This window comes from Embleya scabrispora, assembly GCF_002024165.1.
GTDB classification, from domain to species: Bacteria; Actinomycetota; Actinomycetes; order Streptomycetales; family Streptomycetaceae; genus Embleya; species Embleya scabrispora_A.
In genome coordinates this window covers 459,578-574,920 of sequence record NZ_MWQN01000004.1, presented here as the reverse complement: position 1 = coordinate 574,920, position 115,343 = coordinate 459,578, and the positions used below count along the sequence as shown (strand labels likewise).

The 115,343-nt window shown below is 71.4% G+C and carries 99 protein-coding genes and 2 pseudogenes (2 of these 101 running past the window's edge); 64 read left to right on the top strand and 37 right to left on the bottom strand.

Going from position 1 to position 115,343, the window contains the following annotated elements; all coding sequences use genetic code 11:
• On the top strand, positions 1-503 hold the 3' portion of the coding sequence (locus tag B4N89_RS43050; RefSeq protein ID WP_101897542.1) for a MarR family winged helix-turn-helix transcriptional regulator. Its footprint begins 40 nt before the window's first position; only the last 503 of its 543 coding nucleotides appear in the window; its start codon lies off the left edge, out of view; its stop codon occupies positions 501-503.
• An 87-nt stretch (positions 504-590) separates the two neighbouring features.
• Here B4N89_RS43050 and B4N89_RS43045 read toward each other — a convergent pair whose 3' ends face one another.
• The 4 genes from B4N89_RS43045 to B4N89_RS43030 all read right to left on the bottom strand — a co-directional run bounded on the left by B4N89_RS43045 (position 591) and on the right by B4N89_RS43030 (position 4,519).
• Positions 591-2,069, bottom strand: coding sequence for a GntP family permease (locus B4N89_RS43045; RefSeq protein ID WP_235619359.1), 1,479 nt, complete (start codon positions 2,067-2,069; stop codon positions 591-593).
• A 119-nt stretch (positions 2,070-2,188) separates the two neighbouring features.
• Positions 2,189-2,608, bottom strand: a complete 420-nt coding sequence (locus tag B4N89_RS43040; protein WP_078982056.1) for a RidA family protein — start codon at positions 2,606-2,608, stop codon at positions 2,189-2,191.
• Positions 2,609-2,666: 58 nt separating this feature from the next.
• Positions 2,667-3,422, bottom strand: coding sequence for an IclR family transcriptional regulator (locus tag B4N89_RS43035; protein ID WP_078982401.1), 756 nt, complete (start codon positions 3,420-3,422; stop codon positions 2,667-2,669).
• Positions 3,419-4,519 carry a sugar kinase gene (locus B4N89_RS43030; RefSeq protein ID WP_414646486.1) on the bottom strand — a complete coding sequence of 367 codons (1,101 nt, stop codon included), beginning with the start codon at positions 4,517-4,519 and terminating at the stop codon, positions 3,419-3,421. The genes B4N89_RS43035 and B4N89_RS43030 overlap by 4 nt, the downstream gene beginning before the upstream one ends.
• Positions 4,520-4,700: 181 nt before the next feature.
• On the opposite strand from B4N89_RS43030, the gene B4N89_RS43025 reads away from it, so the two are divergent.
• From B4N89_RS43025 to B4N89_RS43000, 6 genes are all read left to right on the top strand, one after another.
• A complete protein-coding gene (locus B4N89_RS43025; RefSeq protein WP_078982054.1) occupies positions 4,701-5,990 on the top strand; it encodes an amino acid deaminase in 1,290 nt (429 codons plus the stop codon).
• Between the two features lie 10 nt (positions 5,991-6,000).
• Complete coding sequence (locus B4N89_RS43020) at positions 6,001-7,611, top strand: N-acyl-D-amino-acid deacylase family protein (protein WP_078982053.1); 1,611 nt, start codon at positions 6,001-6,003, stop codon at positions 7,609-7,611.
• A gap of 153 nt (positions 7,612-7,764) precedes the next feature.
• Positions 7,765-8,475 (top strand): HemK2/MTQ2 family protein methyltransferase, encoded by a 711-nt coding sequence (locus B4N89_RS43015; protein WP_321170760.1) that lies wholly within the window; start codon positions 7,765-7,767, stop codon positions 8,473-8,475.
• A 34-nt stretch (positions 8,476-8,509) separates the two neighbouring features.
• Positions 8,510-8,698: a CDGSH iron-sulfur domain-containing protein gene (locus B4N89_RS43010; protein ID WP_078982400.1), complete on the top strand. Its 189-nt coding sequence runs from the start codon at positions 8,510-8,512 to the stop codon at positions 8,696-8,698.
• The gene (locus tag B4N89_RS43005; protein ID WP_078982052.1) at positions 8,695-9,729 is read left to right on the top strand and encodes an iron-containing redox enzyme family protein; all 1,035 of its coding nucleotides are present in this window, start codon (positions 8,695-8,697) and stop codon (positions 9,727-9,729) included. Before B4N89_RS43010 ends, B4N89_RS43005 begins: the two co-directional genes overlap by 4 nt.
• A complete protein-coding gene (locus B4N89_RS43000; protein ID WP_078982051.1) occupies positions 9,726-11,000 on the top strand; it encodes a peptide ligase PGM1-related protein in 1,275 nt (424 codons plus the stop codon). The genes B4N89_RS43005 and B4N89_RS43000 overlap by 4 nt, the downstream gene beginning before the upstream one ends.
• A 237-nt stretch (positions 11,001-11,237) precedes the next feature.
• Here the strand turns inward: B4N89_RS43000 and B4N89_RS51020 are convergent, their stop codons facing one another.
• Positions 11,238-11,561 (bottom strand): hypothetical protein, encoded by a 324-nt coding sequence (locus tag B4N89_RS51020; RefSeq protein ID WP_201261164.1) that lies wholly within the window; start codon positions 11,559-11,561, stop codon positions 11,238-11,240.
• A 679-nt stretch (positions 11,562-12,240) separates the two neighbouring features.
• A complete protein-coding gene (locus tag B4N89_RS42990) occupies positions 12,241-13,287 on the bottom strand; it encodes an alpha/beta hydrolase (RefSeq protein ID WP_078982050.1) in 1,047 nt (348 codons plus the stop codon).
• A 66-nt stretch (positions 13,288-13,353) separates the two neighbouring features.
• On the opposite strand from B4N89_RS42990, the gene B4N89_RS42985 reads away from it, so the two are divergent.
• Positions 13,354-13,908, top strand: a complete 555-nt coding sequence (locus tag B4N89_RS42985) for a MarR family winged helix-turn-helix transcriptional regulator (RefSeq protein ID WP_235619323.1) — start codon at positions 13,354-13,356, stop codon at positions 13,906-13,908.
• Between the two features lie 67 nt (positions 13,909-13,975).
• Here B4N89_RS42985 and B4N89_RS42980 read toward each other — a convergent pair whose 3' ends face one another.
• Positions 13,976-14,896, bottom strand: coding sequence for a helix-turn-helix transcriptional regulator (locus tag B4N89_RS42980; protein WP_078982049.1), 921 nt, complete (start codon positions 14,894-14,896; stop codon positions 13,976-13,978).
• A gap of 280 nt (positions 14,897-15,176) precedes the next feature.
• Between B4N89_RS42980 and B4N89_RS42975 the strand changes: the two genes are divergently transcribed.
• Both B4N89_RS42975 and B4N89_RS42970 read left to right on the top strand, forming a co-directional pair.
• Positions 15,177-16,199 carry a zinc-dependent alcohol dehydrogenase family protein gene (locus B4N89_RS42975; RefSeq protein ID WP_078982048.1) on the top strand — a complete coding sequence of 341 codons (1,023 nt, stop codon included), beginning with the start codon at positions 15,177-15,179 and terminating at the stop codon, positions 16,197-16,199.
• Positions 16,200-16,368: 169 nt separating this feature from the next.
• Positions 16,369-18,330, top strand: a complete 1,962-nt coding sequence (locus tag B4N89_RS42970; protein ID WP_078982047.1) for a bifunctional aldolase/short-chain dehydrogenase — start codon at positions 16,369-16,371, stop codon at positions 18,328-18,330.
• 192 nt (positions 18,331-18,522) lie between these two features.
• Here B4N89_RS42970 and B4N89_RS42965 read toward each other — a convergent pair whose 3' ends face one another.
• Positions 18,523-19,245, bottom strand: a complete 723-nt coding sequence (locus B4N89_RS42965; protein ID WP_078982397.1) for a GntR family transcriptional regulator — start codon at positions 19,243-19,245, stop codon at positions 18,523-18,525.
• Positions 19,246-19,359: 114 nt separating this feature from the next.
• On the opposite strand from B4N89_RS42965, the gene mtnA reads away from it, so the two are divergent.
• The 6 genes and pseudogenes from mtnA to B4N89_RS53615 all read left to right on the top strand — a co-directional run.
• A complete protein-coding gene (mtnA, locus tag B4N89_RS42960) occupies positions 19,360-20,415 on the top strand; it encodes an S-methyl-5-thioribose-1-phosphate isomerase (protein WP_078982046.1) in 1,056 nt (351 codons plus the stop codon).
• A 10-nt stretch (positions 20,416-20,425) separates the two neighbouring features.
• Positions 20,426-21,568: a sugar ABC transporter substrate-binding protein gene (locus B4N89_RS42955; RefSeq protein ID WP_078982045.1), complete on the top strand. Its 1,143-nt coding sequence runs from the start codon at positions 20,426-20,428 to the stop codon at positions 21,566-21,568.
• A 34-nt stretch (positions 21,569-21,602) separates the two neighbouring features.
• Positions 21,603-23,312: a sugar ABC transporter ATP-binding protein gene (locus B4N89_RS42950; RefSeq protein ID WP_235619322.1), complete on the top strand. Its 1,710-nt coding sequence runs from the start codon at positions 21,603-21,605 to the stop codon at positions 23,310-23,312.
• The gene (locus B4N89_RS42945; RefSeq protein ID WP_078982044.1) at positions 23,309-24,436 is read left to right on the top strand and encodes an ABC transporter permease; all 1,128 of its coding nucleotides are present in this window, start codon (positions 23,309-23,311) and stop codon (positions 24,434-24,436) included. The genes B4N89_RS42950 and B4N89_RS42945 overlap by 4 nt, the downstream gene beginning before the upstream one ends.
• Positions 24,429-25,649, top strand: coding sequence for an S-methyl-5-thioribose kinase (gene mtnK, locus B4N89_RS42940; RefSeq protein ID WP_078982043.1), 1,221 nt, complete (start codon positions 24,429-24,431; stop codon positions 25,647-25,649). Before B4N89_RS42945 ends, mtnK begins: the two co-directional genes overlap by 8 nt.
• Positions 25,646-26,095: pseudogene (locus tag B4N89_RS53615) on the top strand (class II aldolase/adducin family protein); the annotation flags it as partial. The gene mtnK and the pseudogene B4N89_RS53615, both read left to right, overlap by 4 nt.
• Positions 26,096-26,192: 97 nt before the next feature.
• Here B4N89_RS53615 and B4N89_RS42930 read toward each other — a convergent pair.
• Positions 26,193-27,194, bottom strand: a complete 1,002-nt coding sequence (locus B4N89_RS42930; RefSeq protein WP_235619321.1) for an acyl-CoA thioester hydrolase/BAAT C-terminal domain-containing protein — start codon at positions 27,192-27,194, stop codon at positions 26,193-26,195.
• A 131-nt stretch (positions 27,195-27,325) separates the two neighbouring features.
• Positions 27,326-27,796 carry a DUF4232 domain-containing protein gene (locus B4N89_RS50360; protein ID WP_268812606.1) on the bottom strand — a complete coding sequence of 157 codons (471 nt, stop codon included), beginning with the start codon at positions 27,794-27,796 and terminating at the stop codon, positions 27,326-27,328.
• Positions 27,797-28,095: 299 nt separating this feature from the next.
• Here B4N89_RS50360 and B4N89_RS42920 point away from each other — a divergent pair, with 299 nt between their 5' ends.
• Positions 28,096-29,214: an FAD-dependent oxidoreductase gene (locus B4N89_RS42920; RefSeq protein ID WP_078982041.1), complete on the top strand. Its 1,119-nt coding sequence runs from the start codon at positions 28,096-28,098 to the stop codon at positions 29,212-29,214.
• A 170-nt stretch (positions 29,215-29,384) separates the two neighbouring features.
• Here the strand turns inward: B4N89_RS42920 and B4N89_RS42915 are convergent, their stop codons facing one another.
• The gene (locus B4N89_RS42915) at positions 29,385-29,906 is read right to left on the bottom strand and encodes an EF-hand domain-containing protein (RefSeq protein ID WP_268812605.1); all 522 of its coding nucleotides are present in this window, start codon (positions 29,904-29,906) and stop codon (positions 29,385-29,387) included.
• 222 nt (positions 29,907-30,128) lie between these two features.
• Between B4N89_RS42915 and B4N89_RS42910 the strand changes: the two genes are divergently transcribed.
• Positions 30,129-31,337, top strand: a complete 1,209-nt coding sequence (locus B4N89_RS42910) for a PP2C family protein-serine/threonine phosphatase (RefSeq protein WP_235619320.1) — start codon at positions 30,129-30,131, stop codon at positions 31,335-31,337.
• Between the two features lie 37 nt (positions 31,338-31,374).
• Here B4N89_RS42910 and B4N89_RS42905 read toward each other — a convergent pair whose 3' ends face one another.
• Entirely contained in the window at positions 31,375-35,103 is a 3,729-nt protein-coding gene (locus tag B4N89_RS42905) for a hypothetical protein (protein ID WP_235619319.1), read from the bottom strand.
• Positions 35,104-35,683: 580 nt separating this feature from the next.
• On the opposite strand from B4N89_RS42905, the gene B4N89_RS42900 reads away from it, so the two are divergent.
• A complete protein-coding gene (locus B4N89_RS42900; RefSeq protein ID WP_161501016.1) occupies positions 35,684-36,538 on the top strand; it encodes a helix-turn-helix domain-containing protein in 855 nt (284 codons plus the stop codon).
• A 106-nt stretch (positions 36,539-36,644) separates the two neighbouring features.
• Here the strand turns inward: B4N89_RS42900 and B4N89_RS42895 are convergent, their stop codons facing one another.
• Positions 36,645-37,409 carry a DUF899 domain-containing protein gene (locus B4N89_RS42895; protein WP_078982037.1) on the bottom strand — a complete coding sequence of 255 codons (765 nt, stop codon included), beginning with the start codon at positions 37,407-37,409 and terminating at the stop codon, positions 36,645-36,647.
• A gap of 107 nt (positions 37,410-37,516) precedes the next feature.
• Entirely contained in the window at positions 37,517-38,323 is an 807-nt protein-coding gene (locus B4N89_RS42890) for a sulfite exporter TauE/SafE family protein (RefSeq protein ID WP_078982036.1), read from the bottom strand.
• Between the two features lie 92 nt (positions 38,324-38,415).
• On the opposite strand from B4N89_RS42890, the gene B4N89_RS42885 reads away from it, so the two are divergent.
• Together B4N89_RS42885 and B4N89_RS42880 are read left to right on the top strand one after the other, a co-directional pair.
• Positions 38,416-39,231: an AraC family transcriptional regulator gene (locus tag B4N89_RS42885; RefSeq protein ID WP_078982035.1), complete on the top strand. Its 816-nt coding sequence runs from the start codon at positions 38,416-38,418 to the stop codon at positions 39,229-39,231.
• A 171-nt stretch (positions 39,232-39,402) separates the two neighbouring features.
• On the top strand, positions 39,403-40,422 hold the full coding sequence (locus B4N89_RS42880; RefSeq protein ID WP_078982034.1) for an ArsR/SmtB family transcription factor: 1,020 nt from the start codon (positions 39,403-39,405) through the stop codon (positions 40,420-40,422).
• A 192-nt stretch (positions 40,423-40,614) separates the two neighbouring features.
• Here B4N89_RS42880 and B4N89_RS42875 read toward each other — a convergent pair whose 3' ends face one another.
• Positions 40,615-41,199, bottom strand: coding sequence for a TetR/AcrR family transcriptional regulator (locus B4N89_RS42875; RefSeq protein ID WP_078982033.1), 585 nt, complete (start codon positions 41,197-41,199; stop codon positions 40,615-40,617).
• A 115-nt stretch (positions 41,200-41,314) separates the two neighbouring features.
• On the opposite strand from B4N89_RS42875, the gene B4N89_RS42870 reads away from it, so the two are divergent.
• A complete protein-coding gene (locus tag B4N89_RS42870) occupies positions 41,315-42,328 on the top strand; it encodes an NADP-dependent oxidoreductase (protein WP_201261162.1) in 1,014 nt (337 codons plus the stop codon).
• On the opposite strand, the gene B4N89_RS42865 is transcribed toward B4N89_RS42870, so the two are convergent.
• A complete protein-coding gene (locus B4N89_RS42865; protein WP_235619318.1) occupies positions 42,312-43,145 on the bottom strand; it encodes a TetR/AcrR family transcriptional regulator in 834 nt (277 codons plus the stop codon). The genes B4N89_RS42870 and B4N89_RS42865 overlap by 17 nt on opposite strands.
• A gap of 85 nt (positions 43,146-43,230) precedes the next feature.
• On the opposite strand from B4N89_RS42865, the gene B4N89_RS42860 reads away from it, so the two are divergent.
• Together B4N89_RS42860 and B4N89_RS42855 are read left to right on the top strand one after the other, a co-directional pair.
• Positions 43,231-44,724, top strand: a complete 1,494-nt coding sequence (locus tag B4N89_RS42860; protein ID WP_078982030.1) for an MFS transporter — start codon at positions 43,231-43,233, stop codon at positions 44,722-44,724.
• Between the two features lie 18 nt (positions 44,725-44,742).
• Entirely contained in the window at positions 44,743-45,390 is a 648-nt protein-coding gene (locus tag B4N89_RS42855; protein ID WP_078982029.1) for an NAD(P)-dependent oxidoreductase, read from the top strand.
• A 40-nt stretch (positions 45,391-45,430) separates the two neighbouring features.
• Here the strand turns inward: B4N89_RS42855 and B4N89_RS42850 are convergent, their stop codons facing one another.
• Positions 45,431-46,273: an alpha/beta fold hydrolase gene (locus tag B4N89_RS42850; RefSeq protein ID WP_078982028.1), complete on the bottom strand. Its 843-nt coding sequence runs from the start codon at positions 46,271-46,273 to the stop codon at positions 45,431-45,433.
• A gap of 274 nt (positions 46,274-46,547) precedes the next feature.
• Positions 46,548-47,477, bottom strand: coding sequence for an NADP-dependent oxidoreductase (locus B4N89_RS42845; RefSeq protein ID WP_078982027.1), 930 nt, complete (start codon positions 47,475-47,477; stop codon positions 46,548-46,550).
• 80 nt (positions 47,478-47,557) lie between these two features.
• On the opposite strand from B4N89_RS42845, the gene B4N89_RS42840 reads away from it, so the two are divergent.
• Positions 47,558-47,938: a winged helix-turn-helix transcriptional regulator gene (locus B4N89_RS42840; RefSeq protein WP_078982026.1), complete on the top strand. Its 381-nt coding sequence runs from the start codon at positions 47,558-47,560 to the stop codon at positions 47,936-47,938.
• A 108-nt stretch (positions 47,939-48,046) separates the two neighbouring features.
• On the opposite strand, the gene B4N89_RS42835 is transcribed toward B4N89_RS42840, so the two are convergent.
• Positions 48,047-48,784, bottom strand: a complete 738-nt coding sequence (locus tag B4N89_RS42835) for a S1 family peptidase (protein ID WP_078982025.1) — start codon at positions 48,782-48,784, stop codon at positions 48,047-48,049.
• A 396-nt stretch (positions 48,785-49,180) separates the two neighbouring features.
• Here B4N89_RS42835 and B4N89_RS42830 point away from each other — a divergent pair, with 396 nt between their 5' ends.
• Complete coding sequence (locus B4N89_RS42830; RefSeq protein ID WP_235619317.1) at positions 49,181-49,906, top strand: DUF3152 domain-containing protein; 726 nt, start codon at positions 49,181-49,183, stop codon at positions 49,904-49,906.
• Between the two features lie 277 nt (positions 49,907-50,183).
• Positions 50,184-51,149 (top strand): hypothetical protein, encoded by a 966-nt coding sequence (locus B4N89_RS42825; RefSeq protein ID WP_143658293.1) that lies wholly within the window; start codon positions 50,184-50,186, stop codon positions 51,147-51,149.
• Between the two features lie 69 nt (positions 51,150-51,218).
• Here B4N89_RS42825 and B4N89_RS42820 read toward each other — a convergent pair whose 3' ends face one another.
• The 4 genes from B4N89_RS42820 to B4N89_RS42805 form a co-directional block, all read right to left on the bottom strand.
• Positions 51,219-51,827 (bottom strand): TIGR03086 family metal-binding protein, encoded by a 609-nt coding sequence (locus tag B4N89_RS42820; protein ID WP_078982022.1) that lies wholly within the window; start codon positions 51,825-51,827, stop codon positions 51,219-51,221.
• Between the two features lie 70 nt (positions 51,828-51,897).
• Positions 51,898-53,877: a helix-turn-helix domain-containing protein gene (locus B4N89_RS42815; RefSeq protein WP_078982021.1), complete on the bottom strand. Its 1,980-nt coding sequence runs from the start codon at positions 53,875-53,877 to the stop codon at positions 51,898-51,900.
• 171 nt (positions 53,878-54,048) lie between these two features.
• Entirely contained in the window at positions 54,049-54,876 is an 828-nt protein-coding gene (locus B4N89_RS42810) for a 3-hydroxybutyrate dehydrogenase (protein ID WP_078982393.1), read from the bottom strand.
• Positions 54,877-55,038: 162 nt separating this feature from the next.
• Positions 55,039-56,361 carry a tannase/feruloyl esterase family alpha/beta hydrolase gene (locus B4N89_RS42805; protein ID WP_078982020.1) on the bottom strand — a complete coding sequence of 441 codons (1,323 nt, stop codon included), beginning with the start codon at positions 56,359-56,361 and terminating at the stop codon, positions 55,039-55,041.
• 358 nt (positions 56,362-56,719) lie between these two features.
• Between B4N89_RS42805 and B4N89_RS42800 the strand changes: the two genes are divergently transcribed.
• The 3 genes from B4N89_RS42800 (at position 56,720) to B4N89_RS42790 (ending at position 60,630) form a co-directional block, all read left to right on the top strand.
• Entirely contained in the window at positions 56,720-57,982 is a 1,263-nt protein-coding gene (locus tag B4N89_RS42800; protein WP_101897573.1) for an esterase/lipase family protein, read from the top strand.
• An 11-nt stretch (positions 57,983-57,993) separates the two neighbouring features.
• On the top strand, positions 57,994-59,055 hold the full coding sequence (locus tag B4N89_RS42795; protein WP_078982019.1) for an alpha/beta fold hydrolase: 1,062 nt from the start codon (positions 57,994-57,996) through the stop codon (positions 59,053-59,055).
• 204 nt (positions 59,056-59,259) lie between these two features.
• Positions 59,260-60,630 carry a sensor domain-containing protein gene (locus B4N89_RS42790; protein ID WP_143658292.1) on the top strand — a complete coding sequence of 457 codons (1,371 nt, stop codon included), beginning with the start codon at positions 59,260-59,262 and terminating at the stop codon, positions 60,628-60,630.
• Between the two features lie 287 nt (positions 60,631-60,917).
• Here the strand turns inward: B4N89_RS42790 and B4N89_RS42785 are convergent, their stop codons facing one another.
• From B4N89_RS42785 to B4N89_RS42775, 3 genes are read right to left on the bottom strand one after another with little or no spacing between them, the layout of a single operon-like run.
• Positions 60,918-61,472, bottom strand: a complete 555-nt coding sequence (locus B4N89_RS42785; protein WP_078982017.1) for a hypothetical protein — start codon at positions 61,470-61,472, stop codon at positions 60,918-60,920.
• Complete coding sequence (locus tag B4N89_RS42780) at positions 61,469-62,923, bottom strand: sensor histidine kinase (RefSeq protein WP_235619315.1); 1,455 nt, start codon at positions 62,921-62,923, stop codon at positions 61,469-61,471. The genes B4N89_RS42785 and B4N89_RS42780 overlap by 4 nt, the downstream gene beginning before the upstream one ends.
• 53 nt (positions 62,924-62,976) lie before the next feature.
• Positions 62,977-63,684, bottom strand: coding sequence for a response regulator transcription factor (locus B4N89_RS42775; RefSeq protein WP_078982016.1), 708 nt, complete (start codon positions 63,682-63,684; stop codon positions 62,977-62,979).
• 321 nt (positions 63,685-64,005) lie between these two features.
• On the opposite strand from B4N89_RS42775, the gene B4N89_RS42770 reads away from it, so the two are divergent.
• A complete protein-coding gene (locus B4N89_RS42770) occupies positions 64,006-64,824 on the top strand; it encodes a polysaccharide deacetylase family protein (protein WP_235619314.1) in 819 nt (272 codons plus the stop codon).
• 68 nt (positions 64,825-64,892) lie between these two features.
• Here B4N89_RS42770 and B4N89_RS42765 read toward each other — a convergent pair whose 3' ends face one another.
• Complete coding sequence (locus B4N89_RS42765) at positions 64,893-66,170, bottom strand: acyltransferase family protein (RefSeq protein WP_078982015.1); 1,278 nt, start codon at positions 66,168-66,170, stop codon at positions 64,893-64,895.
• Positions 66,171-66,270: 100 nt separating this feature from the next.
• On the bottom strand, positions 66,271-67,119 hold the full coding sequence (locus tag B4N89_RS42760) for an SGNH/GDSL hydrolase family protein (RefSeq protein WP_078982014.1): 849 nt from the start codon (positions 67,117-67,119) through the stop codon (positions 66,271-66,273).
• 127 nt (positions 67,120-67,246) lie between these two features.
• Between B4N89_RS42760 and B4N89_RS42755 the strand changes: the two genes are divergently transcribed.
• The 3 genes and pseudogenes from B4N89_RS42755 (at position 67,247) to B4N89_RS42745 (ending at position 70,945) form a co-directional block, all read left to right on the top strand.
• A complete protein-coding gene (locus B4N89_RS42755) occupies positions 67,247-68,188 on the top strand; it encodes a YihY/virulence factor BrkB family protein (RefSeq protein ID WP_078982013.1) in 942 nt (313 codons plus the stop codon).
• Between the two features lie 282 nt (positions 68,189-68,470).
• Positions 68,471-70,006: pseudogene (locus B4N89_RS42750) on the top strand (M4 family metallopeptidase); the annotation flags it as partial.
• Between the two features lie 267 nt (positions 70,007-70,273).
• Positions 70,274-70,945 (top strand): FadR/GntR family transcriptional regulator, encoded by a 672-nt coding sequence (locus B4N89_RS42745; RefSeq protein WP_078982011.1) that lies wholly within the window; start codon positions 70,274-70,276, stop codon positions 70,943-70,945.
• 150 nt (positions 70,946-71,095) lie between these two features.
• Here the strand turns inward: B4N89_RS42745 and B4N89_RS42740 are convergent, their stop codons facing one another.
• A complete protein-coding gene (locus B4N89_RS42740; protein ID WP_078982010.1) occupies positions 71,096-72,106 on the bottom strand; it encodes a hydroxyacid dehydrogenase in 1,011 nt (336 codons plus the stop codon).
• 476 nt (positions 72,107-72,582) lie between these two features.
• Between B4N89_RS42740 and B4N89_RS42735 the strand changes: the two genes are divergently transcribed.
• The 8 genes from B4N89_RS42735 to B4N89_RS42700 all read left to right on the top strand — a co-directional run bounded on the left by B4N89_RS42735 (position 72,583) and on the right by B4N89_RS42700 (position 81,823).
• Positions 72,583-73,911, top strand: a complete 1,329-nt coding sequence (locus B4N89_RS42735; protein WP_078982009.1) for a sugar ABC transporter substrate-binding protein — start codon at positions 72,583-72,585, stop codon at positions 73,909-73,911.
• Positions 73,908-74,879 (top strand): carbohydrate ABC transporter permease, encoded by a 972-nt coding sequence (locus B4N89_RS42730; protein WP_078982008.1) that lies wholly within the window; start codon positions 73,908-73,910, stop codon positions 74,877-74,879. Before B4N89_RS42735 ends, B4N89_RS42730 begins: the two co-directional genes overlap by 4 nt.
• On the top strand, positions 74,876-75,742 hold the full coding sequence (locus tag B4N89_RS42725; RefSeq protein ID WP_078982007.1) for a carbohydrate ABC transporter permease: 867 nt from the start codon (positions 74,876-74,878) through the stop codon (positions 75,740-75,742). Before B4N89_RS42730 ends, B4N89_RS42725 begins: the two co-directional genes overlap by 4 nt.
• Positions 75,743-75,790: 48 nt before the next feature.
• A complete protein-coding gene (locus B4N89_RS42720; protein ID WP_078982006.1) occupies positions 75,791-77,167 on the top strand; it encodes an alpha-L-fucosidase in 1,377 nt (458 codons plus the stop codon).
• Between the two features lie 51 nt (positions 77,168-77,218).
• Positions 77,219-78,652, top strand: a complete 1,434-nt coding sequence (locus B4N89_RS42715) for a polysaccharide lyase 6 family protein (RefSeq protein WP_078982005.1) — start codon at positions 77,219-77,221, stop codon at positions 78,650-78,652.
• Positions 78,653-78,687: 35 nt separating this feature from the next.
• On the top strand, positions 78,688-80,112 hold the full coding sequence (locus tag B4N89_RS42710) for a polysaccharide lyase 6 family protein (RefSeq protein WP_078982004.1): 1,425 nt from the start codon (positions 78,688-78,690) through the stop codon (positions 80,110-80,112).
• 149 nt (positions 80,113-80,261) lie between these two features.
• Entirely contained in the window at positions 80,262-81,080 is an 819-nt protein-coding gene (locus tag B4N89_RS42705; protein WP_078982003.1) for a sugar phosphate isomerase/epimerase family protein, read from the top strand.
• A 95-nt stretch (positions 81,081-81,175) separates the two neighbouring features.
• A complete protein-coding gene (locus B4N89_RS42700) occupies positions 81,176-81,823 on the top strand; it encodes an SGNH/GDSL hydrolase family protein (protein ID WP_078982002.1) in 648 nt (215 codons plus the stop codon).
• A gap of 24 nt (positions 81,824-81,847) precedes the next feature.
• Here B4N89_RS42700 and B4N89_RS42695 read toward each other — a convergent pair whose 3' ends face one another.
• The 3 genes from B4N89_RS42695 to B4N89_RS42685 form a co-directional block, all read right to left on the bottom strand.
• Positions 81,848-82,894, bottom strand: coding sequence for a LacI family DNA-binding transcriptional regulator (locus B4N89_RS42695; protein ID WP_078982001.1), 1,047 nt, complete (start codon positions 82,892-82,894; stop codon positions 81,848-81,850).
• A 150-nt stretch (positions 82,895-83,044) separates the two neighbouring features.
• Positions 83,045-84,268, bottom strand: coding sequence for a nickel pincer cofactor biosynthesis protein LarC (gene larC, locus B4N89_RS42690; RefSeq protein ID WP_078982000.1), 1,224 nt, complete (start codon positions 84,266-84,268; stop codon positions 83,045-83,047).
• Positions 84,265-85,494, bottom strand: coding sequence for a lactate racemase domain-containing protein (locus tag B4N89_RS42685; protein WP_078981999.1), 1,230 nt, complete (start codon positions 85,492-85,494; stop codon positions 84,265-84,267). Before B4N89_RS42685 ends, larC begins: the two co-directional genes overlap by 4 nt.
• 99 nt (positions 85,495-85,593) lie before the next feature.
• Between B4N89_RS42685 and B4N89_RS42680 the strand changes: the two genes are divergently transcribed.
• From B4N89_RS42680 to B4N89_RS42660, 5 genes are all read left to right on the top strand, one after another.
• The gene (locus B4N89_RS42680) at positions 85,594-86,970 is read left to right on the top strand and encodes a mannitol dehydrogenase family protein (RefSeq protein ID WP_078982389.1); all 1,377 of its coding nucleotides are present in this window, start codon (positions 85,594-85,596) and stop codon (positions 86,968-86,970) included.
• Positions 86,971-87,113: 143 nt separating this feature from the next.
• Positions 87,114-87,938, top strand: a complete 825-nt coding sequence (locus tag B4N89_RS42675; protein ID WP_201261161.1) for an asparagine synthase-related protein — start codon at positions 87,114-87,116, stop codon at positions 87,936-87,938.
• Positions 87,939-87,950: 12 nt separating this feature from the next.
• On the top strand, positions 87,951-88,640 hold the full coding sequence (gene larB / locus B4N89_RS42670; RefSeq protein WP_078981998.1) for a nickel pincer cofactor biosynthesis protein LarB: 690 nt from the start codon (positions 87,951-87,953) through the stop codon (positions 88,638-88,640).
• A gap of 83 nt (positions 88,641-88,723) precedes the next feature.
• A complete protein-coding gene (gene uxaC / locus B4N89_RS42665; protein ID WP_078981997.1) occupies positions 88,724-90,127 on the top strand; it encodes a glucuronate isomerase in 1,404 nt (467 codons plus the stop codon).
• Positions 90,128-90,293: 166 nt separating this feature from the next.
• Positions 90,294-91,955, top strand: coding sequence for an FAD-binding dehydrogenase (locus B4N89_RS42660; RefSeq protein ID WP_078981996.1), 1,662 nt, complete (start codon positions 90,294-90,296; stop codon positions 91,953-91,955).
• A gap of 63 nt (positions 91,956-92,018) precedes the next feature.
• On the opposite strand, the gene B4N89_RS42655 is transcribed toward B4N89_RS42660, so the two are convergent.
• Together B4N89_RS42655 and B4N89_RS42650 are read right to left on the bottom strand one after the other, a co-directional pair.
• Complete coding sequence (locus B4N89_RS42655; RefSeq protein WP_078981995.1) at positions 92,019-92,843, bottom strand: ABC transporter permease; 825 nt, start codon at positions 92,841-92,843, stop codon at positions 92,019-92,021.
• The gene (locus B4N89_RS42650) at positions 92,840-93,790 is read right to left on the bottom strand and encodes an ATP-binding cassette domain-containing protein (RefSeq protein ID WP_078981994.1); all 951 of its coding nucleotides are present in this window, start codon (positions 93,788-93,790) and stop codon (positions 92,840-92,842) included. Before B4N89_RS42650 ends, B4N89_RS42655 begins: the two co-directional genes overlap by 4 nt.
• Positions 93,791-93,940: 150 nt before the next feature.
• Here B4N89_RS42650 and B4N89_RS42645 point away from each other — a divergent pair, with 150 nt between their 5' ends.
• The 9 genes from B4N89_RS42645 (at position 93,941) to hcaB (ending at position 101,478) form a co-directional block, all read left to right on the top strand.
• On the top strand, positions 93,941-94,618 hold the full coding sequence (locus B4N89_RS42645; RefSeq protein WP_078982388.1) for a PadR family transcriptional regulator: 678 nt from the start codon (positions 93,941-93,943) through the stop codon (positions 94,616-94,618).
• Positions 94,619-94,708: 90 nt separating this feature from the next.
• Entirely contained in the window at positions 94,709-95,533 is an 825-nt protein-coding gene (locus tag B4N89_RS42640) for an IclR family transcriptional regulator (RefSeq protein WP_078981993.1), read from the top strand.
• 10 nt (positions 95,534-95,543) lie between these two features.
• Entirely contained in the window at positions 95,544-96,155 is a 612-nt protein-coding gene (locus tag B4N89_RS42635) for a TetR/AcrR family transcriptional regulator (protein WP_143658291.1), read from the top strand.
• A 443-nt stretch (positions 96,156-96,598) separates the two neighbouring features.
• Positions 96,599-97,447 carry an alpha/beta fold hydrolase gene (locus B4N89_RS42630; RefSeq protein WP_078981991.1) on the top strand — a complete coding sequence of 283 codons (849 nt, stop codon included), beginning with the start codon at positions 96,599-96,601 and terminating at the stop codon, positions 97,445-97,447.
• A 57-nt stretch (positions 97,448-97,504) separates the two neighbouring features.
• Positions 97,505-98,410: a VOC family protein gene (locus tag B4N89_RS42625; RefSeq protein WP_078981990.1), complete on the top strand. Its 906-nt coding sequence runs from the start codon at positions 97,505-97,507 to the stop codon at positions 98,408-98,410.
• A gap of 16 nt (positions 98,411-98,426) precedes the next feature.
• A complete protein-coding gene (locus B4N89_RS42620) occupies positions 98,427-99,761 on the top strand; it encodes an aromatic ring-hydroxylating dioxygenase subunit alpha (RefSeq protein WP_078981989.1) in 1,335 nt (444 codons plus the stop codon).
• Positions 99,758-100,309, top strand: coding sequence for an aromatic-ring-hydroxylating dioxygenase subunit beta (locus tag B4N89_RS42615; RefSeq protein ID WP_078981988.1), 552 nt, complete (start codon positions 99,758-99,760; stop codon positions 100,307-100,309). Before B4N89_RS42620 ends, B4N89_RS42615 begins: the two co-directional genes overlap by 4 nt.
• A 13-nt stretch (positions 100,310-100,322) precedes the next feature.
• Entirely contained in the window at positions 100,323-100,679 is a 357-nt protein-coding gene (locus tag B4N89_RS42610; protein ID WP_078981987.1) for a bifunctional 3-phenylpropionate/cinnamic acid dioxygenase ferredoxin subunit, read from the top strand.
• The gene (gene hcaB / locus B4N89_RS42605; protein ID WP_078981986.1) at positions 100,666-101,478 is read left to right on the top strand and encodes a 3-(cis-5,6-dihydroxycyclohexa-1,3-dien-1-yl)propanoate dehydrogenase; all 813 of its coding nucleotides are present in this window, start codon (positions 100,666-100,668) and stop codon (positions 101,476-101,478) included. The genes B4N89_RS42610 and hcaB overlap by 14 nt, the downstream gene beginning before the upstream one ends.
• 122 nt (positions 101,479-101,600) lie before the next feature.
• On the opposite strand, the gene B4N89_RS42600 is transcribed toward hcaB, so the two are convergent.
• Positions 101,601-102,866, bottom strand: a complete 1,266-nt coding sequence (locus B4N89_RS42600; RefSeq protein WP_078981985.1) for an NAD(P)/FAD-dependent oxidoreductase — start codon at positions 102,864-102,866, stop codon at positions 101,601-101,603.
• Between the two features lie 368 nt (positions 102,867-103,234).
• Between B4N89_RS42600 and B4N89_RS42595 the strand changes: the two genes are divergently transcribed.
• The 4 genes from B4N89_RS42595 (at position 103,235) to B4N89_RS42580 (ending at position 107,757) form a co-directional block, all read left to right on the top strand.
• A complete protein-coding gene (locus tag B4N89_RS42595) occupies positions 103,235-103,846 on the top strand; it encodes a sigma-70 family RNA polymerase sigma factor (protein ID WP_078981984.1) in 612 nt (203 codons plus the stop codon).
• Positions 103,843-106,041 carry a tetratricopeptide repeat protein gene (locus B4N89_RS42590; protein WP_078981983.1) on the top strand — a complete coding sequence of 733 codons (2,199 nt, stop codon included), beginning with the start codon at positions 103,843-103,845 and terminating at the stop codon, positions 106,039-106,041. The genes B4N89_RS42595 and B4N89_RS42590 overlap by 4 nt, the downstream gene beginning before the upstream one ends.
• A gap of 70 nt (positions 106,042-106,111) precedes the next feature.
• Positions 106,112-106,945, top strand: a complete 834-nt coding sequence (locus B4N89_RS42585) for an AAC(3) family N-acetyltransferase (protein ID WP_078981982.1) — start codon at positions 106,112-106,114, stop codon at positions 106,943-106,945.
• The gene (locus B4N89_RS42580) at positions 106,891-107,757 is read left to right on the top strand and encodes an SDR family NAD(P)-dependent oxidoreductase (RefSeq protein WP_321170759.1); all 867 of its coding nucleotides are present in this window, start codon (positions 106,891-106,893) and stop codon (positions 107,755-107,757) included. The genes B4N89_RS42585 and B4N89_RS42580 overlap by 55 nt, the downstream gene beginning before the upstream one ends.
• A gap of 79 nt (positions 107,758-107,836) precedes the next feature.
• Here the strand turns inward: B4N89_RS42580 and B4N89_RS42575 are convergent, their stop codons facing one another.
• Positions 107,837-108,928, bottom strand: coding sequence for a polyprenyl synthetase family protein (locus B4N89_RS42575; RefSeq protein ID WP_235619313.1), 1,092 nt, complete (start codon positions 108,926-108,928; stop codon positions 107,837-107,839).
• Positions 108,929-109,369: 441 nt separating this feature from the next.
• Between B4N89_RS42575 and B4N89_RS42565 the strand changes: the two genes are divergently transcribed.
• The 4 genes from B4N89_RS42565 to B4N89_RS42550 all read left to right on the top strand — a co-directional run bounded on the left by B4N89_RS42565 (position 109,370) and on the right by B4N89_RS42550 (position 115,128).
• Positions 109,370-111,481 (top strand): PQQ-dependent sugar dehydrogenase, encoded by a 2,112-nt coding sequence (locus tag B4N89_RS42565; protein WP_235619357.1) that lies wholly within the window; start codon positions 109,370-109,372, stop codon positions 111,479-111,481.
• 700 nt (positions 111,482-112,181) lie between these two features.
• Positions 112,182-113,030: an ABC transporter ATP-binding protein gene (locus B4N89_RS42560; RefSeq protein WP_414646485.1), complete on the top strand. Its 849-nt coding sequence runs from the start codon at positions 112,182-112,184 to the stop codon at positions 113,028-113,030.
• Positions 113,027-113,899 carry an ABC transporter permease gene (locus tag B4N89_RS42555; protein WP_201261160.1) on the top strand — a complete coding sequence of 291 codons (873 nt, stop codon included), beginning with the start codon at positions 113,027-113,029 and terminating at the stop codon, positions 113,897-113,899. Before B4N89_RS42560 ends, B4N89_RS42555 begins: the two co-directional genes overlap by 4 nt.
• Before the next feature lie 83 nt (positions 113,900-113,982).
• Entirely contained in the window at positions 113,983-115,128 is a 1,146-nt protein-coding gene (locus B4N89_RS42550) for an ABC transporter substrate-binding protein (RefSeq protein WP_078982385.1), read from the top strand.
• Positions 115,129-115,249: 121 nt separating this feature from the next.
• Here B4N89_RS42550 and B4N89_RS42545 read toward each other — a convergent pair whose 3' ends face one another.
• Positions 115,250-115,343, bottom strand: partial view of a DUF6223 family protein gene (locus B4N89_RS42545; protein WP_078981977.1) — the 3' portion only. 299 nt of this gene lie beyond the right edge of the window; 94 of the gene's 393 nt are visible here — the last part of the coding sequence; its start codon lies off the right edge, out of view — the gene reads right to left on this strand; the stop codon is at positions 115,250-115,252.

Genomic DNA, 115,343 nt, shown 5'->3' with positions numbered 1-115,343 from the left:
TCGGCGAGGCCGCCACGGGCGGCGACTCGCCGCACGGACCCTGGCTGCGCTCGGTCATCCCGCCCCTGCGCGACCTGGTGCGCGTGTCCCGTGACGACCGCCTCCTCGAACGTGTGGGACACGAGGCCGGCGTACGGGTCCCCACGCACCTGGTGCTCGCCCTGACCCGCATCGGCGACTTCCAGCCGGTGCGGTTGTCCGACCTCGCCGACCGGATGGAGGTCGGTCGCACCACCCTCAGTCGCCAGGTCGCCGAACTCGTCGCAGCCGGATTCGTGCGGCGCACCCCCGACCCCGACGATGCCCGCGCCGCCGCCCTCGAACTCACCGACTCCGGCGAGGACACGTCGCGCAAGATCTGGGCGGCCTGGAGCGACGTCATCGCCGAAGTCACCCGCGACTGGCCCGAATCCGACCGCGAGGCCCTCCCCGTACTGCTCGGCCGCCTCACCTCGGGCCTGCGGACCCTGACCGAGAACGGACCGAAGTCCCCGACCCGGTGACCGGGGTGTCGGCCGGGTCGTACTCCTTCGGAAAAGGCCGCCTTCCCGTTTCCGGGAAGGCGGCCTCGGGGTCGGGCACGTGCGGTGCTAGATCACCAGGCTCAGCAACGCCGCGACCGCGAAGCCCGCGACCGACAGGACGGTTTCCAGGACCGTCCAGGACTTGAGGGTGTCGCGCTCGGAGATGCCGAAGTACTTGGCGACCATCCAGAACCCGCCGTCGTTGACATGGGAGGCGAAGATGGAGCCCGCCGAGATCGCCATGATGATCAGGGCGAGGTGGGCCTGCGACATGTCCTGGCCCTCGACCAGCGGCACGACGATGCCCGACGTGGCGACGATGGCGACGGTCGCCGAACCCTGGGCGACGCGCAGGACGACCGAGATCAGCCACGCGAGGACGATGACCGGGAGCCCGACGTTGTCGAAGGTCGTCGCGAGCGCGTTCGCGATACCCGACGCCTTGAGGACCGCGCCGAAGACGCCGCCCGCGCCCACGACCAGCAGGATGTTGCCGACGGGCTTGAGCGAGGCGGTCGACACCGTTTCGAGGGACTTGCGGGACCAGCCCCGGCGGATGCCGAGCAGGTAGTACGCGAGGATCAGCGCGATCGTCAGGGCGACGAAGGGATTGCCGAAGAACTCGATGACCGAACGCGGGGTCGACGGGTCGAAGGCGATGGAGGAGAACGTCGCGCCCAGGATCAGGATGAGCGGCGTGCCGATGATGGCGAGAACCGTACCGAGGGCGACCGGCTTCTCCGGCGGCTCGATGCCCGAGGCGGCCTGCTCGGCGGCGACGGCGGCCTTCGCCTCCAGGGCGGCCTCGACCATGTCGTGCGGGACGTCGACGAAGATGCGCTTGCCGATCCACGCCGCGTACGCCCAGGCGGCCAGCACGGCGGGGATGCCCACGACGACGCCCATGAGGATGACCCAGCCGAGCGAGACGTCGAACAGCCCCGCCGCGGCCACGGGTCCGGGGTGCGGCGGCAGGAACGCGTGGGTCATCGACAGACCGGCGAGCAGCGGCATCGCGTACAGCAGGATCGACTTGCCGGAGCGCTTGGCGGCGGCGTAGACGATCGGCGCCAGGACGAAGATGCCGACGTCGAAGAAGACCGGGATACCGAAGATGAGGCCGGTCAGACCCATGGCGAGCGGCGCGCGCTTTTCCCCGAAGAGGTTCAGCAGGCGGGTGCTCAGCACCTCCGCGCCGCCGGACACCTCGAGGATCGCGCCGAGCATCGTGCCCAGGCCGATGATGATCGCCACATGGCCGAGAATGCCGCCCATGCCCGATTCGATGACCGAGACGGCGGCGGACTTCTGGACGGTACCGAAGAGTTCGGTGACGGACAGCCCCGCGCCGAGGCCGACCGCTATGGAGACCGCCAGCAGCGCGACGAACGGTTGGAGCCTGACCTTGATGATCAGGTAGAGCAGGAGGGCGATGCCGAGCGTCGCGACCGTCAGCAGCGCGGCCGTGCCGTCGAACAGGAGCAGGAGACCGCCGGTGTGCGGTGGGGACTTCGGGGGCGGCGTCGAGGCCGGCAGGGTGGACAGCACGGAGGGGACCTCATGGTTTCCGGGCGCGTGGGGCAGGGGGGACCGCGGCACGGCGCCATGGGGGAGGCAGGCGCCGTGCCGTGGGGGACAGCCGGGAACAATCGGGGCAAGGGGTCTCAGCCGAGAACGGCGAGCGCGTCGATCTCGATGAGCAGACCCGCGGGGAGGCCGACGTACACGGTGGTACGGGCGGAGGCGGGCGCGGTCAGGCCCTGCTCCTCGAAGTACGCGTTGTAGATCTCGTTCATCTCGGCGAAGTGGCCGGTGTCGGTCAGGTAGACGCGCATCATCATCACGTCGTCCCAGCTCGCGCCACCCTCCTCCAGGATCGCCTTGACGTTGGCGAAGGTCTGGAGGGTCTGCTCGCGCAGGGTCGGACCGGCGGGGGTGGGCGCCTGGCCCTCGACGGCCGGGAGGAACCCGACCTGGCCGGCGACCTGAAGGATGTTGCCCTTGCGCACGCCGTGGGAGAACCGGGCGGGCGGCGCGGTGTGGGTGGAGGGGGTGATCGCGGTCTTTTCGAGCTTGTCGCTCATGAGCGTGCCTTCCGGGTCGAAGCGGGAATCGTGCGCGGGTCGCGCGGTCGTCGAGCGGTCATCGCGGGGGGTGGGCGGTGCCCGAGTACTCCCGCGTGATGGCGTCGGCGGTGCGGCGTACCAGCGGGAGCAGAGTCAGGAGTTCCTCGGCGGTGACGACGACATTCGGCGCGGAGACCGACATGGCGGCGACGACCAGACCGTCCGCACCGCGGACGGGGGCCGCGATGCAGTTGATGGACTCCTCGTGGCCACCGAGGTCGGTGGCCCAGCCCTGTTCGCGGACGGTCGCCAGTTCCCGGAGGAACGCGGCGGCGTTCGGTATCGAACGGGACGTGTACATGGGGTAGTCGAGCCGTTCGGCGATGGCGCGCCGCTCGGGCTCGGGCAGGTCGCCCAGGAGCAGTTTGGCGACGGCGGCGACGGTGATCGCGACCGGCTTGCCGACCCGCGAGTACATCCGCACCGGGTACCGGCTCTCGACCTTGTCGATGTAGAGGACCTCGTTCTCCTCGTACACCGCGAGGTGGACGGTGTGCCCGCACTGCTCGTTGAGCGCGATCAGGTGCGGGTGCGCGATCTCGCGGACGTCGAGGTTCTCCATGGCCTCCTGGGCGAGCGCGAACAGGCGCGCGCCGAGGCGGTAGCGCTGGTCCTGCTGGCGGTAGACGAGGCCGTGCTCGTGCAGGGTGCGGAGCAGGCGCAGCGCGGTGGACTTGTGGACGCCGAGGCGTTCGGCGACCTGTCCGAGGTCGGCGGGCCCCTGGGCCAGCAGCGGCAGGATGCTCAGCGCTCGGTCGACGGTCTGGCTCATGGCGTACATACCTCCCGGTCCGCCCCGACGGCGGCGGCCTCGGTCCAGCCGGGGCCGAGACGCAGTCTGCCCCAGGCCTCGTCGTCCAGGGCCGCGAGGCGATCGGCCACGGCGCGCGGCGGCGGGACGGCGAGGTCGCCCGCGACGGTGAGCGCGGCGGCGGCCATGAGGTGCCCATGGCGGATGCGCCGGCGTACCGGAAGGCCGCGCAGGGTCGCGGACAGGAACCCGGCCGCGAAGGCGTCGCCCGCGCCGACGGGAGCGGCGATGTCGACGGCGAGGGCCGCTACGAAGACCGACGGCCCGTCGTCGGTGAAGACGGTGGCGCCCGCGCCGCCCTGCTTGACGACCACGACGCCGGGCTCGGGGAGCGCGGCCCGAATCGCGTTCGCGCCGCGGATGCTCCACGCGGCCTCGGCCTCGTCCTCGCCGACGAAGACCAGGTCGGCGCCGCGGGCCAGGTCGAGCAGGACGGCCGGCTCGGCCGCCACGCTTCGGCGCTCGTCCCAGAGGTTCACGCGGTAGTTGACGTCGAAGGACACCAGGGGCCGACCCGGCCGGCGGCGGGTCGCCTCGCCCAGGAGCGCGAGGCAGTCGTCGGAGAGGGCGGCGGTGATGCCCGAGAGGTGCAGGATGCGGCCCGACCACAGGTCCCGGTCGGGCACGACCCGGGGTGACATGGCGGAGGCGGCGGAGCCGGCGCGGTAGTAGACGACTTCGGCGACGGCTTCGCCTTCCGGGGTGACCGCGGTCGCCGTGCCCGGCGTGGCCCGGTCGCCGTCCCCGGTGGCCCGTTCGCCCGCGGTGCGGAAGTAGATGCCGGTCGGACGAAGCCGGTCGCGCTGGACGGCCGACGTGTCGACCCCGTACGCCGCGACCGCCTCGACCAGGTGGTCGCCGAAGCCGTCGGTGCCGACCCGGCTGAGCCAGCGTGTCCGGTGCCCGGCCGCGGCCAGCGCGCACGCCACGTTGGACTCGGCGCCGCCGATCCCGCGCTCGAAGGACGGGACGTCGGCGAGGCGACCGGAGCTTGTGGGCAAGAACGTGACCATGGACTCGCCGAGGCAGACGACGTCGACGGTTTCCGGCGCGCTCACGCTCACGATCGCTCGGCTCCTGGTTCATCGGATGATCGAAGATCATCGGGCGGTCGCATCCGCCTCGTCGACGGCCGCGCGACGCCGACCATTGACCCGGCGTTGGCTCGGATGTTAGACAGCACCGAGCGATATACGCAATGGCCGTTGCACAGGATGCAACGATACTCCGGAGGTGCCCATGGCCGTCGACAACGCCGTCGGACGGCTCGCCTCGCTCGCGGACGAGCGTGTCGACCACCGTTTCAAGGCTCTGCCGCCGGACGCCGAGGGCCTGACCGTCGGCGAACTGGCCGCCGAGCGCCGGAACCTGTTCACCGGCGGTTTCACCACGCCGGTCCTGGCCCTGTCCGCCGAATCCGTCGAGCACAACCTCGCGTTGATGGAGACGTACGCGCAACGCCACGGCCTGGCGTTCGCCCCGCACGGCAAGACGTCGATGGCCCCGCAGCTGTTCGCCCGCCAGCTCGAACACGGCGCGTGGGGCATCACGGTGGCCGTCCCGCACCAGGCCCGGGTCGCCCGCGCGTTCGGCGTCTCGCGCGTCTTCCTCGCCAACGAGCTGGTCGACGCGGCGGCGCTGCGCTGGTTGGCCGCCGAACTCCACGCCGACCCGGACTTCCGGTTCCTGTGCTACGTCGACTCCGTGCGCGGCGTCGCGCTGATGGACGCCGCACTGCGTGCCGCCGGGGCACGCCGCCCGGTCGAGGTGGTCGTCGAACTCGCGGCGGGCGAGGGCGCCCGCACCGGCGCCCGTACCGAGGGCGAGTGCGCCGAGATCGCCGACGCGGTCGCCGCCTCCCCGGTCCTGCGCCTCGTCGGCGTCGCCGGCTACGAGGGCGAGGTGCCGCGGGCCGACGGCGAGCGGGTGCGTGCCTGGCTGCGCCGACTGACGTCCCTGGCCGCCGAGTTCGACAAGCGGGGCCGCTTCGAGCAGCTCGACGAGATCGTGGTCAGCGCGGGCGGCAGCGCCTGGTTCGACGCGGTGGCCGACGTCTTCGCCGAGCTTCCCGCCCTGTCCCGCCCGGTCCTGAAACTGCTGCGCTCCGGCGCGTACGTCTCGCACGACGACGGCCATTACCGCCACATCACGCCGTTCAACCGGGTCCCCGACGAGGGCGCGCTCCAGCCGGCCTTCCGACTGTGGGCCCAGGTCGTCTCCCGACCGTCCGCGACGCAGGCGTTCGTCAACGCCGGCAAGCGCGACGCCGCGTACGACCTCGACCTGCCCGAAGCACAGGTGGTGCGCTCCGCGCGCGACGGCTCGGTGCGCCCCGCCACCGGCATCGCCGTCACCGGCCTTTCCGACCAGCACGGCTGGATCACGACCGACGCGGGCGCCGAGTTGGAGGTGGGCGACTGGCTCGGCATGGGCCTGTCGCACCCGTGTACGTCCTTCGACAAATGGCAGTTGATCCCGTTGGTCGCCGCCGACGGCACCGTGACCGACTACATCCGCACCCTGTTCTAGGAGCCGTCGCATGGACCTCGTCATTCGCGACGCACGCGTCATCGACGGCACCGGTGGTGCGTCCTACCGGGCCGATGTGGGTCTGGACGGCGGCCGGATCCGCGAGATACGGCGTTCGGGCGACCCTCGGCTGTCCGGCCGGCGCACCCTCGACGCGGGCGGCCTCGCGCTCGCTCCCGGCTTCATCGACATGCACGCGCACAGCGACCTCGCGCTGCTGCGCGACCCGGACCACTCCGCCAAGGCCGCACAGGGGGTGACGCTCGAAGTCCTCGGCCAGGACGGCCTGTCGTACGCGCCCGTCGACGACCGAACGCTCGCCGAGGTGCGCAGGTCGATCACCGGTTGGAACGGCGACGGCTCCGACATCGACTTCGACTGGCGCACCGTCGGCGGCTACCTCGACCGCCTCGACCGAAACTTCGGCGGACAGGGCATCGCGGTCAACGCGGCCTACCTCATCCCGCAGGGCACGCTGCGCATGTACGCCATGGGGTGGGACGGCCGCCCCGCGACCGACACCGAACTCGCCCGGATGAGACAGCTCGTCGCCGAGGGCATGGAGCAGGGCGCGGTCGGCATGTCGTCCGGGCTCACCTACACGCCCGGGATGTACGCGGACGACGCCGAACTCACCGAACTGTGCCGCGTCGTCGCCCGATACGACGGCTACTACTGCCCGCACCACCGCTCGTACGGAGCCGGGGCGTTGCAGGCGTACGAGGAGATGGTGCAGCTCACGAAGGCGGCCGGCTGCGCGCTCCACCTGGCCCACGCCACGATGAACTTCGGCGTGAACAAGGGCCGGGCCCCCGACCTCCTGGCCCTGCTGGACTCGGCGCTGGAGGACGGCTGCGACATCTCCCTCGACACGTATCCCTACACACCCGGCTGTACGACGCTCGTCGCCGTGCTGCCGAGCTGGGCGAGCGAGGGCGGCCCCGAAGCGACCCTGGCCCGGCTCCGGGACGACGCCACGGCCGAGCGGATCCGCCATCACCTGGAGGAGATCGGCTCCGACGGCTGCCACGGTGTCCCCATCGAGTGGGACACGATCGAGATGTCCGGCATCACCGACCCGGGGTTGGAAGCGTACGTGGGCAAGACCGTCGCCCGCAGTGCCGCCGAGCGCGGCGAGGAGCCGTGGATCACCGCCCGACGCCTGCTCGTCGGCGACCGGCTCGGCTCGACGATCCTCCAGCACGTCGGGCACGAGGAGAACGTCCGGCAGATCATGCGCCACCGGGTCCACACCGGCGGCAGCGACGGAATCCTCCAGGGGGACAAGCCGCACCCGCGCGCGTACGGCACCTTCCCGCAGTACCTCGGCCGGTACGTCCGCGAACTGGGGGTGCTGAGCCTGGAGGAGTGCGTGGCGCACCTGACGTCGCGCCCGGCGGCCCGGCTGCGCCTGCCCGACCGGGGTTCGATCCGCGAGGGATACCGCGCGGACCTGGTGCTGTTCGACCCGGACACGGTCGCGGCCGGCTCGACGTTCGAAAACCCGCGCGTTACGCCCACGGGAATCCCACACGTCCTGATCGACGGCAGGTTCGTCATCGAGGACGGCCGGCGTACGGACGTCCTGGCGGGAAAGGCGATCCGCCGAACCCGGACGTAGCCCTCCCTCGCGGGTCGTTTCGGCGGGGTGGTCGGCGGCGCGGCCGTCACCCGTGCGGGCCCGGGATCCGCCCGCTACCCCCGAGGGCTGCGGCCCGTGTGCGGCGGGTGGCGGGGGGACACGTTCACCGACGCCCCGGGTGTGATCGCGTCCATGGGGATCATGGAGTTTGTCGGGGCTGCGCCGGGGCAGCCGACGACGATGAGAATGCTTCGTTTGCCCGGTGTGTATCGTCCCCAGGCGGACACCAGGCTTTTGGCCTCGGCGTTCGTCGAGCAGGGTTTGCATCGGGCCGGCCAGGTGTTGGACGTCGGTACCGGGACCGGAGCGGTGGCGCTGGCGGCGGCGTCCGCGACGTCCGCCGGCTGTCGGGTCACGGCGGTCGACATCTCCCGCCAGGCCGTGTGGGCGGCTCGCCTGAACAGCGCCTGGCGTCGCGGCCGCGTCAGCGTACGGCGCGGCGACCTGTTGGAGCCCGTGGCCGGCCGGACGTTCGACGTGGTGTTGGCCAATCCGCCGTACGTACCCACAGAGGAGGAGAACGTCCCTCCCCGTGGGCGGGCACGGGCCTGGGACGCCGGCACCGACGGGCGCCTCGTGCTGGATCGCCTGTGTACCCAGGTGCCGCGATACCTGAAGCCCCGGGGCACGCTCCTGGTCGTGCACTCCGCGCTGTGCGGCGTGGGGACGACGCTGGGGCTGCTCGAGGCCGTCGGCCTGCATGCGCGCGTGGTCGCCCGCAGCCTCGAACCATTCGGCCCCGTCCTGTCCGCGCGGGCGGCCTTTCTGGAGGAATGCGGCCTGATCGAGCCGGGCTGCCGCGAGGAGGAGTTGGTGGTCATTCGTGGCGACTTCCCCCAGTGACACCCGCAGGATCACGGTCGTCGACGGCGGGCCGATGATGGTCGAGGGGCCCGTGGAGGTGGAGCTTTCCGACGGGAGCACGGCCTTCTCCGATCGACGCGTGGTGGCCCTGTGCACGTGCCGCCGAACCCGTCGCCCGCCGTGGTGCGACACCAGCCACCGGGCCCATCGGCTCCCACCCAGGCCACCATCCGACCCGCCGCCGACCGGGGAGGACGGATGACCGCGCCGACACTGCCCACCCCTCGCGGACCGCTGTCGCGCGCGGTGCTCGCGGCTCTGGCCGAACCGGCCGGGACGGGCGTACGGACACCGGCCGGAGCCGGAGCCGACGCCGACGGCTTCGGCGAGGACCTCCAGCTTGCCCTGTACGCCTGCTACGAACTGCACTATCGCTCGTTCGCGGGAGCGGATCCGCGCTGGGAGTGGGACCCCGACCTGCTGCGGCTGCGCGCGCGACTGGAGGAGTCGTTCCTGTGCGCACTGCGAGACAACGTCGATGCCGATGGCGGCGTGGACGACGCTCTCGCGCCCCTGCTGATCGAGCCCCTCGACGGCACCGGGGTCAGCCACCACCTCCTGGAGCGCGGTGACGTGGAGCAGTTCCGCGAATACGTCGTGCACCGCTCGCTCTACCACCTGAAGGAGGCCGACCCCCAGGCGTGGCTCATTCCGCGCCTGACCGGACGCGCCAAGGCGGGCGTGGTCACCGTCGAGTTCGACGAATACGGCGGCGGGCGTGCCGAACGTATGCACGCGCGGCTGTTCGCCGACCTCATGCGCGGACTCGGACTCGACCCGGCGTACGGCTTCTACCTCGACCGGGTGCCCGCGCCGATGCTTGCCGTGGTCAACCTCATGTCGCTGTTCGGACTGCATCGGGCGCACCGGGGCATGGCCGTGGGCCAGTTCGCCGCCATCGAGATCGGCTCACCACCCGGTGCGGCCCGCCTCGCCGCGGCACTGGAACGGATGCGCGTCGCGGATCCGGCGTGCGCCCTGTTCTACACCGAACACGTCGAGGCGGACGCCGTCCACGAACAACTCATGCGCCGCGAGGTGGTGGCGGCGCTGCTGGAGCGTGAACCCGAACTCGAGAACGACGTGGCCTTCGGGATCCGGGCCGGCGGCGTCGTGGAGGACCGGCTCGCCGCCCACCTGCTCACCGCCTGGAACGAGGGCCGCAGCTCCCTGCGCCCCCCGGAGCGGCTCGCACCGGAGGCGGTACACCGGGCCGCGACGGGCGCATCGTGATCACCGAACACGCGGATCCGGGCGCACTGGTCCTCCTCGCCAACTTCGTCTCGCCGCTTGCCGCCGACCTGGCCGAGGAGACCACCCTGCGGCGCTGGTCGGAGCAGGCGCCCCGCAAGCTGTGGCTGATGCGACCGGACGACGTCCTGATCACGCCCGTGCCGGTGTCCGACACCTTCCGCCGGTACACCTGCCTGCGCCTGGGCATCCCCGAGGCATCCCTCACCGTGCTGACGGTGCCGGACACCCCGCACCTGCCGATGGCCCAGGCCGTCACCGCGCACGGTCTGCTGGAGCCGCTGCGCACGCTGGTCCGCGAGCGCCCGGAAGCGCGCCTGCTCCCGATCGCGCTGGACGAGGCCGCCGTGCGCCTCGCCGCCGACCTGGGCATCGGGGTCGCCCCGTACGAGGCGGGTGGGCCGCGGCCGGACGTGGTCCGCCTCGTGGCGGACCTGAATACCAAGACCGGCTTTCGCACCCTCGCCGGACGACTGGGCATGCGCCTGCCGGAAGGGCGCGAGTGCACGAGCGCCGACCTCGATCGGGTGACCGCCGAACTGCTCACGGGGACGAAGCGCGTGGTCGTCAAACCCGACCGCTCCGCCGGCGGGCACGGCATGCGGTTCGTCACGCGCGGTGACCCCCGCCCCCCGTTGCCGGCCGGCACCGGTGAGCGATGGGTCGTGGAGCGGTACGTGGAGCACACGCGAGCGGTCAGTGCCCAGGGCCACGCCGCTCCGGGCCGCGCGAGGGTGCTGTACGACGGCGAGATGCGGATGTCGGGCGGCTCTTTCGCCGGGTACCTCTGCCCGCCGTGCGACCTCCCGGGCGGAGCGCGGGCCGAACTCGCCGACTGGACGCTCGCCCTCGGCCGCCACCTGGCGGCCGAGGGATACCGGGGCCCGTACAGCCTGGACGCCGTCTGCGCCGCGGACGGCACCCTGTACGCCCTGGAATGCAATGTCCGCCGTACCGCGACCAGCACCGTCCACGCCCTGGTGACCCGGCTCGCCGGCACGGACCGCGCGGCCCCGGTCTGGGCGATGGGAACGATGCGGGCCGAGGCCGCGATGCCGTTCGACGCGGCGGTGGAACGCCTGATCGCAGCGGGCCTGGACGTGCGACCGGGCACGGACCGGGGGGTGATCCTCTACGTGGACCGTCCGACGGACGACGGCGAATGGCGCTACGTCGCCCTTGCGCCCGACCACGGCGGAGTCGACGCGTTGGAGATCCGGCTGGCCGCGGCCTTCGGCGGGCACCCGGCGTGACCGGCCGTGCCTCGGCTCGCTCGTCCCCGGAGCGAGCGAGCCGAAGCCCGACACCCCGCCGGGCCCGCTCGTGGGTACGACGGGCCCGGCGGGGGCCCTCGCGTGGTGGCCCGGCCGGGTCCTCGCGGGATGCAGGCGCGAGGACCCGGGTCCCGGCCGCGAGGCCGAGGATGCCCGTGGGCGCCTCTACACGGCCCAACGACACGGATGCTCGGGGGGAGCGGGTGTGGGGGCGGTTCACTCGAACGCGGTATGCGGCGGTGTCGGCGGGCTCTCGCGTTCCGGGGCGAGGGCGCGCGCCTGGTTCTCGTGTCCGCGGACCTGGGTGTGGCGGTCGGTGCTCGCGATGACGACGCAGGGGTGGCCGTGGTCGGTGTTCTCGGTGTCGATGTGCAGTTCACCCTCGGTGCCGACGACGAGTCTCGGGGAGCCGGTGAGCACCGCGTTCCAGGTGAACGGGTAGTCGGTGTCGGCCGCGGGCCAGTCGTGCAGACAAACGTCCACGTCGACGTGGCCCCGACCCGGCATGTCGAGGTAGCCGTGGACCGCGAGAACGTCCATTCCCCCAGTGTGCCCCCAGGCTCCGACCGCGGGCCCGGGGCACCGGCGGACGCACCAAATCCGGGGCGCGGGCTCGGTGCCTTCGGCGGCCTCGGAGCGTATGCGAGGCGGACCCGGGCGGAATATCGCCCCGGGTGACGGGGGTAGGCGTATGAGTGTGCCGGCCGCGCAGGTGGCCGGTGGCCGCGCGATCCGGTATCGGTCCATCCCCGGTCCGGCGATCGGAGCGCGTGTGCGGAGGAAGCGTCGGCGGTCGGCGGGAATGGGAGCTTCACGCCGACCCCCGACCTCCGCCCCCCGGGCCCGGTCCGGGCGGCTGCGCGCGGCGGTAGTTGCTCCTGCGGAGTGAAATTCGGCGATATCGACGTCTCTCCCCGCGCCGTGCGGCCGGAAGGCGCGGCGCGGTGGTGTCAGCGGGGTGGGAGCCGGGTTCCGACGATGACGTCGAGTTCTGCCGCGAGGCGCGGTGCGTGGCTCCGCCGCGACGTGCGCACTGCCCGGGGCGCGCTCGACGCTGACGAGCCTGGTTCCGGGAGGCGCGCCGGAGGCCGACCAGGCCGGGCCGACGCCGTATCCGGTCCCGGTCTCGCCGATGCGGTGCGCGGCTCCGGCGGCCAACACCCGCGACAGGCGGCCCTGTTCGGGCCTACAGGAGAACGGCAATCCGTGCGCGGCGCGGCTACGACGAGGTGGCCGCGGACGGGCGGTCGGTGATGCGGTGTGCCAGCCAGGCCAGGGCGGGCGGCATGCGGTGTTCGACGGCGTGGTGGCCGCCTTCGAACAGCTCGAAGTGCACGATCTCGTCCGGGACTTGGATGTCGGTGAGGGCGTCGCGGAAGGCCAGTGCGCCGAGGTCGAGGAACCATTCGTCGCGGGTGCCGGCGTCGATCCGGATGCCGCGCTGTGCGCGGAGGGCGCCGGCGTGCGCGGGGGCCATGCGTACCGGGTCCCAGGCCAGCCAGCGTTGCCACTCACTCTCGCGCAGAGCCCCGGTGCGGGGGTCGAACGGCAGGGTGGGGGAGCCGTCGGGGCCGGGGGAGAAGCAGGCGGAGACGCCGAGGATCTCCAGGAGGTTCAGGTCTTCTTCCCTGGTGAAGGCGACGCGTGAGCGGAAGTCGTCCCACCAGCGGAGGATGTCGCCCCCGTAGGGCCTGAGCTGGCGGGCCGCGGTGAGGAAGTGTGGGTGGTATTGGGCCTCGGACAGCGAGTCGCCGGAGTGGGTGGCGAAGGCGCCGAACAGGTCCGGGCGGAGCATCGAGGTGATCGCGGCGCCGAGTCCGCCGCTGGACTTGCCCGCGATGGCCCGGTGGTCGCGCTCGGGCAGCGTGCGGTAGCGGGCGTCGACGTACGGCACGATCTCCTCGCACAGGTAGGAGTGGTAGCGACCGGTGCCGGGCGAGTCGATGAACTGGCTGCCGCCGTACGTGGTCCAGGCGTCCACGAAGACCAGCACCATCCCGGGTGCCTCGCCGAGCGCGAAGATCTCGTCGATCAGCTCGGGGACCGGCTTGCGAAACGCCGTGCGGTTGCCCCAGACCGGGAGTGTCCCCGCGTAGCCGAGGAGGAGATATGTGACGGGGTAGCGGCGTTGGGGCGCGTCGTCGTAGTCGGGTGGGGTGTAGACCCACAGCGGGCGTCGGGTCGGGTCGCCGAGGGGGTTGCCGCGCAGCAGCACACTGTCGACGACGTGTTCGTCGATGCGGCCGGCGAGGGTGAAGGTGGACATGGGTTCGGACAGTACTACGATTTCAAAATATCTGAAGTCATAATTTCTGGAGGGTAGGGTGGCCCCGTGACAGCACGGCATGCGGCGGCGGAATCGGCGCGGAAACCAGACTCGATCGACCGGCACATCCTCCGATGGGAGCGTGAAGTCCCGGGCCTGGAACGGGAATTGGAGGGCGCCGTCACCCGCATGCAGATGCTCGTGCGACACCTGCAGCGGGAGAAGGAGGCCGCCCTGGCGCGGCACGGCCTGAAGTTGTGGGAGTACGAGATCCTGTGGCGCCTGCGTTCGGCGGGCGGGCCGTACCGTATGGCGCCCACCCGCCTGGCCCGAGGGCTCGGCGTGCATCCGGCGACCCTGACCAGCCGCCTCGACCGCCTGCAGGCGGCGGGCCTGATCACGCGGGAGCACGCGGCCGAGGATCGCCGCAGTCTTCTCGTCGGCCTGACCCCACGGGGCGCCGAGACGTGGGCGGCGGTGATCGACGACCAGCGGCAGGCCGAGGCCGGCCTGCTGGCGCCCCTGACCGGGAAGCAGTTGGGCGACCTGGCCGCCCTCCTGCGCGTCGTGGCCCTCGCCGTCGAGGAGGACGGCCCGCCCCTCATGCCGGACCTCGACTGAATCGCCATCGAAGCGGGGACGGCGGTCGCTGTCCGACAGCGTGCCGTACCAAGTCCGCAGGCGGGGCTCAGGGTTGTGGTCGGGCGCCGGTGTGTGGGGTGGTCGGTGGTGTGTCGGCGCCGGGTCCGCAAGGGGTGCTGTCGGTGGTCCAGGAGGCGAGGAGGCGAAGGCCTTCGTCGGCGGGGGAGCCCGGTTCGGCGGTGTAGATGGTGAGGGTGAGACCGGGCTCGGCGGCCATGTCGAGGCTCTGGTAGGCGAGGGTGACGTCGCCGACGACGCGGTGGTGGAAACGTTTTTCGCCGGTGCCGTGCCGGCGGACGTTGTGGGAACCCCAGCGGGTGCGGAAGTCGTCGCTGCGGGTGGACAGTTCGCCGACCAGGTCGTGCAGGCTCCGGTCGTGCGGGTCACGGCCGGCCTCGGTGCGCAGGATGGCGACGGTGGTGTCGGCCACGAGATCCCAGTCGGGAAAGAAGCGGCGCCCGGCGGGGTCGAGGAAGATGAAGCGGGCGAGGTTGGGCGGGTGTCCGCCGCCGGCGTAGATGTCGGCGTAGAAGGCGCGGCCGAGCGCGTTCGCGGCGAGCAGGTCCATGCGGCCGTTGCGGACGAACGCGAGGCCTCCGGTGACGGCGTCCAGGGTCCACCGCAGGCTCGGGTGCGGCCGCCACGACCGGGTCGCGCGGCGCCGGGGCCGGCCGAGGGCGTCGGCGCCGGTGGCGGTGTGGGCCAGGTTGAGCAGGTGCGCACGTTCCGCGTCGTCCAGTCGGAGCGCTCGTGCGACGGCCTCGAGGACGGCGGGTGAGACGCCGGCGAGGTTGCCGCGCTCCAGCTTGGCGTAGTACTCGACGCTGACGTCCGCGAGGGCGGCGACCTCGCTTCGGCGCAGGCCCGACACCCGGCGTCGGCCGCCGGAGGGAAGTCCGGCCTGTTCCGGGGTGATCCTGCCGCGCCGCGAGGTCAAAAACTCGCGGACTTCGTCATGGTTGTCCACCTCTCGACCGTACGTCCTCACCGCGCGGCGAGGGATGTACTGCCGGTACACCCCACACCGGTGACTCCCTGCGGCGCGCGGAATCGGGTTGTCTCGAGGACGTGGCGCCGCCGGGCCGCGCCGTGAAAGCGGTCGGGCGGGCGCCGCCGGCGCGCATGCGGGTGATACCGGAACGACACCGCGTGCGCGGCGGGTCCGTTCCCCCGGGCCGTCCTTCAATGGCCGGCGGGTCGGTATCCGATCCGCCGGTATGTGACCAGCGAGCCAAGGAGTACTCCCCATGCGTGGTGTCGTGATGCATGCCCCCGGCGACGTCCGGGTCGAAGAGCGCGAGGAGCCGGCGATCGTCCGCCCGACCGATGCGGTGATCCGACTGGCGGCTACGTGCGTATGCGGGTCGGACCTGTGGCCGTATCGCGGACTCGAGACCGTCGACGGCCCGGCCCCGATGGGGCACGAGTACGCCGGCGTCGTCGAGGAGGTCGGCGGCGCGGTCACCTCGGTTCGGCCGGGGCAGTTCGTGGTGGGGTCGTTCTTCGCCTCGGACAACACCTGCGAGATCTGCCGCGCGGGCTACCAGTCCTCGTGCGTCCACCGCGAATCGCTCGGCGCGCTCGGCTCCCAGGCGGAGCGGCTGCGCGTGCCGCTGGCGGACGGCACTTTGGTGGCCACCCCCGGCATGCCCGACGACACGCTGGTTCCGAGCCTGCTGGCGGCGTCCGACGTGCTCGGCACCGGCTGGTTCGGCGCGGTCGCCGCGCAGGCCGGGCCGGGCCGGACGGTCGCGGTGGTCGGCGACGGCGCGGTCGGGTTGATGGCGGTGCTCGCCGCGAAGCAACTCGGCGCCGAGCGGATCATCGCGATGAGCCGCCACGAGTCCCGACAGAAGCTCGCCATCGAGTACGGGGCGACCGACATCGTCACCGAACGCGGCGACGAGGGCGTCGCGCGCATCCGGGAGTCGACCGACGGCCTCGGCGCGCACTCCGTGATCGAGGCGGTCGGTACCCAGGAGTCGATGATGCAGGCCATCGGCGCGACGCGGCCGGGAGGACACATCGGCTGCGTCGGGGTCTCCCACGACGTGTCCCTCGACGGTCGGCACCTGTTCTTCTCCCACGTGCACCTGCACGGCGGTCCGGCCCCGGTACGGCAATACCTGCCGGAGCTGATCGACCTGATCTGGAACGGCCGCATCGACCCCGGCAAGGTCTTCGACCTCACGCTGCCCCTCGACCGGGCCGCCGAGGCATACCGCGCCATGGACGAACGCCGCGCCATCAAGGCCCTGCTCCGCGTCTGACCACCCCGACCGAGCCGGCCGTCGGGCGGGCGGTGGTTGCCCGGCCGTCCCGGCGCCGCGCGGACCGGACGCCCGACCCGCGTATTGACCGCGGGCACGGCAGCTCCTAGGTTGTCAGACAAATTGGCTCGGTTGGTCTGATGAATAAGAGGACGAGGACGGTGCACCCATGCGCAATCGATGGTCCGACGCGGACGCCGGCGACGGTCCCCTGGGGCAGTGCGCCTACGGTTCACGGCTGATCGGCGGCGAACCCACACTCGTGCTGCACGGCGGCGGCAACACCTCCGTCAAGGCCGAGATCGCCGATGTCACCGGCGCGCCGGTCGAGGTGCTCTACGTCAAGGGCAGCGGCCACGACCTGGCCTCGATCGGCCCCGAGGGATTCGCCCCGCTGCGCCTGGCCCGACTGCGCGAACTGCTCACCGTCACCGCGCTCAGCGATGCCCAGATGGTCAACGAACTGCGCTGCGCGCTGCTCGACGCCGCCGCCCCCGACCCCTCCGTCGAGGCGCTGCTGCACGCGATGTTGCCGCACCGCGCGGTACAGCACAGCCACGCCGACGCGATCCTGACCCTGACCAACCTCGCCGACGGCGAGGCGGTCATCCGGGACGTGTTCGGCGACGACGTCGCGATCGTCCCGTACGTGATGCCCGGCTTCGACCTCGCCGTGCGCTGCGCCGAGGTGTGGCGCGACCAGGCACACGCCGGGACCATCGGCCTCGTCCTGCTCAACCACGGCCTGTTCACGTTCGGCGACGACACCCGCGAGGCGTACGAACGCCACCTGGACCTGATCACCCGCGCCGAGCGCCGACTGGCCGAACACGCCGACGCCGCGCCCGCGCCGGCCCGCGCGCCGGCCCGCCCGACGAGCGTCGAACTCGCCCTGCTGCGCCGGGAGATCAGCGAGGCCGCGGGCCGGCCGATGATCGTCGCCCGGCACGCCGACGAGGACACGGCCAGGTTCGTCGCACGGGCCGACCTGGCCGAGGTCGCGACCAGGGGCCCGGCAACCCCCGACCACGTCATCCGCACCAAGCGGGTGCCGCTGGTGGGCCGCGACGTGGCCGGCTACGCCGACCGCTACCGGGAGTACTTCGAACGCCATCACCGGCGTCGCGGCACCGAGTTGAAGCCGCTGGACCCGGCACCGAGGATCGTCCTGGACCCCGACCTGGGCATGCTCACGGTCGGCGGCAGCGCGAAGGACACCGACGTCGCCCGCGACATCTACCGGCACACGATGGACGTGATCACCGTCGGCGAACGCCTCGGCGGCTACCGGCCCGCGTCCGAAGAGCACATCTTCGACCTCGAATACTGGGACCTGGAGCAGGCCAAGCTGCGCCGCGCCGGGGCGCCGCAGGTGTTCGCCGGCGAGGTCGCGCTGGTCACCGGGGCCGCGTCGGGCATCGGCCGGGCGTGCGCACGCGCCCTGGCGGCGGCCGGCGCGAGCGTCGTCGGCTGGGACCTCGACGCCGGCGTCACGCAGACCCTCCCCGGGGCCGGATACCTCGGGCAGGTCGTGGACGTCACCGACCGCGCCGCCGTGGAGAGCGCGCTGCGGGCCGCCGTCGAGCGGTTCGGCGGCCTCGACATGGTGGTCGCGAGCGCGGGCGTGTTCAAGGCGAGTGCGCCGATCTCGGCGCTGGACGCGGACGCGTGGCGCACCTCGATGGCGGTCAACGTGGACTCCGTCGCCGTACTGTTCCGCGAGGCCCACCCGCTGCTCGCGCTCGCGCCGCGCGGCGGCCGGGTGGTGGTGATCGCGTCCCGCAACGTGCCCGCGCCCGGACCGGGCGCGGCCGCGTACTCGGCGTCCAAGGCGGCCGTCACGCAGCTTTCCAGAGTGGCCGCGCTGGAATGGGCCGCGGACGGCATCAGGGTCAACGTGGTGCACCCCGACGCGGTCTTCGACACCGGCCTGTGGACCGACGAGATCCTGGCCGAGCGCGCCGCCGACTACGGCATGACGGTCGAGGAGTACAAGCGGCGCAACCTGCTGCGTACCGAGGTGAGCAGCGCCACCGTGGCGCAGGCGGTCACCCGGCTGTGCTCCGACGACTTCGCCGCGACCACGGGCGCGCAGATCCCCGTGGACGGGGGCAGCGAACGGGTCGTGTGAGCGTCTGCCGGGCCCGGGAACGGGCACGGTAGGGGTGGTTGGGGCGGGTACGCGCGGAACTCCCCGCGCGTGCCCGCTCGTTGCAGTGCGCCAAGCGCCAAGCGCCAAGCGCCAAGCGCCAGGCGCCAGGCGCCAAGCGCCAAGCGCCAAGCGCCTGCGGGCTTGCGCGGTGGGGCCGGGGGCGCCGCGCGGTCAGGCCGTGCGTACCAACTGGAACTCGTAGGAGCCCTCGACGAAGTACGTCTTGCAGTACGCGAGCAGCCGGTGGTCGTCGTCGTAGTGCAACTGGTCGAGCAGCACGAACAGTCGGTGCTTGGCCGCGTCCGGCCCCCACGCGATGTGCGCCGACGAGACCGCGTGCACCTTCGCGAGGCCGAGCGTCGGATGGATGCCCAACTCGGTTTCGAAATAGGCGAACAAGGACCCGCTCAGCTCCTCCGGATCGAACGCGGCCGGCAGCAGGCCGCGCGGGATCACGTCGTAGGAGTAGGCGACCACGTCGCCGTCGGCGGTCACCCGGCGGCGCAGTTCCAGCGCCTCGGTGTCGGACGGAACACCCATCCGTTCGGCCTCGTCGGGCAGCACCTGGCGGAGCGTGCGCCGCCCGTACTCGTGCCCGGGTTCCTTGCCGCTGCGCCGGATCGACTCGGTGATCGAGCCCATGCGCTCCAGGCCGTCGCGTACCGCGGGGCGGGTGCGCACGAACGTGCCCGCGCCCTGCTGCGTGCGGATCAGGCCGAGCACGTCGAGTTCCTTGAGCGCGGTGCGCACCGTGGCCCGCGAGACCCCGAACCGCCTGCACAGATCGGCCTCGGTCGGCAACCGCGCCCCCGCGGGATGGACGCCGTCGCGGATCTCGATCTTGAGTTCCCGAACGATGTCGTCGGCCAGCGGCCGCCGTGTCTGGGTCGCCATGTCGGACATCTTGACACGCTTCGAATTGTCTGACAACTTCGGCGCACTCGGATCATGAGGACGACCCCCGGAGGCATCGACGGGTCGTCCCGCGTAGAGAGGGAGACGCGGCGGATGCGCACGATCGACTGGATTCCCGCCGACGACGCCGAGCGGGAACCCGGCAGGGGATTCATCAGGCTGGTCGACCAAACCCTGCTGCCCGACAGCCTCGTCGAACTCGACATCCACGACCTCGACGTCCTGGTGGACGCGATCCAACGACTGGCGGTACGCGGAGCCCCCGCGCTCGGCGTGGCCGGCGCCCTGGGCGTCGCGCTCGCCGCGCAGAGCCTGCCGGCCGACCAGGCCCGGCAGGCGATCGCCGAACTGCGCGAGGCCCGGCCCACGGCGGTCAACCTCGCCTACGGCGTGGACACCGCGCTCGCCGCCTTGGAACAGGGCGGCCCGCTCGCCGCCCTGGACGCCGCGCTGCGGGTACGGGACGCGGACATCGCGGCCTGCGTCGCGATGGCCGAACGTGGTACCGACGCGCTGGCGCGGCTGATTCCGGACCGGGCCGCGCTGACCGTACTGACCATTTGCAACACCGGCGCGCTCGCCGCCGTCGAGCACGGCACGGCGCTCGGCGTGGTGGCGAAGCTGCACCGCGAGGGCCGACTCGTGCGCGCCATCGCGTGCGAGACGCGCCCGCTGCTCCAGGGTGCGCGCCTGACCGCGTGGGAACTGGGCCGCATGGGCGCGGCGTACGACGTGATCGTGGACTCGGCCGCGGCGATCACGCTGGCCCGAGGCGGCATCGACGCGGTCCTCGTGGGGGCCGACCGGATCGCCGCCAACGGCGACACCGCGAACAAGATCGGCACGTTCGCGGTGGCCTTGGCCGCGGCCCGGGCCGGGGTGCCGTTCCTCGTGGTCGCTCCCGAGACCACCATCGACCGGGACACCCCGAACGGCGACGCGATCGAGATCGAGGATCGCGGCGGCGCCGAGGTCCGCCTGTTCCGCGGTGTACGGGTGACCCCGCCCGACGCCACCGCCCTCAACCCCGCCTTCGATGTGACACCCGCCGATCTGATCACGGCGATCGTCACCGACGCGCGCGTCATCGACGTCGCCGCGGGCGACACCCCTGCGGCCCGGCCGGTCGCGGCCGAGACCACCGAGTGAGGAGAACACCATGAGATCCAAGGCCATTCGCGTGATCGGGGCCGCCGCCGTCGGAATGTCCCTGCTCGCCGCATGCTCCCAGAGCACCGACGACAACAAGGCGGAGCCCGGCGCGTCCGGCGCCGCCGGCGGCGCGGGGAACTGCGCGACGCAGCGCACCGTCGACAACGCGCGCAAACTGCCCGAGGCCAAGCCCACCGGGCTGAAGGGCGACTTCAAGGTGGCGCTCGTCCGCCAATCCGGCGTCGGCGACTACTTCGAGCAGTGGGGCGACGGCGCGACCAAGCAGATCAAGGCCGCCGGTGGCAGCGTCACCGTCTACGACGCGCGCGGCAACAACGCGACCCAGGTCAGCCAACTCGACCAGGCGATCAACGCCAAGCCCGACGTGATCATCGTGGACCACGGCCTCGCCGACTCGGTCAACCCCAAGATCGACGACGCGATCGCCAAGGGGATCCCGGTCGTCGTCTACGACGTGGCGATCTCCAACTGCAAGGCCACCTACATCTCGCAGGACGACGCCTCGATCGCCGACAAGATCCTCGGCTACATGAAGCAGGACAACCCCTCGGGCGGCAAGCTCGCCTACGTCAACGTGTCCGGCATCGCGCCGCTCGACTCCCGCGACAAGGTGTACCAGCAGTTCCTCAAGGACAACCCGACGTTCACCCAGAAGGCGCGCTTCGGCAAGTACACCGAGTCGGTGGCCGCCGACACCGCGACCGAGGGCACCGCGGCGCTGTCCGCCGCCCCGGACACCACGCTCGCGTTCGCGGCCTACGACGAACTGGCCAAGGGCACGCTGATCGCGCTGCGCCAGAACGGCATGACGAACAAGGTGAAGGTCTACGGCGTGGACGTCTCCACCGCCGACATCCAGCTGATGACCGAGGCCGGCAGTCCGTGGCGGGCCACCGCCGCCACCGACCCGGCGAACGTGGGCGCGGTCGTGGCCCGGGCCTCGATCGCGGCGGCCGGGAAGGTCGACCTGCCGCAGAAGATGACCATCCCCGCGACCTTGATCACCCAGGACACGCTCAAGGCGAACGGGGTGACGAACATGGACACGCTGCGCAAGGCGCTGCCCGAACTGGCCACCCCGGACGTGCTCGGGGCGCCGTGGATCACCCCGATCCGGCCGGGCGCCTGACCCACCCTCGGTCGAAACCGGAAAGGAGGCACCCGTGCGGCCCCGACAGGACGACGGACACGACGACGGGCGTTTCGACGCACAGGACGATCGACGCGACGACCGACGCGACGAGCGAAACGACCGACGCGAGGACGGAAACGACCGACGCGAAGACCGCCGAGACCGCAGCCGGGACACCGTCCTCGAAGTGCGGGACATCTCGAAGAGCTACGGCCCGAACCGGGTGCTGCGCGGGGTCGGCCTCCGTATCGGCGCGGGGGACATCTACGGCCTGATGGGCGCCAACGGCGCGGGCAAGTCCACGCTCATCAAGATCCTTTCGGGCGCGGAGTCCCCGGACGGCGGCGAAATCCTGCGCGACGGCGAGGTGGTGGTCTTCCCCGACCCGCTCGCCGCCCAGCGCAGCGGCATCGGCACCGTGCATCAGAACCCCAACGACGGGGTGATCCTCGACATGACCGTCGCGGAGAACCTCGCCCTGGACCGGCTCGGCGACCGATCCTCGCCCATCCTGTTCAGCCGGCGCCGGACCGAGGCCCAGGCCGTCGAGGTCGCGGCCACCCTGGGCCTGCGCTTCGACCGGCAGACGTTGCGCTCGCCGGTGCGCGACGTGGGCGTCTCCGAGCGGCAACTCCTGGTCCTGGCGCGGGCGTTGTCCCGCAAGCCGAGGCTGCTGATCCTGGACGAACCCACCTCGGCGTTGTCCGCGGAGGAGAGCGCGCGCCTGTTCGACCTGGTGCGCGCGCTCGCCGCGGACGGCATGACCGTCCTGTTCGTCACCCACAAACTCGCCGAGATCGACCAACTGTGCGACCGCGTCGGCGTCCTGCGCGACGGGGCCATGCAGGGCGAGTTCGAGCCCATACCCGGGCGGGGCTTCGACTGGACGACCGTACTGACCGCCCTGTTCGACCGCACCCCCGCCGAGTCCGAGCGCGCCGAACTCCCGCCGGGAGAGCCGGTATTGTCGCTCGAAGGAGTTCGCCTGCGAGAGGACGACCCGCACCCCCTCGACCTCGAACTGCACCGCGGCCATGTCACCGTGCTGCTCGGTCTGCTCGGCAGCGGCAAGACCGAACTGCTCGAATGGATCTTCGGTGCCACGTCGATCGGCGCGGGCCGGCGAACCCTGGACGGTCGCCCCTTCGACCCGGGGTATCCGGGCGCCGCGATCAAACGCGGCGTCTACCTCGTCCCCGAATCCCGCCACGAACAGGCGATCATCCCCGGCTGGCCGATCCGCTCCCAACTCACCCTGCCCTTCGCCGGCATGTTCACCCGGGGCACCCTGATGCGCACCGGCGCCGAACGCCGGGCCACCGCGACGATGATGCGCGACCTCGGCGTGGTGGCCGCCGGACCCGACGCGCCGATCGAGACCCTGTCCGGGGGAAACCAGCAGAAGGTGGTCATCGGCCGCTGGCTGCTCGGCGAACCGCGGGTACTGCTGCTCGACGAACCGTTCCGCGGCGTCGACATCAACGCCCGCCACGACATCGGCGCCACCGTGCGCGAACTCGCCGCGACCGCCGCGGTTTTGGTCGCCACCTCCGACGTGGACGAGGCCCTCGAGGTCGGCGACCGCATCGTGGTGCTCGACCGGGGCCGGATCACCGCCGACCTCGCCCTGGGCGACGCCGGCCGCGAACGCCTCATCACGGCGATGAGCGTACGCCGTACCCCGTCACTCCCGCCCTCGGAGGCAGCGCCGAGCGCGGCCGGAAAGGAAAGCCACGCATGAATCTGCGCGACTCGACATCGACCGCGCGGCGGACCCCACTTCCGGCCGCGCTCGGCGACTTCGTGGTGCGCTACGGGATCATCCTCGTGGGCGTCACGCTCTACATCGCGTTCTCCGCCACCACGACGGGCTTCGGCACCTGGGACAACACGGTGTCGATCCTGCAGATCCAGGCGGTCGCGGCGATCGCCGCGCTCGGGATGACGCTGACCGCCATCGTCGGCGACCTCGACCTGTCGGTCGGCGCGGTCACCGGCCTGTCGGTCACGGTGGCCGCCGAGGCGATGATCCACTACGAACTCACCGGCCCGAGCGCGATCGTGATCTGCCTCCTGGTCGGCCTGCTCGTCGGATGCGTCAATGCCACCCTCGTCGTCTTCCTGAACATCCCGCCGCTGCTCGCCACCCTCGGCACCATGTTCACCATCCAGGGCCTCAAACGCTGGCTCGTCGACGGCCAGACCCTGACCACCGGGATGAAGCTCGGCGACGGCACCGTGGTCAAGGGCAGGTTCACCGACGACTTCACCGCCATCGACGGCGACAAGCTCTTCGGCATCCCCTACTCCGTCTACCTCTTCCTCGTCATCGCCCTGCTGCTGTGGGTCTTCCTGCAACGCACCCGCCACGGGCGGGTGTTCTACGCCGTCGGCGGCAACGAGGAGGCCGCGCGCCTGGCCGGCACCCGGGTCAAGCGCTACAAGTTCGCGGCCTACGCCATCTCCGGCGTACTCGCCGCCACCGCCGGCATCATCCTCGCCTCGCGTCTGCGGCAGGGCGACGTCACCGCGGGCGACTCGTCGCTGCTCGACGCGGTCGCCATGACCCTGGTCGGCTACGCGGTTCTGGGCGCCAAGAAGCCCAACGCGCTCGGCACGTTCGTCGGCGCGGTGTTCATCGGGCTGATCCTCCAGGGCCTCACCATGCGCGGACTGCCCTACTACACGCAGGACTTGATCAAGGGGCTCGTGCTCATCTTCGCCCTGCTGATGTCCTTCTCGCTGCGCCGCGGCCGGCGCCGCCGGGCCGCGGCGGCGACACCCGCCTCCGCCGACCCGAACCCCGGCAGCGGCCCCGAAGTCCCCACCACCGCACCGGCGATCGCGGAGCGCACCCATGGCTGACCGGATCCTGACCTCCGCCGAGGTCCCCGCCTACATCGCCGCACGCGCCACGCTGCGCGAGCTGATCGACCCGACGACGCTCACCGTCGCCGAGGTCGGCGACGGCAACCTCAACCTCGTCTTCGTCTGCGCCGACGCCGCGGGCCGACGGCTGGTGCTGAAGCAGGCGCTGCCGTACGTGCGCCTCGTCGGCCCGGAATGGCCGATGACCGAACAGCGTGCGGTGCGGGAGGCCGCCGCCCTGCGGATCCACGGCGCACTGTCCGAACACGTCTGCGGTCTCCTCGACTTCGACCCCGAGGGGTACGTGCTCGCGCTCGAAGACCTGTCCGATCACGAGGTGTTCCGCACCCGGCTCAATGCCGGGGGAGCACACGAGGGCGTCGCCGAGCGACTCGCCGAATACCTCGCCGACGTCGCGTTCGGCACCTCGGTCCACAGCCTCACCGAGGCCGAGTTCCGAACCCGCGCCGCCGCCGCGATCAATCCGGAACTCTGCGAGATCACCGAGGATCTCGTGTTCACCGAGCCCTTCCTGGGCGCCGAACGCAACTCGGTACGCCCGGCCCTCGACGCGCCCTACGCCGAACTGCGGGCCGACCGGGCGTGGTCGGCGGCCGCGATGGCGATGAAACACACGTTCCTCACCACGCAGGAAACCCTGCTGCACGGCGACCTGCACACCGGCAGCGTCTTCGTTCGCGGCGACGCGCGGGACGGCGACCTGTCGGTGCGGGCGTTCGACCCCGAGTTCGCGTGCTACGGGCCGATCGGGTTCGACCTCGGCATGTTGTGGGCCAACCTGCTCTTCGCGGGCGCCCGGGCCGCCGCGCTGGGCGAACAGGACCGCGCGGAGGCGCTGTTCGGGACGCTCGCGACGAGCTGGGACGGGTTCACCGCGCGGTTGCGCGGGCACTGGCCGGGGCGGCGCGCGCCGGAGCGCTACCCCGACTCCTACCTCGACGGGCGGCTGCCGGCCATCCTCGCGGACGCGTTCGGCTTCGCGGGCTGCGAGGCGGCCCGCCGTACCGTGGGATTGGCCAAGGTGAGCGACCTGGAGACGCTGGACGACGATCGGTACGCCGTCGTCGGCGCCGCGATGTTGCGGCTGTCCCGGACCCTGCTCGTGGACCGCGCCACGCTGACCCCGGCGCGCGTCGCCGAAGCCGCGTCCGCCCTGGTGGTCGGCGGCGAGGGACGCGGGCCCCGATGACGGCGGAGCACATCCTCGCGGCCCTGGTCGACGCCGGCCGGCAGTGCGTGGACAGCGGCCTCGTCCTGGCGAGCGGCGGCAACCTGTCCGCCCGGCTGCCCGGCACCGACACCTTCGCGGTGACGGCTGCCGGCAGTCGGCTCGACCGGCTGACCGAACGGGACTTCGCGATCGTGCGCCTCGACGGCGAGCCGCGCACGGACACGGGTTCGGCGCCGCCGTCCAGCGAGTGGCGCCTGCACCAACACACCTACTTGGCCCGACCCGACGTCGAGGCGGTGGTGCACGTACACCCCGAATACGCGGTGCTCGTCGACGCCATGGGCGAGCGCATCCGCCAACTCACCCTCGACCACATCGCGTACGCCCCCGTGATCAGCCGTGTGCCGTTCCACCCCAACGGCTCCCCGGAACTGGCCGAGGCCACAGCGACCGCAAGCCGCCACAGCGACTGCGTGATCCTGGCCCACCACGGCTGCTCCACGGTGGGCACATCCCCCAGGACGCGCTACGCAAGGCCCAAAACCTGGAAAGCGCGGCCCGCTACACGTACCGCCTACTCACCCTCGGCGACCAAACCACCGAATTCCCCCGCCTCGCCCGCACTTCCCCGACACCACACCACTGACTGTGTGACGGAGATCGACCAATCCGCTTGGTGCCGGCTTTCCCGGCCGGTGGTCGGCTGCCGAGGATGGTGGCCCGCACGGTCGGCCAGGCGGCTGCGCCGAGTTCGGCGTCCGCTTCGGGGGTGCCGCCGTGGTCGAAGCGGGTGGATGGGGGTGGAGGCACCTCGCCCGGGAATACGGTTCGGTGGCCCGCGTCGGGTCGGGAGATGAGGGCTGCTTCGCGGCCGGTTGCGGCGTAGCGGTCCGCGAGTTCGTGGGCGAAACGCGTCGAGGGCCACATGCGGTCCGCGCCGCCCGCGATCAGGACCAGGTCGGCTGTGGTCCTGTCCACGGGGATGGTCGCGGCGGCGAGCCGGTCCGGGTGTGCCGCCAGGCTGCGTTCGTACCAGCCGAGCACGGACACCGGCGCGCCTTCCGGCTCCGTCGGCTGCCAGGATTCGTCGTAGGGGACGAAGGGCAGCGGCCGCCCCTGCCAGGTCCAACCGGAGCGACAGGGGCGCTCGCGACGGTTCCGGCCGGAGCCGACAGCGGCCCAGACGACCGACGTCGGGGCGAGCGCGATCACGGCGTCGGCGCAGTCCGAGACGGTGGACACCAGCAGCGCCGCCTCGGCGCCCTTGGACACGCCGAGAACACCGACGCGCTCCGAGCCGCGCTCACGCAGCAACGCGATCGCGGCGACGAAGGTCTCCAGCGCGACCTCGCGAATGCCCGACGGCTGCCCGGGCCCGCCGAACCACCGGATCGACATCGCGGTCGCCCCGGCGCGGGCGAAGAGCCGACACCGCTCGCGCTCGATCCGTCCGCTCGAACCGGACAACACCAGAACACCCGCCGCCGCGGGACCACCGATCGGCTCCGCCAGGAAGCCCTCCCAGGGGACGGCCGACTCGTACTCCACGATCCCGGCGGCCAAGGCACCCCCGACTCCACACCCACGGCTCGGACTTCGACGGCACGAGCCTACCGGCGAGTCGATCCTTGGCGGCGACTCGCCTCGGCCCGGATTCGTGGAGATGCCGGTCACGGTGTGGGGGAGGCGATGGATCAGCCGGGGGTGTGCCAGGGGCCGACGCCCAGGCGTCCGGTGTTGCCGAGGTCGATTCCGCCCGGGACCGCTATCTGTTGGCGGGCTTGTCCGGGTAGCGGCTCGACATCGAGGTAGAGGGCGTTTTGGCCGGAACCCACCGCCTGTGTGACGGTGTTGCGCCATACGACCACCGAGACCGCCCGCTCGCCGGGGCGCAGCGTCACCGGTTGCGGCTCGGCCTGGAGGCTCTCCATCGTGGTGATCGACGCCGCCCCCGGATCGATGTCGACCCCGATCTCGGCTCGGTCGGCGTCCAGGACCCAAAGGCCCGGATATCCGGTGACGCCGCGGGGCGTATCGCCGCAGTTGACCATCGTCAGGGTCATCGCCCGCAGCCCCATCGCCGCGTCGGGCTCCTCACCCGTGACCCGCACACCGGACTCCGGACAACCGGCGGGCGGGGCCGGGGCGGTCGGCGCCGTCGGCATGCTTCGGGACGTGGGTGCGGGCGGCGTGCCGCCGCCTGCCCGGGCTGTCGGCAGGGACGTCGATCCGCCTCCGCCGGCGTTTGCGGTCGACCCCGACTTGTCCCCGCACCCGCCCACACCCATCACCACCGCCGACACGAGCAGGCCGTAACTCCACGCCCGTCGGCCACGCCACGCTGTGATCACTCGGCGATCATCCCATGTCGCCTTCCGGGGGGCGGGGCGGCGGTTCCGGCCGGGTCCACACGGTCACGCTCCCATGTTGCGATGCACTGTAGCGAGCAATACAGTGTATCGACATGAGACACCGAATCGCCGTAGTCGGGTGCGGCCCCGCCGGTCTTACCTTCGCCCGCGTCCTGCACCGCCATGACCACCCCGTCACCCTCCTCGAACGTGATCCCGCCCCCGACGCGCGTCCCCCGGGCGGCACGCTGGACCTGCGTGAGGGGATGGGCCAACTCGCGCTGGACAGGGCCGGGTTGCTGGCCGAGTTCCGCGCGTTGTCTCGTCCCGAGGGGCAGGCCATGCGCATCCTGGACCCGGACGGGGCCGTCGTGCGCGACTGGCGACCGCGGCCGGACGACCGGGCCAATCCCGAGATCGACCGCGGGCAACTCCGCGACCTGCTGCTCGGCCCTCTCGACGTCCGGTGGGGGAGCGGTGTGGCGGAGGTGGTGCCGGGGACCCGGGACGGCGTACTGGTGCGTTTCGCGGACGGGCGACAGGAGACGTTCGACCTCGTGGTCGGCGCGGACGGTGCCTGGTCCCGGGTCCGCCCGGCGGTCTCGTCGGTGACGCCGCACTACACCGGCGTCACCATGGTCGAGACCTCCCTGGACGACGTCGACACCCGCCACCCCGACCTGGCCCGGATGATCGGCGACGGCTCCATGGCCGTGTACGGCGTGAACCGAGGTCTGGTCGCCCAACGCAACAGCGGTGGCCACGTCAAGGTGTACGCGCAGTTCCGCACGCCGCCGGACCGGCACGCGCACCAGGAACCGGCCGACGCCGAGGCCGCGCGATCAAGCCTGTTGGCCCTGTTCGACGGTTGGGCCCCTCCCGTACTCGACCTGCTCCGCCACGGCACCCATTTCGCCCACCGCCCGCTGTACGTCCTGCCCGAGTCGCATACCTGGACCCACGTCGGCGGGGTGACGCTCCTGGGCGACGCCGCCCATCTGATGCCGCCCTTGGGGGCGGGCGCGAACCTGGCGATGTTGGACGGCGCCGAACTCGCCGAGTCCATCGCCGCCGGCTCCGGGGACATGGACGAGGCCGTGCGCGCGTTCGAGGAACGGATGTGGGCACGGGCCGCCCGGTGGGCCAGGATCACGGCGGCCGGCCTGGACCGCCTCGTGAGCCCGAATCCGGCCGACGCCGTCGCCCTCTTCGACGAGGTCCAGTCATCCTGACCACCGAACGCGAGGGTGGTGGCAGTCCCGCGCATCCGTCGATCGGAGCACGGGCAAAAGCCGGAAGCGGCACGAGCGGCCCCGACTACGCCGGAGCCGAACCCGCCTGTGTTCGGCCCGGCGGCCGTCGGGGATCGTGCCGCTGCGGGTCGACGACTTCGCCGGCGGGATCAGGAACGGTCCGGCACCGGCTGTGCGACGCCGTAGGCCGCCGCCATGGGGGACTCCGCGTTGGTCACGAAGCTTCGAATGCCCGCCAAGTAGGCGTCGCGGTCGACCAGTCCGTCGCGGTCGGTGTCCAGGGCGTCGAATGCCGCGGCGGCGTCGGTTTCCGCGTTGCCCCCCGCCGTACGCAAGCGGAGGAATTCGGCCCGCTCCAGGCGTCCGTCCGCGTCGGCGTCGGCGATGTCGAACAGGGAACCCAGTGCGGATCGGCAATAGCGTTCGAACGCGTCGTGCCCGACCCACGTGCGGTATTCCTCGAATGTCACGCGCCCGTCGCGGTCGGCGTCCATGTCCCGGAAGACCGCATCGTGAGCGGTCCACGACGCGGCGACGGTCGGATGGTCGGCGTCGCGGCCGACAGCGGAGGCGACGCGGTCCACCCGTGAGAGGTATTCCTCGTGGGTGATGACGCCGTCGCCGTCGACGTCCAACATGGCGAAGATGCGGTGCTGCGGTGAATCGGACACTGCGTTTCCTCCAGGGTGCTCCGCGATTTTGCAACCGCAAGATACCCCGAAGATTCCAAAATGCTCATAAGCCGAATAAGTCATATATAGGGCTTGGATAGAAAAGACCCGAGACATCGAGCCGCCGGCGTAGTGGTCGGTCGGGGCTGCTCACAGGTGTGATGGGTCGGCGTGAGAGAGCGCGGGATCGGTGTGAAACTGGGCGAGGAAGGGGTGGTCCTCGTGTCGGACACACCGCATGTGTTCTCCGTTCCCGACGGCGCCGTCGACGAGAATCGCCTGGAAGAGCTGATCATCGAGGCGCAGACCGCACTGCCGGTCGAGCTGCCCGCGCTGGCGAATCGGTGTGCCGACGTCCTCGGCCTGGACACCGCGTCGATCTACCTCGTCGACCTGCAGCAGCGTCTGCTCGTGCCACTCGACGAGGCGCCGGAGTCGCTGAGGGTGGACGGCACGTCGGCCGGATGGGCGTACCGCACGGTCTCCCCTCGGGTGGCCGAGGTCGACGACGGCCTGATCCTGTGGATGCCCCTGGTCGACGGCGCGGAGCGGCTGGGCGTATTGCGAGTGCGGACCGCCTCGCTCGACGCGGCGCGCATGCGCCGCAGCCGGATGCTGGCCCATCTGCTCGCCATGCTGATCACCTCCAAGCGGGCCTACAGCGACTGGCTCGCCGCCCGCACCCGCACCGAGTCCATGGGGGCGCCCGCGGAGATGTTGTGGGCCTTCCTGCCCCCGCGCACCATCGGCAGCAGACGGTGCGTGTCGACCGCGGTCCTGGAACCCGCGTACGACGTCGCGGGCGACGCCTTCGACCATTCGGTGGTCAAGAACATCCTGCACACGATGATCCTCGACGGCATGGGTCACGATCTGACCGCGGGGCTGACCACGTCGGTCGCCATGGCGGCGGCGCGCAACGCCCGCCGGGACGGGGCCGACCTGCCCGACATCGTCGGCTCCGTCGACCGGGCGCTCGCCCGCTGGCTGCCCGACCACTTCTGTACCGGCGTGATGTGTCGGCTCGACGCGGAGACCGGGGTGCTGCACTGGGTCAACTGCGGGCATCCTCCGCCACTGTTGATCCGGGCCGAGCGGGTACTCGCCGGGGCGCTGGACCGACCCCCGCAACCGCCGATCGGCCTGGCCGGCCCGCTCGCCCCGGCGGCCCGGCACGTCTACGAGGCGACCCTGGAACCCGGCGATTGTGTCCTGCTCTACACCGACGGCGTCGTGGAGGCCCGCGACGCGAACGGTGTGGAGTTCGGCCTCGACCGCTTCACCGACTTCATCATCGGCTCCTCCTCCGCCGGACAGCGCCCGGCGGAGGTGTTGCGGCTGCTCATCCACGCCATCCTCGACCACCAGCGCAACCCGCTGCGCGACGACGCGACCATCCTCCTCTTCGAATGGAGTCCGCAGCCCCGGTGACGCGACGGCGCAGGCCGCGACCGGGACCGGATCCGGGTCACCCCGTCCCGCACGTGCGTCGGTAGGACCGTCCCGGGATCAGCTGACGCCATTCCTCCCGGGTCAGGTCGCGGGCGAGCGTGGCGCACAGGTCGGTCGCCGTGCGGGCGGGGTCGGTGTCCCACAGGCGGACGACGTGGTCGTCGCCGCCGCTGGCCAGGGTGTGACCGTCGGGCCCGAAGGCCACGGCGCGGACCTGTCCGGTGTGGCCCGTCAGGGTGGCCAGACGGGTGCGGTCGGCGACGTCCCAGATCATCACGGACGTGTCCGCGTTGGCCGTGGCCAGGATGCGACTGTCGGGACTGAAGGTCAGCGAGATCGAGGCGCCTGCCGTATTCAAGAGCGTGGCCCGCCGGGTCCGTCGGGCCGGGTCCCACAGCTGCACGGTCTGATCGATGCCGGCGGTGGCCAGGGTGCGACCGTTGGGGCTGAAGGCCACCGCGCGGACCTGTCCGGTGTGTCCGGTGAGGACGGCCGTACGAACCCACCGGGCCGTATCCCACAGGGTGATGCGCCCGTCGTAGTTGGCGGTGGCCAAGGTACGGCCGTCGGGGCTGAACGCGACCGCGTTGACGCCGCTGCCCTCGGCGCCGGTGTCCACGACGAGTCGGGTCAGGGGCGTGTGTCGCGCGGCGTCCCGAACGATGACCGTCTTGTCGACGCTCGACGTCGCGATCATGCGGCCGTCCGGGCTGAAGGCCACGTCCGTCACCCGTTCGTCGTGGCCGATCAGCCGCTCCGGCGGGGCGCCGCCCGCGAGGTCGAAGAGCGTGAGGACCTGCTCGTTGGGGTCGGGTGGTTGGGCGGGGCCGGTGCTGTCCGGGGACACGCCCGCCACGGTGGCCAGGGTCCGGCCGTCGGGACTGAAGGCGACGCCCCGGATCGCGCTCGTCCCGGGGGCGAGCGCGCGTGGGCGGGGGCCGCGAGCCAGGTCCCACAGCAGGGTGGCCCGATCGGTGCCGGCGGTGGCCAAGGTGCTCCCGTCCGGACTGAACGCGATGTCGTTGACCCGGTCCGAGTGCCCGTCGAGCGGACGCCTGGTGGGATCCCACAGGGAAACCGTGCCGCTTTCGCCGGCCACGGCCAACCGGTCGCCGCGCGGATGGAAGGCGATGGCGTAGATGTTGGAGCCGTGCCCGACGAAGGTGGCCCCGAGGGTATGCCGCGCCGTGTCCCACAGCCTGATCATGTGGTCCTGGCCGGCGCTCGCGAGCGTGCGGCCGTCGGGGCTGAAGGCCACGGCCCTGACCTCCGCGTCGTGGCCGCGCAGAACGGCCACACTCGTGCCGCGGGCGATGTCCCACAGCTGCGCGGTGCGATCCCGGCTGCCCGTGGCCAGCAGTGTTCCGTCGGGGCTGAACGCCACCGAGTCGACGGAGTCGGTATGGCCGGTCAAAGCGGCCAGCGGGGCACCGTCCTCCGCGCGCCACAGCCGGGCCGTGCGGTCCGCGCCGGACGTGGCGATCGTGCGGCCGTCCGGGCTGAACTCCACCGACCACACCCGGCCGGCGTGCCCGGTCAGGGTCAGCAGGCGCCGCCCGCTCTCCACGTCCCACACCGCGGTGGTGCCGTTGTCGCCGGCCGCCGCCACGGTGCGGCCGTCGGCGCCGAACGCGACGCCCTTGATCGAGGCCCCGTAGCCGGTCATCACCGCCCTCGGCCTGCGCTGCGCCACATCCCACACCACGACCCGGCCGTCGTCCCCACCGGTGGCCATCGACCGCCCGTCCCGGCTGAAGGCCACCGCCCGCAACCAGCCCGGGTGAGCGGTCAGCGTCGCCAGGCGCACACGGCGGAACGAATCCCACAGTACGACCTTCCCGTCCCGCCCGACACTGGCCAGGGTGCCGTCCGGGCTGTATGCCACCTCCGACACCGCATCGACGTGACCGGTCAACTCGGCCTGGTAGAAGCGGCGCGTGGACATGCTCAGCAGCGCGCCGCGCGCCTCCGCGGTATGCGCGGTGCGATACGCCTCCACACTCAGCAGCATCGCCGTTCCGGGCCGGGAATCGGCCAGGTTCAACGCCTGGGCGGCCAACTGGCGCGACAGCGCGGTGTCCCGTGATCGAAGCGCACTGCGGCGCTGCTCCACCGCCACACCGCCGACGACCGTCACCGCGACGAGCAGCAGGGCCAGGCCCGCCGCCAGATACCGCAGCCGGCGGGTGCGCCGGGCGGCCACCGCCCGCTCGCGGTCCTCGGCGGCGATGCTCGCGGCGAGGAAGTCCGCTTCGAGCTCGGTCAGTTCGTCGCGATGCCGGTCCCGCTCGGTCCACTCCCGAGCCACCGCCAGTCGGGTTCCCCGGTACAGCGTGCCCGGGTCGCGCGCGAAGTCGGCCCAGACGCCGGCCGCCTCCGTCAGCCGTCGGTGGGTGAGGATCCCCTCGCGGTCCTCGTCGATCCAGGCCCGCAGCCGGGGCCACGCGGTGATCAGCGCCTCGTGGACAAGATCGACGTTCTCCCCGTCGAGGGTGACCAGACGGGCCCGCACGAGCTGTTCGAGGATCGCCGCGATGCCCTCTGTCGGCCCTGTCCCCGGGGCGGGCCCGCCCGTGCCGATGGCCTCCAACTCGGCCCGGGCGGCCGGGCGCCGGGTGTCCTGCGCTCCCTCGCCCGGCGTGATCAGCCGCAGCAACACCCGGCGGACCAACACGAGTTGCTCGGCCGAGAGCCGGGAGCAGACCTGTTCCGCGGTGGCCGCGATCGCGCCGTGGACGCCACCCGCGGCCTCGTACGCCTCCAGCGAGAGGGTCCGGGCGCGACGCCTGCGCCAGATCTCGCGCATCACGTGCGACAGCAGCGGCAGTCCGCCCGGTTCGCCCTGCACCTCCTCCACCAGCCGTGCGGTCAGGGCCCGTTCGACGATCAGACCGTGCGCCTGGGCGGGCCCGACGACGGCCTGACGCAGTTCGGCGGGCGTCATGGGGCCCACCAGGAGGGTCGTTTCGCGCAACGCTTCGGCGAGGCGCCGGTGTTCGGCGCAGCGGCCGTAGAAGTCGGCGCGCACCGCGATGACGACGCGCACCCCGCTCTCGGGCCGTTGCACGGCCGCGATCAGGCCGTTCAGGAACTCGGTGCGTTCGGCTCGGTACCGGCAGAGCGTGAAGATCTCCTCGAATTGGTCGACGATCACGACGATGTCGCCGGTGCGCCCGTCACCGTCCCCGTCGTCCCCGTCCTCGTCGCGCCGTGGGGCGAACGCGGTGAGCACATCGGCGGGATGCGACCCGGGGGTACGGATCCGGATCTCGGGGGGATGCTCGAACGGGACCGCGGCGGCCGGGTCGCCGTCGGACTGCCGCAGCCGGGGTATCAGCCCCGCGCGCAGCAGCGAGGACTTGCCGCTGCCCGAAGCTCCGACGAGCGCGGCCAGTCGACGGGTGCGCACCAGGTCGAGAACGTCGTCGATCAGTCGATCCCGGCCGAAGAACTGCTCCGCGTCCTCGATCTCGAACCGGGCGAGGCCCGGATAGGGCGACGGGACGTCGTCGAGCGGTCGCGAATCCTCGTCCGCCGCCTCCTGCCATCGCCGCTTCCACGTGTCCGGGTCCCCGCCGCACGCGGTGGCGTAGGCCAGCGCCACCTTCAGGGTCGGCAACTGCTCACCGGCCGCCGCACGGGACAACACGGTGACCGAACAGCCGGTCTGCCGGGACATCTCGCGATACGTGGGGCCACCCGCGTCGGCCCGTAATCGCCGCAGTTCGTGTGCGAAGCGCTGCACCGGTCCGGCACCCGGATCCAGTGGTTTCTCCGGACGTCCCGCCACCGGTTTCCCTTCCCTCCCATGAGCGTCGCCGAAGGGACGCCGAATCCCACATCACCCGGAACGGTACCCACGTGCCGCCGGCCCCGACCAGTAGCGAATTCGGCCGGATACCGAAGATCACCCCGGGAAATCCGTCGCGCCCGACGATTGTTTCGGTCGCCCGACCTGCCTGCGCAACAATTCCCCGCCCCGAAGGCTTGGATGTGTCCCCGGCGGCACGACCACCACCACTGGATTGCGCCGGGGCACGGGGACGGGCCGCGCGACATCCGAGGTGGCACCGGGGCGCGGGCCGGCCACGGCCGAGTCGCCCACGCGTCGGGCGTCACCCGCACGTCGGGAGTCGCCCGGTCGGGAAATCTTGTTCGCTACGAACGGGGGAACCATGGAAACGGTGTTCGACAAAGAGGCGGCACCCCGGGACGGCCGCCCCGCTCCGGAGCGGGGGGCGGGCACGCCGGAGCGGCGGACGGGCGCGCCGATATCGACGGGCGCGCCGCCCGAGCCGCCGAACCCGCCCGCCCACGGTGCGCGCGTGTCGATCGTGACCCGGGGGATCGTCCGGATTTCCACGGTCTCCCACGGATCGCGGGTATGCCGGCGCACGCCGGCGGCGATCCGGCGCTCGGACCCCGAGGTGTACCTGTTCGGGCTGCTCCGCCACGGCCGTCAGGGCGTCGAACAGGCCCACAACCAAGCTTCGTTGGGGCCCGGTGACCTCGTCCTGGTCGACAGCTCCCGCCCCTTCGCCGCCGGCGCCGAGGCCCCTGACACGGCGTCCGGGTCGGTGGTGCTGCAGTTCCCGAAACGACTGCTGCCCGTGCCGGAGTCCAAGGTCGAGCGACTGTTGGCGACCCCCCTGTGCGGTACCCGCGGAGTCGGCCGGCTCCTGGCCCGGTTCATGGCCGACGTGGCCGACGAGCCCGCGCTCTACACACCCGACGACCATGCCCGGCTGGGCCATATCGCGCTCGACCTGGCCGCGGCCGTGTTGGCCCACCACACCGACGGCGAGGGCGCGTCGGCGTCGGGCTCCTCGCAACACGTCCTGTTCCTGCGGATCACCTCGTTCGTCGACCGGCACCTGCACGTACCGGAGCTGAGCCCCGCGACGATCGCGACGGCCCACCGGATCTCGACCCGCTACCTGCAGCGGATCTTCCGGACGCACGGCACGTCGCCGAGCGCCTACGTCCGCCACCGGCGCTTGGACCGCTGCCGGCGGGACCTGGCCGACCCCGCCATGGCCCACCTGCCCGTGCACGCCGTCGCCGCCCGCTGGGGGTTCACCCGACCCGCCGAGTTCAACCGGGCCTTCCGCGCCGCCACGGGCATGCCCCCCGGCGCCTACCGCATCGCCGCCGGGCAGCGCGGGCTCCGAACGGCGTAGGACCGGTGCGCGGGCCGGGCCTACGCGCTCGGGCGGCCCGGAAAGGATCGGGCACCGTGATAGAGGCTCGGGCCGTTGATCGGCAGCCGGCCGGTGCGTGGCGGCTTCATCGCCTTCCCTTCGGCGGCACGGCTCGCGCCGCCGGGTCCGCGGATTCCGTGGGCCCGGCGGCGCCGTCCGGGTTCGGGCCGTACAGCCGGGCGACATCGGGCGAGCCGAGCCACTTGGAGTAGGTGGGCGACTGGGGCCATCCGTCGGGTGAGTCCTGCCATTCCTCCTGCCGACCCCACGGCAGGATGTCGACCAACGGGAAGGTGTGGCTGAGCTGTTCGGTACCGCGACCGGTGGTGTGCCAGGTGCGGTGGACCGTGTCGCCGACGCGAAGGAACACGTTCACCGCGAAGCCGCCGCCGGGCGGCGCGTCCACGTCGGCGCCGAACGAGCTTTCCGCCGACGAGTACCAGTCCATCGTGTTGCCGACCCTGGCCCGGTAGGCGAGCGCCTCGTCGATGGGTCCGTTGGTCACGACGACGAAGCGGGCATCGTAGTTGTCGAGGAAGTCCAGCCGGACGTACTGCGACGTCAGTCCGGTACAACCGCCGCACTGCCACTGCGCGCCCTCGGACCACATGTGGTGGTAGGTGATGAGCTGGGAGCGCCCGTCGAATACCTCGACCAGCCGAATGGGGCCGTCCGGGCCGATCAGCGTGTAGTCCGGGAGCTCGACCATCGGCAGTCTGCGGCGCTGTGCGGCGATGGCGTCGAGTTCGCGGGTGGCGGCCTTCTCCCGCGCACGCAGGTCGTCGAGCGCGGCCCGCCACTCCCGTCGATCGACGACCGGAGGCAGTGCGCCGGTGCTCTGGTCGGTCATGGTTCCTCCCGGGTCGGACGAAGCTGTTCCGAGGTGTGGACCGCAATCGTCGGCGGAACTCATCGGTGCCGGGCGGCCCGGGTCGCGACCGGCCGAGGCAGTCGGACTCACATCCCGGTCGTGATCATCGCGAGCAGGACGACCACGAGTAGGGCGATGTAGGCGATGGAGTGGACGCGGTCCGGGACGCGTCGGCCGATGCGCTTCACCAGGGCGATCGTGGGCAGTGACCCGCTGAGCAGGGCCGCGGAGGAGATCAGGTCGACATAGCCGATTCGGCCCGGGTGCGCCGAGGAGGTGGCGGCGAGCGCGTACACGACGCTGCCGACCACGGCGACGGGAAGGCTCAGTGGGTTCGCCATCGCGGCGGCTTCGGCCATGGGGAGGCCCCTGCGCCGCAGGAGCGGAACCGTCATGACGCTGCCGCCCACGCCCAGGCACGCGGCGACCGCGCCTATTCCGGCGCCGCCGAACGTGGTGGTGAGCCGTCCGAGGGGCGCCGGTCGTACCGCGGGTGCGGGTACGAGGAATCCCTTTCGCAACACGCTGTCGATGATCGTCACGGCCAGATAGGCGGCGAAGAGGACGTGCAGCAGCGGGCCTTCGACCCGGGTGGTCGCGAGGGAGCCGAGGGCGGCGCCGATCGCGACGAAGGCCGGCAGCGGCCACATGTACTCCCGGCGGAGCCGTCCGTGGCGCAGTTGTACCAGGGTGGCCGTCAACGCATTCACGAGCATGACCGCCGTCGACGTCGCCACCGCGACATGCATCGCGTCGGCACCGGAATCCGCCGTGACCGTCCGGAAGCCGTAGACGACCGGGACGGTGATGAAACCGCCGCCGAAACCGAAGAGCACCGTCGTGACGCCGGTCAGGCAGCCGAACAGGAAGAGAACAAGGAAGAGAGTCGGCACTGCCGGAACGCTACGGACGTCCGTAGCCGGCGGGCAATCGATCGTTCGCCATGTTCTTACGCGGAGCGGACAGCAGGGAGTAGCTTCGCCGTATGCGCAACATCCCCGTCGCCGAGGTGGACGGCCTCGACCGTGCCGTGCTGGCCGTCGGCACCGACTATCCCCACGACCACCTGCTTCCGTTCCACGAGCATCGGCGGACCCAGTTCCTGTACGCCGTCACCGGCGTCATGCAGGTGGAGACGATCGACGGCACCTGGACCGTGCCCGCGGACCGTGCGGTACTGATCCCGCCTCTGACCGCTCATCAGGTCACCATGACGGGAGTCACCACGCGCAGCCTGTACATCGAGCCGAGCGCCGTTCCGTGGTTTCCCTCGCGCTGTCGGGTCGTCGACGTCTCCGCGTTGTTGCGGGAGCTCATCCTCGACGCCGTCGACATGGAGCCCCGCTATCCCGACCACGGCCGCGATGCCGTCGTCATCGAACTGCTCCTCCACGAGATCAGAAACCTCACACCGCTTCCACTGGATGTTCCGCTTCCCGCGGATCCGGGGTTGCGCCGGTTGTGCGACGCGTTTCTCCGCGAGCCCGATATTCACGACCCGCCGGCTCGCTGGGCGACCGCCCTGAGTGTGAGTGAACGTACTCTCGGCCGCATGTTTCGGGGTGGTACGGGCCTGAGTTTCACCCAATGGCGACAGCGTGCCTGCGTTCTGCACTCCCTGCGACACCTGGCGGCGGGGGTGCCGGTCTCCCGGGTGGCGACCACACTCGGCTACGAGAATCCCGCCGCGTTCACCACGGCGTTCGGAAACCTGCTCGGTCGTCCACCGACCGCGTACGGGCCGGCCGCCGTCCGTTCGCCCGCGCGCTCACCGAGGCCGCCGTCGACCCGGGTGGAGTGAAGCGGGGCCCGGCCGGCGCTCCGCGGTCGACACATAAACCTCGGTAACGGCCTTACGTGTGCGAGGAGTCGGTAGCTAGCCTGACGTCGGTCGGGTGCGGCGGGCGCCGTGCCCCCGCACCTGCCGGCCACAGGGTCCGGGCACCGGGCGAGCGAGGGAGGACGGTGCGGCGTGTTGCGCTTTCATTTCACCGACGCGGATCTCCGCCGGGTCGTCGTCGCTCCCGCGCCCAACGCTCTGCTCGAAGTCGCCCTCGGGGTGCGATACCTGCACACCCGACCGGCCGGAATCACGTGGTCGCGGACGGGACTTCGGGAATGGCGACAACGGATCGGGGGGAGCCTGGCCCCACGGGCAGGACTCCTCGGGGACCTCGACCCTCCGCAGGGAGGCATATTCGACTTCTTCTGCCAACTCTCGGCTCCCGACCTGAACACCGGTGTCGAACTCGCCCTCGGGACGCCGACCCGCGAACTGGCGGACGAAATCGCCGTCCTGCCCCGCCATGTCCGGGACAGACCCCTGTCGCGGGAACTGGCCGACGGCACACCCAAGGGTCGGCAGGCCCTCGCGCAGGACACTCGGCGCTTCTTCGCCTCGTCCCTCGCACCGCTGTGGCCACGGATCCAGTCCGAAGCCGTCGCCGACCGGGCGCTGCGCGCCGAGACGCTGCTGCGCGGTGGCGTGGACGCGATGTTGGCCACGCTCGTTCCGCGCTGGCGTTGGCAGCCGCCGGTTCTCCACGTACCCGCACCGTGCGCTCCCCGCGACATCCGGCTCGACGGGCACGGTCTGCTGCTCGTCCCGTCGTACTTCGTGCAGAGCCCGATGTTCGGGCGCGGCGCCGACGGGCGTATGGAATTGTTCTACCCGCTGCATCTGGGCGAGCGGCCCGGCCGGGCCTCCGACACGCTCGGGCCGCTGTTGGGACGCACCCGGGCCTCGGTACTGGCCACCCTGCGCCACCCCGCCTCCACCAGCGAGGTGGCCGACCGCGCCGGCATCTCCCTGCCGTCGGCGAGCCAGCACACCACCGTGCTGCGCAACGCCGGACTGGTCTCCACGATCCGAACCGGCGCCGCGGTCCTGCACACGTTGACCCCACTGGGAGCCGGCCTTCTCCACGGCGACGCGACGACACCTTCGGTCGGATCGGAACGGAGCGGGCATCAGCCCGAGCCGAGGGGCTGAGTGTCCGCGGAGGGGCCCGGATCGAACTGGCGGAAGGTGAGACTGACGCGGCGGCCGGCCGAGGGTTCCCGGGGAACGGCATGGGTCCAGCCGCGTTGGGTCACGGCGGTCATGAACAGCACCGACCCGTGCGCGAGGGCGAGTTCGTGGCGCGGCGGGTTCGGCGCTGGACCGGGCAAGGGTGAGGACTGCTCATGGTGTGCGTGACCTGCCGCCCTCGCCGCTGCCCGTGTCGGTCAGGATTGCGTTTGCGACGATGTCGAAGAGGTGATCGGCGCGTGGCGCGAGTGCGGGTTGGTCGCCGAGCCAGGCGAGCATGGCCACCAGAGCGAACAGGTCGTCGCCGTCGAGGTCGCTGCGCGCCGTGCCCGCGGCCTGGGCCCGGGTGAGGAGCCGCGCACCGGCGGCGCGCAGGGTGACGCACGAGGCGTGGAGTGCGGACTCGGTGTCCGCGATGGCGGCTGCCATCAGTACGGTCACGCCCCGGTACTCGGTGGTCCACGCGACACAGTCGCGTACCCAGGAGACGAGGGCTTCCTCGGGCGGGGCCGAGGTCTCGGCGAGTTCGGCCGCCTGTGCGGTCAGTTCGTCGAAGTTCGTGCGGAGCAGGGCTTCGAGCAACGCCTCGCGCGTCGGGAAGTGCCGCAGCAGCGTCGCGAGTCCGACATCGGCCCTGCGCGCGATGTCGCGCATCGACACGTCGATGCCCTGCTCGGTGATGGCGGTGCCCGCTACGGCGAGCACGTGGTCGCGGTTCTTCCTGGCGTCGGCCCGCATGCGTACGTCCCTCTTGACTATCCGGTTCAGTGGTCCATATATTCGGATCAGTGATCCACATATGCGGATCGCCGATCCGAATAAGCGTATCCCGCGGCCTGGACAGGAGAAAACGATGCCGACACCCACGATGAGGGCGATCCGGCTCCATGCGCACGGCGGTCCCGAGGTGCTGCGGTACGAGGAGGTGCCGATTCCCGAGCCGGGGCCGGGCGAGGTGCTCGTCCGCGTGCGGGCGGCGGGCATCAATCCGCCCGACTGGTACCTGCGCGACGGCATGTCCAACCTGCCTCCGGAAACGAGGCCGACGTTCGACCTCCCCGTGATTCCGGGGACGGATCTGTCCGGCGTCGTCGAGGCCGTCGCCGCCGATGTGGCCGGCCTCTCCGTCGGCGACGAGGTCTTCGGGCTCCTGCGCTTCCCCGGCTTCGACGGCCACACCTATGCCGAGTACGCGGTCGCCCCGGCGTCGGACCTCGCCCTCAAGCCGGCCGGCATCGACCACGTGCACGCCGCCGCGGTACCCATGGCCGGGCTCACCGCGTGGCAGTTCCTGATCGAGCTCGGACACGATCACCCGTCGCCGTTCCAGGCGGCGAGGCATCGTCCGGTACCGCTCGGCGCCGACGTGACGGTGCTCGTCAACGGTGCCGCGGGCGGCGTGGGGCACTTCGCGCTACAGCTGGCGAAATGGAAGGGCGCACGGGTCGTCGCGGTGGCATCGGGCGCGCACGAGTCGTTTCTGCGCGGGCTCGGCGCCGACGAGTTCATCGACTACACCAAGAGCCGACCCGAGGACCTCGTACACGACATCGACCTCGTTCTCGACACCGTCGGCGGCCCCGACAGCAGCCGCCTCCTGCGCACGCTCAAGCGCGGCGGCTCCCAATTCCCGGTGTTCTTCGGCGAGTTCGACGAAGCGGAAACCGCCGAGCTGGGCGTCACGGTCACGGGCACCCAGGTCCGCTCGAACGGCGCCCAACTCGCCGAACTGGCACGCCTGATCGACGCCGGCACGGTCCGCGTCGCGATCGACGGCACGTTCCCGCTCGCGGACGCCCGGGCGGCGCACGAACGCGCCGCCCGCGGACACATCCGGGGCAAGATCGTACTCACGATTCCACACTGAGGTTCGCGCCGGCGGTGCTTGGTCGCTCCGGCGTCGGTGCGGTGGGGGTGTTCCCGTGGGATGTGGGTCGGTGAGGGGGTTGAGCGAGAAGGCCGTCGATGATCACGCGGAGTTTCCAGGCGGCCCTGGCGTCCTGGTTGCCGCCGGTGAGTCTCGGGGCCAGGGCTCGCAGGGTGGGGTACCGGTCGGCGGGCAACGTCCGGAAGGTGGCGTCGAGTCGGGCGGTGAACGTCTCGGGTGCGGTCGGGTCGGTGATGGTGTCCGTGTCGGCGCCTGCACCGGTGTCCGTGTCGGTGTCGGATGAGGGCGACGTGGGGGCCCGTCGGGGTTGCGGGGCGCCGGCGTTCTCCAGCGCGGTGGAGTAGATGTACTGGCCGAGCAGGTCGATGGCCCAGGAGCAGGCGTCGTCGTCGAGTCCGCCGGTTCGGAGCAGGCGCGCCATCTCCTCGGTCAGGCGCAGGCCGTGCGGGCCGGGGAGGGCGTCGCGCAGGCCGACGGAGGCGATGTCGTTGTGGGCGGCCAGGGCCGCCACGATGCGCCCGACGAGCAGTTCGAGGCGGGGACGCCAGCCCCCGACCCCCTCGTCGGGCACGACCACGTCGGCCACCGCGTGGTCGAGGACGAGCGCCATCAGCTCCTGCCGGTCGCGCACGTACACATAGAGCGAGGCGGGACCGGTCTCCAGCGCCTGGGCGACGCGCCGCAGGCTCACCGCTTCGCAGCCCAGCTCGTCGACCAGCGCGATGGTGGCGGCCAGCACGGCGTCCAAGCCGAGCATGGATTTCGAGGGGCGGGAGCGGGAGCGGGTTTGCGGCATGGCACGAGCCTACCTTGACGAATGCTGTTCGTTAAGGGCACTCTGCTTGACGAACAGTGTTTGTTAAGCGTGAGAGGAAGACTCGGTGACCGTTCCCGCTTCGACGTCGGCCGGCCCTGCGGCGCCGCCGATCGCCGATCCGCGTCGATGGCGCGTCCTGGCGGTGGTGCTGCTCGCCCAGGCCCTGGATCTGCTGGACGCGACCGTGATGAACGTGGCCGCCCCGTCGGTCCGCGCCGGGCTGGGCGGTGGTGCGGCGATGATGCAGTGGCTCACCGCCGGGTACACGCTCGCCTTCGGTGTCCTGCTGATCGTCGGCGGGCGCCTGGGTGATCGGTGGGGTCGGCGGCGGCTGTTCGTGCTCGGCGCCGCCGGGTTCACGGTGGCCTCCGCGGTGTGCGCGGCGGCGCCTTCGCCGTCCGTGCTGGTGGCGGCTCGGGTGGTGCAGGGCGCACTCGGCGCGTTGATGATCCCGCAGGGGTTCGGCGTCCTGACCTCGGTGTTCGACGAACGCGAACGTGGCCGCGCGTTCGCGACGTTCGGGCCGGTGATGGCGCTTGCCGGCGTCGGCGGCCCCGTCCTCGCGGGCGGCCTCATCGCGCTCGACCCGGCCGGACTCGACTGGCGGCTGATCTTCCTGATCAACCTTCCGCTCGGGGCGTCGGCCGTGGTCGGGGCGCTGCGGTGGATGCCGGCCGACCCGGGGGATCCACTCGTGCGGATCGACCCGCCGGGTGCGCTCTGGGTCGCGGTGGGGTCCGCGCTCGTCGTGCACCCGCTGATCCAGGGGCGGGAGGCGGGTTGGCCGTGGTGGACGTTCGCGGAGATCGCCGCCGGCATCGCGGCCTTCATCGCCTTCGGCCGACGTCAACGCACCAGCCGCTCGCCGGTCCTGGTGCCGAGCCTGCTGCGCAAACCCGCGTTCGTCGGGGGCCTCGCGGTCACCGCGGCGTTCTTCACCGGCCTCGGCGGGCTCCTGCTCGTCCTCTCCCTCCACCTCCAACTCGATCTCGGCCGGTCCGCGTGGGGAACCGCGCTCTACCTGTCGCCGCTCGCGCTGGGCATCGGGCTCGCCTCGCTCTTCGCCCCGGCGGCGTCCGCCCGGCTCGGCCGCTCGCTCCTGCACCTGGGGCTCGGGGTCGAGGCGCTCGGCACGCTCGGCCTCGCGGCGGTGGCCGCGTCGGGGTCGCCGGTCTGGGCGTTGTCGATACCGACCCTGGTCGTGGGCCTGGGCGTGGGACTGGTCTCCGGCACGCTGGTCCGGTCGATCCTGGCGGCGGCCGAACCCGCCGAGACGGGCAGTGCGTCGGGGACGCTCAACGCGCTCCAACAACTTGCCACGGCCCTGGGCGTCGCGGTGTTGGGGACGGTCTACTTCGCCGCGCATGATACCGGCGCTCCGGAGGCGGGAGGGGACGGTCTGGTGATCGGTGCGCTGGTGGTCGCGGCGACCTGTCTGGTCGGCGCGGGCCTTGTGTTCCTGCTGCCTCGCGCACGCGACGAGCGACCCGCTTCGACACCTTCGACACCTTCGACCCCGTCGACGCCTTCAGCCCCTTCAATCCCGTCAGCCCACTGACCACGTGAGGACATCGTCATGAGCAACGTCATCGTCTTCGGAGCCAACGGCCGTACCGGACTTCTCGTCGTCCGCGAGGCCCTGCGACTGGGCCACGACGTCACCGCCGCGGTGCGCGACCCGGCGCGGTGGCAGGCCCCGGCCCCGGAGGACTCGCCCGGTGCGGGGGAGTCGAGCGTCGTGCGGGCCGATGTGCGCGACGCCGCCGACGTACGCTCCGCCGTGGCGGGCCACGACGTCGTGGTCTCCGCGATCGGCCCGCCGGGGCGGCACGCGCACGGGCTCTACTCCGACGCGGCGCGGGCGCTGGTGTCCGCGATGGAAGGTGCCGGCGTACCCCGGTTGATCGCGGTCACGTCGGGGGGAGTCCACCACCGTGACCCCAACTTCCCCTGGTGGTACCGCAATCTCGTCACCCCGCTGGTTCGGGAGTTGTACGACGACATGCGGTTGATGGAGACGATCGTCCGCGCAAGCACCGTCGACTGGACCTTCGTACGGCCCGCCCGATTGCAGGACGAACCCCCCACCGGCAACTACCGTGTCCTCGACGCGAGCAACCCCAAGGGCGGCCGCAAGGTGACCCGCACCGACCTCGCCCGCTTCATCGCTCGCGAACTCGACGAACACCGCTGGTCCCACGCCGCGCCGACCCTCGCCGAATGACGGATTGGCGGACGTCCGGACGCACCACCGCTCGAACCCCTCATCCGAGCGTGAGCATCGCCTCGGTGACCTCGCCGATCGCCGTATCGGGGATCGCGGTGGCGGCCTCGTCGAGGACGAGCAGCCGTGCCCCGGGGATCTCGCGCGCGATCGCCTCGCCGTTGCCGACGGGGAAGAACGGGTCGCGGCGACCGTGGACGACGAGCGTGGGGACCTCGATCCCGGGCAGGCGCTCGCGCCAGCGGGGGGCGCAGTCGAGCCGGGAAAACACCAGACCCATCTGGTTGGCCAGCTGGACCGGGGGCGCGGTGCCGGGCGTACGGTCCCAGATGCGCGCGGCGATTTTGCGCGCGGCGACGGGGTCGTTGCCGAGGATCTTGGCGCCGTCCGCGGCGAATCGCGCGACCGCCTCTCGGTCGGCCCAATCGGGCATCGCCCGCGCGAACAGCCGACCCATCGTCGCCTGGTCGTGCTCGGGGAGGTCGTCGTCGGCCGGACCCGGGGCGACCGCGCGGGTGCCGACCAGGGTGAGTGCCGAGAACGCGCCCGGATGGTCGAGTACGGCGACCTGGGCGACCATCCCGCCGACGCCGATCCCGGCGAGGTGGGCGGGCCCGCCGCCGAGCGCGTCGACCAGGGCCGCCGCGTCGGCGGCGAGGTCGCGCAGGGTGTAGGCGGGCGCATCCGGGTCCTTTGTCGTCGACTCCCCGCTGTCGCGCAGGTCGTAGCGCACCACGCGACGCCCGCCGGCGGCGAGGCGCTCGCACAGCGCGTCGGGCCACGAGAGCATCGTCGTCCCGCCTGCGAGCAGGACGAGCGGCGCGTCGTCGGCACCGAACGACTCGATACCCAGGGCGATTTCATGGGCGTGCACAGTGGTCATCGGTTCACCCGCAGATGTCGTGGGAGTAGGAGAGGTGCGTGGCGGTCGACGTCGAGGTCACCGGCGCGGTGGGGCGGCGCCGGTGAGAGACCGAGGGGTCGGCGATGATGCGACTCATGTCGGGGCAGACCCGATCCGCCGCCCGAACTCATCGCTCCGCAGGTATGGCCCCACCGCGGTGGTACCCGGCATGGCCGGGTGCACATGAACCGGACCGTCGAGGTCGCCCGACGGGAAAGGCCGTTCCGGTCTCGGCGAGCGCTGGTGTCTCTCGTCAGATGGTGAGGACGAGTTTGCCTTGGAGGTGGCCGGCGTCGAGGTGTCGGTGGGCGTCGGTGACGTGTTCGAAGGGGAATGTCCTTTGGATGTGGACCCGGAGGCTGCCCCGCTCGACGAGGTCGACGAGCGCTCGTAGGGCGACGGGGTCGGGGTCGACGGCGATCCCGCTGAAGCGCATGCCGGCTGCTTCGTACGTGGCGATCAGGCCCGGGTCGTCCTCGGCGACGGCCGTCACCAGGTGGCCGCCCGGGCGGAGTACGGCGAGGGAGCGTCGGGCGGTGTCGCCGCCGATCGTGTCGAGGACGACGTCGATGTCGCGGGCGGCCTCGGTGAAGTCGACCGTGGTGTAGTCGATCACCTCGTCGGCGCCGAGCGCCTCGACGAAGTTCCGTTTGTTCGCGCCGGTCGTGGTGACCACGTGTGCGCCGCGTGCCTTTGCGACCTGGATCGCGATGTGGCCGACTCCGCCGCCTCCGCCGTGGATCAGGACGCGGTGGCCCCCGGTCACGCCCGCGAGGTCGACGAGGCCCTGCCAGGCCGTGAGTCCGGCGATCGGCAGCGCTGCGGCCTCGATGTGCGAGAGCGACGCCGGCTTGTGGGCCAGGTGCAGCGCCGGGGCGGCGACGACCTCGGCATACGCGTTGGCCGCGCGCGGGAACAGGGGCATCCCGAACACCTCGTCGCCGGGTCGGAATCGCCACGTCAGCGGGCCGTCCTCGACCACGCCGCTGATGTCCCAGCCCAGGACGAACGGCGGTCGGCCGAGCAGCGGGAACTCGCCGGCCCGCAGGCGCGCCTCCAGCGGGTTCAGGCCGATGGCCTTGACACGGACCAGGACCTCGGTCGGGAGGGGACTGGGTTCGGGTGCGTTCACGATGGTGAGCACCTCGGGACCGCCGTGAGTGTGTTGGGTGACGACGCGCATGGCTCTCTCCTTGTGTCGGGAAACGGAAGGAGAGATCCAGGCTAGGTATTCGATGGGTACCGGCAGGTACCTTGGGTGCCATGAGCGGTTTCGAGGCCGGTGATCCCTTTCTCGCCGACTGTCCGGGGCGTTTGGCGGTGGAGTTGATCGCCGACAAGTGGACGGTGGTCGTGCTCTACGGCCTGAGCAGGGGTCCGGTGCGTCATGGGGAGCTGGTCGGGCTGATCGGTGGGATCTCGCGCAAGGTGCTCACGCAGACGCTCCGACGGCTCCAGGCGCACGGCCTCGTTCGCCGCCGGGCCCATGCCGAAGTGCCGCCGCGGGTCGAGTACGAGCTCACCGCGCTCGGGGCGACGCTGATCGATCCGATCCACATGCTGACCGAGTGGGCGAGGGCGCACGGCGACGCGGTCCTCGACGCCCTCGACGCCGGGCCCGAAGCCGTTGCCTACAGTGACTGAGGCCCCGCCGGAGCGCGTCTTCGATGGTCGCGGACGGCCTCCCGCCCCTGGACCCGCCCGGAGTTCGGTGGCGAGGGCGGGTCCGGGGGCGGGGTGACGACTACTCGGTCACACGCCCGCGACGGACTGGATCCACGAGCGATACGCGGTCACGTTCGTGTAGGCGGTGGTGCTCTGTCGGTCGCTGGTGGACGCGACGCCGACCTGAATGCCGTTCGCGTTCATCGGACCACCCGAGTCGCCGCCCGCGGTGATGCCGTTGCCGTAACGGGCGCAGATCGCCGAGCCGTTGTACGCGTCGCGGCAACCGCCGGTGACCGTCACGTTGGCGACTTTCAGGAACTGCGACTGGCAGTTGATCTCCTGGCCGCACCGCGACGTCGCGCCCCAGCCGTACACCTGGACGCTCTGACCCACCGTCACCGAACCGGGTTGCCCGAGTCGGGCGTAGGTCGCCGAGACGGAGCGGTCGAGGCGGACCAGGGCCAGGTCCGCAGACGGACTGGTGTAGGTCTGGGCGCCGTTGGCCACCGTGCCGCCGGAACTCTGGTCCAGGCTGCCGATCCGGAACGACAACTGCCCGCCGCTGACGCAGTGTTTGGCGGTCAGGATCCAGGTGGGGGCGATGATGGTCGAGGTACAGGTCTGCCTGCCGGCGGAGAACAGGCGGGCCGCCCATGGGGCGTTCTGTGCGTATCCGCCACCGATGATCGGCCGGGGACCGTCGGCCGACGCGTTCTGGTGGGACGCCTCGACCGGAGCCGGGGAAGCGGTGGCGGTGGCGCCGAGGGTGAGCACCATGAGCAATGCGGCCAAGAGGGCGGGGACGATCTTGGTTATTCGCAAAGTTCCTCGTTTCCGACGACACGCGATATCTCACACGTGGGGTACAGGGGATACCAGGATCCCCAACGTCGGATTCCACGGGTAATAGCAATCTCCCCTCTCGGTGATGTTATGGCTCGGCGGGAACCGCCTTGGTGACGAGGGGAGTTGAGCCGCCTCTCGGACACGCTTCGGAGAAGCCCGGGTTCGTCGAGCCGGTGGCTGTGGCTTCCGTCATGGCGGCCTTCGACGCGGATGCGGATGATCCTGTGGAGCGCGTTGCCCGTGCTCGATGCTCGACGGAGTGCGATGAACGATTCGTACGCCGTCACCGGCTCGCCGTCCGGCCGCGCAACGCAACGCAATGCAAACCCGACGCGGCGGACGGACCACAACAGACGGGAAGCCCGAACCATCGTGAACTCGGCCCTCAAGTCGATCCTCGCCGCCCTCCTGGCGTCCGGCCTGCTCCTGGCAACGACCGCCTGTCGACTCTCGGACCACAAAGACGACAAGGACGAGAAGTACGTCACGGGTGCCGCGGACACCCGCCCGTACGGGGAGTGGCTCGCGGCACGCTCGGAGACAGCGGCCGACCTCGCGCTTTCGGGACGGTTCCGCACCGTTCCCGGCCACGACGAGGCCAGGGGCGGGACTCGCGTACTGCGCTATCGCATACAGATCGAGGAGGGCCTGTCGATCGATGCCACATACTTCGCGCGCGCCGTGCACGAGACGCTCAACGACACGCGCAGTTGGGGAGGCGACGGGACCATCGCCCTGGAGCGGGTGGATTCGGGGAAGTCCGACTTCGTCGTGACGCTCGCCAGTACCGGAACGGTCAACACGTGGTGTGCCAAGGACGGCCTGGACACCGGCGAACAACGCGTCTCGTGCAACGTCGCCTCCACGCGGCGCGTGATGATCAGCGCGTGGCGGTGGGCCACGGGATCCACGACGTACGGCGACGACCTGGCGAACTACCGGCGCATGCTGATCAACCACGAAGTGGGCCATCGCCTCGGCCACATGCACGAGACGTGTGAGCGGTCGGGCGCCCCCGCGCCGGTGATGATGCAGCAGACGTTGACCCTCGTCACCGGCAGCGCCACGTGCTCGCCCAACCCGTGGCCCCACCCATGACGGAAATCGGGTGATACGTGCATCCGGAAGGGCCGGCTTCCATCCGCGCAGGCCCCGAGATTGTCGGCCCCACCCTCGCAGTCTCGCCACCTGAACCACTAGGCAACGACGCGACACGAGCGCAGGATGGTCGCCGGGGTTGGTCAGCCCCACCGGGGAGCCGCACCCGCGGTGAACCGGCTTTCGGGGCCTGTCGTTTCGACAGCGTCGTCGAAGTGTGGACAGGCTCCGAGCACTCGGCCGGGCAATGGCCCGAGCCTCATACTCGGAGGAACAGGTGACCGTCACTCATCACGGTGACAGGCTCAACGGCGAGCCTGTCACGATCGCGGCATCCACCACACGGATCGCATCGTGGCTGGAGGACATCGCGACGGTGGACCGGATCCACCACTATCTGGACGCGCAACTCCGGAACCGGACGACGGATCCGGGCGCGAGATCGCTGCGTGCGATGCGCCTGCACAACGATGAGGCGCAGGCCTCGATCCTCGCGGCCGTACGCGCCGGTGTCACCGGTGACACCGGCGGCGGTGTCCCGGACGCCACGGATGCCGCGCTCGAGCGGGAGGTGAGCGAGCACGCGTCGCGTTGGACGCACGCGCTGGCTCGCCTGATCGAGCACCCGGGGTGGTTCGAACACCTCTGCGACGCGCTGATCGCGACACACCGGGTCGTGCGGGTCGGCCCCGCCAAACCCTGCGGTCGCTGCGGGAACGACGGCGAGCGTGTGGTGTACACCAGCCTCTACCCCGGCGTCATGGACCGGGTCACCGTGTCCTGCGACCCGTGTGGGCGAACCGCCCACAACCCCTACGGCGAACCCGGGCCCGAGGTCGACGTCCGCCTGGTCGCCCGTGCGGGCTCCGCCGTCCTGGAGGTCGCGACGCTCGCGGATCCGCGAGCCGTCGCCCCGACGGCGATGCACCTCCGATTTGCCCCCGGTGACGTGGAGGGCGGCCCGGTCAAGCCGCTGCCCGGAAAGCACTTCCGGTTGGAACCGGGTGGACGTTCGACCACGACGATGGAATTGCCCGATGCCGTGGGAGTGGGCGCCCGACTCCAAGTCATGTGCGTCAGCGGTTTTCAGGTCTCGACCCGGAGCTTCGCGCTCCCCGGTCCGGCCGCGATCCCACGCCCCCGCGCCACGATGTCCCGCCGCCGAGACGCCCGGAAGGTGACGGCGAAGCGCGGTACGGCGACCACCGACTCGGCGGTCGCCTCCGTTTCGTCGAAGGCCTGACACCGGCCCACGCCCGACGCCGGACCCCGTCCGGCGTCGGGAGCCGGGGCACCCGCGCGGCGCCGAGAGTCAGGGGGTGCGGCCGATGAAGGCGAGTAGGCGGGTTTGTGCGTCGGCGTCCTCGGGGACCTCGACCCGGGGACCGTAGTGGCCGCTGCCGCGCAGGACTTCGTCGAGCGGCAACATCCCTTCCAGGAGTCGGGCGCACGTGGCCGGGTCCAGTCGCTCGTCCTGACCGGTCGCCCGGGCCAGGTCCCAGGTGTGCAGGAAGACGTCGACCGTGTAGAACCGGTCGATCGCCTCGCTCAGCGGGAGTTCGCCGGTGTGCGGGTTCGCGAACACCTTGTCGCCGGCGGCGGGGTCGTCGAGGAGGGCTTGCACCGCCTCGTTGTGCACGGTCCAGGCGGCCTCCGGATCGTCGTCCACCGGCGGCCCCTTCGGCAGTTCGATCCCGGCGCCGGATCGGAGGAACGCCGGGAACCACTCGACCAGATGGCGCACCACGTCCCGGGCGGTCCACCCCTCGCACGGCGCCGGGTCGTCCCACGCCGCGGCCGGCACGCCGCGTACCCGCTCGGTGAACACGCCCGCGACGCGGCGGTGTTCGGCCGCGGCGGCGGTCCCGGCGGCGACCTCGGTCGTCGTCTCGTCGTGGTGCGGGTCGTTCGTGGCAGTCATGATGCCGCCTCCTCGATGCGGGATACCGTGCCCGAGCGGTTTCGGAAGGGCGTCGCGCGCCCACCCCACATCATCGACCCGCGGGCGGGGGAGCGCAGCTTTCGGAGTCGACCGCCGGCGGGCGTTCGGTGAGCTGGTGCAGGCGCAGGGCGAGTTGCAGTTCGAGTGCCTGCTGCGGCCGGCTCCAGTCCGGGCCGAGGAGGGCTTCGATGCGGTCCAGGCGTTGAACGACCGTGTTGACGTGGATGTGTAGCTCGTCCTTGGCGCGGGTCAGGCTGCCGCCGCACGCGAAGTAGGCCCGGAGCGTGCGCACCAGCTCGGTGCCGCGCCGCGCGTCGTACGCCAACAACGGGCCCAACGCGTCACCGACGAACGTGTCGACGTCCTGCCGGTCGCCGAGTACGACGCCCAGGAACCCCAGCTCCGCGGCGCACGCGCCGTCGCCGGTGCGGCCCAGCACGATCAGGGCGCGCAGGCAGCGGGCCGCCTCGGAGTGGGCCGCGGCGATGCCGCGCGCGCCGACGGCGGGGCCCGCCGCGGCGACGGTGACCGGCGCTCCGGTACGTACCCCCAGCCGGCTCGCGGCGCGTCGGGCCGCCTCGCCGGGCGGCGTGCCGTCGTCCGGCAGGAGCAACACCGTGGACCCGGCGTGCTGCGCGGTCACGCCGCTGCCCGCGAACAGGTATTGCCGGGCACGCGCCGCGAGCCGCTCCCGGCCCGAGGTCGCGGTGTCGGCGACGAGGACCAGGTGGGGACGGTCGAGGTCGATTCCCGAACGCCGCGCCCGGGCCGACAGGGACGCGGGATCGCGGTCGGGATCGGTCAGCAGGTCGGCCAGCAACTCGCCGCGGACCCGGTTCTCGGTCTCCGCGACCGAACGGCGCAGCAGCAGCAGGAGCGCGGCCACGACACCGGCCCGCTCGAAGACGTGCCGGTCGGCGTCGTCGAGATCGGCACGATGCAGCACCAGGCTGCCGAGCGCCTCGGGCCCGGCCAGGACGGCGCAGACCCACCCGCCGTGCCACGCCACCGCGCGTCCGAGCGCGTGCGACTCCTCGGCGGCCCGGACCAGTTCGGCGCCGCCGAGCGCGGTGGAGTCGGCATCCGTCGCGGTGCCGGTCAGGTCCAGGCCGGCGGTGTCGTGGATGGCGACCGACCCGCCGAGGAGTTCGGCGACCGCGGCGGCCACGTCCGGCAGGTCGCCGCCGCGCAGCACCAGGTCGGTCAGTTTGTCGTGCGCCTCCTCGGCGCGCTGCACCGCGTTGGCGTGGGCCCGGATCACGGAGTTCGCTTCGGCCAGTTCCGCGAGCGCCGCACGGGTGTCGGCCATGGCGCGCGCGGTGTCGATGGCGATCGCCGCGTGGGTGGCCAGCGAGCTCATCAGCGCCACTTCGTCGCCGCCGAACGTGCGCGGCGCCCGATCGGCCGCCATCAGGACACCGACGACCTTGCCCCCGTCCCCGCGCGTGGAGCCCAGCAGGAGAGGCACGCCGAGGATGGCGACCAGTCCCTCGTCCAGCACTCCCTCGTCCACCCGGTCGACGTGCCGGAAACGGCTGTCCGTGCGGTAGTCGGGGGTCGCGTACGGCCGCGCGGTCTGCGCGACGAGGCCGCCGAGCCCGTCCCCGAGCCCCAGACGCAGGGCCTGGAAGATCGGGGAGACCGATCCGTCGGTCACCCGCATGTAGGTGTCGCCGGCGTCCTCGTCGGGCAGGGTGAGGTACGCGGTGTCGGTGCCCAGCAACATCCGCGCCCGCCGGACGATGGAGCGCAGCACCGAGTCCAGGTCCCGCAGCGCCGCCAGGTCGCTCGCGGTGTCGAACAGGGCGGTCAACTCCCGCTCCCGCCGCCGGTGTTCGCGCAGTGTGCCGCGGATGCGCAGGGCCTTCGTCGCGGCGTCGTCGAGGTCCGCGAGGTCGTCGGGTGCGGCACCGGCCGCGCGGGCCTGCGCGGTCAGGGCCCGGAAGTCCTCGGCGGGCGCGTCCGCGGAGAGGAGGTCGAGGAGGTCCCGGGCGAACCGCGCGGGTCGCCCGGGGTGTTGTTGTGCCATGGTGGTCCGTCCATCCGCCGAGATGCCGGCAGGGAAGGGGTGTGTGCGCCACCGTATGGCGTCCCGGCCGAGACGGCACATGGTGTCATGGGACACAAAAGGACGACAATGGGTATGGGTTGACGCCATGACGAGCACGGCGGCGTGCGGGACGCGACCCCGACGCGTGCGTCAGCGCGCGGTCCAGCCGCCGTCGAGGACGAACGAGGTTCCGGTGACGTGGCGGGCGTGCGGTCCGCACAGGTACAGGGCCGCCGCGGCGACCTCCTCGGGTTCGATCAGCCGTTTGATCGCCGTGCGTTCCAGCAGGATGTCGTGGACGACGTCGTCGGCGGGAATCCCGTGCGCGGCGGCCTGGGCGGCGATCTGCCCCTCGATCAGCGGCGTGCGGACGTAGCCGGGACAGACGCAGTTGCTGGTCACCCCGTGCGGGGCGCCTTCCAGGGCGGCGACCTTGCTGAGCCCCTCCAGGGCGTGCTTGGCGCTGACATACGCCGACTTGAACGCGCTCGCCCGCAGACCGTGCACCGAGGAGATGTTGACGATGCGCCCCCAGTTCCGCGCGTACATGTGCGGCATGGTGCGGCGCATGAGGCGAAAGGGCGCTTCCACCATCACCTTGTGGATGAGGGTGAACCGTTCGAGGGGGAACTCCTGGATGGGCGCCACGTGTTGCAGGCCGGCGTTGTTGACCACGATGTCCACCCGGGCCGGCAGGGCGTCCACGGCGTCCGGATCGGCCAGGTCGATCCCGTGCGCGGTGCCGCCGATCTCCTCGGCGACGGCCTCGGCCGCGTCGACCGCGATGTCCACGACGTGCACGTGCGCGCCGGCGGCGGCGAGCGCGAGGGCGCAGGCGCGTCCGATCCCGCTCGCCGCCCCGGTCACCAACGCGACGCGTCCGGCGAGGAAGGGGTCGTCGGGGGAGTGGGCGAGAGGTCGCCGGTGATCGCACTGGTTGCCATGGCCATATCGTAGGAAAAGCGAGCCGGTGGGTATATGGAGTCCGTCGCCATGGTTGTGGGGTGCGCCGTGGGTCGTGGCACCATGCCGGGCCTGCGGATGCGGCGGTGGCGCCGGGCGTCCCGAACGTCGGGGCGCCGAGCGCCGAGCCGCTGAACGCCGAGTCGCCGAGCGCCGCACCGAAGCCCCGGTCGCGGGTCACCACGTGCCGATGTCGCCGTCGTCGACGTCGTCGTTCCAGGCGACCGTACGGTTCGACGGCGGGTTCGTGCCGCGCTCGACCCAGTCTTCGAGGGCCTTGAACACGGTGCGGTACGCGGGCAGGAGAGGCCGTAGCCGAGCAGGGAAGAGGTCGCAGAATCCGTCGACGTGGTTGCCGCCCTCGATGCGGTACTGGCGGTGCAGCCGGCCGCGACCGGCGGCGGCGACGAGTTCGGTGTAGCGGTCGGAGTGCAGCGTGACGGGCAGGAACGCGTCGAGGGTCCCGTGCAGGGAGAGCAGCGGCTTGCCGATCGCCCCGGTGAGCGCGACCCGGGCGACGGCCTCGTGCACCGCGGAGGGGCGGTTCGGGTAGTCGTAGTCGGCGTCGGCGCCCGGCTCGCCGGGGCCGGCGAAGGGGACGCCGGCGGGCGGCCGTCCGGGGCCGGGGTAGCGCGGGTCGAAGACGGCCCGATAGGTGCGTTGCGTGGCATCCCAGTAGGTCCGGTGGTGGATGTCCCACAGGAACTCCGAGCCGGCCGGCAGCCCCGCGTCGATCAGCCGTGCCGCCGCGTCCGGATCACCGCCGTCCCGGTGGCGCGGATAGTGGGCCAGGACCGTCGGCAGATAGGTGAACAGGTTGGGTCCTTCGGCCATCCACAGCGGGCCCTCCCAGTCCACGCCGCCGTCGTACAGATCCGGGTGCCGCTCCAGCTGAGCGCGCGTCAGGTAGCCGCCGTTGGAGATCCCCGTGACGTACGTGCGGTGCGCTTCCGTGCCGTAGTGGCGGCGCACCACCAGGCGGGCGGCGACGGCGAGTTCGTACAGGCGCCGGGACCAGTCGACGAGCGCGTCGCCGGGGCGGCGTCCCGCGGTGTGGAAGTCGGCGCCGGAGTTGCCCTTGTCGGTGGCCGCGTAGGCGTAGCCCGCGGCGAGCGCCCCGTCGGCGATGACACGGTCGGTGGCGTACTGCCGTCGGACCCCCGGGGCGGCCGTGACGACCAGTTTGCCGTTCCAGTCGTCGGGGAGGCGCAGCACGAACTGGGCGTCGTGGTGCCAACCGTGATGCGGATTCAACCGGGTCTCGGCGGGGAAGCAGCCGTCGATCTGCAGTCCCGGCACCGGCCGTTCGGGCCGTGGGGTTCCGGACGCGTGCAGGTTCTCCCAGTCCGCGACGACGGTGTGCCCTGTGGTGGTCGTGCCGACGGTGGTCAAGTCTCCGAGTCGCACGGCCTGTTGGCGTGCGGCGCCCGGCACGCGTACCGCCCGGCCGGCGTCGAGGCGTACGGCGCGCGCGACGCCGCCTTCCGTGGTGTCCGCCATCGCCGGCTCCTTCGGAGAGTGGTGGGAAATGCCCGGAGCGCGCGGGAGCGCCGCGCCGGAGCGCCGTGCATCCGCACGACGGTATGGCCGTACCCGGGCCTCGTCCATGGCGCCGAGCCCCACTCGTCGCGGCCTCGGCATGGTCGCGGACCACACCGGGCGTCGCGTCGACCGCCGGAGCACGGCGATCCTCCGGCGCACCGGCCGACACGTCGTCGCTCGATCGATGCCGGACCAGGGGTGTGACCCACACCTCCGGCCGCTCGTCGTGTGGGTCGTCCTCATGGGCCCGGCCCGCCCGTCCCGCCTACCGTGTCGGGGCGGGCCGCTCCGGGCCCGCCGGGCGGAGGAGTTGACGATGACGCGGAAGTCGGGCGGCTGGATCCTCGCGGTATTGCTCGCGCTGCTGACCGGGCTCGTCGGCGCGCCGACCGCCTCGGCCGCGGCGCCGGCGTACCTCACGATGGAGGCGAGCTACAGTTCGCCGGCCAACGGCTGGGAGCGCGTCGAGCGTTATCTCGACACCACCGCCGGATTCCGCCAGGAGCAGTACCCGCCGGACGGTCGCGGCGACCAGGACGGTCAACGCCTGACCTTCTTCGGCGGGGTGAAGCAGCCGTATTCCGGGCGCTTCCTGCTCTACTCCGCGCCCGGCTGGAACAGCGGCGCACATCAGGTGCCGGTGCTGCTGGTGCACGGTGCCAACGACAACCCGGACCGGGCGTGGGCAAACCCGGGCGAGTCGGGCGGCTACGGGTGCGGGACGGCGTCCTGCCCGAACACCGGCCTGATGCAGTACCTCTCCACGCGGGGCTACCGGGTCTTCGCCATCGGCTTCGCGCACAAGCAGGGCGACAACCTGATGCAGGCTCAGGAGGTGGGCGACGCGGTCGCGTTGATCCGCGCCCGACTGGGCGTCTCCCAGGTGGACCTGGTCGGCTGGAGCAAGGGAGAGATGTCCACCCGGGCGTACGTTTCCTCGGTCAAGCCCTCCTGGGGGCGGCCGTACGCCGGCGACGTCCGGCGGTTGGTCACCCTGGGCGGTCCCAACGGCGGCTACGACTATCCCTTCGCGCACGGGTGGGCGCACGATTTCAGCATCTGGCCGGAGTGCGGCGGCAAGGTCAACGCGCCCTCACCCCACCTGCGCATGACGTGCTACGGGACCTATCAGGCCCACCCGGAGTACGCGTTCACCCCGACCGGCGGCTACGACGACTACCCGGGGCAGCGGCAGATGCTGGCCCGCTGGGACGGTACGTACGGGGTCGACCAGAGCCAACAGGACTGGTACACCACGTACTACGGCGGCCAGGGGTTCTACACCGACGGCACCGGCATCCAACCCGCCATCGCCGCGGGCTCGTTGATCACACCGCTGCACCAGGCGGGCATCCCCGCCCAGGTCCGCACCTTCCTACTGGCGGGCGGTACACCGAGCATCCTCGGGATCTTCAACGAGAATCGTGGGCCCAGCGACGGCGTGGTCTTCGTCTCCAGCGCGCTGGACACCACCGGAGTCGGTACGGTCGGCGGGACCGCGCTGGTCGCCGGCGCCAACCACCTCGAACTCGGCTGGAACACCACGGTCGCGGCCAAGGTCGCCGGCTGGCTCGACTGAAGGATTCAAGGATGCTGCTGCCCACCATCGCCGCCGGTCGGATCGCGACCTCTCGGCTCACCGTCAACTGCCTGCAGATCGAGGGGCGTTCCGGTGAGCCGGTGATCTTCGTGCACGGCAACGTGTCGTCCTCGCACTTTTGGCGGCGGACGATGCTCGATCTGCCCGAGCGCTACCGGCCGATCGCGCTCGACCTGCGCGGCTTCGGCGACACCGACCCGCTGCCGGTGGACGCGACCCGCGGCCTGCGCGACTTCAGCGACGATCTGAGCGCGCTGATCGAAGCGCTCGACCTGGGTCGGGTACACCTGGTCGGCTGGAGCCTGGGCGGAGGCGTGGTCCTGCACCAACTGCGGGACCACGCCGAGCGGTTGCGTTCGGTGACCCTGGTCAATCCGGTCTCGCCCTACGGTTTCGGCGGCACGCACGGGATCGACGGCCGGCTGAACAGCGCGGACGGCGCGGGCTCCGGCGGCGGCTCCGCGAACCCGGAGTTCGTGCGACTGCTGGCGGCCGGCGAGACCGGCGGGGAGTCTGCGCTGTCGCCCCGCGCGGTGTTCGGCGCCTGCTACGTCAACGCGCCCGTGGAGCAGGCCGACGCCTATGTCGCCTCGATGCTCACCACGCGGGTCGGCGACGACCACTACCCGGGCGACTCCCGCACCAGCGAGGCGTGGCCGGGCCTGGCTCCGGGCGACCGCGGCGTGCTCAACTGCCTGGCGCCGACGCACTTTCGAATCGACGACCTGGAACTCGCCGCGGCCAGGCCCCCGGTGCTGTGGGTGCGCGGCGCGGCCGACGTGATCGTCTCCGACACCTCGCTCTTCGACCTGGCCCACCTGGGTGCGCTGGGTGCCGTCCCCGACTGGCCCGGCGCGGACCTCTGCCCGGCCCAGCCGATGATCGCCCAGACCCGCGCCGTCCTGGCCCGTTACGCGGCGGCCGGCGGCCCGGTCCGGGAGGCGGTGGTCGAGGACGCGGGACACAGCGTGCACATCGAGCGCCCGAAGGAGTTCCTGACGGAACTGCTCCGAGTACTCCACGAGGCCGACCCCCGAACCCCGACCGGGTAACGCCGGAGGACCGGATTTCACCTGTGTCCCCGGATTGTGCCGTTCCGGTAACAGCGGGCGGCGGGCGTGGTTCGTGGCTTTAGGGTCGTGATCACAAGCACGGCGCCGCCGTCGGATACCCGGCACCAGGGGGGTTACGGGTACCCGCGGTTCATACACGGCGGCGTCGTGGTCCGCGACAGACACCGAACCGGGGGGTCCACGGTGAGTACCACCATGCCGCGTCGCGCGGCGACCACAGTTGTTGTACCGCTGACCGCGCTCGCGCTCTTCGGCCTCACGGCCTGTGAGAAGTCGGGCGGCGACGCCAAGGACAAGTCGCCCGCGTCCGCGTCGACCTCCGCCGACAGCGGGAAGGGGGACAAGAACGCGACGCCGGCGACGGACCGGCAGCTGTCCGCAGTACTCATCGACGGCAAGGACATCCCCGCCGGATACGGCGGCGGCAAGGTGTCGAACGAGCGGTCACCCGACAAGCCCGGCCGGGTGGTCAGCCCCGCCGAGTGCGTGGCGCTCGGCAGTGGCGGCACGTCGCACCCGGTCGGCCACGCCGAGCGTTCGTACGCCATCGCTCCCGCAGACCCGGAGTCGGACGACTCGGTGCGCGTAAGCCTGTCCAGCGCGCCGCGCGAGGTGCTGCAGAAGCAACTCGACGACGGCATCAAGGCGCTGAGTTCCTGCGCGCACTACACCTACACCGAGAATGGCGACGTCACGACCTTCGCCGTGACCGACGTCAAGGTCGGTGTGCGGGGCAAGGACAGCGTCTCGTACAAGGTCGCCGTCTCCGGCAAGGGCCGACTGCTCGGCACCGCCGTCAACACGCTGGTTCTCCAGGGCACCACCGGTCTCGCCGTCACCTCGTTCGCGACGCCGGGCAAGGGCGACCCCGCCGACACCGGCCCGTTCGTGAGCGCCCAGCTCGCCAGGCTCGACAAGATGCCTCCCGACACGGGGAGTTCCCCGTCCAAGCCGGCGCGGCCCACCGCCGACAGCAGGACGATCCCGGCCGCCGACACGCTGACGGCGGCACTGCTCAACGCGCAGGAGATTCCGGCCGAGTACTCGGCCGACGGCCCGGAACCCGCGACGCCGGAGGACGCGCCGCGACTGTCCGACCCGCGCTGTGCACCGTTGCTGGACACCTCGCTCGACCAGCGCACCGCCGCGATCCAGCAGAAGTATCGCAAGACGACGCTCGACGCGACCGTGCAACCCACCGAGGGTGTGATCACCGAACTGTCGAGCAGCCAACACGCGGTGCTGAAGCGGGAGTTCGACGCATACGTGGCGGCGCTCAAGGTCTGCTCGTCGTTCTCCGAGACGAACGAGGACGGCACCGTCGACCGGTACACGATCACCGACGTCGCCGTCGGGCGCCACGGTGCGGACACGGTGGCGTTCCGAATGCGCGACGACCACCCCACGGACGGACGCTTGTACGCCTACCTCGTGGTCGCCGTGAAGGGCGACGTCGCCATGCAGATGGCCTCGTTCGCACAGGCCGGCCCGGCCGAGGTGCCGTCCGCGATGATCACCGGCCAGCTGTCCAAGGTGGCCGAGATCGCCGGCTGACGACCGACACACGCGGAGACACGCCACGCTCCGGGCGACCGCCCGGAGCGTGGCGCCGCTCAGTCGACGTAGCGGGCGGGGGCGGGGTCGCGGTCGGGTCGGAGAGGTTCGCGGCCGGCCACTTCCGGTAGGAGGCCATCCATGGGCTGTTCGTGCCGCCCGCGCGGTAGTTCTCCAGGATTGCGTTGACCCGGCGGACGAGGTCGACGTCGTCGGGATTCATCGCGACGCCGTCGCCGCGCCCATATTCATGGCCGCCTTCTCGTCGGGGCCGGTGGCCCGAGGTTTCAGCCGGAACGGCTTGCCTGGGGGGAGGGCCGCTCGGGCAGCGCGTAGTAGCCGGCGATGTTGCAGTGCAACGGGCCCCACACGCCCGGCTTGCCGAGTTCGCGGAAGTTGATGTCGACGTCGGTGACGGAGCGGCCGCCCGGAACGCGGGCGTTGGCCGCGGTGCAGGTGAGTTGGTGGATCGCGTCCACCGGTACTCGGCCGGCATCGAGGGGTAGTGTGAGGGTGACGCTGCCCTCCCCGGTGTCGACGTCGACCCGGCCGCCCACCTCCGCCAGGGCGGTCGAGAATCCCCGCCGCCGTTCGGCCTCGGTCGGTCCCATCAGCAGCAGTGCGATCGCCTGGCCGGGGTCGAGGGACGTGTCGGTGGGCCGGGACACGGCTTGGACCCCGTCGGCGGACACGAAGAACAGGTGCGCCCGGTCGGGAACGGCGCCGACCTGGGGAACACCCCTGGCCGGCGGACCGGCTCCGTGTGGCGTCGTGGTCGAGATGCCGCATCCGGCGACGAGGGCGGCCACGAGGGCGGCGGCCACGGTGACGGCGAGCTTCACTGATCCTCCGGACGTCGGGTATCCGGTACGACGACCGGTGGTACGAGCGGGAGTTCGATGGTGAACACGGTGCCCTCGCCGGCCGCGGAGGCCGCTCGCAGGGTGCCGCCGTGCAGGTGGATGTTCTCGCGCGCGATGGCCAGTCCCAGGCCGCTGCCGTCGGATCGGGTCCGGGCCGAGTCGGCTTTGTAGAAGCGGTCGAAGATGTGCGCGAGTACGGCCGGATCGATGCCGGGGCCTTGGTCGACGACATCGACGGCGACGCGGTCGTCGGCGCGGCGCAGCACGACCCGGACGGGGTCGCCGCCGTGCCGCAGCGCGTTTCCGACCAGGTTGGCGAGGGCGACGTCGAAGCGCCGAGGGTCCAGGACGACCCGGATCCCGTCGGGGAGTTCGGTGTCGACCCGGTCGCTCCAACCGCGGGCGCGCAGGGTCCGGCGTACCGCGCCGGCGACGTCGACCTCGTCGGTGTGCAGGACCGCGGCGCCCGCGTCGAAGCGGGAGATCTCCATGAGGTCGTCGACCATGCGCGCGAGTTTGCGGGTCTCCTCGGCCACCAGGCGAAGCGCTTCGGAGGTGTCGGGGTCCAGATGGGCGGTGTCCTCGTCGAGGACCTCGGTGACGGCGACCATCGCCGCGAGGGGGGTGCGCAGTTCGTGCGAGACGTCGGCGGCGAACCGGCGGGCGCCGGCTTCGAGCCGGCGCAGTTCGGTGGCGTCGCGTTCGATGGTGTCTGCCATGGTGTTGAACGTCGCGGTCAGGTCCGCGAGTTCGTCGTTGCCGTGGACGGGGATGCGGGTGTCGAGGCCGCCCTCTGTGATCCGGTGGGCTCCCGCACGCAGCCGCCGTACCGGGCGCAGCACGTGCGCGGCGGCGACGAGCGCCGGGACGAGGGCGAGCCCGACGGCGGGGATCGCGCCGTAGCGGGCCGCGGTGACCAGGGCGTGGATGTCGGCCTGTTCGCCGCGCAGGGACATTTCGGCGTACACCACGATCCGGGTGGGGGTGTTCTCGGGCCCCGCGTGGAGGATCGGCATTCCGACGACCAGCCACGGGCCGCCGGGCCGCGCGACGCGCTGGGCCACCGCGCCGTTCTTCCGCAACACCGCGGATCGCAGGGCCGCGGTGATCGCGCCGGGATCGCCCGGCGCCTCGGCGGGGACGAGCGGGCCGTCCTGGTACGACACGTGTGTGCGCCAGTTGCGCGGGGTGCCCGCGCGGTTGAGCAGTACGGTCAACTCCAGCAGGTTCTCGGCGCTGGGCGGATACGCCAGATCGGGCGCGCGCGCGTCGAGCTGGGCGCGCAGTTCGTCGGTCGCGGCGTCCTCGGTGCGGTCGAGGATCGCGTCCCGGGCCTTGTCGAACGTCAGCGCGGAAGTGATCAGCGCGCTGAACGCGGCAACCAGGAGAAACGCGACGACCAGGCGAGGGCGCAGGCCCCGCAGCGACAACCGGCGTACGAGAGCGCGCGAGGACCCGGGCACGGAACGCGCGGCGGACGCGGTCACAGCGGACCGAAGCGGTAGCCGAATCCGCGAACCGTCTGCACGTAGCGGGGGTGGCGCGGATCGTCCTCGACCTTCCCGCGCAGGCGCAACACGCACGCGTCGACCAGCCGGGCGTCACCGGCGTAGCTGTGCTCCCAGACCCGTTCGAGGAGGATGTCGCGGCTGTACACGCGCCCGGAGGACGCGGACAGGTACAGCAGCAGTTTGAGTTCGGAGGGCGCGAGGGTGAGTTCGGTTCCGTTCTTGGACACGATGAGCGCGGCCCGGTCGATCGTCAGGTCGCCGTAGCGGTCGACCCGGGGCGCGGTCGGGTCCCCGGCGATGCCGTCGTCGGGGTCGGCGGGAACGGCGCGGCGCAGGGCGGCCTTGACGCGGGCCCCCAGGACCTCGCCGCCTGCCGGCTTGACGACGTAGTCGTCCGCGCCCGCCTCCAGGCCGACCACGACGTCCATGTCGTCGCCGCGCGCGGTGAGGATGATGATCGGGAGTTGGTGTCGTTCCCGGATCCGGCGGCACACCTCCAGGCCGTTCATGCCCGGCAGCATCAGGTCCAGCAGGACGAGGTCTGGGCGAAAGTCCTCCAGGGTGGCGAGTCCGGCCTCACCGGTGGGCGCGACGGCGACCTCGTGGCCGCGCCGTCGCAGTGCGATGGCGACGCCTCTTCGGACCGCGGGGTCGTCTTCGATAAGCAATACGCGTGGCATGGTGGTGACAATTCCCTGCTGAGTCGTCCCGACGGATCATCTGGATCATATGGATTATGCGGGTCGTGTCGGGCCGTCCGAGGAATGTGCGGTGAGGCAGGGACGGCGGTCTGCGGTGCCCTCCGACTTTACGACGGCCGGCGGACGAGTCGGTGCCTGTTCGTACAGCTCAGAGCCTCGATGACGACCCTATGGTCCCGGGATGACGGCTCCATGCGGGATATGTGACGAGACGATGACAGCCTCCGGTTTCGATACCCGAACGTGTTTGGCTCGGCGAGCAGTCGAATCAGGATCCGGGATATCGAGACAGGAATACCCATGACGATTGGTGGAATACGCCGCGGCGACTTGGTGCAGGGCGTGGGCAGGACGATGGCCCTCGTCGTGGTCGCGGCGGCTCTCGCGAGTTGCGCCGGCGGCTCCGAAACGCCGGCGAAGCAACGTGTCGGCGACACCCACCAGGCGGCCCGGCCCGTGCCGGGTGCCGCCGATGCCGAAACGCCGACCGACCCGCACTCGAAGGAGGGCGGCAAGGTCGATCCCTCGATATCGCGGCACTCGGAGGACGGCGGCAAGGCGGTCAACCTCACCCTCGACGACGGTCCGGACGCCGTATGGACGCCCCGCTTCCTGGAGCTGCTGAAGAAGCACAACGCCAAGGCCGTGTTCTGCGTCCTGGGACCCGCCGCCAAGGCCAACCCCGAACTGCTCGGAAAGATCGTCGACGCCGGCCACCGCCTGTGCAATCACTCGGTGCACCACGACACCGGCATGGACAAGAAGCCCGTCGACTACCAGACGCAGGAGATCCTCGACGCCAAGAACATGATCGACCAGGCGTCGGGAGGTCGACGAATCTGGTACTACCGCGCACCCGGTGGCGCGTTCACCCCGGAAAGCCGCCGGGTCGCCGCCGACCACGGTATGCGTCCCCTCGGTTGGAACGTCGACCCGAGCGACTACCAACGCCCCGGAGTCGACACCATCGTCACCCGCGTCCAACAACAACTGGCCAAGGGCCCCACCGTTTTGATGCACGACGGGGGCGGCGATCGCGAACAGTCCTTCCAGGCCCTCGAAAAGCTCCTGGCGTGGTTCGACGAGCAGGGATACCGGTACAGCTTCCCGCAATCGTGAACCTGCTCCGAACACCGGCCGGCCGACCGCGCAAGCGGCCGGCCGGCCGCACTGTCCCGGAACTTCCGCTATCCGTAGGTCAGTTGGGTGACATCGACGGAGTCGGCCCCGCTGTGGGGCTCCGGTACGGCCGCCCACAGGGCCGCCATCGCGGCGAACGTGGCCACCAGGGCGACGGCCCCGGTCCGACCGCGCGCCCAGCGGGCCCGGAAACGGATCGGATCCTCCACCAGGAGCTTGGACAGCACGGCGGCGGCAACGGAAACGGCCACGATGACGGCCGTCCGCCCCCAGCCCGAGAAGCCGAGGCGTTCCTCGTCCAGCAGCAGATAGACCGGCCAGTGCCACAGGTAGAGGCTGTACGAGATCAGACCGGTCCAGCGCACCGCGGCGCAGCCCAGGACTCGGCCGACAGGGCTGCCCGGTGCCCGGGTGAGGCAGGAGATGAGCGCGGCGGCGGCCAGGGCGTGCAGGAACATTCCCCCCTGGAACAGTGACGGGGAATCCTCTCCGTCGGCCAGGACCCAGTACGTGCCGATGCCGCCCACCAGGGCCAGCGAGATCCACCCGGCCAAACGCTCGCCCAGTCGGGCCACCGCGCGAGTGGCCGGCCCGGTGGCCATCACAGCGCCCAGGAGCAGGGAGAAGGCACGGGTGTCGGTGCCTTCGTACACCCGGGTGCTGTCGATCGGATCGGCGAGGTGGAGCATCAGGGCGAGCGAGGCAAGAGCCCCGGTTGCCGCGACGATCGCGACGTTGCGGCCGGCGTTCCCGCCGCGGGCCACCAGGACCAGGAGCACCGGCCAGAACAGGTAGAACTGCTCCTCGACGGCGATGCTCCACAGATGACCGAAGACGCGGGTGTCGCCGGAGTTCCAGTAGCCCATCCGGTCCGCGATGAAGTGCCAGTTGGCGAGATTCGCCACCACCCACGGGCCGTCGTCCAACGCGTTCCGGATCAGCGCCGGCGCGCCGAACGCCCACACCAGCAACAGGGTGCCGGACACCATGACGGCGAGCGCGGGCAGCAGGCGGCGGGCCCGGCGGCCCCAGAACGCGATGAGGTCGATGCGGCCGTTGCCGGCCGCCGCCTCCTTGAGCAGCAGCCCGGTGATCAGGTACCCGGACAGCACGAAGAACAGGTCGACGCCCAGGAAGCCGCCGCCGAAGTGTCCGGCGTGAAAGAGCAGCACCGCCGCGACCGCCACACCGCGCAGACCGTCCAGCGGCCCGATGTGCGCTCTCGCGGAGACGGGCCGGCTCGCGGGCGGCGTGGGTGTCGCGGGCGACGTGGACGGCGTGGGAACCCGCCGATGGGTACGCCCAGGGGAAGTCTGCGCAGGCATGGGATGGGTCTCCGAAAGACGCGGGGGCGGAACGAGCCCCGGCCCGTTCCGCCCCTCGATCAACTGTGGCCGGGGGAGGCGAACACGTCGCCCGGGTCGACTACTTGCAGCCGAGGCGTGCGTACACCTTGTCGCCGGTCCACGATCCGGTGGCCCAGCGGTCGGCCGCCGCCGGCGTGAAGGAGTACTGCTTGCCGAGTTCCTTGCCCAACCAGTGGGCGAACGCGGCCGCACCCTGCTGACACGAGTGGATGCCGTCGTTGCTGCGCTGGGCCTTGGCGGCGGCGCCGTCGGTGCCCCACAGGGCCGCGGCGTCGAGGAAGCGCACCCTGCCCGGATGTTTGTCCGCCACGTCCTTGGCCGACTTCGGGGCGGACTTGATCTCCGCCTCGTGCGGCTTGTAGAAGTCGTCGATTCGAAACGGCGGCGCGGACACGATGACGAGTTCGGCGCCCGCGTCGGTCACCGTCCCGACCAGTCGTTCGTAGCCCGCGTGTTGTTCCTCCGATTTGCCCCAGTCGTAGGTCGTGATCTGGTAGACGACGACGTTCGGCTTGTAGGAGCCGAGTTCCCTGGGCAGTTGCTCCCAGGTGGGCTCGGCGACCTCGCCGATGACACCACCGCCGCCGGCGGCGGCGATCGACTTGAACTCGATGCCGCCGGCCTTCATCGCCGCCCCGAGTGCGGGGGCCTCGACCTCGCCGATGGAGTCACCCATCCACAGCACCTTGGCGAGCTTCGCGTTCTTGTCCCCGGCCGCGGCGGACTCCCGGCCGGCGCCGGCCGAGGACGCGGCCGAATCGGACGGGCCCACGCCGGCCGTGCTCTTGTTGTCCGAGTCGTCGCAGGCGGTGAGTCCGAGGACGCCCGTCGCGGTGGCGAGGGCGATTCCCGCGGTGAACCGGACGGTGCGCCGACGGCGGGCGGAGGGGTTGGTCTGGTTGTTCATGCCGTTCAGTACAACCGCTGAAATCCCGGCCCAGGGCGGCCGTCATCGTTTCATCACATACTGTGAGAGGAACGGTCATCCACCGCGATCCCGCCGTAGATTCGCGGTCGTCGGGCAGAAGTCGCCCATGGGCACAGCGATGCGGGTTCCCGAGACGCGGGACATGAAGGGCGAGGAGTTGTCGGCCGACGAGGCGTGGGCGACGCTGCGTCGGTACGGCGGGTGGACGCTGGTCAAGAACGCGTTCATCCGGTTTCGGTATGCGGACGGGTTCACCCACTCGCGTGCGCTCGCGCTCCAGGGCGTGTTGTCGGTGCTGCCGTTCGCGATCGCCGTCGTCGGTCTGTCCAGGGTCTTGCATACGGACAAGTTCGGTCTGTTCGTCTCGTCGATCCTCGGGCGGCTGTCCACCGGCCCCAGTTCGGCCGTCGTGCGGGACACGCTGCGCGACGCGGGTGAGGGCAGCGCGGCCGCACTCTCCCTGGGACTGCTGTTCGCGCTGGTCAACGTCGCGACGGCGATGAGCCAGATCGAGCGGGGCGCCAACCGGATCTACGGCGTGGAACGCGACCGTCCGTTCCTGCGCAAGTACGGCCGCGCCGCGGTGATGACGCTCGTGGTGGGCATCCCGATCGGCCTCGGTGTACTGCTGACCGTGGCGGGCCGCGACATCGTCGGAGCGGCCGGCGACGTCTACGGATGGAGCGACACCCAGCAGACGTGGGGGAACACGATGCGCTGGCCGGTGGGCATCGTGCTCGCGCTGATCTCGGCGTCCGCGGTGTTCCGGTGGTCGCCGCGCCGTCGCCAACCCGGCTTCACCTGGCTGGCGTTCGGGGCGGCGGTGTACGTGGTCTTGTGGGTGCTGCTGACGTGGCTGCTGGGTCTGTACGTCCGCTTCAGCGGCTCGTTCGACTCCGTGTACGGGCCGCTCAGCGCGTTCGTGTCGTTGATCCTGTGGGCTTACATGACCTCGATCGCGTTGTTCCTGGGCCTGGCGTTCGCCGCGCAACTGGAAGCGGTGCGCGCGCACCTCACCGAACCGATAAAACCCGACCCCGGCGCCTGACGACCCGCCCGAGGGTAGGCACCCCGTCACCCGTACGCGGGCCGGGATTCCAGCCGACTCGCCTTCGTGGACCGCCGGTTGGGGCGGTAGAGGCGGGTGCGGCGTTGTTGACAGATTGTGCCGCGTCGATCGCATTTCATTGACGGTCGACTTGTGCCTGTGTGAGCGTTTCGTTCGCTCGGGCACGAACCCGGCGCACACGACGGTCGGTTCCGTTCACCTCGCGGAGCCGGCGCGAGTCGGACTCGTGGTCGAGGCCTGTCCTCCAGCCAAGGAGCCTCGATGAAACGCAGCACGGTGACGGTCGGGTCGGTCCTGGCCCTACTCGCCGGCCTCGTGGTCGGCACCTCCCAGTCGAACGCGGCGACTCCTCCGCCCGCACCCGGATTGGCGGCGGCGGTGTCCGCCGCCGACATGGCCGCCGCGAGCGGCCTGGACGTCCTGGCCAAGGGCCCCGACGAGAGTTACGTGCGGCAGCAGGTGACCCCGTGGGTCGACAACCTGTACTCCGTGGCCTACGAGCGCACCTACCGCGGGCTGCCCGTGGTCGGCGGCAGCGCGGCGGTGCTGGCCGACGGCAACGGCACCGTCCGGGCCGCACAGTCGGCCACCGACCTGCGGATCGACGTCCCCGTCAAGCCGACGGTCGGCAAGGACGCGGCCGAGAACGTCTCGCGTGGGCAGCTCAAGGTCGTCGAGAAGGTCGACTCGCGACGCCTGGTCGTCCGGGTCCGGGAGGGCTCCGCCAACCTGGCCTGGGAGACCGTGCTGATCGGCAACACCGAGACCGCGCCCAGCCGGCTGCACGTCTTCGTCGACGCCCGCTCGGGGCAGGTGCTCGACTCCTACGACGACGTCAAGGGCGGCACCGGCACCAGCCAGTGGAACGGCCCCAACCCGCTGACGATCACCACCAGCGGCAGCGCCGGCAACTACAAGATGACCGACCTGACCCGGCCCGGCCTGTCCTGCTCCGACTACAGCGGCGGCGTCTTCACCAAGGCCACCGACACCTGGGGCAACGGCAACGCCACGAGCAAGGAGACGGGCTGCGTGGACGCCCTGTGGGCCGCGCAGAAGGAATGGAACATGCTCCGCGACTGGCTCGGTCGCAACGGTCACAACGGCTCCGGCGGAAGCTGGCCGGTACGTGTCGGACTGCCCGCGATCAACGCCTACTGGACCGGCTCGCAGATCCAGATCGGCCACAACCAGAGCAACCAGTGGATCGCGTCCATGGACGTCGTGGGCCACGAATTCGGGCACGGCATAGACCAGTTCACTCCCGGCGGCGCCGGCTCCGAGGCCGGTCTGGGTGAGGGCACCGGCGACATCTTCGGCGCGCTCACCGAGGCGTACACCAACGAGCCCTCGCCCTACGACCGCCCGGACTACCTGGTCGGCGAGACGGTCAACCTGGTCGGCAGCGGCCCGATCCGCAACATGTACAACCCCTCGCAGATCAGCAACAACCCGAACTGCTACAGCGCCTCGATCCCGGGCACCGAGACCCACGCGGCGGCCGGGCCGCTGAACCACTGGTTCTACCTGCTCGCCGAGGGCACGAACCCCGGCGGTGGCAAGCCCAGCAGCCCGACCTGCAACAACACGCAACTCACGGGTACCGGAATCCAGACCGCGGGCAAGATCTTCTACGGCGGCATGTTGCTCAAGACGAGCGGCATGACCTACAAGAAGTACCGCACCGCGACCCTGAAGTCCGCCAAGGCGCTCGACTCCACCTGCGGCCTGTTCAACAAGACCAAGGCCGCCTGGAACGCGGTCAGCGTCCCGGCCCAGCCCGGTGACCCGACCTGCCCGTGATGCCGAACGCACCCCGATAGGCATCCGGCACCCGTCCCGAGACGAGGCCGCGGCTCCCGCCGCGGCCTCGTTCGCCGTGTCGGGGGCCGGGCGTCGTCGACAGGGGTCGTTCCCGGAACGCCCCGGAGATCGGATGGCTGAGGGCCCCGCAGGTGCGGGACGACCTACGAGCGGCCGATGAGTGCTGCTCCGACCAGCCTGTCTTCTCGTTCGCCCGGCCGTCATACTGGAAGTCATCGGACCTCTGGAGGGATCATCGGCATGGCTGTGACGGACGAGGCCATCGACAGGATCAAGGAGATGATCGTCTCCGGGGAGCTTCGGCCCGGCGACAAGCTTCCGAAAGAGGCGGACCTGGCCACCACGCTGGGGTTGTCGCGCAACTCGCTGCGCGAGGCGGTCAAGGCGTTGTCGCTGATCCAGATCCTGGACGTACGGCAGGGCGACGGCACCTATGTGACCAGTCTGGAACCCGGTCTGTTGATGGGCGCGATCGGGTTCGTCGTGGACTTCCACCACGACAAGAGCGTGCTCGACTTCCTCCAGGTCAGACGGATCCTGGAACCCGCCGCGACCGCGCTCGCCGCGACCCGGATCGACGTCGCGGGGGTCGCCGAGCTGCGCCGCCTCGCGCAGGTCGACGAGCCGCGGCCCACCACCGAGCAACTGATCGAGCAGGATTTGCGGTTCCATCGGGCGATCGCGGGCTTCAGCGGCAATCCCGTGCTGTGCTCGCTGCTGGACTCGCTGTCCAGTCCCACGATGCGCGCCCGGCACTGGCGCGGCCTGACCCAGAGCGGTTCGTGGGAGCGTACGGTGCGCGAGCACCAGGCGATCGTGGACGCGCTGGAGAGCGCCGACGCCGAGGCCGCGCGAGCGTGGTCGACGGCGCACATCGCGGGCGTCGAGCAGTGGCTGCGCAAGGTGGCCTGACGCGGTCGGGCCCGGCCGGCCCACCCGGCACCGACGCGGACCGCGTCGGTGCCGATTCCGCTTGCCCGGACCCCGGCACGCGGTGGAGCATGACCTCGCGCGATGTCGCCGATCCCACTGCTCGGCCCCGGCCGGCGGTGCCCGCGGGCGTCAAGCCAATGACGCGGCGTGGGCGGGGTCGATGGCGTGTCGAAGCGGCCGGCCCTCGGTGAGGCGGCGGACCTCGTCGAGCACGAGCCGACCGAGGCGGTGGCGTTCGGCGCCCATGGCGCCGGCCAGGTGCGGTGTCAGGACGACGTTGGGAAGGGTGAACAGTGGCGAGTCGGCGGCCGGGGGCTCGGGGTGCGTTACGTCGAGTACGGCGGTGAGGTCGGGCCTGGCCCGCAGGACCTCCGTGGCGGCGCTCTCGTCGATCAGCGCGCCCCGCGCGGTGTTGATCAGCGTCGCGCCCGGCCGCATGGAGCCCAGCAGTCGCGCCCCGATCGAGCCGCGGGTCTCGGGCAGCAGCGGCGCGTGGAGGCTGACGACGTGGCAGCCGGCGAAGAGTTCGTCGATGGAGACCAGCCGGACCCCCGCGCGCTCGGCGGTGTCCGAGGAGGCGACGGGATCCGTGGCGAGGACCTCGACGTCGAAGCGGGCCAGGTGGGCGGCGACGAGCCGGCCTATGTGCCCGAGCCCCAACAGGCCCACCCGTGACCGGTAGGCGCCCGGGACGTCGGGATTGGTGGGGAAGCGGCGGTGGTGTGCCACCTCCCGCGCGATGTGGTGGGCCTGCTTCAGTCCGAGCAGGACATGGGCGAGGGTGAACTCCGCCACCGGAACGGCGTTGGCCGCGGCGGCCGAGACGATCGGGATGTCGCGTTCCCAGAAGGCGGGAGTCGTCAGATGCCGGACGGATCCCGCCGCGACGAGAACCGCCCGCAGCCGAGGGGCATGTGACAGGAGGGCGTCGTCCAGGACGGGTGCGCCCCAGCCCGTGAGCAAAAGGTCGACGTCCCGCAGCACATCCGGGTCCGCGTCGAGCTCCTGCCGGGTGAGGGGCGGACCCTGCCAGTGCACGAGCCGGCCGAGCCCGGCCAGCACTTCGGGCGGGTAGACGTCGGCCCGGCGTGCTTCCTCCATGACCAACAGCGCGGTCGGTACGGTGGCCGGTTCGTTCATGGCGGGTCGGTCTCCTCGGCCTGTCCGATCGTGGACCGACAGCCGGACGATCGGCGGTCCCTGCTCGGATGCGGTGGCAAACGTCTGACGGAATGTCGCGATTGGTACGGCCTGGTCCGGGTTCGGCGCGGCCCGGCCTGTGTGTTGTCCGGCCCGAAGCTCACGGAAACCATACATCGGATCATTGAAATGTCATCGCTGTGACCTTGACTGCTCGATCTTCTCGACTCGGACGACTACTCGCCGTTCCCGTCGGGGCCCAAAATGCGCGCGTAAGAGCCCATCCACAGGTGCCGGGCCGTCTTTCCCGCCCGTCGGATCACGTGGGGGCGGTGCGGGAGCGTGCCGGACGAGTCTTCTCATCGGCTGTTGAAACCTCTCGTATTCATCGGACTATTGACCGGCGAATCGGACCCCGTTACCGTCCCAGCAAGCGCTTTCCAGGCCACGGTGATCCGGCGAAAACAGGAGTAGTCATGCAAAGGTCGCGATGGATCGGTGCCGGGGCCCTCGCCTCCGCCCTGATCCTCACCAGCTGTACATCCGGGCCTGCGGGAGTGGATGCCAAGCAGAACTCCAAGGCGCCTCTCGAACTTTGGACCCGGACGACGCCGGGCGGACCGGGCGAGAAGGGCGCGCAGGAACTGGCCGCCGCCTTCGAGAAGGCCACCGGCTTCAAGGTCGAGGTCACGGCCATCTTCGACGACTTCGAGACCAAACTGCAGCAGCGCGCCGCCCAGAAGAAGCTTCCCGACATCGTCATGAACGACGCGACGCAGATCGGGACCATGCACAGCCAGGGTCTGCTCCGCGAGATCGACATGGGCAAGATCAAGGACAGCGCCCAGATCATCGGTCAGGGGCTCCAGTCCGGGAAGAGCCTGGACGGCAAGCAGTACGGCCTCCCCATCTCCGCGCAGGCGTCCGCGCTGCTCATCCGCAAGGACTGGCGCGAGAAGCTCAAGCTCGAGCCCCCGCGGACCTGGGACGAGTTCGCCGCGATGGCCGCGGCCTTCACCACCCAGGACCCCGACGGCGACGGCAAGAACAACACCGCCGGGCTCGCCGCGCCGCTGTCCACCAAGCGCGGCTACGCCTCCTGGTACTTCTCCAACTTCCTCTGGGCCGCGGGCGGCGACTTCATCACCGAGACCGGCAAGGGCAAGTACAAGCCGGCGATGACCACCCCTGCATCGGTGCAGGCCATGCAGTGGTTCCGCGACCTCGGGTGCAAGACCAAGGCGATCCAGCCCGGCGCCGTGACCATGGACACCCCGCCGACGAACGAGACGTTCGAGGCGGGCAAGGCCGGGATGTACGTCGTCGGCCCGTACCTGCTGCCGCGCTTCGACAAGTCGCTCGGCGCGGACAAGTACGAGGTCGTGCCGATGCCCAAGGGCCCGAAGGACGCCACCGTCCTCGCCGAGGGCAGCTCCGTCTACCTGATGGCCGGCTCCGACAACCGCGCCGGCCAGGACGCCTTCGCGAGCTTCGCGGTCTCCGTCGAGGGCCAGAAGAAGGGCATGGAGGGCACCACCGGCTACACCGTGCAGATCCCCGTCAACACCAACGTGGACATCGCCCAGATCCGCACCGACCCGCGCTGGAAGACCTACGCCCAGGTGTACCAGGACTCCGGGCGCTACGCGCCCTCCATCCCGAACTGGACGCCGGTGCGACAGGTGACGGCGGACGCGGTGAACGCGCTGATGGCGGACTGCGGTCTCGACATCAACGCCAAGTTGCGCGAGCTCGACAAGCAGCTCGCCGACATCCTCAAGGAACAGGGGATCGCCGCGTCATGAGCCTCGACCAGGCGGATCCGGCCGCCCTGCCGGCGACCGGCCCCGCCCCGCGAAAAGTGGGCCGCCGGGGTGGCGGGGCCGCCGACCGCCGGGTGCGCGGCCGCAGAGGAGGCCGGTGGTGGACGCCGTGGCTGTTCCTCGCCCCGGCGCTGATCCTCTCGCTCTACTTCAAGTTCATCCCCATGGTCAACGCGGTGACCATGTCCTTCCAGGAGGTTCAGCCCTACCTGGGAAACCGCTGGGTCGGCACCGACAACTACAGCACGGTGTTGCAGTCCCACGGGTTCCGCGAGGCCGTGTGGCACACGATCGTGCTCGCCGTCGGCCAGACCTTCGGCGCGATGGCGCTCGGCTTCGCACTGGCGCTGCTGATGGAGGGGCAGAGCCGTCGACTGGGATTCGTGCGCTCCGCCGCGTTCCTTCCCGTGGTGGTGCCGATGGCGGTCGTCGCCGAACTGTGGCGGATCATGTACCACCCGACCGGCGACGGCATGCTCAACTCCATTCTCGCCCTGGCGGGAATGGGCCCCTCGGGGTTCATCAACGACCCCGACACCTCGATGGCGTCCATCATGGTCACCGGCATCTGGCGCGGCGCTCCGTACGACATGATGATCTTCCTCGCCGGTCTGACGAGTGTGGACCGCGGTCTGTACGAGGCGGCCAGGGTCGACGGCGCCTCCCGGTGGCAGCGGGTGCGGCACGTGACGGTGCCCGGGCTGCGTTCGGTGTTCTCGATCCTGTTCATCCTCGCCGCGATCCGCGGACTGCGGGTGTTCACCGAGGTGTTCCTGCTGACCAACGGGGGGCCCAACGGCTCCACCGAGGTCGTCATGACCCTCATCTACAAGCTCGGACTCGAGCAGAACCGGCTCGGTGTCGGTGCGGCGGGAGCGGTCCTGCTGTTCGCCGCGACGCTGATCCTGACCATCATCGTCCAACTGCTGCGGCGGAGGGAGAGCAAGTGAGCGAGTCGACCGAAACCGCGCTGGGCCTGACCGAGAGCCGCAGCATCGGCGGACGGATCCTCAAGGCCGTCGTCTACCTCCTGGTCCTGACCATGTTCGCGGGCCCGCTGCTGGCCCTGCTCGTCGGTGCCTTCGGCGACATCAAGGACCCGACGCAACTGAGCATCGTGCCCTCCGGCTTCACCCTGGAGAACTTCGACATCGCCTTCGACCAAGGGGTGCTGAAGTATCTGCTGAACTCCTTCTTCGTCGTCGGCTTCGGGCTGCTGCTCCAGGTGTCCGTCTCCGTCCTGGCCGGATACGCGCTGGCCAGGAAGGTCTTCCCCGGAATGACGCTGGCGTTCGTCGCCATCCTGGCGACGCTGATGCTGCCCGAGGAGATCCTGGCCATCCCGCTGTCCGTCGTGCTCGCCGACCTGCCGGTCGTGCACTTCAACCTCATCGGCACCCTCGCCGGAATGATCGTTCCGCTGGGCGCCTGGGGGTTCTCCATCCTCGTGATGACCGAGTTCATGAAGGACGTGCCGCGCGAACTGGAGGAGGCGGCGCGCATCGACGGCGCCGGGGACTTCCGGATCTTCGCCCAGATCATCCTGCCCATGTGCAAACCCGCGCTCGGCGTGATCGGGGTCTTCGGCTTCACCATGATCTGGGACCAGTACCTGCTGCCCCTGCTCGTGGCCACCGACTCGTCCTCGTACACGCTGCCGCTGGCGCTGCGGACCCTGCGGATCGACCCGGCCGTGACCCCCGGCGTGGTGATGGCGGCCTCGCTGCTGGCGCTGCTGCCCTCGGTGATCGTCTTCCTGTTCTTCCAGCGGTCCTTCGTCAGCGGCCTGTCCTCCGGGGCACTCAAGGGCTGACCCGCACACCTGTCGGCCCCACCTCCAGACGAGAAAGAGCGATACCCCATGACCGCGAGCGCTGACACCCCGCAGGCGCGTCCGTCCGCGACCCCGGAACCCGAGGCCGGCCCGGACACGAACTGGTTCACCACCGCCAGGTTCGGCATGTTCGTGCACTGGGGTCTGTACTCCCTCGCCGCACGGCACGAGTGGGTGAAGAACCGCGAGGAACTGACCGACGAGCAGTACCAGGTGTACTTCGACCACTTCGACCCCGACCGCTACGACCCCGCCGAGTGGGCCAGGGCGGCCAAGGCGGCGGGCATGCGCTATGTCGTGCTCACCACCAAGCACCACGACGGCTTCTGCCTGTGGGACAGCGCCCTCACCGAGTACAAGGTCACCAACACCCCGTACGGCCGCGACCTGGTGGGACCGTTCGTCGAGGCGTGCCGCGCCGAGGGGCTCAAGGTCGGCCTCTACTACTCGCTGATCGACTGGCACCACCCGTCCTTCCCCGTGGACGGCACCCACCCGCAGCGCGACGACGAGGCGTTCAAGGCCGCCAACGCCGACCGGGACATCCGCGAGTACCAGCGCTATCTGCACGGCCAGGTCCGCGAACTGCTGACCTCGTTCGGACGGATCGACTACCTGTTCTTCGACTTCTCGTACGTCGGACGCAGCTGGTGGGGCGGCAAGGGGCCCGACGACTGGGACTCTCCGCAGCTCCTGAAGACGATTCGCGAACTGCAGCCGCACGTCCTCGTCAACGACCGGACCGGCCTTCCCGGCGACTTCGTCACCCCCGAGCAGTACCAGCCCTCCGGTCCCATGACGGAGAACGGGCGACCCGTGGTGTGGGAGGCCTGCCAGACGCTCAACGGCAGTTGGGGCTACGACCGGGACAACCGGGACCACAAGAGCCCCGACCTGCTGATCCGAATGCTCGTCGACGGAGTGTCCAAGGGCGGCAACCTGCTGCTCAACGTGGGGCCCGACGGCCGCGGCGCGCTCGACCCGCGCGACACCGCCATCCTCGACGAGATCGGCCGGTGGACGCGGCTGCACGAGCGGTCGATCCGCGGCTGCGGCCCGTCCTCGTACACCGCCCCCGCCGAATGCCGGTACACCCAGCGCGGCGACCGGCTCTACGTGCACCTGTTCGCCTGGCCGCCGCGGCACCTGCACCTGCCGGGCCTGGCCGGCCGGGTACGCTACGCCCAACTGCTGGGCGACGCGTCCGAGATCGTCCCGGTCCACATCGACCCGGACCGGCCCGCGGTCAACACCGAGATGGGCGGCCAGCCCGCCGGAACGCTGACGCTTCAGATCCCGGTCGGCCGCCCCGACACCCCCGTACCCGTCATCGAACTGTTCCTGGACGCCCAGGCGAGCCAGGACGCCGAGGACACCACCCGGGACGCCCCGACCGCCGGCTGATCGCCGGCCGGAACACCGTCCGTACCTCCACCACATCCTCACGGAGGCACCATGCAACGCCGCACGTTCCTGATGGGTACCGCGGCAGGGGTGGCGCTGACCGCCGCCCCCGTCGGCGGAGCGCTGACCGCGAGCGCGAGCGCGGCCCCCAGGGCCGTCCGCACCCTGGACGAGCTTCAGGCCGCGATCGACCGGGCCCGACCCGGCGACCGGATCGTGGTGGCCGACGGGACCTACACCGTCCCCTCGGACCGCCCGCTCACCATTCGGAACAAGCAGGGCACCGAGCGCGCGCCGATCACCATCGCGGCTCGGACGCAGGGCGGCGTCATCCTGGAAGGCGAGCACAGCTTCGTCTTCGAAGCGTCGAAGCACATCACCCTCGGCGGCTTCTCCTTCAGGCAGCGGAACACGCTGGACATACCCCCGGACTGCGCGCACATCAGGCTCACCCGCAACGACATCCACCTGGCCGACATCGAGGGCGTGCACTGGGTGATGGTGCGCGCGGACGACAGCACCGTCGACCACAACCACTTCCACGGCAAGAGCACCCTCGGCATCTACCTCGGCATCGAGGGCGCGAACACCGAGGAGATGGCCCAGCGCGTCCACGTGTACCGCAACCACTTCTCCGACCACACCTTCACCGGCTCCAACGGCGGCGAACCGATCCGGCTCGGCGTCAGCCCCCGGGCCCTGTCCAGTGCCCACGCGATCGTGGAGTACAACCTGTTCGAGCGGGCCAACGGGGACCCCGAGGCGATCTCGGTGAAGAGCTCGGACAACACCATCCGGCACAACACCATCCGCAACAGTTTCGGCGGGATCGTACTGCGGCACGGCAACCGCAACCGGGTGGAGGCCAACCACTTCATCGACGGCACCGAAGGCGTGCGGATCTACGGCAACGACCATGTGATCGTCAACAACCACCTGTCCGGCCTGGCCGGGCGCGCCCTGGTGATCGGCAGCGGATCGGAGCGCGACCACCTGCCCGGCGAGACGCCCGAGGCGCGCCGCGGCAACGACGCCCCCGACCGCATCCTGATCGCCCACAACACCCTGGTGAACAACGGCGGCACGATCTCCGGCGAGAGCCAGCGCCCGCACGAGCCGCGCGATGTCACCGTCGCCGACAACCTGCTCGTCGCGGACACGGGCCAACTGGTCGCGATGGCCAACACCGTGCGCTTCACCTGGACGGGCAACCTCCTGTGGGGCGCCGCCGCGGACGGCAACATCCCCGCGGGCGGCGGTACCCGGGTCGACCCGAAGCTGGTGAAGGACGCGTACGGCATCGCCCGCCCGGCCGCCGGCAGCCCCGCGATCGACGCCGGCACGCCGCGCCGGCCGCGCATCACGCACGACATCGACGGTCAGCCCCGCACCAGGACGCCCGACGTGGGCGCGCACGAATACTTCCGCCGGGCACCGAGGTGCGGACCGCTGACCCCGGCCGACGTCGGTCCCCGGGCCGACTGAGCGCGCATCCGCCCCACTTCGATCCAGGAGGCACCATGCAACGACGCACGTTCCTCAAAGGCTCCGCCGTGGCCGCACTCGCCGCGGTACCCCTGACCACCTCGCTGTCGGGCAGCGCGTCGGCGGCCGATATACCGGTCACCTCGCTCAGCGCGCTCCAAAGCGCGATCAACGGCGCCGCGCCCGGTGACCGGATCGTCGTCGCCGACGGAACCTACACGGTCCCGGCGGGCGGCTCGATCAACATCTCCGGCAAGAACGGCACGAGCGCCGCACCCATCACCATCGTGTCGAAGACGCGCGGCGGCGTGGTGCTGCGGGGCGAACGCGGCTTCGTGTTGAGCAATTCGACCAACATCGTGATCAGCGGCTTCGCCTTCCGGCAGAGCACCACGCTGGAGATCCCGACGAACTGCTCGGCGATCCGGCTGACCCGCAACGACTTCCAGTTCGCGGACAACGGCGATCCGTACTGGGTCGTCGTCCGGGCGAACGACACGAAGATCGACCGGAACCACTTCCACAACAAGACCACCACAGGCATCTTCGTCGTCGTCGACGGTCCCAACAAGACCGACATGGCGCAGAATGTGCAGATCTTCCGCAACCACTTCTCCGACCACAGCTTCACCGGGGACAACGGCGGCGAGCCGATCCGCTTCGGCGTCAGCGGCCGGGCCCTGGCCAACGCCGGCGGAAAGGTCGAGTACAACCTGTTCGAGCGCTGCAACGGCGACCCCGAGGCCATCTCGGTGAAGTCCTCGGGCAACACCATCCGATACAACACCATCCGTGACAGCAAGGGCGGCATCGTGCTGCGCCACGGCAACGGCTCGACGGTCGAGGGCAACTACCTGATCGGCGGCTTCGACGGGGTGCGGATCTACGGCAACGACCATGTGATCGTCAACAACTACCTCAGCGGTCTGTCCGGCCGCGCCCTGGTGGTCGGCAGCGGCAGCACCCGTGACCACAACCCGAGCGAGACGGAGACCCAGCGGCGGGGCAACGACGCCTGCGACCGCACCGTGATCGCGCACAACACCCTGATCGACAACAACGGCATGTTGTCCGGCGAGACGCGGGCGTTCGAGCCGCGGGACGTGACCATCGCCGACAACCTGCTGGTCGGCGACTCCGGCGACCTCGTCGCCATGGGGGCCACCACCAACTTCACCTGGAAGAGCAACCTGCTGTGGGGGGCGGCCGGCAACGGCAACATCCCCGCCGGCGGCTTCACCCGGGCCGACCCCCGGCTCGCCCAGGGCGCGGACGGCGTGTTGCGGCTGACGGCGGGCAGCCCGGCGATCGGCGCGGCCACCGGCAGCACGGCCGTGGCCGACGACATCGACGGCGACCAGCGCGGCAGCGTACGGGACATCGGTGCCGACGAGTATTCGACGGGTCCCGCACTCCGGCACCCGCTCACCGCCGCGGACGTGGGCCCGAACGCTCCCTGAGCCACCACCGGTGACGGGGCACCGCACCCCCGACCGGTACGTCCATCCGACCCCGCCCGTGCATCCGAAGCGGTCCGCCCGGCCCCGTCCGGGCGGACCGCTCCGCACCCCGCAGACCAGCCACGGGCCGACCGCAGGAAGGCAGGGCCATGACCGAGGAGAGCCAACGGAGCGCGGTGGAGCGCCCCCCGCTCCGCCCGTCGGCCGCGCCGGACGCCGGGCGGATCCGGCCGGGCCTGTGCTCGGTCACCTTCCGCCGGCTGCCCGCCGCCGAGGTCGCGCGCCTCGCGGTCGACGCGGGCCTGGAGGTGATCGAGTGGGGAGCGGACGTACACGCGCCCGCGGGGGAGCCCGGCGCGGTCCGCGCGGTCCGTGAGGTCTCCGCCCGCCACGGGCTGGTCTGCTGCTCCTACGGCTCGTACTTTCGCGCCACTCCCGCCGAACTGGCCGGATTTCCGGCCGTCGCCCGGGCCGCCGTGCTGCTGGGGGCTCCCCGGATACGGGTCTGGGCGGGCGCGACCGGATCGCGCGAGGCCCTGCCGGAGGAGCGGCGCACCACCGTACGCGGCCTGCGGGAGGCGGCCCGGATCGCCGCCGACCACGGCTTGGAACTCGCGACGGAATTCCACGGCAACACGCTCACCGACACCGTGGCCTCGACCCTTCGGCTGCTCGACGAGGTGGACGCGGACAACGTCCGCACGTACTGGCAGCCGCCGCAGAACACTCCCGACGAGGAAGCGCTGGCCGGGCTCGTCGCACTCGGCGAACGGGTCACCGCCGTACACGTCTTCTCGTGGTGGCCGGGCAACAACCGGCTGCCGCTCGCGGACCGCCGGGACCTGTGGGTCGCGGCCCTGGGCCTGCAGGCGGGCCGGGGCGTAGAAGCGCTCCTGGAGTTCGTCCCCGGCGACGACCCCGCCGTGCTGGCGCGCGAGGCCCGGACGCTGAGGCGCGCCGCGGGATGAACCCCTCGACCCGACATGGTCGAGACTGTGATCCGGCGGGCCAGGAGCGGGATGTCCCGTCACCCGCCCCACCCATCGACGCCAGGACGGCAGGCATGCATTTCACGGACGACGACACGCTCCTGTTCATCGGCGACTCCATCACCGACGCGGGCCGCGACCGCGCGGATCCCGCGTCGCTCGGTGGGGGGTACGTGCACGAGATCGCCCGGACCCTGCGCGAGCGGGCGCGGCACGGGCCCGGCCCCCGCGTCGTCAACAGGGGGATCAACGGCAACCGCGTGTACGACCTCGAATCCCGCTGGAGCACCGACGTCCTGGACCACGGGCCCACGGTCGTCACGGTCAAGATCGGCATCAACGACACCTGGCGACGCTACGACCGCGACCTGCCCAGTCCGATCCACGAGTTCGAGGCGTGCCTCGACCGGCTGCTCGCGGCCACCGCGCACAAGTCGTCCGCACGGCTGGTCGTCATCACCCCGTTCCTGCTCCCGGTCGGGCCGGAGCAGGAACGCTGGTTCGAAGACCTGTCGCCGCGTACCGACGCCGTGCTGCGGGCGGCCGAGCGCAACGCGGCCCGGGTGGTTCGCGCCGACCTCCTGCTGCCCCGCGCGGCGCGGGAGCGGGAGTCGGCGGAGTTGGCCCCGGACGGGGTGCACCCGAGCCCGCTGGGACATCGGCTGATCGCCGACGCGTGGCTTGCCGAGGTCGCTCCCGCCGCCCACGACGCGCGGCGGTAGCCGACTCCGGGACCGCGTACCGCTCTACCCGCTCCGACGCGGGCCGCGCCGGGCCCGGGCCGTCGAGTCGCGGACGACCAGCTTGACCGGCAGGGTCATGGGCTTGCCGGTGCGCGGTGCCGGTTTGCCGCGCGAGGACAGCAGCGCGTCGACGGCGGCCCGTCCCTGGGCGCGCAGCGGGGCGGCGACGGTGGTCAGCCCGGGCCGCACGATGCGGGTCGGGAAGATGTCGTCGAAGCCGACCACGCTGACGTCCCGGGGAACCCGCACGCCGCGCGCCTGGAGGGCGAGCACGACCCCGATCGCCAGTTGGTCGTTGTAGGCCACGACGGCGGTCGGCAGGTCCTGGGGGAGCGCGTCGGCGGCTTCGCGACCGCCCGCGACCGTCGGCGCGAACGGGCCCACGCGCTGCACCCGCAGGCCCAGCCCGGTCGCCGCCTCGCGCAGGCTCCGCAACCGCATCCCGTCCGCCCACGAGGCCTCGGGGCCGGCCACGTAGGTCACCGTGCGATGGCCCAACCGGGCCAGGTGTTCCGCGGTCACGAGCATGCCGTGCGGGTTGTCCAGGGTGATGCTGGGCACGTCGGCGACGTCGCGGTTGAGCACGACCACCGGCCGCTGCTTCGCGGTCATCCGGATGGCCGAGTCCGACAGGCGGGTACCCGCCAGGACGAGCCCCTCGACGGCGGGCAACGCCCTTTCCAGGCTGGCGCGTTCCACCCGGTCGCTCTCCTGGGCGTCGATCAGCAGGAGCACGAAGCCGGCCTCGGCGGCGGCGGACTCGGCTCCCCGGATGATCTCGGCGTAGAACGGGTTGGTCACGTCGGAGACCACCAGCGCGAGCATCGAGGTGCGGCCGGTGGGCAATCCCGACGCCAACGGATTGACCCGGTAGCCGAGTTCCGCGGCCACCCGCCGGATGCGCTCCGCGGTCGCCGCGTTGACCCGGCCGGGTCTGGCGAACGCCCGGGACACGGTGGACGCGGCCACTCCCGCGGCCCGGGCGACGTCGTAGATCGTCGGCGCCTTCCCACCGGTCGCGGCGGTCGGTGCGCCGTCACGCTCGCTCACCCGATCTCACTTCCGTTCTCGCGGGAAGGCCCCGGTCCCGGGGCGGCGACACCGGTGGTCGGACGATGCCGCGGCCGCCCACGGGATGGGGAGGCAGCGCACTGTACCCCGTTTCGCCGCCGCCACCCACCGTGCGGCGGCGCTCCGGGATCAGGCGGGTTCGGGGGTGAGCGTGCGCGGGGTGGGGGCGCCGGTGGTCAGGGCCGCCCGCTGGGCGGCGGCGGTGGCGGCGGCGAGGACGACGTGGACGGGAAGGCCGAGCCGGGCGGCGAGGGCGGCGGCGGGCGCGAACTCGGGGGTCGCCTGGAGGATTCTGCCGCCGCGGTGGCCCACCTTGACGGGCAGGCGGTCGCCGAGGACGTCCACGAGGGTCCAGCCCCGTCGCAGCTCGGTCTTGCGGACCGGCCGTTCGCGGACGCCCAGGGTGGTGGTGAGGCGGAAGACCGCGTCGCGCAGGGGTTCGACCTCCCGCGGTGGGCACAGGACGGAGAGCGTGTGCGCGGGGCGGCCCTTCTTCATCAGGATCGGGGTCAGCCAGGCGTCCGAGGCGCCGGCCTCCATGAGCGAGGCGAGGACGCCGGGCCACACGCGCGGGTCCAGGTCGTCGATGTTGGTTTCCAGGACGACGGCTTCGGCGGCGTCCGCGGTCGTCGCCGGCACCGGGGTGCCGAGGAAGACGCGGGTGACGTTGGGGCGTCCGGGGATGTCCCGGCCGCCGGCCCCGACACCGGTGCGCTCGAGCCGCAGGTGCGGCAAAGGCGCGCACTCGCGGGCCAGCGTGGTGAGCAGTGCCAGGCCCGTGGGGGTGGCGAGTTCGCCCTCGCCGCCCGCGAACACCTGCCATTCGGCCGCGAGTTCGGCCACCGCGGGGGCGGGGACGGGCAGTTCGCCGTGCGCGGTGGTGACGCGGCCGAAGCCCAACGCCACGGGACCCGCTGTCAGTTCGGTCACGGTGAGGTCGTGCAGCGCGGCACACACACCGACGACGTCGGCGATGGAGTCCCAGGCACCCACCTCGTGGAAGTGCACCTCCTCCGGGGAGGTGCCGTGTACGTGTGCCTCGGCGACGGCGAGGCGGGCGAAGGCGGCCAGCGCCGACGTGCGGACCGGATCGGCCAGGGGCGCCTGCTCGATCAGGCGCCGTACCTCCCGCCACGTGCGGTGTGCGTGGTCGTGCGCGCTCGGCGTCACCTCGATCCGCGTCGCCCGCATGCCGGCGCGGGTGACCTGCGTCCGCTCCAGGCGTACTTCGCCCGGGACCACGGCCTCCACCGCCGCCCGCACGGCGTCCAACGCGGCCCCGGCGTCGACGAGGGCGGCGAGCAGCATGTCCCCGGCGATGCCGGCGGAGGCGTCGACCCACGCGGCCCTCACGGGCGCAACCGATGCAGGATCTCGCCGGCCTGCGGCACGACGAGGGTGTCCGGGTCGGCCGCGAACGCCGCGAAGTCCACGGCGGCGGGGTCCAGATGGCCGAGGTTCGCGCCGCGGACGACGTCTTCGGGAATGCCGGTCGCGAGGGTGACGGTCAACCGGCAGCGCTCGCCGTGCACTTCGTCGTACGTACCCGCGCCGCGCAGGTGTGTGGAGTGCGCCAGGACGCCCCAGTGCAGGTGCTTGAAGCGGTCCCACTGCTTGGTGAAGTAGTCGCGGCAGTGGTAGCCGATCCGCTCGATCTCCGGGTGCATCGCGGCGATCGTCCGCACGTGCGGCGCGTACAGGATGACCTCGCCGCCGTCCGCGACGACCGGTTCGAGCTTGTAGAAGCCCTTCGCCGCGGTCCAGATGTCCTCGTACTTCTCCGGGATCACGGACAACACCCGCCGCACGGGGGCGTCCAGGTAGCGCACGTGGACCTGCGCGGACACGTCGGCCGCCGCCGACCAGGCCGCCTCCGGCGTCCCGTACGCCATCGAGTGCAGTGCCCCGGTGCCGGATTCGACCACGACGCACAACGCGCGCCGGCGGCTCGGAATCAGCGCTGCCGCCTCGTGGATCAGCGCGCGCACCGGGGTGATGCCGCGCGTGCCGATGATCTCCGCGCTGGTGATCAGGGCCCCGAGCCAGTGCGACAGGTCGATGATGTCGGCGCCCGCGACGCCCGGGAAGAAGTACTTGTCCCCACCCGAGAAGCCGACCACCTCGTGCGGGAACACCGGGCCGACGACCAGGGCCACGTCGTGCTCCACGACGGCCCGGTTCAGGCGTACGTCGACCCCTTGGCGCAGCAGGCCGCCGGACAACTCGGCCACCCGCTCCGCGCCGATCGTGCCGACCGAGGCGAACGTCGACGGCTCCCACCACTCGTGGTTGAGGACGGTCATGCCCGGCAACGGCGGGATGTGGGCGGCCAGTTCGGCTTCGCCCATCGGCGCGTGCGTACCCAACGCGACCAGCACCGTCAACCGGGAGACCCGGCCGTACAGTGCCTCGTGCACCGCCGCGAGCAGCAGCGGAAGCGGGCAGCTGCGGGTGCCGTCGGGTACGACCAGGCAAACGCTCCGGCCGTCGAGGTCCTCGCCGGCCAGTTGTTCGGCGACGAAGGCTCGCACCCGGTCCTCGGCCAGGACGGTGCCCGGCCCACCGATCTGTGCTGTCATGGCGGCCAGGGGATCATGGCGTCCGACCCGGTGCAAGTGCCCGGGGCAACACATGGCAACCGGTTGCCGCGCCGGGTCGGCGGCGGCGAGCATGCCGTCATGCCAAGCCCCCGACCCGTGACCCGGCCGCTGTCCCGCGCGGTCGACGCACGCCCCGCCGCGCCGGTGCGCATGCTGCACCTCGGCCTGGGCGGCTTCTTCCGAGCCCATCAAGCCTGGTACACGGAGCACGCCGGAGACGCCGACCGGTGGGGGATCGCCGCGTTCACCGGGCGCAGCACCACGATCGCCGAGCGGCTGACCGCCCAGGACGGGCTCTACACGTTGGTCACCCGCGGCCCCGACCGCGACCGCCTCGAGGTGGTCGGTTCACTCACCTCGGCGCACCCCGGCGGCGACCACGCCGCATGGCTGGAGCACTGGCGCCGGCCGGAACTCGCGGTGGTCACCCTGACGGTCACCGAGGCGGCGTACGCCCGCGCCCCCGGGGGCGGCCTGGACACCCGCCGCGCCGATGTGAGCGCCGACGTCGCCGCACTGCGCGCCGATCCGACGGCCCCGGTGTCGACGGTCGCCGCACGGCTGCTGGCCGGGCTGGCCGCCAGGCGGCGCGCGGGCGGCGGCCCCGTGGCCGTCGTGCCCTGCGACAACCTGCCGGGCAACGGCGAGGTCACCGCGCGGATGGTCGGCGAACTGGCCGACACGATCGGGCGCCCCGCATGGCGCGAGGCGGCCGCGCACGCCTCGTACGTCGCCACCATGGTCGACCGGATCACCCCGTGGACCACCCCGGACGACGTGGCCGCCGTCCGTGAGGCGACCGGGCGCGCCGACGAGGCCCCCGTCGTCACCGAGCCGTTCACCGAGTGGGTGCTCAGCGGCGAGTTCCCGGCGGGGCGGCCCCGCTGGGAGGACGCGGGGGCCCGCTTCGTCGCCGACGTCACGCCGTACGAGGAACGCAAACTGTCGCTGCTCAACGGCGCCCACTCGTTGTTGGCGTACGCGGCGCCGCTGCGCGGGCACGCCACCGTCGCCGAGGCCGTGGCCGATCCGGTCTGCCGGGTCTGGGTGCGCGAATGGTGGGACGAGGCCTCGGCCCACCTGGACTTCCCGGAAACCGTGCTGACCGCCTACCGGGACGCGCTGACGGACCGCTTCGCGAATCCGCGCATCCGGCACACCCTCGCCAAGATCGCCGAGGACGGGGCGCAGAAGATCCCGGTGCGCGTGCTTCCGACGCTCTACGCCGAGCGGGCGTCCGGCGCGATGCCGCCCGGCGCGGTCCGCGTTCTCGCCGCGTGGATGCTGCACCTGCTCGGAAGCAACGGGATCCCCGTACGCGACGGCGCCGCACCGGTGCTCACCGGATCGCCGGCCGAGGCCGTGCACGCGGTGCTGACCTTCCTCGATCCCGCTCTGGCCGGGGACACCGAACTGGTCGAGGCGCTCACCGCCCGGGCCTGGGAACTCGACTGACCGAAGTCGTCGTCATCGGCGCGGACATGCGCCGCGGACGCGCCGGCCGCGGGCATACGCGGGGCGGACGTGGCCGCGCACACGTCGGTGCGGACCCGACGGCGGAACACCGGCGAACCAACCGCGAACAGGAGAAGCACGTCATGCTCCCGGGACTGTCCGACACCGACGCCGAGGCCGTCGACCGCGTCGGCGCACTGCTGCACACGCCCGGCCGACTCGGCGTGGCCTTCTCCGGGGGAGTGGACTCCTCCGTGCTGTTGGCCCTGGCCGTGCGAGCGCTGGGCGCCGACCGCGTGGTCGCGGTGCTCGGCGTCTCGCCCAGCCTCGCCGCGGACGAGCACACGGCGGCCCTGCGTGTCGCCGCGACGATCGGGGCGCGCGTGGTCGAGGTGGCCACCCGGGAGGGCGACCTGCCGGCGTACCGGGCCAACGGCCCCGACCGGTGCTTCCACTGCAAGGACGAGTTGTTCTCCCGCATTTCCGCCGAGGTGGTCCGGGCGCACGGCCTGACGGCCGTGGCCTACGGGGAGAACGCCGACGACGTGGTGCGTGTGGATCGCCCCGGTGCCGAGGCCGCCGTGCGCCACCGGGTGTCGCGCCCGCTCGCCGACGCGGGGCTGGACAAGGCGGCGGTGCGCCGGATCGCCGCCGCGCTGGGCCTGCCGTGCGCGGACAAGCCGGCCGCGCCCTGTCTGGCCTCGCGGATCCCGCACTTCAGCGAGGTCACACCGGACAAGCTGGGACAGGTCGAGGCGGCGGAACGGGGGCTGCGGGGCTGGGTTTCAGCGACTGCCGGGTCCGTCACCACGGCGACGTCGCCCGGATCGAGGTGCCCGTCGCCGAGATCGGGGCGCTCGCGGGCGAGCTGCGCGAGGCGGCTCTGGCGGTGGTCCGGGCCGCCGGGTTCCGGATGGTCGCCGTCGATCTCGCGGGCCTGCAATCGGGCGCCTTCACACTTTCCCTGATCGGAGTTCGCCATGGCTGACACGACCGAATCGTTCGCACGTCTGGACCACGAGCGGATCGACCGCAGGGGATATCCGGAGGCGATCTTCTGCGAGGGCAAGACCCCGGAGCAGGTGGGCGCGATCGCCGCCGAGCTGCGCGAACACGGCCGGGCGCCGGCCCTGTTCACCCGCGCCGGCCCCGAGCACGCGCGGGCCGTGCTCGCCGAACTGCCCGACGCCCGGCACGAGTCGCAGGCCCGGCTGCTGGTGTGGCCGCCCGTACCGCCCGCTCCGGAGGGAGGTCTCGTGGTCGTGTTGGCGGCGGGCACCTCCGATCTCCCGGTGGCGTTGGAGGCCGAGTTGACCGCCCGCTACCTGGGCCGGCGCTGCGAGCTGGCCGTGGACGTGGGCGTGGCCGGACTCCACCGTGTGATCGGCATGCTCGACCTGCTGCGTTCCGCCCGGGTCGTGGTGGTCGCCGCGGGCATGGACGGCGCGCTGCCCAGCGTGGTGGCGGGGCTGGTCGCCGCGCCCGTCGTCGCGGTGCCGACCTCCGTCGGCTACGGAGCGGCCTTCGGCGGCCTGGCCCCCCTGCTGTCGATGCTCAACGCGTGCAGCCCCGGGGTCGCGGTCGTCAACATCGACAACGGCTTCGGGGCCGGGCACCTCGCCGCGCAGATCGCGGCACCCCTCACGCCCGCGGCCGGCGCCGCGACATAGGGGTCGGCCGGCACGAGTCCCGCCTCGTGGCAACACATGACAACCGATTGCCGCGCGCCGCGGCCGCCGACGACCATTCGGGTATGCCCTCCTCACTCCATCCCGACCGGCTCCTGCCCGTCGACGCACCGGCACGCGCCGTCGCCCGCCGGCTCTACGAAGCCGTCCGCGACCTGCCGATCCTGTCGCCGCACGGTCACGTGGACCCTCGCCTGCTCGTCGACGACCGGCCGTTCAACGATCCGGCGAGCCTGCTGATCTCCACCGATCACTACGTCACGCGCCTGCTCCACGCCTGCGGCGTCCCGCTGGACGAACTCGGCGTGGGACAGGGGCCGTTGCCCGAAGCGCAGGCCCGCCGGGCGTGGCGCGCGATGTGTGGGAACTGGGCCGCCTTCCGGGGCACCCCCGTCCGCTACTGGATGGAGGCGGAACTCGTCGAGATCTTCGGCGTGACCGAGCGCCCCGCCGCGGCCACGGCCGACCGGATCTACGACGCGATCGCCGCGCGGCTGGCCGACCCGGCGTACCACCCTCGGGCGCTGTTCCGCCGCTTCGGCATCGAGGTGCTGGCCACCACCGACGACCCCGCGGACGATCTGGCGGCACACCGGGCACTGGCCGCCGACCCCGAGTGGACGGCGCGAGTCCTGCCCACGTTCCGACCCGACCGCTACCTGGAACCCGGTGCGGATTGGGCGGCGGCCGTGGCGCGCCTGGGCGAGGCCGCGGACATCGACACCTCGGACTACGACGGCTACATCCGGGCGTTGGAGGACCGACGACGCCACTTCATCGCGCACGGCGCCACCTCCGCCGACCACAGCCACCCCGACGTGGGCACCGAACCGCTGACCCCCGGCGAGGCCGCCCGCATCTACCGCGCCGCTCTGCGGGGCACGGCGAGCCGGGCCGAGGGCGTTGCCTTCCGGCGGCACATGCTCCTGGAGATGGCCCGCATGTCCTGCGACGACGGCCTCGTGATGACCCTGCACCCGTCCGTGCGCCGCAACCACCACGAGCCCACCCACCACCGGTACGGCCCCGACACCGGTCATGACATCCCGCTGCGCGCCGAGTTCACCGACGCCCTGCGTCCGCTCCTGCACAGGTACGGAACCGCCGAAGGATTCCACCTGATCCTGTTCACCCTCGACGAGACCGTCTTCACCCGGGAGATCGCCCCGCTGGCCGGCTTCTACCCCTCGGTGTACGCCGGCGCCCCGTGGTGGTTCCTCGACGCCCCCGACGCCATCCGCCGGTTCCGCCGCGCGGTCACCGAGACGGCGGGATTCTCCCGGACGTCCGGCTTCGTCGACGACACCCGAGCCTTCTGCTCGATCCCCGCCCGCCACGACATGTCACGGCGACTGGACTGCGGCTACCTCGGCGAACTGGTCGCCGAACACCGTCTGGACGAGGACGAGGCAATGGAAACGGCCGTGGACCTGGTCACGGTCAACCCCCGAAAGGCATTCAAGCTGTGACCACGGCCCGGACCCGCACCTCCGGCGGGCGTCCGGGCCGACGATCTCGTCGTCGGGTTCGACCGCGTCCGCGACTCCCACCCGGGTGAGGCGGCACGATGATGGCTGCATACCTCCGCGTCCAGGCGCGTTGGGTCCATCCGAGATCTTCCAAGGAGGTTCCGCTGTGATCGACCACGCGGACGTCATCGTCGTCGGTGCCGGCCTGGCCGGCTTGGTGGCCACATACGAACTCACCCGTGCGGGGCGGCGGGTGATCGTGGTGGACCAGGAGAACGAGGCCAATCTGGGTGGTCAGGCGTTCTGGTCGCTGGGCGGGCTGTTCCTGGTGGACAGTCCCGAGCAGCGCCGTATGGGCATCAAGGACTCGCGGGAACTCGCCCTCGCCGACTGGCTCGGCTCGGCGGGCTTCGATCGGGAGCGTGAGGATCGGTGGCCGCGCCGGTGGGCCGAGGCCTACGTCGACTTCGCCGCCGGTGCCAAACGGGCCTACCTGCACGGTCTCGGCCTGCGGCTGACCCCCGCCGTCGGGTGGGCGGAGCGTGGCGGTGGCACCGCGACCGGGCACGGCAACTCCGTACCGCGTTTCCATCTGACCTGGGGCACCGGCCCCGAGGTGGTGCGGGTGTTTCGTGAGCCGGTGCTCGCGGCGGCCGAGCGCGGCCTGGTGGACTTCCGGTTCCGGCACCGGGTCGACGACCTGGTGGTCGAGGACGGCGCGGTCACCGGTGTGCGCGGGACCCTGCTCGCACCCGACGACGCGCCGCGTGGCGTGCGCTCCTCGCGCGAGGCGGCCGGGGAGTTCGAACTGCGCGCCCAGGCCGTCGTGATCACCTCGGGCGGGATCGGCGGCGACCACGAACGGGTCCGCGCGCACTGGCCGGTCGACCGGCTCGGCCCCGCCCCGGCCGAGATGATCACCGGGGTGCCCGCGTACGTCGACGGCCGGATGCTCGACGCCGCCGAACGCGCCGGGGCGTCCCTGGTCAACCGGGACCGCATGTGGCACTACACCGAGGGCATCAAAAACTGGGACCCCGTCTGGCCCGACCACGCGATCCGGATCATCCCCGGCCCGTCCTCGCTGTGGTTCGACGCCACCGGCAAACGCCTGCCCGCCCCGCTGTTCCCCGGCCACGACACCCTCGCCACACTGCGCCACATCGGCGCCACCGGACACCACCACACCTGGTTCGTGCTCACCCGCACCATTGTGGAGAAGGAATTCGCGCTCTCCGGGTCCGAACAGAACCCCGACATCACCGGCAAGGACCTCAAACTCGCCCTCTCCCGGGTCAAGAAGGGCGCGCCGGGTCCGGTACAGGCCTTCCTCGACCACGGCGAGGACTTCGTGGTCCGCCACGACCTGCGCGCCCTCGTCGACGGGATGAACGCGCTCACCCCCGACACCCCGCTCGACTACGCCGACATCGAGCGCGAGGTGCTGGCCCGCGACCGCGAGGCGGCCAACCCGTACGGCAAGGACCTCCAACTGATGTCGATCCGCAACGCCCGCGCCTACCTGCCCGACAAGATCACCCGCGTCGTCAAACCGCACCGCTTCCTCGACCCCGCACACGGCCCCCTGATCGCCGTACGCCTGCACATCCTCACCCGCAAGAGCCTCGGCGGCCTGGAAACCGACCTCGACGCACGGGCGCTGCGCCCGGACGGCGAGGTGATCCCGGGCCTGTACGCGGCCGGCGAGGCAGCCGGCTTCGGCGGCGGGGGCGTCCACGGCTACAACGCCCTGGAGGGCACCTTCCTCGGCGGCTGCATCTTCTCCGGCCGCGCGGCCGGACGCGCGCTGGCGCAACGCCTCGCGTGAGGCTTCGCGCGCCCCGGGCGGACCCGGTGTGGGGGTCCGCCCGGGGCGATCACGGGTTCGTCGTCAGCGGCTCAGGTCCCGGAACCGCCCGACCGCCAGTGGGGAGAACACCGCGATCAACGCCACCGGCCAGGCGACCGCGAGGAGTTCCGCGTGGGTCGCGGCCCAGGAGTCGCCACCCGCGCCCGGGTTGCCGAACAGATCGCGCACAGCGGTGGCCGTCGCGGACATCGGGTTCCACTCCACGATCGCGCCCAGCCACGACGGCATCGACTCGGGCGAGGCGATGGCGTTGGAAAGGAATCCGAGCGGCCAGACCAGGATCTGCACCGCCTGCACCAACTCCGGCCGGCCCGCGACCATCGCCAGGTGGATGCCGACCCACAACATCGCGAACCGCAGCAACAACAGCAGTCCCACCGCGCCCAGGAAGGGAGCGAATCCCTCGTGGGTGCGCCAGCCGATGGCGTATCCGACCGCGATCATCACGATCAGGCCGACGGCCGACTGCAGCATGTCCGCGATGCTTCGCCCGACCAGGACCGCGCCGGAGTTCATGGGCATCGAACGGAACCGGTCGACGACCCCTTTGTCGAGGTCCCGGGTGACCGAGAGCATCGTCGCCTCGAGGCCGAACGCCATGGTCATGGTGAGCATGCCGGGCACCAGGTAGGTCCTGAAGTCCCCGGCGACGCCTCGTCCGCCGCCGATCAGGTAGCCGAACATCAGCAGCATCATGACCGGGAAGACCAGGCCGACGACCACCTGCACGGGTTGGCGCGCCCAGCGGGCCAGTTCGCGCCTGGTCATCGTCCAGGAGTCGATGATCGCCCAGATCGGCTTCGAGCCCGTACCGTACGCCGTGTCCGCACCGGATGTCGCACTCATATGGCGTCCTCCCTCGTCAGGTGCATGAAGACCTCGTCGAGCGTCGGTCGGCGCACCACGATGTCCTCGGCCTCGATGCCGGCCGCCTCCAGCACCCGCATGGTCTCGGTCAGCGCGGCCATCCGGTCCGTGATCGAGGCACCGACCATGCGCCGGTCCTCGTCGACGACCACGTCACCGGGCAGGAGCGAGGCCGCACGCGCCAACTGGGCCGCGTCGCGCAGGACCACGTCGATGCGGTCACCGCCGGTCTCGGACTTCAGCTCGTCCGCCGTGCCCTCCGCGATGACCCTTCCGTGGTCGATCACCGCTATCCGATCGGCCAACTGGTCGGCCTCCTGCAGGTATTGCGTGGTCAGCAGGACGGTGGTGCCGCCGTCCACCAGCGAGCGCACCGCGTTCCACACCTCGGCGCGACCGCGGGGGTCGAGCCCGGTCGTGGGCTCGTCCAGGAAGAGCACCTGCGGCCGGGAGATGAGCGACGCCGCCAGGTCGAGCCGTCGCCGCATGCCGCCGCTGTACTGCCTGACGGCCTTGGTGCCGGTGTCCGCGAGCCCGAACCGGGCCAGGAGTTCGTCGGCCCGGGCGCGGGCTCGGCGGGCGCCGAGATGGTGGAGACGGCCGAACATCTCCAGGTTCTGGCGGCCGCCGAGCTCTTCGTCGACCGCCGCGTTCTGGCCGAGCAGCCCGATGCGTGCGCGCACCTCGTCGGCCCGGGTCCGGACGTCGATTCCCGCCACCTCGACCCGTCCCTCGTCGGGGCGCAGCAGCGTGGACATGATGCGTACGGCCGTGGTCTTGCCGGCGCCGTTCGGGCCGAGGATCCCCTGTACGGTCCCGGCGCGGACGGTGAGATCGAGGCCGTCGAGGGCCTGCTTGTCCCCGTACCTCTTGCGCAGTCCTTCGACGACGATCGCCGGATCGTGCTCGGGCAAGTCAGCCTCCATGAGTCAGTGGTCAAACTTGACTAGAGACGCAAGGTACGACGTTTCGAGCGGCTAGTCAAACTTGATTACATCGCGATGGCGGTCGGCGCCACGTCGCTAGTCAAACTTGTATAGTGATTTCGGTAAAAATTGCCCGGAGAGGAGATGCGCATGTCGGCGATCCGGCTGCTGATTCTTGGCGCGGTCCGCCAGCACGGACGAGCGCACGGCTACCAGGTGCGCAACGACCTGGAGTTCTGGGGGGCCCACGAGTGGTCCAACGCCAAGCCGGGCTCGATCTACCACGCGCTCAAGCAGATGGCGAAGCAGGGACTCCTCGTCGCGCACGACGTCGCCCCGAGCACCGTGGGCGGCCCGCCCCGCGTCGAGTACGAGATCAACGACAAGGGAACCGAGGAGTACTTCACCCTGCTTCGCGAGGCCCTGAGTTCGCACGAGCAGAAGACCGACGTGCTCTCGGCCGGCATCGGCTTCATCGTCGACCTGCCGCGAGCCGAGGCCGTCGCACTCCTCGAGGAGAGGGTCGCGGGGCTCGAGCGGTGGCGGTCCTCGGTCACCGAGTACTACACGCCGAAGGAAGGGCTCGAACAACTGGGGCACATCGGCGAGATCATGAACATGTGGGTGCACTCGGCCGACGCCGGCGCGGAATGGACGCGCGGCCTGATCGAGCGCATCGAAGGCGGTGCGTACACCTTCGCGGGCGAGGGTGAACCGTTCGTGGGCGTACTCGCGGACGACGCGCCGAATCCGTACGCGACACACCCCGAGGCCGAGGACGACATCCACGGCAGTCGCGACGATGCGACACCCCCGCGCCCGGGTTGACCCGTCCGGGGGCTGCGGTTACCGTGACTAGAATCTGGATTCTAGAGTCTTGATTCTAGAGTTTTCGGTGAGCGGAGTCGGGACGTGGACATGGACGAGGACAGGGGCGTGGCCGGCGGGACCGCGGCGGAGATCGGGCTCGGTGGCGGGGACACGTTGGCGCCGTCGGTGTTGTGGAAGGCGTTTCGGGTGTTGGGCGTCTTCAGTCACAGCCGGCGCGTACTGACCCTCGCGCAGATCGTGCGCCGCAGTGGGCTGCCCAAGTCCACCGCCCATCGGGTGTTGGCGATGTTGCTCGAGGTCGGCGCGATCGAGCAGCACAGCGACGGCTACCGGATGGGTCTGCGGATGTTCTCGCTCGGAACCCTGCCCCCGGAGGTGGCGTTGCGCGACGCGGCCCTGGTGCATTTGGAGGAACTGCACCGGGTGACCGGGCAGACGCTGCACCTCGCGATCCTGCGCGACGCGGACGCGGTGTACCTGGAAAAGCTTCGCGGCCGCCGATACGACCGTTCCCCGGCGCTGGTCGGGGGTCGATTGCCGGCCCGGTGTACGGCGATCGGCAAGGCGATGTTGGCGTTCTCCACGGACCGCACGATCGCCGAGGTGTCGGCCGCGCCGCCGGCGCCCCGCACCGCCCGGTCGCTCACCTCGGTGCCGGCCCTGCGCCGGGAACTGGCCGCCGTGCGCGTCGACGGTTACGCCGTCGACCGGGAGGAGGCCGTCGACGGGTTGGCCTGCGTGGCGGTACCGATACTGGTCGCGGGCCGGGCCGTCGCGGCGGTGTCCGTCGCCTTCGCGGCGGCTGCGGGCAGCGGAACCGTCCTGGTGAACCCGCTGCGTCACACGGCCGCCGCGATCTCCCGATCGATTCCGGCCGGCTCGGCCGCCCACCTGATCCCAGCCGCTGGGTAGGGTGTCGCCCATGGACAAGACGAACGCGAACCGGGACCGGATCCTGGACGCGGCAGAGCGTCTGTTCGGCACCCGGGGCTACGCGAACGTCACCGTCGGCCAGGTCTGCCAGGCGTCCGGCTTCCCCGTGGGATCGATCTACCACCACTTCACCAACAAGTACGGCCTGCTGGCGGCGGTGTTCGAGCGTTCCTCCGGATTGTTCTTCGCGTCGCTGCCGGCCGTGGACGACCTGCCCGGCGATCCGCTCGACCGGCTCGGCGCCTTCTACGACGCCGCCGCGCACGTGATCAGTGATCAGATGCCGTTCATGCGACTGATGTTCCTGCTGCAGTTGCAGGAGGACGGAGACGCGACCATCACGCGACTGGTGTCCGAGGCCCGCGACCGGGTCCGCACCGGGTTGATCGCCGTGATCGAGCCGGTCGCGCGCGCGTGCGGCGTCCCCGATCCGCAGGAACTGGCCTTGGAACTGGGCGAGTTGACCATGTCGTTCACCGCCGGCCTGGTGGTGTTCACCGACGCCGGGACCGTCGGCGTGCCCGCCGGGATGCGCCGGTTGCGCCAACTCGTCCTGACCACCATCAGCGAGAGTGCCGGCCGACCGGCCACCACCGCGTAGAGCACCGCCGGGTCGTCGACTTCCCACCGACACCGGCGACGGATACACCACCGGGGTGGCCGGCGAGCCCGGCCCGCCGGGATGCCGGACGCCGGCGCCACCGCCGAGGTGAGCAGCCCCGCCCCATCGGCCGCACCGCGCCACCGCCCGGCGCAGCGAAGAACGATTCGTTCCGCCGGTCGAAAGGGCCGAACCCGGCCCGGCCCAACTCGCCACGGTCGAACGCGGATTCCCGTCGACGATACGCCCGCGCCGCAGGCGCGCGTCCCGGCCACCGGAACGATCCGGCCGCGATTCGGATCGCGCGACCGAGACTCACAGGACGTGGATGCGATCACCCGATCGCCGCGCCCGCACCGGAGAACCGGGCTCGTGCGCCGCGCGCCGGGACGTCCACGCGACACACGATCTCGAGGCGACTCACTCGAACGGGAGCCGAACACATGAGCGATACGGTCGTCACCTCCGATGTGAGGGTGGGGGAGTACACCCTCCGAGTCCACCGCGCCGGCCGAGGCAACGCGGAGACCATCCTCTTCCTGCACGGCTCGGGTCCCGGCGCGACCGGCATGTCCAACTTCGCCGGCACCGTCGCGGCGTTGTCCGACACCTACGACTGCCTGGTCGTGGACCAGGTCGGGTGGGGCGACTCCAGCCACCCCGAGCACACCCCGCCCGGCTCCCGCCTTCGCCAGAACGTGGCGGCCTGCCTGGGCCTGCTCGACGAACTGGGCCTGGAACGGGTCCACCTCGTCGGCAACTCGCTGGGCGGCGCCCTCGCGCTGCACCTGCTGGTCCGCGCTCCGCAGCGATTCGGCAGGGCCGTGCTGATGGGTGCCGCCGGCGCGGGCACCGCCACCACGCCGTCGCCCGCGATGATGCGGCTGATCACCTTCTACGACGACCCCACCGCACGGTCGATGGCCGAGTTGATCTCGTTCATGCTGTACGACCCCACGTTGTTCGGGGACCGGCTCGGCGCCATCGCCGAGGAGCGTCTGGCGATGGCCGTCCGTCCGGAGGTGGAGCGCTCGCATCGACAGACGTTCACCATGGCACCCGGCGCCGGTCCGGGGCTGCCCGAGATCGCGCTGAAGCGGATCACCAACGAGGTGCTGTTGGTGCACGGCCGCGAGGACGTCGTCGTCCCGCCCGAGGGCAGCGAGTGGTTCGCCCGCCGCATCCCCCGTGCCCGCCTGTACCTGCTGCCGCACTGCGGCCACTGGGCGCAGATCGAACAGGCCGAACGATTCCAGGCGATGACCCGAGCGTTCCTCGCCGACGCCGTCTAGGGCGTGTCCGGTCCGAACCGGACGCCCGTCCACCGAACAAGGGAGCAGGACCAGACCATGAGCATCGTGAGCGCCCTGGGCTACGTCGTCGTACGCGGCCCTCTGGAGGCGTGGCGGCACTTCGGGCCCGAGATCCTCGGATTGCAGGCCGCCCGCTCGGCCGACCCGGACACCCTCCTGTTCAAGACCGACAGCCGTTCCTGGCGGCTGGCGATCGAGGCCGGCGAGCCCGCCGGCCCGCAGTCGCTCGTCGCCCTCGGCCTGGAAGTCCGGTCGGCCGACCGGCTGGAAGCCCTCGCCGACACGCTGCGCTCGCGCGGGATCGAGGTGCACGAGGACCCGGGGTTGGCCGAACGCCGCCGCGTCCGCGCCCTGATCGTGTTCCGCGACACGACCGGCAACACCATCGAGGCGTACTGGGGCCCGACCGTCGACACGTCCGGCTTCACCTCACCGCGCGGCGTCACCTTCGTCGCCGGCGAAACCGAGGCCGGCGAGATCGGCATCGGCCACACCTTCCTGCTGGCCGAAGACGCCGCCGGGGCCGCCGCCTTCTACACCGACCACCTCGGCTTCCGGCTCTCCGACACGATCGCGTTCGGCCCGCGGTCCGCACACTTCCTGCACTGCAACCCCCGCCACCACTCGATCGCCTTCGCCGCGCTCCCGGGCGCACCCGTTTCGGGCCTGGGCCACCTGATGCTCGAAGTCACCACCCTGGAAGCCGTCGGCCGCGCCCTGGACGCGGTCCAGGAAAGGGAGTTGCCCATCCCGCTGTCCATCGGCGAACACAGCAACGACCGGATGACCTCCTTCTACGTCCGCACCCCCTCCGGCTTCGACATCGAATACGGCTACAACGGCCGGGTCATCGACGACCGGGACTGGACCGTCGGCCACTACGAGTCGCCCAGCAACTGGGGGCACCGCTTCACCGTCGTGCCCGGCCCCGCGACCGACTGAACCGAGAAAGAGCCTCATGTTCGACGTCTCCGAGCTGGTCCAGCCCGACCAAGGGCTGATCAACCCCAGCATCTACACCGACCCCGAGATCTACCAGGCCGAACTGGAACGGGTCTTCGCCCGCAGTTGGCTCTTCCTCGCGCACGACACCCAACTCCCCAAGCCGGGCAGCTTCGTGCAGACCTACATGGCCGAGGACCCGGTCCTGGTGGTCCGCCAACGCGACGGCTCCGTCAAGGCGTTCCTGAACCAGTGCCGGCATCGGGGCATGCGCATCTGCCGCGCCGACGAGGGCGTCGCCCGCGCCTTCACCTGCACCTACCACGGCTGGGGCTACAACCTGGCCGGCGAACTGGTCAACGTACCGATGCAGGACCGCGCCTACCACGACGACATCGACAAGGCCAAGTGGGGCCCGACGCGGGTGCCGCGCCTGCACAACCACAAGGGCTTCATCTTCGGCACCTGGGACGAGAGCGCACCCTCCTTCGAGGACTACCTCGGCGACATGGTCTGGTACTTCGACGCCCTCGCCGACCGCTACGACGCGGGCCTGACCCTGGTACCCGGCGCCACGAAATGGGTCATCGACTGCAACTGGAAGTTCGCCGCCGAGCAGTTCGCGAGCGACATGTACCACGTGCCGTCCTCGCACGCCTCCGCACTGGTGGCCCTGATCGAAGACCCCGCCATCCTCGCCGAGTTCCAGGCACAGAGCGCCGCCGCACCGGGCCGCCAGTACGCCGGCAACGGCCACGGGTCGGGTTTCGCGCTGCGCCCCGACCTGGTACCCACCCAGGCCGGACCCGACTTCGACGCCTGGGTCGTGGCCAACCGCGAACAGATCTACCGCCGCATCGGCGAACAGCGCGCGCTCGCCGTCAACGGACACAACACCGTCTTCCCCAACTTCTCCTGGCTGACCATCAACAACACCATGCGCGTCTGGCACCCGCGCGGCCCCGGCCAAATCGAGGTGTGGTCCTGGACCTACCTGCCCAAGGACGCCGACGAGCGGGCCAAACAGGCGGTCCGCACCAGCACCATCCGCACCTTCAGCGCCGCCGGCGTCTTCGAGACCGACGACGGCGAGAACTGGACCGAGATCCAGCAGGTGCTGCGCGGCCACCAGGCCCGCAAGACCACCTTCAACGCGCGGATGGGCCTGGGCCACGAACGGCACGGCACCGACGGCATGCCCGGCGGGGTCACCGACGACATGTACACCGAGATGGCCGCCCGCGGCATGTACCGGCGCTGGGCCGACCTGATGTCCGGACTGAGCTGGCCGGAAATCACCGACCGAGACGAGGCCCGACAGCAGGGGGAACAGGAGGCACACCGCGCATGAGCAACTTCGCTGCCCCACCACCACAACGACGCACCGACGTCGACCTCGCGACCCGCTACGACATCGAGCGCTTCCTCTACCTGGAGGCCGAACTCCTGGACGACCAAAAGTTCGAGGACTGGCTGGAACTCTTCGACGACGACATCCACTACTGGCTGCCGACCCGGACCACCCGAACCGTCCGCGAACGCGACCTGGAAATCGCCGGCCCGGACGGCGCGGCCTTCATCGACGACGACAAGGCCTTCCTGGCCGGCCGCGTACGCCGATTGGCCTCCGGCCGCTCGTGGTCCGAGGAACCCCCCTCGAGAACCCGCCGGCTGATCACCAACATCCGACCGATCCGGCTGGAATCCGGCGAGTTCGAGGTCCGGGTCAACTTCCACGTCCTGCGCAGTCGAGCGGAACGCCACCACGACACCTTCTTCGGCGAACGCACCGACCTGCTGCGCCGCATCCCGCAGGAGCCGGGATTCCACATCGCCCGACGCCGGATCGTGCTGGACACCACCACGCTTCTGGCCCCGAGCATCAGCATCTTCCTGTGAGCGGACTCTTCCTATGAGCGAATACAACCGGGAGCCGTGGATCCGAGCCGGTCGGGTCGACGAGTTCCCCGAGGACCAGGCCGTGCGGCTGGACACCACCCCACCGGTGTCGGTGTTCCGCTCCGGGGGCGAGCTGTTCTGCGTCGACGACACCTGCACCCACGAGGACTTCTCCCTCGCGGACGGCTGGGTGGAGGACGGCGCGGTGGAATGTCCGCTGCACCTGGCGAAGTTCTGCCTGCGCACCGGTGCGGCGCTCGCCGCACCGGCGTTTCGGCCGCTGGCCACACACGAGGTACGGGTCGACGGCACGGACGTGTACGTGCGCATCGGCCGGGACCCGGAAGGGGCCGGCCGTGGGGTGGCTTGAGGGTTCGTCGGTCCTGGTCACCGGCGGCGGGTCCGGTGTCGGTCGGGCCGTCGTCGTACGCTTCGTCGCCGAGGGCGCGCGGGTGGTCGTGCTGGATCGGTCCGCCGAACGACTGGCCGAACTCGCCGCCGAATGGGGCGATTCGGTCCGTACCGTGGTCGGCGACGTGACCCGCTACGAGGATCACGTGCGCGCGTGTGCGTGCGCCGAGGAGGCGTTCGGCGGCTTGGACACCTTCGTCGGCAACGCCGGACTGTGGGACTTCGCCCGGTCGTTGACCGACACGCCCGCCGAGATCCTGGCGGCCGGCTTCGACGAATTGTTCGCGGTCAACGTCAAGGGCTATCTCTTGGGCGCCAAAGCCGCGGTACCGCTGCTGCGCAGGTCACGCGGCAGCATCGTGCTCACTCTGTCCAACGCCTCGTTCTACCCGGGCCCCGGGGGTGGCCCGGTGTACACGGCGGCCAAGCACGCGGGGCTGGGCCTGGTCCGGCAGCTTGCCTACGAACTCGCTCCGGACATCCGGGTGAACGCGGTCGCCCCCGGCCCGATGGCGACCGGTCTGAGCGGGCCGAAGGCGATGGGATTGGCGGATACCACGATCGCGCGGGAGGTGCCCATCGACCGCATCGTGACCGAGCGGTCCGCGCTCGGCGTGGCGGTGCGCGCCGAGGACGGCGTCGGAGCGTACGTGCTGCTCGCCGCGCGGGAGTCGGCGACCACGACGGGAGCCGTGATCGACATCAGCACGACCGGTATCCCGCGCCGGCACACCTCTTCCGCGGCGCCGGCCGGGTGACCCGTCGCGGGTGACTCCCGAACGCGTCGACCGGCGTGCCGAAGCGGCACGCCGGTCGACGCGTCGTGTGTGCCGTCAGGCGGTTCGCGACGCGGGCGAGCCGCGGGTCCGTGGGGCGCCGGTCACGATGCCTTCGCGGCGGGTTGGGCCAGTGCCCGCAGGTCGGTGGCGGGGGAGGCCAGCGCGGCGGCGGCCACCGGCACACGACGCTCGATGAGCGCGCGTGCCGCGCGCAGTTCGCGAGGACGGTCCAGGCCGGCGGCGGCGACCAGGACGCCCGCGCGGGTCCAGAAGCCGAGGAAGCCGCCGGCCGGATCCGTCGGGTCCACCGGGTCCGCGGCCTCGGCGCGCAGGACGAACTCGTCGCCGGCGGCGGCGCGTCCGTACATCTGTAGGGTCCGGCCGTACTGCTCGGAGTAGAAGTAGGGCAGCGCGGTGTGGCTCTCCGGGACACCCGCGAGCACGGCGCCGGCGACCGCGCCCTGCCGAACGGCGTTGTCCCAGTGCTCGATCCGGCCACGGGCCGGCAGGTGCGGATGCGACTGGTTCGTGGCGTCGCCCGCGGCGAGAATCCACGGCACGCTGGTGTGGCAGTGCCGATCGACGACGATGCCGTCCTCGCACAACACCCCGGCGGCTTCGGCAAGTGCGGTGTCGGGTCGCACCCCGATGCCGACCACGACCGTCGCGGCGGGCAGCACCTGCCCGCCGGTCAGGCGGACCCCGGTGACGTGGGTTCGGCCGATGAACGCGCTCACCGACGCCCCGGTCCGCAGCCGTACCCCGGCCCGCTCGTGCAGCGTGGTCACCCGGGCGGCCAACTCCGGACCGAGCGGGCCCGCCAGCGGCCGGGCGCCCGTCTCGACCACGGTGACGTCCAGGCCGACCCCGCGCGCGACCGCCGCGACCTCCAGGCCGATGAAGCCGCCGCCCACCACGACCACCGGCCCGCCCGCGCGCAACCGGGCAGCGAGCGCCCGGGCGTCGCGCACGTCCCGCAGGGTCACTACGCCGGGCAGTTCCGCGCCGGGCACCGGCAGGGTGCGCGGCAACACGCCGGTGGCCAGCAGAACCCGATCGGCGTACAGCGTCCGCCCGTCGTCGAGTTCGACGGCGCGCCGGTCGGGGTCCAAGGCCAGGACGCGGGTGGCCGACAGCAGGGTGATGCGTTGCTCGGCGTACGCCTGCCGGGGCAGGATCGCATGCAGGAAGGCGTGTTCGCCGCCCGCCAACGCCTTCGACAACGGCGGTCGCTCATAAGGGAGTTCGCCCCCCGCCTCGACGACCGTGACGTTCCCGGCGAAGCCGTGCCGGCGCAGTGCGACAGCGGCGGAGATGCCGGCCGCGCTCCCTCCGACGATGACATGGTGATGCGTCTCGTCGCCCATGTGTGCCTCCGGTTTCCCCGTCCCCCATGGGACGGAAGGCCGCAAGGCTACGAACGGATCCCGACCCACACGGCGAACCGTCCCGACGACCGGAACACGTCCGTCCACGACCGGGGCCAAACCGGCCGAGGATCGATCGGCCACACCTGCGAGTCGACCACCGCACAGTGTGTGATCAGGATGTTTAACGTATCGGGCCGTCCGGCGCTCTTATGGTCGATCGATGAAATCGGCGACGTGAGGGGGTGACCGAGTGGATCCGGGTGACGGTGGTCCCGTTTCGGTGGCCGGCGACGCTCTGCTCTCGGCGGCGGTGGTCGCGGAACAGGGTCGTGCGCCGGGGGGTTCGGTGCGAGCGCGGGGCCGGGATGGGCGGCTGCTCGGGGAGGGACCGGGTGTGCGATGAGCGGGAAGATCTCGTTGCGGACAAGGCCGGTGCGGCTCGGGAACTGCGCTGTCCGGGCGGCTTCGACGACTTCTTCCGCACCGAATACCGGCGGCTCGTGCAGGCGTTGATGCTCATGGAGGGGGCCTGTCGAGCCGATGCGGAGGAGTGGGTCGCGCACGCGATGGCAAAGCTCTTCGAACGCTGGAACCTCCCGGAGTCGGACCCCGACTACGTGCGTCATCCGCGGGCCTACGCGATGAAGACGGCGAAGAACCGGTGCAAGAACGAGCGGCGCCGCGCGCAGACCATCCCGCTGGACGACGTCGAGCCGGTGTCGCAGGCCGACGAATCGGCGTTGACGGCCTTGGAGGACCGGCAGTTCGTCTCGAACGTCCTCGAAGGTCTGTCCCCGGCGCAGCGGCAGGTGATGCACTTGATCGCCGAGGGCTATCCGCCGACGGAGATCGCCGAGATCCTTCGCAAAACGCCCAACAACGTCCGGCAGATCGCCCATCAGAGCAGGAAGCTGCTGCGCCTGCGATGGGAGACCCCGACAACCGGTTCGCCCAAGGGAGAGGAGGAAGAGCAGTGACCCGCGATGACGAGCACAGCGTGGCCGAGTTCCTGCGGGAACGGCTGAACTCCATCGGTGACATCGTCGAGGAGCACATCACCGACGAGGGCTTGGAGGCCCGGCTGCGGCGACTCAAGGACAGGGCCGGGAAGCGTGATCCCGGGGGGCCGGCCGGATTCCACGGTCGCCACGCGCTGGTCGAGGACTTGCTGGCGTGGACGCGCGGATTCCGGCAGCGGCCCACGGTGCTGACCGGACCCGGCGGTGCGGGCAAGACGTCCGTGGCCGAGGCCCTGGCCGAGCGCGTCCGGGCCCGGGGGGATCGGGCGTGGTGGATCTCGGCCGTCGATCCGGTCACGATGTCGCGCGATCTGACGGTGGTGGCACGGCGGTTGGGCGGAGCTCCGCACGACCTGCGGGCGATCGCCCGGGGCGCGGCGGATGCCGCCGATCGCTTCTGGCGGCTGCTCGACGACGCAACTCCCGGGTGGCTGGTCGTGTTCGACGAGGCCGACGACCCCCGAGCGTTGGCCGTCGGAAACTCGCCCGCCGGCATCCAGGACGCGTCGGGCTGGGTGCGTTCGTCTTCGCACGGTGCGGCGCTGGTCACCACCCGGGAGAGCGATCCGCGGATGTGGCGGGCGGCCCGCCTGGTGACCGTCGGCGGGCTGGAGGAGAGTGACGCCGCCCGGATACTGCGCGAACTGGCACCGGCGGCGGGCGACGAGGAGCAGGCGCGGGCGTTGGCACGCCGCCTGGAGGGGCACCCGCTGAGGCTGCATCTGGCGGGACGTCACCTGCGTTCGCAGGCCGCCCGAGGGGGCACGTTCGCCGCCTACGCGCAAACGCTCGGTGGAGCGGCCGATCCCCACCCGGACGGACGTCCTGCCGCAGTGTCCACCGGAGTACCGACGGCCCGGGTCCTGGAACTCTCCCTGTCCGGACTGGCGCAGCGGGGAATCCCCCAGGCGCGGCCGGTGCTGCACCTGGCCGGCTGCTATGCCTCCACCACGATCCCGGCCGGCCTGCTCGACACCGACCTCCTGGACGGTCTGTTCGCCGCCCAGGGCGACGCCGCCCCCGGGAGCCGGCGCCTGGACGAAGCGCTGCGCGGGCTGCGGGAGGTCGGCCTGATCCGGGGCGGCTCCGAGGGTGATATCGCCGTGCATCCCGTGATCGCCGCGGCCGGCCGGGGCGGCCTGGACGGGCCGGACCCGTACTCGGAGCGGATCCGGCACACCGCGATCGCCCTTCTCGCCGCCGATGTGGACCGCCTGCCCTACGACCGGCCGGCGGCCTGGCCGGAACACCTGCGGCTCGGCCCCCACCTGCTGAGTCTGCTGGAGACCACGGCCGGACGGGTGGACCGAGCACACCTCGTCCGGCTCATGGAGACCACGGCCCGGATGGCCAAGGCCTTCAACCGCAGCGGCGCCGGCCGGCCGGGGAGTGTCCTGTGCGAGCGCGCACTGGCCCACGGCGCCACCCTGGGCGACGCGCATCCCGCGGTGCTGCGGGTACGGCACCAGTTGGCCTGGGCGATCGCGGACCGGGGCGACCTGGCCGAGGCGGAAGTCCTGTACCGGGACGTGCTCCGCATCCGACTGCGGGAGTTCGGTGCCGAGCACCCGGATGTTTTCGACAGCCGCCACGAACTGGCCTGGATCGCCGGCTGCCGGGAGGCATGGGCCGAGGCGGAGGAGGGGTATCGGCTCGTCCTCCGCGACGGCGTCCGCGTCCTGGACCGGGACGATCCCCGCGTCCTCACCACACGGCACGAGCTCGCCTGGGCGATCGCCAACCAGGACGACCGGCTCGGCGAGGCCCGCGAAGCCTTCGGGGCCGTCCTCGCGGACCGTCTGCGGGTGCTCGGTCCCGAACACCCGCAGACCATGGCCACGCGTCACGAACTCGCCTGGATCGTCGCCCGGCAGGGCGAGTGGGAGGCGGCCGAGGCCCGCTACCGCGAACTCCTCGACCTGCGCGTGCGGATCCTCGGTGAGGACGATCCCGGCACGATGCTCACCCGCCACGAGCTCGCCTGGATCGCGGCCCGCCGGGGCCGCGCGGCGGAGGCGGAGGCCGGCTACGAGGACGTTCTGGACCGCCGCCGCCGGGTCCTGGGCGAGGACCACCCCCAGACGCGGGCGACCCGGGAGGCACTGGACGAACTCCGGCACGGCCGGATCGTCGACGCCCGCCACCTTGCCTGACGGCCGGCGGCCGACCCGTTGATCTGTCGACCTGTTGACCCATCGCTGTTCCCATTCGAGGAGGTTCACGATGATCCCGGCCGAACATCTCGGCAAGGCGACCGACGAACTGCTACCGCCGGATCGTCCGGTCATGCTGCACGCCTCGCTGCGCTCCTTCGGAGCACCCGTCGTCGGTGGCGCGGACGCCCTGCTGGACGCGCTGCTGGCGAGCGGCCGCACGGTCCTGGTGCCGAGTTTCACCGAACGCCACTTCGAGCTGGCCGCCCCCGCCGCCTTGCGCCCCGCGCGCAATGGCATCGACTACGCCACGCTCCCCGACGCCACGGCGCCCCTCCCGGAAAGTGCCGCGTACACCGTCGACTGCGGGCTCATCGGCCCGGGCCTGGGGGTGCTGCCGGCGGCCTTGATCCGCCGCCCCGAAGTCGTGCGCGGTACGCATCCGCTCAATTCGTTCGCCGCGCTCGGCCCCCTGGCGGACACACTGATCTCGGCGCAGAGCCCCACCGACGTGTACGGTCCGATCCGCGAACTGGCCGCCCACGAGGGGCTGATCCTCCTGGTCGGGGTGGGACTCAATCGTATGACGGCGCTTCATCTGGCCGAACAGCGGTCGGGACGAACCCTGTTCCGGCGCTGGGCCCGGGGCGCCGACGGCCGGGTGACCATGTTCGAGGTCGGATCCTGCTCCGAGGGATTCCCACGGCTGGAACCGACCCTGCACCCCTACGCGCGCAGCGTGGCCGTCGGCGCCTCGCGGTGGCGTGCCTACCCCGCGCGGGAGACGCTCGCCGCCGCGACCGCGGCCATCGTCGCCGACCAGGGCATCACCCGCTGCCCCGACAGCGGGTGCCTGGCGTGCCGCGACTCCATCGCCGGAGGCCCCGTCGACGCCCTCCCGTGACCGGTCACCGGACACCGAATTCGACAAGGCCGAAAGACTGGGGGAGAGGGTCGTCCGGACGGGAAGGAAGCGGGAAGCGGGATGCGGGAACTTGCGGGACGGGTCGGAGTGGTCACCGGGGCGGCCGGTGGGATCGGCTACGGCATCGCACGCGGGACGCGGCTGCCGTCCGGGCCCTCGCGGATGCCGCACTGGCCGGCTTCGGACGGATCGACGTCGTCTGCAACAACGCCGGGGTGTGGACGCTGAACAGGCAGTGGGAGACCGAACTCGCCGACTGGCGGTGGGTCGTGGACGTCAATCTGTGGGGCGTCGTGCACGGCGTGCGCACGTTCGTTCCGCTGATGCTCGCGCAGCCGGAGGGCGGGCACATCGTGAACACCGCGTCGATGGGCGGCTTGATCGGCGGCGCGATGACCGGACCCTACGGCGCAACGAAACACGCGATCGTCGGCCTCACCAAGGGACTTCGCGCCGAACTCGCCGGAACCGCGGTCGGGGTGTCGCTGCTGTGTCCGGGCAAGGTGCGGTCCGAGATGCTCGACCGGGTCGACGGCCGCCCCGCTACGGACGCCGACGACGAGGCGCCCGACGACGGGCGCGCGACTCCGTCCGCCCGGGACGTGCTCGACGCGATGCGCAGGTCGCAGGCGGGGGCGATGAGCGCCGCGGAGGCCGGCGAACAGGTCGCCGCGGCGATCCGGGAGGACAGGTTCTGGGTGCTGCCGGGCGCCGATGCCCACGTGCCCTTGGTGCGGGCGGAGTTCGACGAACTCATCGGCGCGTTCGAATCGATGTCGGCCGACGGATGACCGCTTTCGCCGCACCCGCCGCCGACGAGGGGTCGAGCCGCCCGGTCGGCGGGCGGGGTGGGGTGGGGTGGGGTGGTTTCTACCGATCGCGCATGACGGACCAGGCCGGCAGGTGTTCGAAGAACGCCACGGCGTCCGGCCGCCATCGGTGACCCCACGTGCCGGCCTGCGCCGCCGCTTGGCGCGCGTGGTGCTCGGCGTCGGCTCGCAGGCTGCTGTCGATGCCGTGAGCGCGTGCGATCCGGCGGATCCGGTCGAGGGCGTCGTCGTCGCAGGCCGGATCTCCCAGGACCGCGTCCAGCACCTTGCGTTCGGCGTCGTCCGCCGCCGCCAGCAGGGCCCGGACGACGTAGCTGCGTCGCCCGGTACGGATGTCGGATCCGAGCGGTTTGCCGAGGGCTGCCGAGTCGCCGAAGAGGTCGAGCCAGTCGTCGTGGATCTGGTTGGCGATGCCCACCGCGGTGGCGTAGGCGCGCAGTTCGCCCTCGTACAAAGCGATGTCGGCGCCGGCGGCGAGCAGGCCCAGCCGCAGCGGGGCGAGCACCGAGTAGCGGGTCGACTTGTACTCGGTGACGGTGTGCAGGAACCCGATGCCGGCGGCGGGATGGAAGTCGCGTTCCAGGTCCAGGATTTGCCCGTTGATCATGGCGGCCCCGGCCTCGGCGGGGACGGCGGCCATGGCCGGGATGCGGGCGGGTGGCAGGTCGGCGGCGAGCAGGACGCGCATGGACAGGAACGCGGCCAGGTCACCGGCGAGGACGGCCAGGGCGAGGGCGACGTCGGGCCGGTCGGGGAATCGGTCGCGGTAGGCGTAGTAGGTGGATGGGCCGCCTCGGCGTACGGGTGCGTCGTCGATGATGTCGTCGTGGATCAGGCCGTGGGTGTGCAGGAGTTCGATGCTCACGGCGGCATCGTCGAGCCCGGGCACCGACTCGTGCGTGACCAGGGCGGCCGCCTCGTGCAGCAGCGCGACCCGAAGGCGTTTGCCGCCGCGCAGCGACAACTCGCGTACCAGGTCGAGAGCCTGGCGGGGAAACGCGCCGTGTGGCGGCAGGTCCAGGGCGCCGCTCGCCGGATCGGTCAGGGTGTCGAAATAGGCCGCGAAGCGGGCTTCGAACCGCTGTTGGTGGCCGGTCGCGCGGTGCAGGGCGGCGATAAGGGCGTCGTTCACCGAACCAGGGTTGCATGCCGCCACGGAGGCCCGATCACGACCGGGTCGGTACCGCCGACCACGCGGCGCGGGCCCGACCCGACGCCTCGGGTCTGCGCTGCACCGGCCTTGCCCGACGGGCCGCGGTTCGTGGCGCGTGACCCGTTGACAGGTGCCCCACCGGGCTCTAGCGTGCTCCATCACCAGTTAGGAAAGTTTCCTAACTATCCAGGGTCCAGCGCCGACTTCCCCCGCGCGAACGACCGTTGCCGGAAATCGCCTACCACGAAGACGCTCGCAGCGGCCCCGCCGGGGAGCACCACGAGCCCCACGAGCCGCCGAGCCGCCCCCGCGCTCGGCCCCTCTTCGCTGGAGGACACCGTGAGACGCAGCAAACCCCGGCCGTCCAGGGCGTTCGGCGCCCTGGTGGCCGCGGCCACCACCGCCTCGCTCTGCGTGGCGATGCCCGCCGCCCACTCCGCTCCGCTTCCTCGCGCCGCCGCCACGTACGAGGCCGAGGCCGCCCAGGTCGTCAAGGGCAAGGTGGAGTCCAACCACGCCGGCCACACCGGCACCGGCTTCGTGAACTTCGACGCGGTCTCCGACGCGTACGTCGAGTTCACCGTCCAGGCGGAGCAACCGGGCGCCACGAAGCTCGACTTCCGCTACGCCAACGGCACGTCCGTCGACCGCCCGCTGGACGTCACCGTCAACGGTACCCAGGCCGCCAACGATCTCTCCTTCCCCGGCACCGGCGCCTGGACGACCTGGAAGACGGCCTCCGTCACGACGCCACTGGCCGCCGGCACCAACAGGATCCGCGTCACCACCTCGGGCGTGGACGGCCCCAACCTCGACAGCCTGATCGTCACTCCGCAGGGCCCGACCGACACCGAGAAGCCGACGGCCCCGAAGAACCTGCGCAAGGACAAGGAGCCGACCACCACCTCCGTGTCCCTCGCCTGGGACGCGGCCGGTGACAACGTGAAGGTCACCGGGTACGACGTCTACCAGCACGGCCAACTCATGAAGCAGGTCGACGGCTCCACACTGGCCACCACGGTGACCGGCCTGACGCCCGGGACCGGGTACGACTGGACCGTATTCGCGCGCGACGCCGTCCCGAACGTCTCCGACGCCAGCAACGCGGTCACCATCGCCACGCTGCCCGCGCCGCCCGACGGCGAGGCGCCGAGTGTGCCGCAGGGGCTGCGCGCCACCGGCAAGACCGCGACGAGCGTCGACCTGGCCTGGACCCCGTCCACCGACAACGTGCAGGTCACGGGATATGACATCTACCGTGACGGCGCCGCCGCCGGCACCTCGGAGACCGCGTCCACGACCGTCGCCGGCCTGAAGGCGGCCACGGCGTACCGGTTCAAGGTGCGGGCCTTCGACGCCAAGGGCAACCGGTCGGCGTTCGGCGCGGAGATCAGCGTCACCACCGCCGGCTCCCAGGCGGGCGGCGTCCCCGACCCGGGCACGGTGAAGACCCTGGCCAGTGGTGTGGATGTGGCCTGGGGCGTGGCGTTCCTGCCGGACGGCTCCGGGATCTACACCGAGCGGAACACCTTCGACGTCTACCGACTGACCAAATCCGGCCAGAAGACGAAACTCGGCAAGGTGCCCAACTCGCAGACCACCGGCGGCGAGGGCGGTCTGATGGGCGTGGAGGTCTCCCCGAACTTCGCCACCGACCACTACGTGTACTTCCTGCACACCTCGTCCGACGGCAACCGCATCGCCCGGATGAAGCTGGAGAACAACGCGCTCAGCGGCTACAAGGTGCTGCTGGACGGCATGGCCAAGAGTCGCTACCACAACGGCGGACGGCTGCGCTTCGGCCCCGACGGCAAGCTGTACGCCGGCATGGGCGACGCCCAGAACGACTCCCGGGCGCAGGACAAGAACTCCCTCAACGGCAAGATCCTGCGCATCAACCCGGACGGCTCGATCCCGTCGGACAACCCGTTCGGCAACGCGGTCTGGTCCATCGGGCACCGCAACCCGCAGGGCCTGGACTTCGACTCCCAGGGCCGACTCTGGCAGGCGGAGTTCGGCGACAACATCATGGACGAGGTCAACCTGATCCAGCGGGGCGGCAATTACGGCTGGCCCAACTGCCAGGGCACCGAGGGCAGTTGCGCCGGGTACATCGCACCGAAGAAGACCTGGCCGGTGTCGTCCGCCTCGCCGAGCGGCCTGACCATCATCAACGACCACGTGTTCGTGGCCACGACCCGGGGCCAGCGCGTCTACCGGCTGCGCATCGACGCCAACTCCGACCTGGTCGAGCAAAAGACGTACTTCGAGGGGACGTACGACCGACTGCGCACCGTGGAGGTCGACCCCGACGGGGACATCTGGCTCACCACGTCCACGGACAAGGACGGCACGGCGGGCAACGACCGGATCCTGCTGATCGACATCGTCTACTCGAACGGAATGACCCCGACCCCCGGCAAGCCCCAGCCGACGTCGATAACCCCCACGGACAACGCCCTCACCCCCGACAAGCCCACCCGGAACGATTCCACGAGCCGGCACACAACTCCACCCCCAACCACCCCCTGATCCCCACCACCCCCCGGCCCGGACCCGCCCCCAACCAACCTGACGGGCCCGGGCCGGCCGTCGCCGCGTTCAGGGCTCCAGGACTCGGATTCCGGCGGGACGGGCAAGCTTTCCGGGTGGGAAGGCTCCTCGGAGGACGGAACCCGAGCATCCTCCCCGCCCCCGTTGCCGGCCGGTTTTCGCCGAGCGACGCGCCCGCCTCGCCGAGAGGCCGGAGTCTTGGAGCCCTGAACGCGGCGGCGGCCCATCGCGACTCGGACGGACCCCGCACCGGCCGCCCGCAACAACAGGGCAAACCTCGGTCGGGCTCCGGGACAGTGCTCAAGGAGTGCACCCGTGTCGAGGGACCGGCAGCCGCATCTCGCACCGGCCGGGTTGCTGTTGCTCGCTTCTGTGTGGGCCGCGTGCGTGCGGTCGCCACGGGGTCCTGACTTGTGGGGTTCGGTCGCGTGCGGTGCTCGGGTTTCGGGTGGTGCGCTTCAAGATCAAAGTCATCTTGTCGACCCTATCGATTGTGAAATCTGACGCATCGTCATATCGTCACGCCGGTCGAGCGGAATGATCGACTCCGGTGGGGTACCGGGTGTGCTCGAACTCGGGCGCGTATGGCACTGGTTGCAAGGAACGACGGATCGTACGGACTTCAGGGGTGAGACACGTGGGCCAGGAACCGCCCGAGTCGGCCGCGCAGGCCGGCGGGATCCGAGCTGCCGGGGTCGAGCGCCGGTTCGGTCGCGGCGCGAGTCGCGTGCACGCGCTCGGCCCCCTCGAACTGGAGGTCGCGTCCGGAGAGTTCTGCTGCGTCGTCGGCCCGTCCGGGTGCGGCAAGTCCACCTTCCTGCGGATCGTGGCCGGCCTGGTCAAGCCGACCGCCGGCCGGGTCGAGGTGACGGCGGCGACCGCGAACCCCGCCGCGATGGTGTTCCAGAACTACGGCATCAGCCCCTGGAAGACGGTGTTGGCGAACGTCCGGTTCGGCCTGGACCTGCGTCGGGTACCCCGCAAGGAGGCGAACGCCCGAGCCCGCGACTGGCTCGACCGACTCGGACTCGCGGACTTCGCCGACCGGTACCCCGCGGCCCTGTCCGGCGGTATGCAGCAGCGCGTGTCGATCGCGCGGGCCCTCGCGGTCGAGCCGGAAATCCTGCTCATGGACGAGCCGTTCGCGGCGTTGGACGCGCAACTGCGGACGATCCTGCAGGACGAACTCCTGGAGATCTGCCAGGCCGACAAGCGCACCGTCCTGTTCGTCACGCACAGCCTCGAGGAGGCGCTGGTCCTCGGCGATCGTGTCCTGGTGATGTCCGCGCGCCCGGGTCGACTGATCGCCGAGCGGGTACCGCCGTTCGCCCGCCCCCGTACCGGAGAGGTTCGCAGGTCAACGGAGTTCGCCGCGATGCAGGCCGAACTGTGGGAACTGCTGCGCGGAGAGGTCGAGCAGGCGACCGGCCCGGGACGGGAAACGGACCCGCACACGGACCGGGACCCGAAACAGGTCGGCGCGCGGAACCAGGATCAGGACATGGGCAAGGAGGAGGTCGCACCGTGACGGTCACCGTGAAGGACGCCGCGCCGATCCGAGTGCTGGTCCGCGAGCCGGGTGCCGCAGAGCGTGACCCCGGCCGGGCGCGGACGCGGCGCCGACTCCTGGAGGTCGCTCTGGCCGTCGTCGTGCCCGTGCTGCTCCTGCTGTGGTGGCAACTCGCCGCGAAACAGGGGTGGATCGACGACCGGCTCTACCCCGCGCCCTCGACCATCGTCGCGGACGGTTGGTCCGACGCCACCGACGGCAAGCTGTGGCCGGACGTATGGGCCACCCTCGCCCGGGTCCTGCCCGGCTACGCGATCGGCGCCCTCGGCGGATTCGTCGTCGGCCTCCTGATGGGTACCAACGCCCTGATCCGGGCCGCGCTCGAACCCACCCTGGACGCCCTGTACGTGGTGCCCAAGCTCGCGCTCCTCCCGATCTTCATGACCATGTTCGGCCTCGGCGAGTCGCCGCACATCGCGCTCGTCGCGGTGACGGTGTTCTTCTTCGTATGGATCGCCACGATGGCCGCCGTCATCGCCGTACCCGACGGCTACCGCGAGGCCGGAGCGGTCTTCGGCGCCGGCCCCTGGCAGATGTTCCGGCACGTGCTGCTGCCCGCTTCGCTGCCGCAGGTGATGGTGGGCCTGCGGATCTCGGCGGGCGTCGCGGTCCTGGTCATCATCGCCTCCGAGGGAATCGCCTCGCCCGACAACAAGGGCCTGGGCTACGTGATCTTCAATTCGCGGCAACTCTTCGACAACCGCGCGATGTTCGTCGGGATCATCGTGGTCGCCGTCGTCGGCGTGCTGTTCTCCGAGCTGATCCGCCGGGTGGGCCGACTGTGCACCCCGTGGGCACCGCGCGACCGCGGTCCCGGGCAGTCCTGACCCGACGTCACCACCTCGGCCGGGCCGGCTCGCGCCCGGTCGGCCCGATCACCACCGGGCGCACCGACCCCGAAAGGCGCATCATGGCGAGACGTGGATTCCTCACCACCACCGCACTGTTGGCGTGCACCGCGCTGCTCGCCGCCTGCGGCGGCTCCGCCGACTCCGGCTCGGACCGGCCCAAGACCCCGCAGCCCAAACGTGCGATCGAGGCGGTCGCGGGCTGCGAGAAGGCGTGGACCGACCCGGCCGACCTGTCCCCGACCCGCAAGCCCGCGCGCTGCGCGGCGGGTTCGCCCGCCGCCAAGCCGCTCGCGCAGAAGGCGAAACTCACCGTGACCGCGGGATCGTTGTCGGCCGAATACCTCGGCCCGCTGCGCACCGCGATCGCCAAGGGCGAGTTCGCCAAGGAGGGCCTGGACGTCGAGCTCAAGCAGATGCCGGCCACCGACGCGATCACGCTGCTCGCCAAGGGCCAGGTGGACGTGCTGTATTCGGCGCCCGAGGCCGGCATGGTCAACGCGGTCAAGCAGGGCTTCGACATCAAGTGGGTCGCCGGCAACTACTCGGCGGCGCCCGAGTCCAGGACCGGAGTCTGGGCCCGGGTCAAGAACGGCAGGACCGGCGACGCCGTCGACCTCAAGAACGCGCGCTTCGGGACACTGGTGGGCAAGACGTCGGTGATCATGTACCCGATCCAGAGCGTGCTCGCCCGCCACCGGACGAAGCCCACCGAGGTCTCCTTCCAGCAACTGGACGGCGCGGGTGTGCCCGAGGCGTTCAAGAACGGCGGTATCGACGCCGCATGGCTGCTCGACCCCGTCTGGAAGGACTTCGAGGGCAAGCCGGAGTACACCTTCCTGGGGGGCCAGCCGGTCGGCGAGCCGCTCGGCGGAATGCTCTACGGGCAAAACCTCCTGGAGAAGAACCGGGACGCGGGCGTCGCGTTCCTGCGCGCGCTGATCCGCACCGTGAACACCTACTTCGCCGGCGACTACAAGCAGGACCCGGCCTTCGTCGAGGAGTTGGCGACGACGCTGGGCAGCAAACCCGAACTGCTGAAGTCCGTGCCCGCGCAGGTGGTCGACTGGGAGATCCGCGGCGGCACGACCGACCGGGTCCAGAGCATGTACATCGAGGGCAAGGTCATCGAGGCCCCGGCGCTGCCGGAGGACAAACTCGTCGACCGCTCCTTCTACGCCGAGGCCGTGGGCCACACCACACCTTGACGGCCCGGGCGGCCCACACGGGTCCCGGCCGCCCGGGGGCCGCCCCGCCCGCATCGCGCGGGAAGCCGTCGGATCGTCGTGACGACCGACGTTTGGCAAGGTTCATCGCTGTTCGAACCGGTCAGGCCGCCGCGCGCCGGAAGCGGGCCAGGGCCGACGCGCCGAATACCACGGCGATCACCCCCACGATCAGCGCGACGATGCCGCCGCCCAGG

What these genes read in the sequence shown, in the direction of transcription:
- B4N89_RS42730 (WP_078982008.1), top strand. Translation starts at nt 73,908, where the DNA reads ATGAGCCTCGACCAGGCGGATCCGGCCGCCCTGCCGGCGACCGGCCCC.
- B4N89_RS42610 (WP_078981987.1), top strand. Translation starts at nt 100,323, where the DNA reads ATGAGCGAATACAACCGGGAGCCGTGGATCCGAGCCGGTCGGGTCGAC.
- B4N89_RS42625 (WP_078981990.1), top strand. Translation starts at nt 97,505, where the DNA reads ATGAGCATCGTGAGCGCCCTGGGCTACGTCGTCGTACGCGGCCCTCTG.
- B4N89_RS42965 (WP_078982397.1), bottom strand. Translation starts at nt 19,245, where the DNA reads ATGGCGACCCAGACACGGCGGCCGCTGGCCGACGACATCGTTCGGGAA.
- B4N89_RS42740 (WP_078982010.1), bottom strand. Translation starts at nt 72,106, where the DNA reads ATGAACGAACCGGCCACCGTACCGACCGCGCTGTTGGTCATGGAGGAA.
- B4N89_RS43025 (WP_078982054.1), top strand. Translation starts at nt 4,701, where the DNA reads ATGGCCGTCGACAACGCCGTCGGACGGCTCGCCTCGCTCGCGGACGAG.
- B4N89_RS42680 (WP_078982389.1), top strand. Translation starts at nt 85,594, where the DNA reads ATGCCAAGCCCCCGACCCGTGACCCGGCCGCTGTCCCGCGCGGTCGAC.
- B4N89_RS42855 (WP_078982029.1), top strand. Translation starts at nt 44,743, where the DNA reads ATGAGCAACGTCATCGTCTTCGGAGCCAACGGCCGTACCGGACTTCTC.
- B4N89_RS42745 (WP_078982011.1), top strand. Translation starts at nt 70,274, where the DNA reads ATGGCTGTGACGGACGAGGCCATCGACAGGATCAAGGAGATGATCGTC.
- B4N89_RS43005 (WP_078982052.1), top strand. Translation starts at nt 8,695, where the DNA reads ATGACCGCGCCGACACTGCCCACCCCTCGCGGACCGCTGTCGCGCGCG.
- B4N89_RS42840 (WP_078982026.1), top strand. Translation starts at nt 47,558, where the DNA reads ATGAGCGGTTTCGAGGCCGGTGATCCCTTTCTCGCCGACTGTCCGGGG.
- B4N89_RS42620 (WP_078981989.1), top strand. Translation starts at nt 98,427, where the DNA reads ATGTTCGACGTCTCCGAGCTGGTCCAGCCCGACCAAGGGCTGATCAAC.
- B4N89_RS42645 (WP_078982388.1), top strand. Translation starts at nt 93,941, where the DNA reads ATGTCGGCGATCCGGCTGCTGATTCTTGGCGCGGTCCGCCAGCACGGA.
- B4N89_RS42795 (WP_078982019.1), top strand. Translation starts at nt 57,994, where the DNA reads ATGCTGCTGCCCACCATCGCCGCCGGTCGGATCGCGACCTCTCGGCTC.
- B4N89_RS51020 (WP_201261164.1), bottom strand. Translation starts at nt 11,561, where the DNA reads ATGGACGTTCTCGCGGTCCACGGCTACCTCGACATGCCGGGTCGGGGC.
- B4N89_RS42565 (WP_235619357.1), top strand. Translation starts at nt 109,370, where the DNA reads ATGCCCGCCGCCCACTCCGCTCCGCTTCCTCGCGCCGCCGCCACGTAC.
- B4N89_RS42650 (WP_078981994.1), bottom strand. Translation starts at nt 93,790, where the DNA reads ATGGAGGCTGACTTGCCCGAGCACGATCCGGCGATCGTCGTCGAAGGA.
- B4N89_RS42875 (WP_078982033.1), bottom strand. Translation starts at nt 41,199, where the DNA reads ATGCGGGCCGACGCCAGGAAGAACCGCGACCACGTGCTCGCCGTAGCG.
- B4N89_RS43010 (WP_078982400.1), top strand. Translation starts at nt 8,510, where the DNA reads ATGATGGTCGAGGGGCCCGTGGAGGTGGAGCTTTCCGACGGGAGCACG.
- B4N89_RS42595 (WP_078981984.1), top strand. Translation starts at nt 103,235, where the DNA reads ATGGGCGGCTGCTCGGGGAGGGACCGGGTGTGCGATGAGCGGGAAGAT.
- B4N89_RS43020 (WP_078982053.1), top strand. Translation starts at nt 6,001, where the DNA reads ATGGACCTCGTCATTCGCGACGCACGCGTCATCGACGGCACCGGTGGT.
- B4N89_RS42585 (WP_078981982.1), top strand. Translation starts at nt 106,112, where the DNA reads ATGATCCCGGCCGAACATCTCGGCAAGGCGACCGACGAACTGCTACCG.
- B4N89_RS42760 (WP_078982014.1), bottom strand. Translation starts at nt 67,119, where the DNA reads ATGAACAACCAGACCAACCCCTCCGCCCGCCGTCGGCGCACCGTCCGG.
- B4N89_RS42850 (WP_078982028.1), bottom strand. Translation starts at nt 46,273, where the DNA reads ATGACCACTGTGCACGCCCATGAAATCGCCCTGGGTATCGAGTCGTTC.
- mtnK (WP_078982043.1), top strand. Translation starts at nt 24,429, where the DNA reads ATGGCTGACCGGATCCTGACCTCCGCCGAGGTCCCCGCCTACATCGCC.
- B4N89_RS42845 (WP_078982027.1), bottom strand. Translation starts at nt 47,477, where the DNA reads ATGCGCGTCGTCACCCAACACACTCACGGCGGTCCCGAGGTGCTCACC.
- B4N89_RS42815 (WP_078982021.1), bottom strand. Translation starts at nt 53,877, where the DNA reads ATGGCACAACAACACCCCGGGCGACCCGCGCGGTTCGCCCGGGACCTC.
- B4N89_RS42700 (WP_078982002.1), top strand. Translation starts at nt 81,176, where the DNA reads ATGCATTTCACGGACGACGACACGCTCCTGTTCATCGGCGACTCCATC.
- B4N89_RS42715 (WP_078982005.1), top strand. Translation starts at nt 77,219, where the DNA reads ATGCAACGCCGCACGTTCCTGATGGGTACCGCGGCAGGGGTGGCGCTG.
- B4N89_RS42945 (WP_078982044.1), top strand. Translation starts at nt 23,309, where the DNA reads ATGAATCTGCGCGACTCGACATCGACCGCGCGGCGGACCCCACTTCCG.
- B4N89_RS43035 (WP_078982401.1), bottom strand. Translation starts at nt 3,422, where the DNA reads ATGAGCCAGACCGTCGACCGAGCGCTGAGCATCCTGCCGCTGCTGGCC.
- B4N89_RS42630 (WP_078981991.1), top strand. Translation starts at nt 96,599, where the DNA reads ATGAGCGATACGGTCGTCACCTCCGATGTGAGGGTGGGGGAGTACACC.
- B4N89_RS42865 (WP_235619318.1), bottom strand. Translation starts at nt 43,145, where the DNA reads ATGCCGCAAACCCGCTCCCGCTCCCGCCCCTCGAAATCCATGCTCGGC.
- B4N89_RS42920 (WP_078982041.1), top strand. Translation starts at nt 28,096, where the DNA reads ATGAGACACCGAATCGCCGTAGTCGGGTGCGGCCCCGCCGGTCTTACC.
- B4N89_RS42755 (WP_078982013.1), top strand. Translation starts at nt 67,247, where the DNA reads ATGGGCACAGCGATGCGGGTTCCCGAGACGCGGGACATGAAGGGCGAG.
- B4N89_RS42655 (WP_078981995.1), bottom strand. Translation starts at nt 92,843, where the DNA reads ATGAGTGCGACATCCGGTGCGGACACGGCGTACGGTACGGGCTCGAAG.
- B4N89_RS42550 (WP_078982385.1), top strand. Translation starts at nt 113,983, where the DNA reads ATGGCGAGACGTGGATTCCTCACCACCACCGCACTGTTGGCGTGCACC.
- B4N89_RS42600 (WP_078981985.1), bottom strand. Translation starts at nt 102,866, where the DNA reads ATGGGCGACGAGACGCATCACCATGTCATCGTCGGAGGGAGCGCGGCC.
- B4N89_RS42615 (WP_078981988.1), top strand. Translation starts at nt 99,758, where the DNA reads ATGAGCAACTTCGCTGCCCCACCACCACAACGACGCACCGACGTCGAC.
- B4N89_RS42970 (WP_078982047.1), top strand. Translation starts at nt 16,369, where the DNA reads ATGCGCAATCGATGGTCCGACGCGGACGCCGGCGACGGTCCCCTGGGG.
- B4N89_RS42710 (WP_078982004.1), top strand. Translation starts at nt 78,688, where the DNA reads ATGCAACGACGCACGTTCCTCAAAGGCTCCGCCGTGGCCGCACTCGCC.
- mtnA (WP_078982046.1), top strand. Translation starts at nt 19,360, where the DNA reads ATGCGCACGATCGACTGGATTCCCGCCGACGACGCCGAGCGGGAACCC.
- B4N89_RS42975 (WP_078982048.1), top strand. Translation starts at nt 15,177, where the DNA reads ATGCGTGGTGTCGTGATGCATGCCCCCGGCGACGTCCGGGTCGAAGAG.
- B4N89_RS42640 (WP_078981993.1), top strand. Translation starts at nt 94,709, where the DNA reads ATGGACGAGGACAGGGGCGTGGCCGGCGGGACCGCGGCGGAGATCGGG.
- B4N89_RS42720 (WP_078982006.1), top strand. Translation starts at nt 75,791, where the DNA reads ATGACCGCGAGCGCTGACACCCCGCAGGCGCGTCCGTCCGCGACCCCG.
- B4N89_RS50360 (WP_268812606.1), bottom strand. Translation starts at nt 27,796, where the DNA reads ATGCCGACGGCGCCGACCGCCCCGGCCCCGCCCGCCGGTTGTCCGGAG.
- B4N89_RS42955 (WP_078982045.1), top strand. Translation starts at nt 20,426, where the DNA reads ATGAGATCCAAGGCCATTCGCGTGATCGGGGCCGCCGCCGTCGGAATG.
- B4N89_RS42775 (WP_078982016.1), bottom strand. Translation starts at nt 63,684, where the DNA reads ATGCCACGCGTATTGCTTATCGAAGACGACCCCGCGGTCCGAAGAGGC.
- B4N89_RS43015 (WP_321170760.1), top strand. Translation starts at nt 7,765, where the DNA reads ATGGGGATCATGGAGTTTGTCGGGGCTGCGCCGGGGCAGCCGACGACG.
- B4N89_RS42820 (WP_078982022.1), bottom strand. Translation starts at nt 51,827, where the DNA reads ATGACTGCCACGAACGACCCGCACCACGACGAGACGACGACCGAGGTC.
- B4N89_RS42895 (WP_078982037.1), bottom strand. Translation starts at nt 37,409, where the DNA reads ATGACCGACCAGAGCACCGGCGCACTGCCTCCGGTCGTCGATCGACGG.
- B4N89_RS42990 (WP_078982050.1), bottom strand. Translation starts at nt 13,287, where the DNA reads ATGTCCACCTTCACCCTCGCCGGCCGCATCGACGAACACGTCGTCGAC.
- B4N89_RS42705 (WP_078982003.1), top strand. Translation starts at nt 80,262, where the DNA reads ATGACCGAGGAGAGCCAACGGAGCGCGGTGGAGCGCCCCCCGCTCCGC.
- B4N89_RS42765 (WP_078982015.1), bottom strand. Translation starts at nt 66,170, where the DNA reads ATGCCTGCGCAGACTTCCCCTGGGCGTACCCATCGGCGGGTTCCCACG.
- B4N89_RS42770 (WP_235619314.1), top strand. Translation starts at nt 64,006, where the DNA reads ATGACGATTGGTGGAATACGCCGCGGCGACTTGGTGCAGGGCGTGGGC.
- B4N89_RS43040 (WP_078982056.1), bottom strand. Translation starts at nt 2,608, where the DNA reads ATGAGCGACAAGCTCGAAAAGACCGCGATCACCCCCTCCACCCACACC.
- B4N89_RS42805 (WP_078982020.1), bottom strand. Translation starts at nt 56,361, where the DNA reads ATGGCGGACACCACGGAAGGCGGCGTCGCGCGCGCCGTACGCCTCGAC.
- B4N89_RS42800 (WP_101897573.1), top strand. Translation starts at nt 56,720, where the DNA reads ATGACGCGGAAGTCGGGCGGCTGGATCCTCGCGGTATTGCTCGCGCTG.
- B4N89_RS42635 (WP_143658291.1), top strand. Translation starts at nt 95,544, where the DNA reads ATGGACAAGACGAACGCGAACCGGGACCGGATCCTGGACGCGGCAGAG.
- B4N89_RS42735 (WP_078982009.1), top strand. Translation starts at nt 72,583, where the DNA reads ATGCAAAGGTCGCGATGGATCGGTGCCGGGGCCCTCGCCTCCGCCCTG.
- larB (WP_078981998.1), top strand. Translation starts at nt 87,951, where the DNA reads ATGGCTGACACGACCGAATCGTTCGCACGTCTGGACCACGAGCGGATC.
- B4N89_RS42685 (WP_078981999.1), bottom strand. Translation starts at nt 85,494, where the DNA reads ATGACAGCACAGATCGGTGGGCCGGGCACCGTCCTGGCCGAGGACCGG.
- B4N89_RS42885 (WP_078982035.1), top strand. Translation starts at nt 38,416, where the DNA reads ATGCGCAACATCCCCGTCGCCGAGGTGGACGGCCTCGACCGTGCCGTG.
- B4N89_RS42675 (WP_201261161.1), top strand. Translation starts at nt 87,114, where the DNA reads ATGCTCCCGGGACTGTCCGACACCGACGCCGAGGCCGTCGACCGCGTC.
- B4N89_RS42870 (WP_201261162.1), top strand. Translation starts at nt 41,315, where the DNA reads ATGCCGACACCCACGATGAGGGCGATCCGGCTCCATGCGCACGGCGGT.
- uxaC (WP_078981997.1), top strand. Translation starts at nt 88,724, where the DNA reads ATGCCCTCCTCACTCCATCCCGACCGGCTCCTGCCCGTCGACGCACCG.